Here is a 107,348-nt window from a genome sequence, read left to right as displayed (position 1 = left end):
GAGCCGACCAACGATCTCGACCTCGAGACGCTCGACCTGCTGCAGGAGCTGCTGGCCGATTACCAGGGCACGGTCCTGCTGGTCAGCCATGATCGCGATTTCCTCGACCGCGTCGTCTCGGCGACGCTGATCTCGGATGGCGACGGGGTCTGGACCGAGTTCGCGGGAGGCTATTCCGACATGCTGGCGCAGCGTGGCCGCGGCGTCGGCGCCAAGGCGCGGGCGGCAGTCGAGAAACCTGCCGCGCCAGCGCTCAGGCCGGCGACGAGCGCGGCTGCTCCGGCGGCCAGGCGCAAGCTTTCCTTCAACGAGAAGCATGCGCTGGAGACGCTGCCGAAGCGCATCGAGACCCTGCAGGGCGAAGCGGACAAGCTCAATGCCGCCGTCGCCGGCGATCTCTACACCCGCGATCCGAAGCTCTTTGCGAGAGCGACAGCACGGCTCGAGGAGGTGACGCGCGAGATCCATGAGGCCGAAGAGCGCTGGCTCGCGCTCGAGATGCTGCGCGAGGAGATCGAGGCCTGAACCAGCCGTCATGCTCGGGCTCGACCCGAGCATCTCAGGCCGGAAGAGGCTCAGTCGGCGTCTTCTCGTCCTGAGATTCCCGGGTCTTCGCGGAGTTTATCCTTGGGCCGGCCAAAGGCCGGACCCGAGGGCTCCGCCCGGGAATGACGCTTCGCTCATACAATTCCGCTATCCGGCCAATCGCGAAAGCGTATTTATCCCGCCCGCCAAATCGGCCCAATGTCACCGCCTCAGAGAAGACCACGAGGAAACATCATGAGATTGAAGGGCAAGACGGCGCTGGTCACCGGCGCGGCGCAGGGCTTCGGCCTCGGCATCGCCGAGACCTTCGTGCGCGAGGGTGCGCGGGTGGCGGTTCTCGACATCAACCGCGAGAAGGCCCAGGAAGCGGCCAAGGCGATCGGCCGCAAGGCCTTCGCCGTCGCCTGCGACGTCGGCAAGGCGAAAAGCGTCGATGCCGCAGTGGCGCGGGTGATCGCGCGCCTCGGCCGGCTCGACATCGTCGTCAACAATGCCGGCATCAGCCACCGCAACCAGCCGATGCTGGAGGTTTCGGAAGCCGAGTTCGACCGCGTCTTCGACGTCAACGTGAAGTCGATCTACCTGATGGCCAAGGCGGTGGTGCCGCATTTTCGCGAGCATGGCGGTGGTGTCATCCTGAATATCGGCTCGACGGCGGGCTTACGCCCGCGCCCCGGCCTGACCTGGTACAACGGCTCGAAGGGCGCGGCGAACCTGCTCTCGAAATCGATGGCGGTCGAATTGGCGCCGGACCGCATCCGCGTCAACGCGATCGCGCCCGTCGCCGGCGAGACGCCGCTGCTCGCCACCTTCATGGGCGAGGATACGCCGGAGAAGCGCAAGGCCTTCACGAGCACGATTCCCTGGGGCCGGTTCTCGACGCCGCAGGACATCGCCAATGCGGCGCTGTTCCTGTGCTCGGATGAGTCCGAGATGGTGACGGGCAGCGTGCTCGCCGTCGACGGTGGCCGCTGCATCTGACATTTCCGTCATTGCGAGCGGAGCGAAGCAATCCAGTAGGAGTGCGTGAGGCCCTGGATTGCTTCGTCGCTTCGCTTCTCGCAATGACGGCGAGGAGGGCTACACCGGTTTGGCGTGCAGCGTGATCTCCTGACGCAGCCTCACGGTGCCGTCCGGCTCGAAGCCGCGCTGCTCGACGCTGATCGTCGGCGCGGCCGCGTCGCCCGCGATCTTGAACAGGTGCCAGGTCGCCATCTCGCCATGGCCGAGCGGGCCGATCGAGGCGGAGGGCACTCCGACGATCGGGATGTCCCGCTCCGGGCCCGGACGCCAGGCGAGCGAGAATTTGTGGTTGTGGCCGTGCAGCACGAGATCGGCGCCGGCGCGCTTCAGCATGGCCTCGAAGGCCTCAGCGTCGACCAGCTCGCGGGTGCGCCTTGCGCCGCCGAGATAGGGCGGATGGTGGATCAGCACGACGCGGATCAGGCCTTCGGCCTTTGCGCGTTTGAGCAGAGCTTCGGTCCTGGCGATCTGCTCGCGGCCGACGCGTCCGGTCGCCATCAGCGGCAGGGTCGGGATGCCGGTATTGAGCCCGATCAGCGCGACCGGGCCGCGCTTGCGATACCAGGGATAGCCGACCGAGCCGTCGTCGCTGGCGCACCACGGCCCGAGCAAGCTCGCAAGCGGCTTCAGCGAGGAGGGCGCATAGGCATCGTGATTGCCCGGCACGAAGCTGACCGCTTCGCGCGGCCCGAGCGCGTCGAGGAAGGTGACGGCCGTCTTGAACTCGTTCGGCAGCCCGATATGGGCGACATCTCCGGTGCAGGCGATGTGGTCCGGCGCCTGCGCGCGGATATCCGCGACGATCTGCGCCAGGACCTCCATGTCATGGGCATGGCGGCGCTTGCGGCGCCAGTTCACATAGCCTGTCGCGCGTTTGCCGAGCAGCTGATGCAACGGGAACCCGGCGAGCAGGCCGAGATGCGGGTCGGACAGATGCGCGAGCTTGAACACAACCCAGCGCTTGCCCTCAGAGCATGGTAGCCGTCAAGCGCGGAGGCACGCGGCGTGTCGTCTCAATCCTCTCCCAGGTCGGGAAGGACTCAGTTGAACGAGTCGGTGAGTTCCGAAACGATGCGCGGGTCGGTCAGGGTCAGGGCGGGCTTCCAGACGAAAGCGCGCTTGGCCCGGAGGCGAGCAGTGATGAAAGCGAGAAGCATTGTGGTAACCCCAGCAGTGATGGTGCTTATCTCGTCTTACTTTGCGGCGCGTTTGTGACGTAACGGCAGCGCAAATAGCGGTCTGATATGCGTTATTTGCATAGACAAATCGGCTGCCCCGGAAAGGAGCACGCGGCGTGGCGCATGGCCTTGACCCCAAAGACGGTGGAGAAGCGCCGTCCGTTCGCGAGGCTGCCGCGATGCCCAAGCCGCTGCGCCGGCTGCTGCATTGGTATTTCTGGCTGAAGCGCGGCATGACGCTCGGCGTGCGCGGCGCCGTGCTCAGGGACGAGCGCGAGGTTTTGCTCGTCCGCCACACCTATACGCCGGGCTGGCACCTGCCCGGCGGCGGGGTCGAGACCGGAGAGACCCTGCTCGAGGCTCTGGCCAAGGAGCTGCGCGAGGAGGCGCTGGTCAGGCCGACCGCGGTGCCGCTTCTGCATGGCGTCTTCTTCAACCGCGCGGTGTCGCGGCGCGACCATGTCGCGGTCTTCGTCGTGCGCGACTTCGTGCTGGACGGCGCCAAGCAGCCCGATCGCGAGATCGCCGAGGCACGCTTCTTTGCGCTCGACGCGCTGCCGGAGACGATCACCGCCGGCACGCGCCGGCGGCTCGAGGAGATCACCAGCGGGCGGGCGCCGCCGACGGATTGGTAAAGCGGGGGCTCAGGCCGAACGGGGCGAGCGCGTCCTGCAGGGCGCGCCGGCCGTCCCAGTGAAGCGCGTGCCAGCCCGCCGTCCTGGCGGCATCGACATTGCCCTGCATGTCGTCGATCAGGAGAATTTCGCCGGGCGCAAGGCCGGTTTGCGAGACGATGCTCGTGAAGAAGGCGAGGTCGGGCTTTTTGCAGCCCATCGCGGCCGAATAGAACATGCCGTCGACATGGGTGGCGAGGCCGATCTCATCCATGAGATATCCGGCTCGCAAATGCTCCTGATTGGTCGCCAGGCAGACGCGCAAGCCGGCGGCACGGCAATCGGCGAGGGCGTCCAGCAGCGCGAGGTCGAGCCGCGAATCATTCTCGAACCAGTAGGCGATCAGCTCGTCGCAGCGCAGATGCGGCGCGATCGTCTTCAGGGCCGGCGCCAGCGCCTCCGACAGCCCGATGCGGCCGATGATGACATCGTGCCAGTGCGGAGCGAAAAAGGCCCGGTTCAGGTCTGAGACGCTGAGACCGAGATCGCTCTCCAGCCGTGAGGACCAGATGCTGCCGTCAGAGGGGCGGCCACGAACCAGCACGCCATCGACATCGACCATCAAGGCCCTGATCAAGACGTCCCCCTGGATGCCGCGTAAAGCCAGCGCAGTCTGCGTCGGCACAGCCGGCTTCGCAACGGCCGCCCTCGGGCCGATGCCGTGTGGACGCCCGCGAACGGCTCTGCTACAGGCGCATCATGACCGACCGGCACGTTTCCATCCTGCGACGACCGACGCGCTGAACGCGCTGTCCCCTCGGCTGCCCGAAGAGGCGGCCCGAGCTTCTTGCCTCGTTGTCCTTCGCAGGTTTGCCGCCGTCATGACGTCCCTTCCGCTGACCATTCGCCATGAGCTCCCCGCCGATGCCGCCGCGATCGAGCGCCTGCATGAGCGCGCCTTCGGCCCCGGCCGCTTCGCACGCACGGCCTTCCGCCTGCGCGAGGGCGTGCCGCAGGATCCGGCCCTGTCCTATGCCGCCCATGTCGGGACGTTCCTGGTCGGCTCGGTGCGGGTCACCCAGGTCTCGGCCGGCGGCGAGCCGGCGTTGATGCTCGGCCCGCTCACCGTCGACCCGGCCTTCGAGGGGCGCGGCATCGGGGCGGCGCTGATGACGAGCGCGATCGAGGCCTCGCGCGCCGCCGGCCACGACCTGATCATGCTGATCGGCGATGCGCCCTATTATGCACGCTTCGGCTTCACGCCGATTCCGCCGGAACAGCTCATCCTGCCTGGTCCGGCCGATCCCAGGCGCTTCCTGGCGCTCGAACTCGTCGAAGGTGTGCTGGCCGCGCGCAGCGGCGCGGTCATGCCTTTGCGTCCGGGTCCCGCCTGAAGCGGCGCCCGGTCTCGCCGAGCCAACCTGCGACCAGGGCGCCGAACAGCAGCGCAAGGCCGACCAGCCCGATGAAGAGCGGCGAGATCGAGACGCCGCGGACGATGCCGGAATCGCTGATGCGCAGGCCGATCCAGTCGGCGCCGGCGAACTGGCTGCCGGAGCGGACCGGCACGATGCGCGGCACGGTGACGCCTGAGCCGCTCTCCTGGCCGATCCGGCGCGAGGAGCCGCCGGTCGCCTCGGCCAGCGGCTGGAGCTGTGCGGGGTCGCTGACCACTTCCATCAGCTCGCGCGGGTTCTCGGGGCCGACGCTGGCGAAGGCGGTGAGATTGTCGGCCGAGATCCGGTGCAACCCGAACTCGCTCGCCGGGACGCGGGCGCTGAACAGGCCCGGCCGTCCGGGCTCGAGCGGCACCGTGCGCGAGGCGCCGTTCGGGTCGGTGATGGTGATGGGCCCGGGATTGTCGCCGAGCGTCTGGCGCTCGATCTCGATGGTGCGGCCCCGGGCGCTGGCGCGCAGCGCCTCCTCCTCGAGGTCCGGCTCCTTCATCAGCCAGTGGCCGAGGCGGCGCAGCAGGTCGAGATGCGGGCCGCCGTCGCGGAAGCCCCGGGCCCAGAGCCAGGCATGGTCGGAGAGGAAGAGCGCGACGCGGCCCTTCTGCTCTCGGCCGAGCATCAGCAGGGGGCGGTCGCCGGGGCCGGTCATCACGGTCGCGCCGGAGCGGGCGCGGGCGCCGACCATGCGCAGCCATTCGCCCCAGCGCGGCGGCTCGACCTCGGAGCCCGGCAGGTCGCGCGTGACCGGGTGGCGGCGGCCGGGATCGCTGACGCGGGCGCGATAGGCCTCGTCGATGACGCTGCCATCCGGCTGGGCCGGCAGGATCTGGCCGAGCGGCGTGCGCGCCAGCGATTGCGAGCCGGAATATTCGGGCCCGGCGGCGACGAGCAGTGCGCCGCCCTCGCGCACATAGCGGACGATGTTCTCGAAATAGAGCAGCGGCAGGATCGACTGGTTGGCGTAGCGGTCGAAGATGATCAGGTCGAATTCCTTGATCTTGACCTGGAACAGCTCGCGCGTCGGGAAGGCGATCAGCGAGAGCTCGTTGATCGGCGTGCCGTCCTGCTTCTCCGGCGGGCGCAGGATGGTGAAATGCACGAGGTCGACATTGGCGTCGGCCTTGAGCAGGTTGCGCCAGGTGCGCTCGCCCGGATGCGGCTCGCCCGAGACCAGCAGCACGCGCAGCTTGTCGCGCACGCCGTCGATGGTGATGACGGCGCGGTTATTGGCGAGCGTCAGCTCGTTGTCGATCGGGGCGGCCTCGATCTCGACGACATTGGGGCCGCCGCGGTCGATCCGGACCGGCACCTGTACGATCTGGCCGGTGGTGACCTCGCGGCGCGCGATGATCTCGCCGTCGCGCCTGATCGTCAGCCCCGCCCGGCCGGGGCCGCCCTTCTCGAGCACGCGCAGGCGAATGACCTGGTCCTTGCCGACAATGCCGAAGCGCGGCGAATCGACCAGCACGATGCGCCGGTCGATCTCGGCATTGCGCCCGGTGGTCAGCACATGCAGCGGGGCGCGCAGGCCGAGCGCCTCGGCATTGGGCGGCGCGTCATGGGCGAGGCCGTCGGTGACGACGATGGCGCCGGCGACGCGCTCGGACGGCACGTCGGCGATGCTGGCGGCCAGGGCCTCGAACAGGCGCGTGCCGTCGCCGGAGCCCTGGGCGTCGGTGACGTCGACGATGCGCGGCTCGACGCCGGCGAAGCCGCGCAGCTGGCGCTCGATCTCGGCCTGGGCGGCCTCGGTCTGCGCGGCGCGGTCACTGAGGCGGTTCGAGCCGGAGCGGTCGATGACGACGGAGACGACATCCTTGACCGGCTCACGGTCCTCGAAGACCAGGGAGGGGTCGGCGAGGGCCACCGTCAGCACGACGAGGGCGAGCGCGCGCAGGATGGCGCTGCGCCCGGCCAGCACGAGCGCAAAGCCGGCGGCGGCGGCCGCGAGCAACGCGAGCCCGATCAGCAGCGGCAGCGGCACCAGAGGGGCGAAGGAAAGGCTCCACATCGGCTATTGTCCCAGACGCTCGAGCAGCGCCGGCACATGGACCTGATCGGCCTTGTAGTTGCCGGTCAGCGCATACATCACGAGGTTGACGCCGGCGCGCAGCGCCATCTCGCGCTGGCGCGGGTCGGAGCCGGAAATCGGCACGAGGCCCTCGCCGCGGCGATTGACGGCCCAGGCCGAGGCGAGGTCATTCGAGGTGATAACGATCGGCGAGACGCTGTCGCCGGCGCGCGCCGGCCGGTTTCCGTCCTCGCCGGCCGGAGGCAGGATCTCGACCCAGGTCGTGCCGGTGTCGTAGCGGCCGACGAAACCGTCGAGGATGTAGAAGGTCTTGGTCAGGACGTGGTCGCGCGGGATCGGCTCCAGCTCCGGGATGTCGAGCGTCTGCAGCATCCGGCGCAGCTGGTCGCCCTCGGGCGTGGTGCCGCCGCCGGGCCGCGCGCTCATCGCGTCGCGGGTGTCGAAGATCACGAGGCCGCCGCCCTTCATATAGGCCTCGAGCTTGCGCAGGGTCTCGGGCGCGGGGATCGGCCGGCCGGCAACCACGGGCCAGTACAGGATCGGGAAGAAGGCGAGCTCGTCGCGGGCCGCATCGACGCCGACGGCCTCGCCCGGTTCGAGCGCAGTGCGGGCGCCGAGCACGATGTTCAGGCCGGCGAGACCCGCCTTCGACATGTCGTCGACCGCCTTGTCGCCGGTGACGACATAGGCGAGGCGCGTCACGGCGCCGGCGGCGAAGAGCTCGCGCGGGATCGGCGGGCGGGTATCGGGCGGCGCGGCGGGTACAGGCTGTGCCAGCGCCGGGGCGGCCGACAAGGCGATCGCGAAGACAAGACCGAGCAGGAATGCCGCCGGGGTCGCCCGGCCGAGACGGGCGACGCGCAGCCGCCCGCCGAGCCAGAGCGTGGCGAGGGTGTCGGCCACCAGCAGCAGCAAAGCGAGCACCAGAAGCTGGGGCCGGATGTCCTGCGCCACGGGCTTGTCGATCGCCAGGAGTGGCGCGCCGAGCGCGGCGAGATCGAGCGCGCGCAAGCTGTCGGCCGGCGCCAGGGCGTTGACCGCGAGCGAGCCGTCGGTCGGGCCGTAGATGCCCGGCGGATGGGCGAGGGTGGCGCGGCCGACGAAATTCCTGGCGACGGGCTGGGCGGTCGCCGGCGGGGCACGGAACATGCCCTTGCCGTCGAGCACGCGGGTGGGCGACAGGGTTTCGACGCGCGCATCCTCGGCCTGCGCCTCCGCCGGCCCGGTGCCGGCGAGCGCCACGACCTTGCGCAGCATCTCGACGAAGAGCCCGGAGAGCGGCAGGTTCGACCAGGTCGTGTCGGCCGTCACATGCACCATCGCGATCACGCCGTCGCCGCGGCGCTCGCCGGTGACGACAGGGGTGCCGTCCTCGAGCGCCGCCCAGGTCTTACGCGCGAGATCGGCCTCGGGTTCCGCCAGGATTTGGCGGCTGACACGAATGTCGTCGCTGATCTGCGTGCCGAAGAAGGGGCTCTCCCGGCCGAACGGCGCGAGCTTGCGTGGCGTTTCCCAGGACAGGCCGCCGCCGAGCGTGCGTCCGCCGCGACGCAAGCGGACCGGCGTCAGGTCGTCCGAGGCGGTGGCGAGCCGCGCGCCGGCGAAGCGCAGCAGCACGCCGCCGCGCTCGATGAAGGTCGCGATCTTGGCCGAGGTGTCGCGATCGAGCGCGCCGATATCGGCGAGCACGAGGACCGAGAGGTTCTGCGCCAGCAATTCGCCGACCGGGTCGGTCGAGCCCGGGCGCGGCTCGCGAATCTCGGCGAAGGGCGAGAGCGCGCGCGAGACGTAATAGGTCGGCGAGAGCAGTGGCTGGGCGGTGTCGCTCGTCGCGCCCGAGACGATGCCGACGCGGCGGCGCTTGGCGCGGTCGTCGAGCAGGGCGACGGCGCCGGCGCTCGGCTCACCGACGATCTCGAGCCGCGAGACGGCGTTGCGGACCTCGATCGGCAATGTCAGCCGCGCCGTGGTCTGCAGGTCGGTGCCGCCAAAGACGAAGGGCGCGTCGCCGAGCGGCAGGCCCTTGAGGTCGAGCGCGCGAACCTGGCCGCTCGCGGCGGCGCTGGTCGTCGGGCGCAGGACCTTGACGGTCAGGGCGCCGGCGAGGTTCTCCGCGGCCGTCAGGGCCCGCTGGCCGGCCGGCGCGGCATGGATCGAGAGCCTCGACGCGTCGGCCTCCTGCTTCAGCCGGTTGAGGAAGGCGGCCTCATCGGCGATGCCCAGCCCGTCCGAGACCCAGACGGTCTCGGTATCGGGCGTCGCGCGCAGGAAAGCCTCGATGCGGGGCAGATGGGCGACGCGGTCCGGCGCATGCGGCTGCAGCGCGACCGCCCGCAACTTGTCGAGCGCGGCGCGCGGCTCGGACAGGGCGATCTCGCCCGGGAGCTCGGCGAGGCCGACGATCGCGACCGGGCGGCCCTCGCGGGCCGCGGCCGCGACGCGCGATTCCGCCAGCGCCATGCGCTCGGGCCAGTCGGTCGCGGCGCCGAAGCCGTTATCGATCAGGAGCAGGACCGGCCCGCGTGCGGCGGCTGTCTCGGTCGGCGGATTCCAGACCGGGCCGGCGACGGCGAGGATCGCGAGCGCCGCCACTGCCATGCGCAGGGCCAGCAGCCACCACGGCGTATGGGCCGGCATCTCGCGCTTGGCGACGAGGTCGGCCATGATCTTGAGCGGCGGAAAATCGATGCGGCGCGGGCGCGGCGGCGTCACCCGCAGGATCAGCCAGAGCGCCGGCAGCAGGGCGAGCGCCGTCAGCGCGAGCGGGGCGGAGAAGGCGAAGGGCAGCTGGGCCAGCATCGTCGCCTCCTAGCGCCCGGAACCGCGCGAGGCGGCGATCAGGCTCGCGACCCGCAGCACGCCTTCGCTGGCGGGTCGGTCGGTCCGGTGCAGGGTCAGGGTCCAGCCGACCTTGCGGCAGGCTTCCCTGATGGCGTCGCGATGCGCCGCGAGGCGCTGGCGGTATTCCTCGCCCCAGGCGCCGGCATCGCCGACGCGGAGCGCGAGCCCGTCCTCGAGGTCGAAGAGCTCGGCCTGCCCGCTGAACGGAAAGGTCTCCTCGATCGGGTCGGCGATCAGCAGGACATGGCCGCGCGCGCCGCTGCTCGCCATGGTCGAGATGCGTTTGGCGAGCGACTGCGCCGGGGTGAGCCCGTCGGTGACGATGATGGCGTCGGCGAGCCGCGGCAGGGGCACCTCGGGGGGCAGGTCGGCGGTCTCGCCCTTGTGGTCGACCAGGATGGCCTGCGCCAGCAATTCGACGATGCGGCGCGAGGCGATCGCCCGGGTCAGGCCGAGATGGCCGACGCGCTCGCCGCCTCCGACGAGGGTTTCGGCCAGAGCGAAGCCGGCGACGAGCGCGCGGTCGATCTTGGAGGCCATGGCGAGGGACGAGGCGAAGCCCATCGAGGCCGAGCGGTCGATCCAGAGCCAGATCGCGTGCGAGGCCTCCCATTCGCGCTCGCGGACGAACAGGTGACCGTCGCGCGCCGAGCGGCGCCAGTCGATGCGCGAGGCGGCCTCGCCCATCACCAGCGGCCGGTACTGCCAGAAGGTCTCGCCCGGCCCGGCGCGCCTGCGGCCGTGGATGCCGTGCACGCTGGCCGAAACCCGCCGGGCCTCGAGGATCAGGCGGGGCAGGCGCGCGGCGAGATCGAGCGAGGCCGTGAGGACCGGCCGGGCGGGCTGGCGTTCGGACGGGCCGAGAACGCGCGTGCGCAGCATCAAAGCGTCCCTATCCCAACCGTTCCACGAGCCTGGCGATGACGCTCTCGACGGTCTCGCCATCGGCGCGGGCGGCGAAGGTCAGGGCGATACGATGCTTGAGGACCGGCAGCGCCAGCGCCGCGACATCGTCCACCGAGGGGGCGAGCCGGCCCTCGACCAGCGCCCGGGCACGGGCCGCGAGCGTCAGCGACTGGCTGGCGCGCGGGCCGGGACCCCAGGAGAGCTTGTCGGTGACGGCCGGGTCGCCTTCGCCCGGCCGGGCCGAGCGCACCAGATCGAGGATCGCGTCGACGACGTTCTCGCCGACCGGCAGGCGACGCACGAGGCGCTGGGTCGACATCAGCGTCTCGGCGGTCATCGCCTGGACCGGCTTGTGCTCGGAGGCGCCGGTCGTCTCCAGCAGGATGCGGCGCTCGGCCTCGCGGTCGGGATAGCCGACATCGATCTCGAGCAGGAAACGGTCGAGCTGGGCCTCGGGCAGGGGATAGGTGCCCTCCTGCTCGATCGGGTTCTGGGTCGCCAGCACATGGAAGGGGGCGGGCAGGTCGTAGCGCTCGCCCGCAACGGTGACATGATGCTCCTGCATCGCCTGGAGCAGGGCCGACTGGGTGCGCGGGCTAGCGCGGTTGATCTCGTCCGCCATCAGCAGCTGCGCGAAGACGGGGCCCTTGATGAAGCGGAAATGGCGCTTGCCCTCGACGCTCTCGTCGAGCACCTCGGAACCGAGAATGTCCGACGGCATCAGGTCGGGCGTGAACTGGACGCGCCGGGCGCTCAGGCCGAGCACGGTGCCCATCGCCTCGACCAGCTTGGTCTTGGCGAGGCCGGGCACGCCGACGAGCAGGCCGTGGCCGCCGGCGAGCAGCGTGATCAGCGAGAGGTCGACCACCTTCTGCTGGCCGAAAATGACCTGTCCGATCTCGCGGCGGGCCGCACCGATGGCGCCGAGCGCGGCCTCGGCCGCCTCGACGATGCCGGTATCGAGATTGACGGGCGGGTTGGCCTCGCCCCTCGCATCCGCAGCCCGGACTTGCGCCACCATGTCGATCTCCTTCACCCTCGTCATCGCACCCTGCGCCGCCGCCGGCCCGACAAGGTCTCCGAACGAGAGAGTGTGGACGGGCGATCCGGGCGGCTCAAGGGGCAGCAGGTCTTGGTGCACAGAACTCGGCTTCACGATTATGTGGAGTTCAAGGCAGAATTGGCGATGCAACCAATATGCCGCACGCGATGGAGACGGGTCTTTCGATGAGCCACGCGATGGAACGGCTGCTCGGCGCGCTGCAGGACGGTAAGGCGCGCGGCCTGCCGCCGGTCGAGCGCTGGAACCCGCCTTTCTGCGGCGATCTCGACATGCGGATCGCGGCCGACGGCACCTGGTTCTACCTCGGAACGCCGATCGGCCGGCCGGCGCTGGTGAAACTGTTCTCCTCGGTGCTGAAGCGGGAGGGCGACGCCTATTTCCTCGTGACCCCGGTCGAGAAGGTCGGGATCATTGTCGAGGACGCGCCGTTCCAGGCGGTCGAGATGGTGGTGGAAGGCGAGGGCGAGGGCCGCTCGATCGCGTTCCGCACGCAAGTTGACGATGTCGTGAGCGTTGGCCCGGAGCATGCGCTGCGCTTCGAGCGCGAGGCGAAGGACGGGCTCAAGCCCTATATCCATATCCGCCGCGATCTCTGGGCCAGGGTGACGCGGGCCCTGACCTATGACCTGCTGGCGCTCGGCGAGGTTCGGGCTGTCGACGGCGTGTCGATGTTCGGGGTCGCGGCAGGCGGCGCCTTCTATCCGGCGGCGCCGGCCAGCGAGATCGAAGGACTTTGATGCAGGCCCTGAATCTGACGGCGGCGGAGATCGCCGCGCTGGCGCGCACGAGGCTACGCCACGAACCGCCCGACTATGGCGACCTGATCAGCCGGCCGCGCGGCGACCACGACCTCCAGCCGGAGCCGATCGCGCCACCCGACGAAAAGGCCGCGATTCCTGCGGCCGTGCTCATTCCGATCGTCCTGCGCGAGGAGGGGCCGACGGTGCTCCTGACCCAGCGGGCGGCGGCGCTGCGCAGCCATTCGGCGCAGGTCGCCTTTCCCGGCGGGCGCGTCGATGCGGTGGACGGCTCGCCGGCGGTCACGGCGCTGCGCGAGACCGAGGAGGAGATCGGCCTCTCGCGCGAGAACGTCCGCATCGTCGGCTTCCTCGATGCGTACCTGACCGGGACCGGCTATCGCGTCGTGCCGGTGGTCGGGCTGATCGAGCCGCCCTTCGAGCTGACGATCAACCCGCATGAGGTGGATGAGGCCTTCGAGACGCCGCTCGCCTTCCTGATGGACCCGGCCAATCACCACCGCGAGGGGCGCGAGTGGAAAGGTCGCTACCGGACCTACTATGCGATGCCCTTCGGCGACCGCTATATCTGGGGCGCAACCGCCGGCATGATCCGCAATCTCTATGAGCGGTTCTCCGGCTGATCGGATTGGATGGCTGGCCCATGCTGCGCTCGGTGATCGAAGAGGTCCTGCTCTTCGTCCTGCCCTTCTGTATCTTCGCGAGCTATCTGATCGTCAGGCGGCGCAACCCCTTCGACGTCGAGCACTGGAGCGGGCATCTGTTCTGGCTGTCGGTCGTCGGCCTCGCGTTCTCGATCGGCCTGGTCGCCTATACCGGCTGGATCGCCCCCCGCAATCAGGGGGTATACGAGCCGCCGCATATGGAGAACGGGCGTCTGGTGCCCGGCCGCTTCAAGTGAACGAGGCGCAGCGGACGCGTATCGAGGGCTTTCTGCGACGCCCGGCGGTCGCGTCCGTGCTTGCGGCGCTCGACGGGGAGGGCGAGGAGACGCGCGTCGTCGGCGGCGCGGTGCGCGATCTGCTGCTCGGCCAGCCGGTCGGCGATGTCGATCTCGCGACCACCGCGCTGCCGGACGAGACCGCCAGGCGCGCCAAGGCCGCCGGCTTCAAGGCGGTGCCGACCGGGATCGAGCACGGCACGGTGACGCTCGTCGCCCAGGGCGTCGCCTTCGAGGTCACGACCTTGCGCCGCGATGTCGAGACCGACGGGCGCCGGGCAAAGGTCGCGTTCGGCCGGGACTTCACCGAGGACGCGATGCGTCGCGACTTCACCGTCAACGCGCTCGGCCTCGGGCGCGACGGCGCGATCCACGACTATTGCGGTGGGCTCGCCGATCTCGCGGCGCGGCGCATCCGCTTCATCGGCGACCCGGCCGCGCGCATCCACGAGGACTACCTGCGCATCCTGCGCTTCTTCCGGTTCCATGCCCGCTACGGCGCGGGGCCGCTCGATGCGGCCGGCCTCGCGGCCTGCATCGCCGGCCGCGCCGGACTGGAGGGGCTTTCGCGAGAGCGGGTGCGGGCGGAGATGCTGAAGCTGCTCGTCGCGCCGCGCGCCGTCGATGCGGTTTCAGCCATGATGGGAGCCGGATTGCTGATGCCGGTGATCGGCGGCGTGCCCCATCTCTCGCGCTTCGCCTCGGTCGCGGGGGGAGAGGATGGGGCGGCGGTCTATCCCGCCTTCCGGCTGGCTGCGCTTGCCGTCGCGGTTCGCGAGGATGCGCTGCGGCTGCGCGAGCGGCTCAGGCTCTCGAATGAGGAATTCGACAGGATCGAGCGGATCGCGCTTGCGCTCGAGGGGCTTTCGGGCCGAGCGGAGCGTCCAGGGATCGCCGCGCTGCGCCATCTTGCGCATCAGGTCGGCGCGGACGCCGTCGCGGCCGGCCTGGTGCTTCTCGCGGCGGGAGTCGATGGCGCGCAGACGCAACAGGCGATCGCGGAGCTCGGGCGCACGCCCGCCTTCCTGCCGAGCGGGCGCGACGTGATGAAGCGGGGCATCGGAGCCGGGCCCGAGATCGGGCGGGTGCTGGACAAGGCCCGCTATGACTGGATCGAGGCCGGCTGCCCGGCCGGGGAGGCAGAGCAGGTGGCGTTCTTGGACCGCGCTATCTCGGCCCGTTGAGTGTCATGGCCAGCGCACCGTCGGCGGCAGCGAGGACAGGATCGAGGCGACATTGCCGCCAGTCTTCAGGCCGAAGATCGTGCCGCGGTCATAGAGCAGGTTGAACTCGACATAACGGCCGCGCCGGACCTGCTGCTCGTGGCGATCGGCCTCGCTCCAGGGCGTCGCCATGTTGGCGCGCATGATCTTCGGATAGATCTCGAGGAAGGCTTCGCCGACGGCTCGCGTGAAGGCGAGGTCGGTCTCCGGCTCGCCGGACCAGACATAGTCGTAGAAGATGCCGCCGATGCCGCGCGGCTCGTTGCGGTGCTTCAGGAAGAAATACTCGTCGCACCATTGCTTGAAGCGGGCGTGGTCGGCGACCGGCGCGAAGCGCTCGCAAGGCTCGCGCATGGCGGCGTGGAAGGCGAGGGCGTCAGCATCCTCCTGATTGCGGCGGCGCTCCAGCACCGGCGTCAGGTCGGCCCCGCCGCCGAACCACGGCTTCGTCGTCACGACGAAGCGGGTGTTCATGTGCACGGTCGGCGCATGCGGGTTCCAGGGATGGGCGATCAGCGAGATGCCGGTCGCATGGAAGCGCGGGTCCTCGGCGGCGCCGGGTATCTGCCCGGCGAATTCGGGCTGGAAGGTGCCGTGGACGGTCGAGACATGGACGCCGACCTTCTCGAAGACACGGCCCTGCATCATCGCCATGACGCCGCCGCCGCCCTCGGCGCCGTCATGGTTGCGGCGTTGCCAGGGCGTGCGGAGGAAGCGGCCGGGCGTCGCGCTCTCCGGCGGAAACGGCCCCGTCGCCTCGTCCTCCAGGGCCTCGAGCGCGGCGCAAATGCGGTCGCGCAGGCTCGCGAACCAGGCGCTGGCGTGCGGCTTCATCGCTTCGGCGAGGGCGAGGGGCGATACCGGAGTCTGTTGGTTCTGCATCATCTCGTCCGCACAATTTTGTTCCATCAAGCGCGGGAACCCCTCTCCTTTCAGGAGAGGGGTTCCCGCGGCTCCTTCGGATATCCCCCGACCTGTCGCAAGGCCTCGCCGATAACGATGTCGGCCGCGAGCGCGACATTCAACGAGCGCAGGCCGTGGCGCATCGGCACATGCACGCTGGCCTCGGCCGCCGCATAGACCTCCGGCAGGACACCGGCCGATTCGCGGCCGACGAGAACGATGTCGCCCGGCCTGAAGGCGAAAGACGTGTGCGGGGTCGCCCCGTCTGTCTCGGCCAGCACCAGGCGGTGGCCGGCGCTGCGGCGCCAGGCGTCGAAGGCCTTGAACGAATCGTGGCGCGCAATCGCGGCGCGCTCGAGATAATCCATCCCGGACCTGCGGAAATGCCTGTCGGAGACGTCGAAGGCGGCGGGCTCGACGATGTCGACGGCGACGCCGAGACAGGCCGCCATGCGGATCATCGTGCCGGCGTTCTGCGGGATATCGGGCTGGTAGAGGGCGAGGCGCAGCATGCGCTGCTGTCATGCGGTGACGGGCGCATATGCGTCAAGGCTCTGGCCGCAGCCGGCCGGACGCCCCATATCTCGCCAAGATTTCGTCGCCATGCCGGTCCAAGGAGGGCGGTACGCCATGTTCGCCGCCCTGTTCCGTTTCCTCGAAAGCCGCATCGACGTCTTCGCGCCCTTTGACGAGAGCCAGACGCCGCCCAAGGGCGTGTGGCCGTTCATGTGGCACCACATCAAGGGCGTGAAGGGCTGGATGGCCCTGATCATGCTCACCGGGCTGGGCTTCAGCGGCATCGAGGCGGCGATGTACCTGATGGTCGGCTGGTTCGTCGACCTCCTGACGACGCAATCGCCCGAGACGATCTGGCGCGACCACGGCACTTTGCTGCTCGGCGCGGCCTTCCTGCTCGTCGTGGTCCGGCCGCTGATCTATTTCGCCAATCACGCCATCGTCGACCAGGTCGTGGTGCCGCAGATCACCAACCAGATCCGCTGGCGCAACCATGTCTACACGCTCGGCCACGCGCTCTCCTATTTCCAGAACGATTTCGCCGGGCGGCTGTCGGCGCGCGTGATCCAGGCCGGACAGTCGATCCGCGGCGCGACGATCGAGGTCATCGACGATCTCTGGTACGCGCTGATCTTCGCCTCGGTCGCGATCGGCTTCTTCGGCTCGACGAGCCTGTGGCTCGCCATGCCCGTGCTGGTCTGGCTCGCGGCCTATGTGGTGCTGCTGATCTATTTCGTGCCGCGCGCCAAGACGCGCTCGGAGGCCAATTCGCTCGGCCGCTCCTCGACCACCGGCCGCATCGTCGATTCCTACACCAATATCCTGACGGTGAAGCTCTTCGCCCGCGCCGATGCCGAACGCTCGGCGGTGCGCGATTCGCTGTCGCGCTGGAACGCCTCCTTCCTGCACCTGTCGCGGTTGATCACCGGCGTCAGCGTCATCCTGCAGACGATGAACAGCATGCTCGTCGTGGCGACGGCCTGGCTCTCGCTGCATCTGTGGAGCCAGGGCGAGATGACGCCGGGCGCGGTCGCGGCGGCGATCGGGCTCGTGCTGCGCCTCGTGCAGATGTCGAGCTGGCTGATCCATCTCGTGCGCGGCGTCTTCGAGAATATCGGCTCCGTGCAGGAGAGCATGGAGACGATCGCCAAGCCGCATGACCTGACCGATGTGCCGGGAGCGGTGCCGCTCACGATCGGCGACGGCGCGATCCGTTTCGAGGATGTCCGCTTCAACTACGGGCGCAAGACCGGCTTGTTCGAGGGGCTCGACCTCGACATCCGGCCGGGCGAGAAGATCGGCCTCGTCGGGCCCTCGGGCGCCGGCAAGTCGACGCTGGTCAACCTGCTGCTGCGGCTCTATCCGCTCGAGGCCGGCCGGATCCTGATCGACGGACAGGACATCGCTCGCGTGACGCAGGATTCGCTGCGGGCCCAGATCGGCATGGTCACCCAGGACAATTCGCTGCTGCATCGCTCGATCGGCGACAATATCGCCTATGGCCGGATGGGCGCGAGCGAGGAGGAGATCGTCGAGGCGGCGCGGCGTGCCTCGGCGCATGAATTCGTCACGGGGCTGAGCGACCAGGACGGGCGCCAGGGCTTCGAATCGCGGGTCGGCGAGCGCGGCGTCAAGCTCTCGGGCGGCCAGCGCCAGCGTATCGCGATCGCCCGCGTGCTGCTCAAGGATGCGCCGATCTTGATTCTCGACGAGGCGACCTCGGCGCTCGATTCCGAGGTCGAGGCGACGATCCAGGAGCAGCTCACCGCCCTGATGGAGGGCAAGACCGTGATCGCGATCGCGCATCGGCTCTCGACCATCGCGGCGCTCGACCGGCTGATCGTGCTCGATAACGGCCGGATCGTCGATCAGGGCAGCCATGCGGAATTGGTGGAGCGCGGCGGGCTCTATGCCAGGCTGTGGTCGCGCCAGTCCGGTGGCTTCCTGGCCGTGGCCGATCCGGAGAAAGTCCCGGCCTGAGCAGGTCCGCGGCACCTCGCCGCGATACACATGCGCAGGACGCGGAACAGTAGACTTCGTCAAAACTGCATGCCAAAGAGCGCGGCGGCGACGCGCCGCCGCATTGCGGCTGCGAAGGGGCGCACCTAAGAGGGGCGTCCGACGATAATCTACAGCCGTTCCAGGCTGGCGAAGAGCAGAGGAATCGATCGTGGCTCACGCGACCGAGACGACAGGAACCACCCGCCGTGACTTTCTGATGCTGGCGACGGGCGCTGCAGGCGCCGTCGGCATCGGCGCCGTCGTCATTCCGCTGATCAGCCAGCTTGCCCCGGACGCGCGCACCGTCGCCGCCGGCGCGCCGATCGATGTCGATCTCGCTCCCATCGCCGAAGGCCAGGCGATCAAGCTGTTCTGGCGCGGCAAGCTGATCTTCGTCCGGCACCGCACCAAGAAGGAGATCGACGAGGCGCGTGCGGTCAATGTCGCGTCCTTGCCCGATCCGCAGCCCGACCAGGCCCGCGTCAAGGAAGGCCACGAGCAGTTCCTCATCGTCTATGGCAATTGCACCCATCTCGGCTGCGTGCCGCTCGGCAATGCGCCCGGCGACCCGAAGGGCGATTTCGATGGCTGGTTCTGCCCCTGCCACGGCTCGCATTACGATTCGTCGGGACGCATCCGCAAGGGGCCGGCGCCGCTCAACCTGCCGATCCCGCCCTATGCATTCAGCGCAGATACCAAGATCAAGATCGGCTGAGCGATGCGCTTTCCCGTGATTGTCAGCGATATTGAGAAAGCCTCGAGGCATTCGTCATGAGTGGTCATAGCTCCTACGTCCCGAAGACCGGCTTCGAGCGCTGGCTCGATGCGCGCCTGCCGATCGTGCGTCTGGTGCATGATTCGGCGGTGTCCTACCCGGTTCCGCGCAACCTGAACTACCTGTGGACCTTCGGCGGCATCCTGGTGTTCATGCTGGTCGCGCAGATCGTGACCGGCATCGTCCTGGCGATGCACTACACGCCCGAGGCGACGATGGCCTTCAACTCCGTCGAGCACATCATGCGCGACGTGAACTATGGCTGGCTGCTGCGCTACCTGCATTCCAACGGCGCCTCGATGTTCTTCGTCGCCGTCTATGTCCATATCTTCCGCGGGCTCTATTACGGCTCCTACAAGGCGCCGCGCGAGGTGCTCTGGATCCTCGGCGTCGTCATCTTCCTGCTGATGATGGCCACCGCCTTCATGGGCTACGTGCTGCCCTGGGGCCAGATGTCCTTCTGGGGCGCCACCGTCATCACCAACCTGTTCTCGGCCCTGCCGGTGATCGGCGAGACGATCGTGACCTTCCTGTGGGGCGGCTATTCGGTCGACAACCCGACGCTGAACCGCTTCTTCTCGCTGCACTTCCTGCTGCCCTTCATGATCTTCGGCGTGGTGATCCTGCACATCTGGGCGCTGCACGAGGTCGGGCAGAACAACCCGACCGGCGTCGAGGTGAAGAACGTCCAGAAGGACACGGTGCCGTTCACGCCCTATGCGACCATCAAAGACATCTTCGGGATGGTCTGCTTCATCTTCGTCTTCGCCTATTTCGTGTTCTACCAGCCGAACTTCATGGGCCATGCCGACAACTACATCCCGGCCAACCCGGCGGTGACGCCCTCGCATATCGTGCCGGAATGGTACTTCCTGCCGTTCTACGCGATCCTGCGCGCCATTCCCGACAAGCTCGGCGGCGTGCTCGCCATGTTCGCGGCGATCGCGGTGCTGGCCTTCCTGCCCTGGCTCGACACCTCGAAGATCAAGTCGATGAGCTACCGCCCGATCGCGCGCCAGTTCTTCTGGGCCTTCGTCGTGGTCTGCATCGGCCTCGGCTATCTCGGCGCGATGCCGGCCGAAGGCGGATACGTCATCGCCTCGCGCATCTTCACGGCGCTGTATTTCGGCTATTTCCTCGCCCTGGTGCTGATCGGTATCTTCGAGAAGCCGGCGACGCTGCCGAGTTCGATCGCCGATTCCGTGCTGGGCACTCTCAAGGGCGGCTCGGGCGCGAGGCTCGCGCCCGCCGCCGCCGCCGAACCGAACGCCAAGGGCTGACGAGACATGAGCACCACCCCGTTTCGCCTGGCCCTGGCGGGGCTCGTCACCGGCCTCGCCTTCACCGCCTCCACGCTGACGGCAGACGCCGCCGGCGAGCGCGTCATCCCGCCGCCGCAGAGCTGGTCCTTCTCCGGCCCGTTCGGCAAGTTCGACCGGGCCCAGCTCCAGCGCGGCTTCAAGGTCGCCAAGGAGGTCTGCGCGAGCTGCCACGCGATGAGCATCCCGATCCGCACGCTGGCGCAGCCGGGCGGTCCGGAATTCTCGACCGGCCAGATCGCGGCGCTCGCCGCCACCTACCAGGTCAAGGACGGCCCGAACGACACGGGCGAGATGTTCGACCGGCCGGGCCGGGCTGCCGACAAGTTCCCGGCGCCGTTCCCGAACGAGCAGGCGGCGCGCGCGGCCAATGGCGGCGCCTATCCGCCGGATCTCTGGGTCCTGGCCAAGGCGCGCACCTATGAGCGCGGCTTCCCGAAGTTCATCTTCGATATCTTCACCCAGTACCAGGAGCAGGGGCCGGACTACATCCACGCCCTGATGGTCGGCTACAAGGACCCGCCGGAAGGCTTCCCGGCACTGCTGCCCGGCCAGAACTACAACGAGTACATGCCCGGCCACCTGATCGCGATGCCCAAGCCGCTGAACGACGGCCAGATCGAGTATCCGAAGGGGCCGGACGGCAAGGCGCCGGTGCCGGAGACTGTCGATCAGTATGCCAAGGACGTCGCCGCCTTCATGGTCTGGATGGCCGAGCCGCATCTCGAGGCCCGCAAGCGCCTCGGCCTGCAGGTGATGCTGTTCCTGATCGTGTTCGGCAGCCTGCTCTACTACACCAAGAAGAAGATCTGGTCGCGCCTGCCGGACGGCTCCGCGGCGCACTGATCACTGCGAAAAGTGGGAAGAGGCCCCGGTGACGGGGCCTTTTTCGTTAGAGCCGGATCCGATCAGGTTGGGTCAACCTGATCGGTGAATCCGTCTCTAAACTTGAGATAGAGAACGCGTGATCCGATCCGATTGCTGCGCAATCTGATCGGCGCGTGCTCTAGGGCTGCCCGTCGCCCGCGATGTCGCAGCCTTTGCATGACCGTCACAGTGGCCTGTTCCTGTCCGGTCGAACTGAAAGGAATCGATCATGAGCGAAGCCGTGCTCGGAATCATCGGCGGGTCGGGAATCTACGACCTGCCCGGCCTGACCGACCTGCGCGAGGAGCGCGTCACCAGTCCCTGGGGCGAGCCGTCCGACAAGCTGCGCATCGGGCGGATCGGTTCGACGAAGATCGTCTTCCTGCCGCGCCATGGCCGCGGCCATGTGCTGGCGCCCTCGGACATCAACTATCGCGCCAATATCGACGTCCTGAAGCGGGCCGGCGTGACCGACCTCGTCTCGCTCTCGGCCTGCGGCTCCTACAAGTCGGAGCTCTATCCGGGGCTGTTCGTGCTGGTCGACCAGTTCGTCGACCGCACCTCGAAGCGCGCCAGCTCCTTCTTCGGCAAGGGCTGCGTCGCCCATGTCTCGCTGGCGCGGCCGGTGGGTCCGGCCCTGCAGGGGCGCATTGCCGATGCGGCGACCGCCGAGGACCTGCCTTTCGTGCGTGGTGGCACGCTGGTGACGATGGAAGGCCCGCAATTCTCGACCTACGCCGAATCGCTGACCTATAAGGGCCTCGGCTACGATCTGATCGGCATGACGGCGATGCCGGAGGCCAAGCTCGCCCGCGAGGCCGAGATCACCTATGCGACCGTCGGCATGGTCACCGATTTCGACTGCTGGCATCCGGAGCAGTCCTCGGTCGACGTCGCCTCGGTGATCGCCGTGCTGCATGACAATGCCGAGAAGGCGCGCCGGCTCGTGGCGCGGCTGGCGGCGGATTTCCCGGCCGAGCGCGAGCCTTGCCCGGCGGGCTCCCACAACGCCCTCGACAACGCCATCATCACCGCACCGGAATTCCGGGACCCCGCCGTGATGGCGCGGCTCGATGCCGTGGCAGGCAGAGTGCTGAAGCCGGCCGCCTGATCAGACGGGAACAGCTGCGGTCAGCCGCCGTTCAGGAGGGGAGGCGCCATCTGCGCCATCCCGACCGATCTGCAGGAGACCGTTCCATGAAGATCGCGACCGTATCGATCCTGTTCGCAACCCTCGCCATGGGGCCCGCGCTGGCGGGGAACACCTCGTCGAATTCGAGCTCCAACTCGTCGAACGGCGTCCATACCCGCGTCGACACGATCATGACCGACGACGGCAGGGGGCGTCGCCACGTGTTCGAGCGCCGGATCTATCGCGACGATCGTCGTGGCCGCGAGCATCGCCGCTACCGGCAATGGTAGCCGACGCGCCGCACGGATCGTCGCGGCGGTTCCCATTCGGGGGCGGCATGCGCTAAGAGAGCGCGTCGCCGCAGCGAGTCTCCCCGCATGGACCGTCATACCCTCCTCGACCTGAAGGCCTCGATCCGCGCCATACCGGATCACCCGAAGCCGGGCATCATCTTCCGTGACATCACCACCTTGCTCGGCGATGCGCGGGCCTTCCGGCGCGCGGTGGACGAGCTGGTCCAGCCCTTCGCCGGGCTGAAGATCGCCAAGATCGCCGGCATCGAGGCGCGCGGCTTCATCCTTGGCGGGGCGGTGGCCCATCAGCTTTCGGCCGGCTTCGTGCCGGTGCGCAAGAAGGGCAAGCTGCCGCATGAGACGGTCAGCGTCACCTATTCGCTCGAATACGGCACCGACGAGATCGAGATCCACAAGGACGCGGTGGCGCGCGGCGAGCGCGTGCTCCTGGTCGACGACCTGATCGCCACCGGCGGCACGGCTGAGGGGGCGGTGAACCTGCTCTCCTCGCTCGGCGCCGAGGTCGTCGCAGCCTGTTTCATCGTCGACCTGCCCGATCTCGGCGGAGCCGACAAGATCCGCCGGCTCGGCGTCCCGGTCAGGACGCTGGTCTCCTTCAGCGGACATTGAGGGCCAATGAAGATCAACGGTCAGGCCTATCGCACGATCTGGCTGGCGCAGGATGGCTGGCGCGTCGCCGTCATCGACCAGACCAAGCTGCCCTTCCGCTTCGAGACGGTGACGCTCGGCAGCGCCGAGCAGGCGGCCGAGGCGATCCGCAGCATGATCGTGCGCGGCGCTCCGCTGATCGGGGCGACCGCCGCCTATGGCGTGGCGCTGGCGATGCGGGCCGAGGCCACTGACGCGGCGCTCGAGGCGGCGCTCGCCGCGCTGGGTGCGACGCGCCCGACCGCGGTCAACCTGCACTGGGCGCTGGCGCGGATGCAGGCGCGGCTGGCGGCTCTCGCACCCGATGCCCGCACGGCCGCGGCCTATGAGGAGGCTGCCGTGATCTGCGACGAGGATGTCGCGCTCTGCCGGTCGATCGGCGAGCATGGGCTTGGCGTGATCCGGACGATCGCGGGCGGAAAGCAGCTCGGCGAGCGCATCAATATCCTGACCCATTGCAATGCCGGCTGGCTCGCGACGGTGGACTGGGGCACGGCGCTGGCGCCGATCTATCTGGCGCATGACGCCGGACTGCCGGTCCATGTCTGGGTCGACGAGACGCGGCCGCGCAACCAGGGCGCGGCGCTGACTGCCTATGAGCTCGGCGCGCATGGCGTGCCGCATACGGTGATCTCCGACAATGCCGGCGGCCACCTGATGCAGCGCGGCGAGGTCGACATGGTGATCGTCGGCACCGACCGGACCACGGCGACGGGCGACGTCGCCAACAAGATCGGCACCTATCTCAAGGCGCTGGCGGCGCATGACAATGGCGTGCCCTTCTATGTCGCGCTGCCCTCGCCGACGATCGACTGGCGGCTCAGCGACGGGCTGGCGCAGATCCCGATCGAGGAGCGTTCGGCGCGCGAGGTCACGCATCTCGCCGGCCTGGGTGAGGATGGCGAGGTCGGCAATTTCCGCGTCGTCGCGCCCGGGAGCGCCGCCGCCAATCCGGCTTTCGACGTGACGCCGGCGCGGCTGGTCACCGGCCTGATCACCGAGCGCGGCGTCGCGCCTGCCAGCGCTGAGGGCCTGGCGCGCCTCTTTCCGGATCTGGCGCGCGGAGCGGCGGCATGAGCGAGTTGAAGCTGCGCGAGGAGATCGTCGCCGTCGCCCAGGCGATCGACAAGGCCGGGTTCTGCCCGTCCAAGTCCGGCAATGTCTCGGCGCGTTTCGAGGGCGGGCTGCTGATCACGCCGTCGGGCCTGCCTTACGCTCAGACCAGGCCCGAGGACCTGATCCATCTGGCGGAGGACGGCACCATCCTGAACGGCGCGCGCAAGCCCTCCTCGGAATGGCCCTTCCATGTCGAGATCTATAAGGCACGGCCCGACGCGCAGGCGATCGTGCACACGCATTCGCCGCGCGCCACGGCCTTGTCGGCGGCACGCAAGGGTATTCCGGCCTTCCACTACATGATCGCGCTCTGCGGCGGCGCTGACGTTCGCTGCGCCGACTACGCGACCTTCGGCACGCCCGAGCTCGCGGCCAACGCGGTCAAGGCGCTCGAACGGCGCAAGGCGGTGCTGCTCGCCAATCACGGCGTCATCGCGCTTGGCCAGTCGCTTGCCGGCGCGCACACCATCGTCGCCGAGGTCGAGAATCTCGCGGGGCAATATCTCGACCTGCTGGCCTCGGGGCTGGAGCCCGTCATCCTCGACGAGGCCGAGATGGCGCGGGTCGGCGCGAAGTTCGCAGGTTACGGCAAGGTCGGATGATCTTAAGGGCGCATCTTACTGCTTGTTAATGCCTCTCGTCTAATCACGGAGGATGAAGCTCTCGCGCTATCTGCACGATTCGCTCGACGCCCTCGGTATTGGGGCCTGCGAATACGATGCCGATATGCGGGCCCTGGGTTGGAACGGCACCTTCCTGCAGTTCTTCCCCGAGGACGACGGCCTGATCTACGTCGGCGAGCCTTACGGGGACAATCTGCTGCGCTTCTATCAAGGCCGCCTGTCGCCCGAAGAGCTGCCCGACATCGCGCGACATGTCGCGGAGGGCGTCGCCCGCCACGAGAACCAGACGCAACCCTTCGAGTTCATCCATAATGGCCGCAAGCTGCGCGCCTCCTCGCTGCGCGCGCCCGATGGCGGTCGCGTGCGCCTGTGGCAGCGGCTCGATGTCGAGAGCCATGCGGAGCGCGCGCCCGAGCTCGTGCTGCCGATCATCGACGCGCTGCCCTTCATTCCGGACGGCGCCTCGATCCTGGATGCGCAGGACCGCGTGATCGCGGCGAACGATGCCTTCCGGCGGCTATACGACCTGCCACGCGGCACTCCCGTCGTCGGCCGCACGCTGGACGAGATCATCGCCTGGTGCTGGCGCGACGCCTCGCCCGTCGGGGCCTGGCGCGCGGCGATCAGCAACGGCTTGCGCTATGACGGCGTTCCCTTCGAGATCGAGCTGCCGGGCCAGCGCTGGCTCAGGCTGATCGCGCGGCACAGCACTGGGGGCCTCAGCTTCTTCACTCATGCCGACATCACCGTCGCCAAGCGCCAGCAGATGGAGCTTCTGGAAGCCCAGGAGGCGCTGCGTCGCGCCAATGCGGCTCTGGCCGAGCTCGCCGAAACGGACGGGCTGACCGGCCTCGCCAACCGCCGCCGCTTCGTCGCCCGGCTGGCCGAGGCCGCCGCCCTGTCTCAGCCGGTCGCGCTGATGATGATCGATGTCGATCATTTCAAGACGATCAACGACCGCTTCGGCCATCTCGTGGGCGATGCCTGCCTCAAGGCCATCGCCGAGGTCGTCGCGAACGAGGTCGCGCCGACTTCGGCGCTCGTGGCGCGGATCGGGGGCGAGGAGTTCGGAATCCTGCTCGGCGGCATGCGGATCGAGGCCGCCCACGACATGGCGACCGCGATCCGCCGCGCGCTGACGCTGGTGCCGTGGCAGATGCACCATGCGGATCTGGCGGGAGTGACCGTGTCGATCGGGCTCTGCGTCGGGGAAGGGCCGCTGGACGGCACGAGCCTCCATGCCCGCGCCGATGATGCGCTCTATGCCGCCAAGCGCAATGGCCGCGACCGCATCGAAACCTCGAGCCAGCCGCCGGCTCCGCTGCGCGTCGCCGGCTGATCAGTTCCGCCGCTCGACGAAGACGCTGCCCTCGAAGCTGAAGACCTCCTCGCCATGCTGATTCACGCCGGCATTGCGGTGGGAGAACAAGCCCCATTGCGGGCGCGAGGCGCTGGCGCGGGTGTCGATCACGGTCGAGCTGAAGGTGATCCTGTCGCCGACATAGACCGGCTTCGACCAGCGCAGGTTCTTGAAGCCGGGGGAGGGGCCGAGCCGTGCCGCCTTGCCGGGCGCAGCGGCCGCGACCTGGCGCTTGCGGTGCGAGACCATCGCCGCCATCCAGACCGAGCCCGTGTGCCAGCCGGAAGCCGCGAGACGGCCGAAGGAGCTGTTGCGAGCCGCCGCTTCATCCAGATGGAAGGGCTGCGGGTCGAAGGCGCGGGCGAAGGCGACGATCTCCTCGGCGGTGAAGACGAAGCTGCCGAGCTCGTGGCTTTCGCCGATCTCGATTTCCTCGAAGAACCGCGTCGGTCCCGTCTCTCCGGCCGGCGCTTCGAGCGGGCTGAGCGTCGCGGGCGGCACATAGCGCGGCGGATGCGCCAGCCAGTCGCCCTTGGGCTGGGCCATGTCCGAGCCCCTGCGGCCGAACATGATCCAGTTCACCTGCTCCAGCACCGGCTCGTCGCGCTGGTTGAGCAGCTCGAAGCGGAACCTGACCAGGCCCATTTCCGGCCGCGAGCGCGATTCCCGGATTTCGATCACGGTGCGGCGAGCCTGCAGCGTGTCGTCCGGCTTCACCGGCCGCAGCCACTTCACCTCCTCGATGCCGGGCGCGCCCATCCCAGCGGAATCGAGGATGAAGCTCTCGGCCAGCAGCCGCATCAGCAGCGAGCAGCTATGCCAGCCGGATGCGATCAGCGTGCCGAGGAAGCTGTGTTTCGCAGCCTCCGGATCGGTGTGGAAGTCCTGCGCGTCGTAGCGCGAGGCATAGGCGATGATGTCGTCCTGCGAGACGGAGACCTTGCCCGCCTGCACGACTTCGCCGACCACGAAATCCTCGAAATAATGCATGGCGGGCTCGATGTCCGGCTCAGTTGGCGAAGCGGAAATGCAGCACGTCGCCATCGGCGACGACATAGTCCTTGCCTTCGAGCCGGAACTTGCCGGCATCGCGCGCGCCGCTCTCGCCCTTGTGGGCGATGTAGTCGGGATAGGCGATGGTCTCGGCCCGGATATAGCCCTTCTCGAAATCGCTGTGGATCACGCCGGCCGCCGCGGGACCCTTGGTGCCCTTCTCGATCGTCCAGGCGCGGGCCTCCTTGGGGCCGACGGTGAAATAGGTGACGAGCTTGAGCAGCGCGTAGCCGGCGCGGATGACCCGGTTGAGGCCCGGCTCGGCGAGCCCGACCGCGTCGAGATAGTCCGTCTGCTCCTCGGCCGGCAGCACGGCGATCTCGCTCTCGATCTTGGCCGAGACCACGACGGCGATGGCGCCTTCCTCGGCGGCGCGCGTCTTCACCTCCTCGGAGAAGGCGTTGCCCTTGTCGGCGCTCGCCTCCTCGACATTGCAGACATAGAGCACGGGCTTGGAGGAGAGCAGGCCGAGCATCTCGAAGGCCTTGCGCTCCTCGGCCGCCACCTGCACCAGGCGCGCCGGCTTGCCCTCGCGCAGCAGGACGAGGCAGCGGTTCATCAGCTCGGCCGCCTCCTTGGCCTCCTTGTCGCCGGACTTCGCCTTCTTCTCCAGCGGCTGGACGCGCTTCTCGAGGCTTTCGAGATCGGCGAGCATCAGCTCGGTCTCGATGATCTCGATATCGTCGACCGGCGAAACCTTGCCCTCGACATGGGTGATGTCGCCGTCCTCGAAGCAGCGCACGACATGGGCGATGGCGTCGCATTCGCGGATATTGGCGAGGAACTGGTTGCCGAGGCCTTCGCCCTTCGAGGCGCCGCGCACGAGGCCTGCAATATCGACGAAGGTCAGCCGCGTGGGGATGATCTCCTTAGAGCCCGCGATCACCGCGAGCTTCTCGAGCCGGTCGTCAGGCACCGCGACGTCGCCGACATTCGGCTCGATCGTGCAGAACGGGTAATTCGCCGCCTGCGCGGCCGCCGTCTGCGTCAGCGCGTTGAAGAGGGTCGACTTGCCGACATTCGGCAGGCCGACGATACCGCATTTGAAACCCATGATGGTCTTTCGCAGAATCAGGTGGTGAGGACGGTTTCGATCGCCGTCGTGAATGGGTTGAGAATGGTCAGATCGCCAATCCGCTGGCCGCGTGCAAGGTCCTCCGAAAGAAAGACATCGCAGCCATAGGCGAGCGCGGCCGCGATCAGGGTCGAATCGAAGAAGGAGAAGCGGTAACGCGCGTGGAGAGACAGGCCGTCGAGGCAGGTTGTCGCGGTGAGCGGCGCCTTGCACCAGGGTTGCATCGCAAAGAGGAAGTTCGCCAACTCGTCCCTGGTCACGTGTGGAAACTTGCGCAGGATATTGTAGGCGAACTCGTTCATGACCTGCGGGCTGATGACCAGCAGGTCACGCGCCGCGAGTGCGGCGATCCAGTTCTGCGCGATCATCTGCTTCTGAGGATCCTGCGGATCCTTCAGATACAGCATCACGTTCGTGTCGACGAAACAGGCGTTCGTCATAAAGCTCCCCGCGTCCTTGCCAGGAGGCCGCCAGGCCAGGCAAATCCGGCCCCGCCAGAAATACGTCCAGCGCCTCGCGCTGCGTCATTGTCCGGCCGACGCGCTGCTCGATCAGCTCGGCAGTGAACTTCGACATGCTCTTGCCTTCCTTGGCGGCCTCGACCCGCAGGCGCGAGAGCGTGGCTTCGGGAAGGGTTATCGTCACGTGTTTCATCGTGGCCTCGTCCGTGCAGACTGGCCATGATATCGTGTTTCCGTGTTTTCGTGTCAATCACCCGCCTTCTCGCCCAACCGCTTCACGGCGCCATGGCCGCGGGCGTCCATGAAGAGATGGACCTTGTTCTGGAAGCCGGCATCGTCGCCGGCGGCGAGCAGGGCGGCGAAGTCGGCGCAGGCCGTGCAGAGGTCCTCGACCCAGGGCTGCTCGGCCTTGCCGAAATCATTGAGCACATAGGGGTGGACCAGCGCCTTGTCGCCCGGATGGCCGATGCCCATCCGCACGCGACGATAGTCGTTGCCGAGCGCGGCGGTCAGCGAGCGCAGGCCGTTATGGCCGGCATTGCCACCGCCGAGCTTGACCCTGAGCTTGGCCGGAGCGAGGTCGAGCTCGTCATGGAAGGCGACGATATCGGCCGGCGCGATCTTGAAGAAGCGCGCTGCCTCGCCGACGGCGCGGCCGGATTCGTTCATATAGGTCTGCGGCTTCAGCAGGATGACCCGCTCGCCGGCGATCGTCGCCTCGGCGACGTCGCCCTGGAAGCGCGAGCGCCAGGGCGAAGCGCGGTGCGCGCGGGCGATCGTGTCCAGCGCCATGAAGCCGATATTGTGGCGGTTGCGGGCGTAGCGCTGGCCGGGATTTCCAAGACCGGCAAAGAGCAGCATGGGATGTCACTCCGGCAGGCGTGCGCCTCAAAGCAAGACGGCCGGGGAAACCCGGCCGTCGCTGGCGTTTGGCAAGGCGGCCAGGTAGGGCCGGCTCACTCCTTCGGCTTGGCCTCGGCGGCCGGCTCGGCCTCTTCAGTGGCTTCGGCGGTCTCGTCGACCTCCGCGGCCATCGGCGGCACGATGGTGACGAGCGTGGCGTCGGTGCCGATCGTCAGCGTGGCGCCTTCCGGCAGCTTGATCGCATCGGCATGCACCGAGGCGCCGATATCGAGGCCGGCGACCGAGATGTCGAGCGCTTCCGGGATGTTCTCGGGAGCGACGTCGATCTCGACGGCGTGCTCGATGATCTGGAGCGTGCCGCCATTCTTCAGGCCGGGGCAGGCGTCCTGGCCGACGACGTGCACCGGCACCATGACCTTGATGGTCTGGCCGGCGGCGACGCGCAGGAAGTCGACGTGAATCGGGAAATCCTTGACCGGGTCGAGCTGGTAGTCGCGCGGAATGACGCGCTCCTTCTTGCCGTCGACACTGATCTCGAAGAGCGTGGTCAGGAAATGGCCGCCATAGATCATCAGGCGGGTCTGATTGGCGTTGAGCGCGATCGCCTGGGGGGCTTCGCCCGCACCATAGATCACGGCAGGAGTCTGGCCTTGACGACGTACTGCCCGGGCGGCCCCCTTGCCGACCTGGGTGCGCGCCGAAGCCTCGATTTGCTTCACGGCGGTCATGATGAAAGTCCTCGTTTCTCGAAAAGACACGGCCGCCCGATGGCGGCCGTCTTGGTCTCGCGCCCTTGCCTCCAAGGGTGTCAGTCGGGCGCGAGGAGGCTCATAGGCGAAAACGCGCCAAAGCTCAACCCGAGACGCAACTCTCGAGCTTACGCCGGGAGCAGGCCCAGCCGCTCGTCGCGTCGGCGCAGCAGATGCATCAGCGGCAGCGCCAGCAGCACCATCCAGGCCTTGCCGATGACCTGGCCGGCGAGGAAGTCGAGGCTGCCGAAGGCGAGCCAGAGGAAGACGATGCTGTCGATGACGAGGCCGACCAGGCTGGAGGCGATCACCGCGGTGACGAAGCGGCGGCGCTGCAGCGGTGTATAGACCGCGAAATCCGCGAGCTCGGAGAGCAGGAAGGCCGCAACCGAGGCGACGACGATCGCCGGCGGCGCAAGGAAGCCGGAGATCGCGGCGCCGACGAGGATCGCGCCGAGCCCGACCAGCGGGCCGAGCCGGCGCTGGACGATGTCGCGCAGCACCAGGGCGAGGCCGATCATCAGGACGCCGCTCGGCGCCTTGATGCCCGGCCAGACCGGCACGAGGCAGGGGCCGTTCGGCACGCAGACGGTGCCGGCATTGCCGATCAGCCAGTTGGCGGCGGGGATGGTGAGCGCGAAGAGGACGAGGGCGATCAGCCCTTCGGTCCGGCGCTGCTGGTCACGAGTCATGGGATGGTCCGCTGTCGTCCGGTGAGTAGAGATAGGCCGCGTAGCCCCTGGCGCGCAGCTCGCAGGCCGGGCAGGTTCCGCAACCATAGCCCCAGTCATGGCGTTTGGTTCGGTCGCCGAGATAGCAGCTATGGCTGTCCTCGACCACCAGATCGAGCAGCGGCTGGCCACCGAGCGCGCGGGCGAGCGCGAAGGTCTGCGCCTTGTCGCGCCACATCAGCGGCGTGTGCAGCACGAGCCGCCGGTCGAGCCCGAGCCCGAGCGCGACCTGCATCGCCTTGATCGTGTCGTCGCGGCAGTCGGGATAGCCGGAATAGTCGGTCTCGCAGACGCCGAGCACGATGTGCCTGGCATGGCGGCGATAGGCCAGCGCGGCGGCGAAGGTCAGGAAGATCAGGTTGCGGCCGGGCACGAAGGTCGTCGGCAGGCCGGCATCGGTGAATGCGATCTCGCTGTCGCGGGTCAGCGCGGTGTCGGAGATCGCGCCGAGCGCGGCGAGATCGAGCATGTGGTCGGGGCCGAGGCGCTTGGAAAGCTCCGGAGCGACAGCCGGTAGGCGGTCGCGGATCGTGTCGCGACAGGCGAGCTCGACGCGGTGGCGCTGGCCGTAATCGAAGCCGACGGTCTCGACGCTGTCGAAGCGCGCGAGCGCCCAGGCGAGGGCGACGGTGGAATCCTGGCCGCCTGAGAACAGGACGAGGGCGCGAGAGGTCATGGCTGGCCCATTCTCAGCCCTCATCCTGAGGAGCGGCCGCAAGGCCGCGTCTCGAAGGATGGTCCAGATGGTTCCGCAATCTCCTGGAGCATCCTTCGCGACGCCGCGTTCCGCGGCTCCTCAGGATGAGGGCTGTGGAAAGAAGCACCAGGCGCTCAATCGAACAGGCTGGAGACGCTCGATTCGCTCGCGGTGCGCTCGATCGCCTCGCCCATCAGATTGGCGATGGAGATGACGCGGATGTTGCGCGCCACCTTCACCGCCTCGGTCGGCATGATCGAATCGGTGATCACCAGCTCCTTGAGCTTGGAGGAGGCGATGCGCGCCACCGCGCCGCCCGAGAGCACGCCATGGGTGATATAGGCGTAGACCTCCTTGGCACCCTGATCGAGCAGGGCCTCGGCGGCGTTCACCAGCGTGCCGCCGGAATCGACGATGTCGTCGAGCAGGATGCAGGAGCGGCCCTCGACCGAGCCGATGATGTTCATCACCTCCGACTCGCCCGGCCGGTCGCGGCGCTTGTCGACGATGGCGAGCTGGGCATCGATGCGCTTGGCGAGCGCGCGGGCCCGGACGACGCCGCCGACATCGGGCGAGACGACCATGGCGTTGCGCCAGTCGAGCCTGTCCTTGATGTCGCGCGCCATCAGCGGCGCGCCGAACAGGTTATCGGTGGGAATGTCGAAGAAGCCCTGGATCTGGCCGGCATGGAGATCGAGCGTCAGCACGCGGTCGACGCCGGCATGGGTGATCAGGTTGGCGACGAGCTTGGCCGAGATCGGCGTGCGGCCCGAGGCGCGCCTGTCCTGCCTGGCATAGCCGAAATAGGGGATCACCGCCGTGATGCGCCGGGCCGAGGAGCGGCGCAGCGCATCGGTGATGATCAGGAGCTCCATCAGATGGTCGTTGGTCGGGAAGGAGGTCGACTGGATGACGAAGACATCCTGGCCGCGGACATTCTCCTGGATCTCGACGAAGACCTCCATGTCGGCGAAGCGCCTGACGGAGGCCTTGGCGAGCGGGATGTCCAGGGAGGCGCAGATCGCTTCGGCGAGCGGCCGGTTGGAGTTGCCGGCGACGACTTTGAAAGAGGGCATGCCGGGGCGCACCGTGAGCATTGGCTGGGCTCGAGCCAGGAGAAGCTGGCTCAATTCGCAGGGCTCATAACAGCGACATGACAATGAGTCGACTGTTGCACTGCGAAAACGACCCGCAATGCCCGTCTATCCGCACCGCGCTCAGCGGGACGCGGCGCTCACGATGGCTTGTCGGTCTCCGCCGAGGCCGTCTTCGTCCTGGTTTTGGTCTTGGTCTTCTTGGAATCGGCTGCCGGCGTATCTGACTCGGGGGCGCTGACGAGGAAGGTCGCGATCGCGTCCATCGAATCGGAGGCTGCCCTGGCGACGATCGTCTGGTCGATGCCGGCCCAGGGATCGCCGCCGCCGCCGCGCTTGCCGAGGCTCTCGCCCTGGACGCGCTGGGCGCGCTTCTTGCTGGCGTCATAGACGTCCCAGACGAAGGCGAGCGCCGTCTGGCCGTCTTCCGTCGGCTGGGCGGTGAGATAGCCGCGCACCCGGAAGCGGGCCGGCTTGTCGCCCGGGACGATCTCCATCTTGCGCTCGGCCGCGGCCTCGCCCAGCAGGCTGGCGAAATTGGTGGTGACCTGGTCGGGCGCGCCCGAAATGCTCTGGACCGAGACCGGCACGCCCGGCGCGTCGACGCGCGGCCGCGAAGCGGTCGAGGTGGTTTCCTGGCAGCCTGCGAGCGCAAGCGCGAAAGCTGACCCCAGAACGAGGCCATTCAAACGACCGGACATGACGCCTCCCGCCTTTTTTGCGTACGGGTTGGGTTTGCTTCGAGATTCCCTGCGTGCCCCTTGTAGGGTCAACGGATCGCGAGGTCCAGATCGGGCAGGTTGACGGCCTCGGCGCTGCTGTCTCCGACCAGATAGGTGCGGCCCAGGCACATCGCGGTCTCGGTCGCGGAATCCATCAGGATCATGTGGGCGAACATCACCATGCCCGGCTCGATCGGCCAGTCATTGCCTTCGTAGAACATCGGCCAGTCCATCCAGCTCGGCGTGAACTTGGCGCCCAACGAATAGCCGCAGGCGTTGAGGCGGTGCTGCGACAGGCCATGCTCGTCGAAGACCCGCGCATGGGCGGCGAAGACGTCGCCGGCGCTGCGGCCGGGCTTCAGCTCGGCCTCGCAGGCGAGCAGTGCTGCCTTGGCCGCCGCGTGATAGCTCAGATGCAGTGGGCGCGGCTCGCCGATCACGACGGTGCGCATGATCGCCGCGTGGTAATGCCGGTCGACGCCGGCGAATTCGAGCGTGATCTGGTCCTGCGCGTCGAGCGTCCTGCGGCCGGCCTTGTAGCGGCAGAGCAGGGCGTCGCGGCCGGAGCCGATGATGAACTCGTTGGCGGGGTAATCGCCGCCGCCCGCGAAGATCGCCTCGTGCTGCGCCGCCAGGATCTCGCCCTCGTCGGCGCCCGCCCGGATCAGGTCGAGCGCCGCCCTGTCGGCCGCATCGGAAAGCACGGCGGCGCGGCGGACATAGGCGATCTCCTCCTGCGATTTCACCGAACGCAGGCGCGTCACGATGGCCGAGGCGTCGAGAAGGGGGCTGATCCCGGAGAAGGCGGCGTCGAGCTTGCGGCCATTGGCGGCGACGAGCCCGTAGGATTCGAACTCGACACCGATGCGCTTGCCGGCGAGGCCAAGGTCGCGCGCCAGCGCGAGCAGATCATTCGCCGGATTGGCGTCCCTGCCGTCCTTCCAGACGCGGATATCGCTCAGGTTCGAGGTGTGCTGGGCCTGGCGCAAATCGGCGGAGCGGGTCAGCAGCGCCATCGTGCCGTCCGCCTTCACCACCAGGCACTGGAAGAAGCAGAAGCCGAAGGTGTCGTAGCCGGTCAGCCAGAACATCGATTCCTGCTGGAACAGGAAGAGCGCGTCGAGCCTCTCCCTGCCCATGGCGGCGAGCAGCGCAGCGCGGCGGCGGGCGAATTCGGCGGGCGTGAAATGCAAGGCCATGCGCAGCGACTCCAGGCGTTGGGCAGGACCACGGCATAGCGCGCGCTCGCCGTCATTGCGAGGAGCGTAAGCGACGAAGCAATCCAGGAGGGTTCGCTCCGCGGCTCTGGATTGCTTCGCTTCGCTCGCAATGACGGCAAACGGGCTCGCCCCGATTGCGGGCGGGCGCTTCGCCGCCCATATCCGACGTGCTACTGAGCGCCGACATCCGGCCCTGGAGAACGATGATGGTCACGACCACGAACCGCATTCTCGACGACCTCGCCCGTCTGGTGACCGACGCTGCCGGCGCCGCGCAAGGCGTGCGCCGCGAGGTCGAGACCGTGGCGCGCACGCAGATCGACCGGCTGCTGCGCGAGATGGACGTCGTGACGCGCGAGGAATTCGAGGCCGTGCGCGAGATGGCGCTGCTGGCGCGCGAGGAGAACGACAAGCTGGCGGCGCGGCTCGCCGTGCTCGAGGCGGCCCAGGGCAAGGGCAAGGGCTGAAGCATCGGAACTTCCGGCTGTGGACAGCGGCCGGCGGGGATTGAGCCCGCCCCCCGAATCCGCAGAGCCTGCATCCCGTGTTGGGAGCGTCATCGCGCCTGCGCTATCGTCGAAGGAGAGGTGATTCGTCGGTTGGTCCCGTCCCGCGGGGCTGCCGCCGATCCGGGGGCTGCATCAGCGGTCTTCGCAGTCGTGTTGCGTCCCGCGCTTCCCCGTCGCCGTGTTCCCGTTCTCGAACGAGCCGGACCTGCATTCCGCGGGCATCGGCAGTTGGACCCTGGGCATGATGGACCTTGATCTGGACGCCGAAATCGACCGGCCCTCCAATCCTCTCGATCTGATCGAACGACTCGCAGCTCTCAACAACTGGACCTTCGATCGCGACAGCGACGATGAACTCTCCGTCTCCGTCACCGGCGGCTGGTCGGAATACCATGTCGCGATCACCTGGCTCTCCGAGGTCGAGGCGATCCATATCGCCTGCGCCTTCGACCTGAAGGTGCCGGACCGCCGGCGCGATGAGGTGCTGCGGCTGGTCAGCCTCGTCAACGAGCAGCTCTGGCTCGGCCATTTCGACCTGTGGAGCTCGGAAAACGTGGTGATGTACCGCCATGCGCTCCTGCTGTCGGGCGGGGCGGAGCCGACCGACGAACAGGCGGCGGCGCTGATCAAGGCGGCGATCGATTCCTGCGAGCGCTATTTCCAGGCGTTCCAGTTCGTCGTCTGGGCCGGCAAGAGCGCCCGCGAGGGGCTCGAGGGCGCGATGCTGGAGACGGTCGGCGAGGCGTGAGCGGCCGCCTCCGTCATGCCCGGGCTTGACCCGGGCATCTCTTGCCGGTTTCTGGTCCAGAGATGCTCGGCTTGCCGCCGGGCATGATGTTCCGGAGAGAGGCCCGCCATGTCCAGTCCGCTGCCGCAAACGCTCGTCCTCATCGGTGCGGGCAAGATGGGCGGCGCCATGCTGGAAGGCTGGCTGCGCATCGGCATGGATCCGGCCGGCATCACCCTGATCGACCCGAAGCCGTCGGACGAGATGGCGACGCTCGCCGCTGAGAAGGGCATGGCGCTCAACCCGGAGGCCCGGAGCGTGCCGCCGACGGAGGTCCTGGTCCTCGCCACCAAGCCGCAGATGCTCGATACGGCAGCGCCTTCGGTCCAGGCCTTCATCCAGCCGAAGACGCTGCTGATCTCGATCCTGGCCGGCAAGACGCTCGGTGATCTCTCGGCCCGGCTGCCCAATGCGACGGCGATCATCCGGGCCATGCCGAACCTGCCGGCATCCGTGCAGCGCGGCGTCACTGCTGCCGCGGCCGGGCCGGGCGTCAGCGCGGCGCAGCGGGCGATGGCGGATGCGCTGCTCGGCAGCATCGGCAAGGTCGAATGGCTCGGCGACGAGGGGCTGATCGACGCGGTGACGGCCGTTTCGGGCTCGGGGCCGGCCTATGTCTTCCATCTCGTCGAATGCCTGGCGGCCGCGGGCGTCGCGGCCGGGCTTCCGGCCGAGACCGCCGAGCGGCTGGCGCGGGCGACGATCGAGGGCGCGGGCGAGATGCTCTACCAGTCGCCGCTGCCGCCTGCGACGCTGCGCCAGAACGTGACCTCGCCGGGCGGGACGACGGCGGCCGCGCTCGAAGTGCTGATGGCCGATAACGGCATGGCGCCGCTGATGCGCCGCGCCGTGGCTGCTGCCAAGCGTCGCGCCGAGGAGCTTTCCGGCTGATCGGCCTTTCATAGGCCGCGTTCCGGGCCTACCTTTCCCTCATCGCTTTGCGAAAGGAGAGGTCCGATGGCCCGTAAACCCGCTTCCCCCAAAGCAGCTCCGCCCAAAGCAGCTCCACCGCCTGCGAGCGCGCCTGCTGATCCGCGCAAGGGCGTGGTCGATGCCCTGTTCAGGCTGGCGGCCTCGCGCCCCTGGGGCGAGATCGAGCTCGGCGAGATCGCGACCGAAGCCGGGATCTCGCTTGTGACTTTGCGCGGTCTTTTCCCGTCAAAGCTCGCCATCCTCGGCGGCCTGACGCGCATCGTCGACGATGCCGTGCTCGCCGGCCAGTCCGACGACCTCGTCGGGGAGCCGGCGCGCGAGCGGATGTTCGATCTCGTCATGCGCCGGCTCGATGCGCTGGCGCCCTACAAGGCCGGCCTGCGCCGCATCATGCCGGCGGTCCGGCGCGATCCGATGACGCTTGCCGCGCTCAATCGCGGCGCGATCAATTCCTGGCGCTACATGCTGGCCTCGGCCGGGATCGCGACGGAGGATGCGCTCGGCGGCGTGCGCGTGCAGGGCGCGGTCCTGCTCATGGCCCGCGTCGCCGAGGTCTGGCTCGACGATGACGAGCCGGAGCTGTCACGCACCATGGCGCGGCTGGACCGCGAGCTGAAGACGGCAGGCTGGGTCCTGTCCCGGGCCGAGGACATCCACCGGCTCACCGCTCCGTTGCGGGGCCTGGCCCGGGCGTTCTGCGGCGCCCGCCCGCGCGTGCGCCGCAGGGAGCGCGGCGAGAGCCGTCACGGCGGCGAGGACAACGAGGATTTCGCGCCGGCGATCTAGAGAAGGCCGTGATCTAACGGAACCGGAGCCCCGTCATCCCGGACAAGCCGCTTCAGCGGCGCCGCTCCGGGATCCATCGTAAGGCTCAGTGCTTTACGATGGATCCCGGCGCTCCGCTTCGCTGCTGCCGGGATGACGCCGCTTCAATCAGAAAACAGTGCGGCCCCCTACTCGATGTTGCCGCGCTTGGGGCCGAAGCCGTCGATATAGCAGCGGCACGGCGCGCCGCGCGGTGAGGCCGGCGCCTCGCAGGAGCCTCGCGAGGTGATGCACATGTCGCCGAAGCGACGCTCGCGATAAGGGCGATCGTAGCCCCGGTCATAGCCATAGCGCGGCGGCGGACGATCATAACCCCCGCCACGATCGTAATCGTAGCGCGGCGGGCGGTTATAGGGGTCGTAATACTGAGCGTTCGCGGCCGCTGCGGGAAGCAGCGCCGAGGCGACCACCGCTGTGAGGAACAGGTTTTTGAGCAGCATCGGTGCGCCCTCCTTTCCGGGGGGATTGGTACGTCACTGCGGATGAACGAACGCTGACGGAGACTGTTCCGGCCGATTGAACGCGCCGGCTGGGCGGGCATGGCGAAATATGGCGAAATCGCGGCGTCGTTAACAGGGCCTTAGCCATTCTTCACGAATGTGCGGAATCTTTCTCCGCGGGGCTCCTCTCCATGCCGTTCCTGAAGTCACTTTCTGCGCTCTCGATCGGCCGTTCATTCGGCCTCATCGCCGCGCTCGCCGCACTCGTCGCCGTCGGCAGCGTCGGCTTCACGCTGTACGAAGCCCGCAACGAGATGATCTCGCTCAAGCGGGACGAGATCAAGAATGCGGTCGAGGCGGCAGCGACGACGGTCGCTGCTTACGTCGCGCGGGTCGAAAAGGGCGAAATCAGCGATGCCGACGGCCGCAAGCTCGCCATCGACGCGGTCACCAATGCGCGCTTCGACGGTGGCAACTACTATTTCGTCATCCGCTATGACGGCGTGAACATAGCCCATGCCAGCAAGGCCCTGATCAACACCGACATGTCGGCGTTCAAGGACACGAACGACAAGCTCTTCGTCAAGGATCTGGTCGATGTCGCCAAGGGCCAGGGCAGCGGCTTTGTCGACTATTTCTGGCTGAAGACGGGCGACAAGGACCCCTCGCTCAAGATCTCCTATGTGGTCGGCGTGCCGAAATGGCAGTGGGCGATCGGCGCCGGGCTGCATGTGCAGGATGTCGATACCGCGTTCCAGGGCATGATGGCGGATGTGGCCAAGGTTCTCGTGCCGCTCGGCCTGCTGATCCTCGGGCTGGTGATCGTCCTGAGCCGGCGCGCCTCTGCCATGCTGTCCTCGCTGGCGGCGACGATGAACGGCCTTGCCGAGGGCGAGCTCAAGACCGAGATCGCGCATCAGGGGCGCCGCGACGAGATCGGCAGCATGGCCCGCGCGCTCGTGGTCTTCCGCGACGCCGCGTTGGCGAAGGAGGAGATGGCTGCCGACAAGCTGCGCGCCGAAGAGCAGGCGAGCTCGCATCGCGAGGCGGCCGATCATGAGCGCCGCCGCAACGAGAGCGAGCGCGCCGAGACCTCGGCCCAGCAGGAGACCGTGGTGCGGGCGCTGGGCGCCGGGCTCGAGCGCCTGGCCGAGGGCGATCTGACCTACCGGATCGACGACGCCTTCACGGCCGACTACGTCAAGCTCAAGGACGATTTCAACGGCGCGATCCTCAAGCTCCAGGAGACGATGCGCCAGATCGCGACCAATACCGAGAGCATGAAGGCCGGTTCCGGCGAGATCAGCCAGGCGGCCGACGATCTTGCCGGCCGGACCGAGCAGCAGGCCTCCTCGGTCGAGGAGACGGCGACCGCGCTCGACGAGCTGACCGCGACCGTGCGCCAGACCGCCGAGAGCGCGCGCCTCGCCAGCCAGGCGACGGTGCAGGTCAAGTCGGAGGCCGAGCAGTCGACCCAGATCGTGCAAGACGCCGTCACCGCGATGGGCGGCATCGAGAAATCGGCCGACGAAATCTCGCAGATCGTCGGCGTCATCGACGAGATCGCCTTCCAGACCAACCTGCTGGCGCTGAATGCCAGCGTCGAGGCGGCGCGCGCCGGTGACGCCGGCAAGGGTTTTGCCGTCGTCGCCTCCGAGGTGCGTGCGCTGGCGCAGCGCTCGGCGGAAGCCGCCAAGGAGATCAAGGGCCTGATCGCGGCCTCGACCGTCGAGGTCGACAAGGGCGTCGCCCTGGTCGGCCAGACTGGCAGCGCGCTCCAGCGCATGGCCGAGGAGATCACGCGCGTGACGGCGCTGGTCGCCGAGATCGCCGGTGCCGCGCAGGAACAGGCGGCCGGGCTGCAGGAGGTCAACACCGCAGTCAACGAGATGGACCAGGCGACGCAGCAGAACGCCGCGATGGCCGAGGAATCGACCGCGGCTGCGCATGCCCTCTCGCAGGAGGCCGACCGGCTGGCGGGCCTGGTGGCGCGCTTCAAGCTCGGCGGCGACGTCGCCGGCCTGCAGGCGATGGCGCGCAAGATGGCGGCGGTGGCGCCCGCTCCGCGCGGGGTTGCGCCGGCGCGCAAGGCCATGCCAGTGAGCGGCGCGGCGACCGCCCGCAAACTCGAGCCGAGCGCGCATGACCGCGCCTGGGAGGAATTTTGAGCGCATCCGACGAACCGGCCGCGACGATCGCCTTCGACGATTTCCTCAAGGTCGACATCCGCGTCGGCACGATCGTCGAGGCGCAGCCCTATCCCGAGGCCCGCAAGCCCGCCTACAAGCTGGTGATAGATTTCGGCGGCACGATCGGCCTGAAGAAATCCTCGGCGCAGATCACGAAGCATTATCGCTGCGAGGACCTGCCCGGCCGGCAGGTCCTCGCGGTGGTGAATTTCCCGCCGCGCCAGATCGGCAAGTTCATGTCTGAGGTGCTGACGCTCGGCATGCCCGACGGCGACGGCGAGGTGGTCCTGATCGGACCCAGCCTCGGCGTGCCGAACGGCGGACGGCTGTTCTGATGACGCCATCCTAGGCGGCGGGTCGCTCCCGCCGCCATGTCCCGGTCTCCAGCGTCGTCGGGGCCGGTTCGACCGCCGACCAGGCGAAGGGCAGCGCGGCCCCGTGCCGCCAGGCGCGCCTCACGCGAAAGCGCCAGAGCCGCTCGGCCCTGTCGAGACCACCAAGCTCCGGCCCCTCCCAGACGATCTCGGTCTCGCCCTGAAGCTGGACGAGGTCGCCACGCTCGAAATCGATGAAGAGCAGCGCCGCGCGCGGCTCGATCAGCAGATTGCCGAGCGTGTTGAAATAGCTGTTGCCGGCGAAATCGGGGATCGTCAGGACATCGCCGTCGATCCGTACGAAACCGGGCCGGCCGCCGCGATGCGAGATGTCGACGCCCGCGCCCGAGGCGCTGGCGACGAAGAGCGTGTCCGCGTTGCCGATCAGCAAACGCGCGGCCTGATCCAGACCCGGAAGCTGTTCCACCTGCGCCGGCGCCCGGACGATCGGCGTCGGGCTGCGCGTCTGGATGTATTTGGCGCAATTGCCGAAGCTCTGCGTGACGGTGATCGAGAGGCCCGCCGCGTCGCGCCGGGCGACGATGCCATTGGCGCGGTTGCGCCGCCGCGTCGTCAGATCGATGCCGAGCAGGCCGATGCCGGCGCCCTGTTGCAAGGCGGTCGATGCAGGGTCGCCGGCGGCGGGCAAGGCGTCGATGCGAAGGCTGATTGGCGAAGGGCTGTGCGCGAAGCCGGGCACGCCGGTCAGCGCGGTTCCGATCGGCCAGCCGTCCCGGTCGAGGCCGGCCGCGAAGAGATAGGGCAGCAGCGTGAAGAAGTCGCGGTGCTGGGCCGGCATGAACTCGCGGATGCCGGCGCCGCGCGCGAAAAGGCCGGCGCGCTCCTGCGCCTTCAGCTCGCCGGGATGGAACGGGGTCTCGTCCATGGCGATTTCATCCCCGGTTTGGCAGCGGCGAGGGCGGGATCGGCTTGAAGAAGGGCAGGGCTTCGACGCGCGCGAGCCAAGCCCGGATCGCCGGATAGGGCGCGAGCGAAATGCCGCCCTCCGGCGCGTGGGCCACATAGGAATAGCAGGCCAGGTCGGCGAGCGTCGGATGATCGGCGGTGAGGAAGGCGCGGTCCGCGAGGTGCCCGTCCATGAAGGGAAGCAGCCGGGCGGCGATCCTCTCGGCGCGGGCCGGATCGTCCTTGATGCCGAACTGCGCGATCAGCCGCGCCATCGAGGGGCCGTGCATGACCTCGCCGGCGGCGATCGAGAGCCAGCGCTGGACCTGCGCCGCCGCGACCGGCTCGGTCGGCAGCCAGCGGCTCTCCGGCGCGTAGCGCTTCACCAGATAGACCATGATCGCATTGCTGTCGGCCAGCGTCAGCGGCCCGTCCTGCAGCACCGGGATCTGGCCGAGCGGGTTGAGCGCCCGGAAGGCCGCGCTCTGCCGGATTTCGGCCGGGGCGGGCAGGAGGCGATAATCGAGCCCGAGCGCCAGAAGCAGCAGTTCGACGCGGTGGCCGTGGCCGGATAACGGGGTGCTGTGAAGGATGATTTCTGGCTGCGGCATCGAGCGGGCCCTCGCGAATGAGCCGGCATCATGATTGTTCCGCTTTGCGGACGAAACCTGTTATTCCTTCAACTCAGAATTCCAGAAGCAGGAACAGCCTTTGGACCGGCTCGATGAATTGGCGATCTTCGTCGCGATCCTCGATACGGGCAGCCTGGCGGGAGCCGGGCGGCTATTGCGGCGCTCGCGCCCGGCGGTGACGCGGGCGCTCGCGGGGCTCGAGGAGCGGGTCGGCGCGCGGCTGATCGCCCGCACCACGCGCCAGCTGACGCCGACCGATGCCGGGCGCGCGCTCGCCGGCGCGGCGCGGCGCATGCTGGCTGATTATCAGGGGGCGCTGCAGGGCGCGGCGGCCGAACCGGTTCGCGGCCTGCTGCGGGTCACCGCGCCGCTGGTCTTCGGACGCAGGCATGTCACGCCGCTGGTCACCGCCTTCCTCGACCGTCATCCCGACGTCCAGGTCGAACTGGTGCTGGCCGACCGGAATCTCGACATGATCGAGGAGGGGCTCGACGCCGCGATCCGGATCGGCCCCTTGCCGGATTCACGCCTGATCGTGCGGCGCGTCGGGGAGGTTCGCCGGATCCTGGTGGCGGCGCCCGCCTATCTGGAACGGCGCGGCGCGCCGTCACGGCCGGCGGATCTCGTCGGCCACGACACCATCGCCAGCGTCGCGGCGGGGCAGACGTTGACATGGCGCTTCGGCGGGGCCGGGCGTGGCGCGCGCGTCGCGATCACGCCGCGCCTGATCGTCAACGAGGTCGAGGCGGTGCTGATCGCCGCCCGCGCCGGGCGCGGCGTGGCGCGGCCGCTCTCCTATCAGGCGGCCGACGATCTCGCTGCGGGGACGCTGGTCAGGCTGCTGCGCGAGTTCGAGCCGCCGCCGCTGCCGGTGCAACTCGTGGTGCCCAGCGGCCAGCATCTGGCGCCGAAGGTGCGGGCTTTCCTCGACCATGCGGCCGATCATCTGCATGGTCTGGCGGTGATCAGGCCGGAGGCTTGACCTCACACCGGCAGCCGCACCGTGGCGCGCAAGCCGCCCAGCGGCGAGTCGCCGAGCATGATGTCGCCGCCATGGGCACGCGCGATGTCGCGGGCGATGGCGAGGCCCAGCCCCGTGCCGCCGCTATCGACATTGCGGGCCTCGTCGAGCCGGAAGAAGGGCCGGAAGACGTCCTCGCGCAGGGCCGGCGGGATGCCGGGGCCGTCATCATCGACCATCACGATCAGGTAGCGCGCGTCATGGGTCGCGCTGATGGCGATGCGGTCGCCATAGCGCGCGGCGTTCGAGACGAGGTTGGTGAGCAGGCGGCGGATGGCGTCGGGCCGGATCACCACGAGCGGGTCGCCATGGACCTCGAGCTCGGTCTGGTGGCCCTGACGCTCGGCATCGCCCTTCAGCTCCTCGAGCAGGGCGCGGATATCGGTCTCGGTCGCCGCCTCGCCGGCATCGCCGCGGGCGAAGGCGAGATAATCCTCGAGCATCCGGCTCATCTCGTCGACATCCTTCTCCAGCGCCTCGATCTCGGTCGAGCGCTCGAGCAAGGCGAGCGAGAGCTTGAAGCGCGTCAGGATGGTGCGCAGGTCGTGGCTGACGCCGTTGAGCATGGTGGTGCGCTCGCCGACCGAGCGCTCGACGCGGCGCTTCATCTCGATGAAGGCATTGCCGGCGCGCCGGACCTCGCGCGCGCCGCGCGGCCGGAAATCGGTGTCGCGGCCCTTGCCGAAGGCCTCGGCGGCGTCGGCCAGCCGTAGGATCGGCCTGATCTGATTGCGCAGGAAGAGCACGGCGATGGTGAGCAGGATCAGCGATGTGCCGATCATCCAGAGCAGGAAGATATGGCTGTTCGAGGCATAGGCCTGGCTGCGCCTGGTCAGCACGCGCATGACGTTGGGCCCGAGCTTGACCCGGATCTCGATCAGGCTGGAGCGGCCGACGGTGTCGAGCCAGAACGGCCGCGCCACCTGCTGGCTGAGCTCCGTCGAGAGCGCGCTGTCGAGCAGGGAGAAGAAGGGGCGGGGGCCGGGAGCCGGCAGGTCGGCGTCGGGAATGATGTCGACATCGAGCCCGAGGCGGTCCTGCGCGATACGGGTCAGGACCGAGGCCTGCGCATCCTGCGGATAGCTCTCATAGACGTCGATCAACGCGGCGATATCGGCCGAGACGGCGGCGGAGAGGCGTTGCGTCACCGTCTGCCAGTGCCGCTCCATGAAGACATAGGCGACGACCGATTGCAGCAGCACGACGGGCGCGATGACGATGACCAGCGCCCGCGGATAGAGCCCCTTCGGCATGTAGCGGCCGACGGCCCGGAACGGCCGGTCACCGGCCTTGAGGGCGGGCTTGAGGGCGCGCGCCAGGGCGGCGTTCCACTGACTGAGCGTGGTCCAGGCGCGTCCCAGGCCGAGGCCGACGGCCTGGGCCCAACGCAGATAGGGGGCGCCGCCCTGCATGAAGTCAGGCCCGATCCGTGACCAGCCGGTAACCGACGCCGCGAACGGTCTGGAGATAGAGCGGATCGGCCGGGTCGCGCTCGATCTTGCGGCGTAGCCGGTTGATCTGGACGTCGATGGTGCGGTCATTGGCGGCCGAGCCCTGGGCCGCGAGCTGCTCGCGCGGGACATGCTCGCCGGTGCGCTCGGCCAGCGCGGTCAGGATCTCGCGCTCGCGCTCGGTCAGGCGGATCGTCTCCTCGCCCTGGCGCAGCTCGCCGCGGGCGAGCCCGTAGATGAAGGGCCCGAAGCGCACGAAATCCGGCCGGCTGCCCGATTGCCCGCCCTCGGCCACGACGGTCCGCTTCAGGATGTTGCCGAGCCGCAGGATCAGCTCGCGCGGCTCGAACGGCTTTGAGAGATAGTCGTCGACGCCGAGCTCGAGGCCGTTGATGCGGTCGGCGCTGTCGGCGCGCGCGGTCAGCATCAGGATCGGGACGCCGGACAGGCCGCGGAAGCGGCGGGCGAAGTCGAAACCGTTCTCGCCCGGCATCATGATGTCGAGCACGATCGCGTCGAAGACGAGATGCGCCAGCCGCGAATCGGCCTCCGCCGCGCTGGCGGCGGTGGTGACGCGATAGCCATGGTCGCCGAGGAAACGTGCGAGCAGGTCGCGAAGACGGCGGTCATCGTCGACGACGAGGATATGCGGCGCCTCGTCGGGCACAGGCTTGAGCGCGCTGCTTGCGGCCATCTGGGCTCCTTCGCCGTGGGCGCAGATTGAAGGTCGGGGCAGGATAGCACGGCCTGCGCCGCGAAAGCTCGGGCTAATCAGGAGCGATGAATGAGGCGATCTGGCGTTCGCGGCGCAACCGGCTGCCTCAGTCCGACCCGGCGAGCGAGCCGAGCACCTTCTTGCGCTCCGAAGGGTTGATCAGCCCCGCCAGATAGCGCGCGACGATTTCGCCTCCTTCCGGCCCGAGCGCGGCGAGGGCGGCGTTGATCCGCTTCGCCTGCAATTGCGCCAGCCTGACCGCGAGCTCCTTGCCGGCCGCGGTCGAATGGAGCTTGCGCTGGCGCTTGTCCTGGACGCCCATGCGCGACTCGACGAAGCCGGTCTCGACCAGCTCCTTGAGCACGCGGTTGAGGCTCTGCTTGGTGATCTGCAGCAGGTCGAGCAGCTCGGCGATGGTCAGGCCAGGGCGGCGCTGCACGAAATGCAGAACCCGGTGATGGGCCCGGCCGAAGCCATAGTCGGCGAGGATCCGGTCCGGGTCGCTGACGAAGTCGCGATAGGCGAAGAACAGCAGCTCGATCAGGTCATAGGGAACGTCGTCGCCCGGCGTGGGGCGGGGCGCGTCGGTCGGACGGACTTGCATGTCGGCCATGCGGCGTTCTCATTTTACGTCAGTGATGTTGACATATCTCAGACGGAAGATTACCGGTCAAGCATGCGCGGCGACGGATTATGTCGCATCCGGCCGTATCCGCGCAGTATTCGTTCCGTGCTTGCGTGTCCATCGCCCTTGTGGCGGAGTCTCGGCACAAGAAGACTCTCAAGGAGGAGTTGTCCCATGTCAGTCATTCCTTTCGACCAGCGCGACGGCGTGATCTGGTTCGACGGCAAGCTCGTGCCGTGGAAGGACGCCACGGTGCACGTACTCACCCACGGGCTGCATTACGGCTCCTGCGTCTTCGAGGGCGAGCGCGCCTATGACGGCGTCATCTACAAGTGCACCGAGCACTCGAAGCGCTTCCACAAATCGGCCGAGATCATGGATTTCGACATCCCCTATTCGGTCGCCGAGATCGACGAGGCGAAATATCTCTGCCTCAAGGAGAATGGCCTGAAGGACGCCTATATCCGCCCGGTCGCCTGGCGCGGCTCGGAGATGATGGCGGTGTCCGGCATGAACAATTCGATTCATACCGCGATCGCGGTGTGGGAATGGCCGAGCATGTTCGACATGGCCCAGAAGCTGAAGGGCGTGCGCCTCGACATCGCCGATTATCGCCGGCCCGACCCGGCCTGCGCGCCGGTCCATGCCAAGGCTGCGGGCCTCTACATGATCTGCTCGCTCTCCAAGCACAAGGCCGAGCGCGGCGGCTATGCCGACGCGATGATGCTCGACTGGGAAGGCAATGTCGCCGAATGCACCGGCGCCAACATCTTCTTCATCAAGGACGGCGTCATCCACACGCCGCTGGCGGACCGTTTCCTCAACGGCCTGACGCGCCAGTCGGTGATCGAGCTCTGCAAGCAGCGCGGCTTCGAGGTGGTCGAGCGCCGCATCCGCCCCGAAGAGCTCGACGGTTTCGCCGAATGCTTCATCACCGGCTCTGCCGCCGAGGTGACGCTGGTCTCCGAGATCGGCCCCTACAAGTTCATCACCGGCAATATGGGCAAGGTGATCATGGAGGATTACTCCGCCGCGGTGAGGCCGAAGCAACAGGCGGCGTGACGGAGCGCGTCATGCTCGGGCTCGACCCGAGCATCTCCTGAAAGAGATTCCCGGGTCTGCGCTTCGCTACGCCCGGGAATGACGGCGCGCCGCTATTTCACGAACTTCGTCTCGCTGTGGAACAGTGAAATCCACTCGTCCGGCGGCAGGCCGCGGCAGACGCTCATCTCGTTCCAGCTCGTCAGGACGAAGGCCGAGCCGGTCCAGGCATAGATGCCGGACGAGCCGCAATCGGCGGGGCCGCGACCCTTGCTGAAGAAGTCGAGCAGGCCGGATTTGGGGTCGTAGGCGCTGTTGACCAGCTCGTCCTGCGGCTTGCCGGAGGGCGTCGGAAAGGCGACGCGGCGCGCGGCCGCGACCTTGCCCTGCTCGATGATCCAGTAGGCGCTGCCCATGTTGTAGGCGCCCTGGTAGCAGAGCAGCCCGACCAGATGGCTGCGCGGGCCGAGCGCCCAGACATTGTCCATGTTGGACCCGGCTTCGGGCCTGTCGTCGCAGGTATCGGGCTCGACCCGCTTGAGATGCGCGCGGAGGTTCGCGGGCAGCGTCTTCGCGAGCGTCTCGTCCGGCGCCGGAACGCCCGAGGTTGCACGCGCGGTGATGACGGGCAGGGCCGGTGCCGCGGGAACGGCCGTGGCCGGCTTGTCGCCCTTGCGGATCAGCGCCGTCACCGTCCCGAGCCGCCCCTGCTGCTCGTCGATCCAGAGCAGCGCCGCAATCGCGCCGGAGAGCGAGAGGGTGAAGCTCTTGCCGTCGAAGCCGATGCCGAGTTTCGTCGCCTTGCGGGAGGCGGCGATCAGCGCATCGGAATCCTGTGCCGGAAGGTCGATCGTGCCGACCTCGCCATCGGGCGACGAGCCGGGAAAGCTCCGGCCAGCCGCCGGGAACGGCGCGCCGTCGAGGGTCAGCCGCGCCTCGAAAGCCTTCTTCAGCTTGATGTCCCGGATCTGCAGCGACAGGCTCGGCAGGTCGGTTGGGCCACCGCCGCGCTGGAGCCTGACATAGGCGAGCCGGTCGTCGAGCTCGCCCGGCAGGGAGAGCGCGGTGCATTGCCGGAGATTGTCGCAGCCCGCGACCCAGTCGCGGAAGACCTTGGTGGTGGGCTCGGCCGAGGCTGCGGTGGGGAGGCCGATGACGAGAAGCGCGCCGAGCAGGGGCCAGGACAAGCCGCGCAGATGCCGCACCATCACCCTCTACCCCCAGCGTTCGGCCGCCTCGTCATCGCCCGTCTTGGCCTCGACCCAGCCGCCGATCGTGCCGTCGGCCAGATGCTCCCGTTTCCAGAATGGCGCACGGGTCTTGAGATAGTCCATCATGAATTCGGCGGCTTCGAAAGCGGCGCGGCGATGGGCCGAGGTCGCGACGACCAGCACGATCTGCTCGCCCGGCCGGACCAGCCCGTAGCGATGGATGGCGACGAGCCCGGTCAGCGGCCAGCGCGCGGCGGCTTCCTGCGCGACGCGGGCGATCTCGGCCTCGGCCATACCTGGATAATGCTCGAGTTCGAGCGCGGCGAGCGCGCCCCCTTCGCTGCGGCAGAGCCCGGCGAAGCTGACCACGGCGCCGATATCGCTGCGGCCGGCGGTCAGGGCCGCGATCTCGGCATTGAGGTCGAAATCCTCGCGCTGGATGCGGATGACGGGTGTCATGGCTCGGCCCGGTTGATCGCCATTTGAACCCTCATCCTGAGGAGCGATCCGCAGGATCGCGTCTCGAAGGATGCTCCAGCATGCTCTGGAGTATTCGAGACGCCGCTTCGCGGCTCCTCAGGATGAGGGCTGTATCAAAATCTTGCTGATCAATATCACCCGCCGGTCATCGGCGGGAAGAAGGCGATCTCGCGGGCGCCGGACAGGGATGCGTCCGGCTTGACATGGGCGTGGTCGATCGCGGCGCGCACCACCGCCTCGTTCTCGAAGGCGATCTCGTAGCCCTCGCCGCGGGCCTTCAGCCAATGCACCAGGTCGGCGACGGTCCGGGCCCCGCCCGGTACCTCCACCGTCTCCTCGGGCAGGCCGATGCGCTCGCGCACCCAGGCGAAATAGACGAGCTTCAGGCTGCGGGTCTCGGTCAGGCTGTCGGTCATGATGCGCGCTCGTCCTCGTCCACCAGATGGCGGATGCCGGCGTTGAAATAATCCCAACCCGTATAGATGGTCAGGATCGCTGCGAACCACAGCATGACGATGCCGATCTGGGTATTGTAGGGCAGAACCTTGTCGCCCGCGGGGCCGGCGACGAGGAAGCCGAGCGCCAGCAATTGCGCCGTCGTCTTCCATTTCGCGACCTTGCTGACCGGAACGCTGACCTTGAGTTCGGCCAGGAATTCGCGCAGGCCCGAGACCAGGATCTCGCGGCAGAGGATGACGATGGCGGCCCAGAGCGACCAGCCATAGATCGTGCCATCGGCGACCAGCATCAGCAGCAGCGCGCAGACCAGGAGCTTGTCGGCGATCGGATCGAGCATGCGGCCGATCGCCGAATGCTGGCTCCAGGCGCGCGCGATCCAGCCGTCGAGATAGTCGGTCACCGCCGCCGCGACATAGATCGCGAGCGCGATCCAGCGCATCCAGTCGTCGCGCGGCCAGAACAGCAGCGCCACCAGGGCCGGAATCGCGACGATCCGGCCGTAGGTCAGCAGGTTCGGCAGCGACCAGGGGCCACGCCGCCTCATGGCGTCTGGGAGAATCGTCACGGGAAATACCAAAGCAGCGCGCTTGTGACAGCGTCAACACGCAATCCCGCGAGGTGCGCACGAACCTCACGCATCGTGAAAGAACTCATGCACCGCCTTGGCCGTCGCGGCGTTGACGCCGGGCGTGCGCATCAGGTCGTCGAGCTTGGCGCGCTGGATCGCCTTGACCGTGCCGAAATGCAGCAGCAGGGCGCGCTTGCGCGAGGGGCCGATGCCCGGGATCTCGTCGAGCGGATTCTTGGTGATGTCGCGCTTGCGCCTGGCGCGATGCGTGCCGATGGCGAAGCGGTGCGCCTCGTCGCGCAGGCGCTGGATGAAGAACAGGGCGGGGTCGCGCGGCGGCAGCTTGAAGGGCTCGCGGCCGACCATGAAGAAGGTCTCGCGCATGGCGTTGCGATCCTCGCCCTTGGCGATCGCGACGAGCCCGATATCGGCGGCGCCGCATTCGGCCATGATCTTCCGCGCCGCCTCGAACTGGCCCTTGCCGCCGTCGACGATGACGAGGTCGGGCCGGGAGGGGAATGCGGTGTCGTCTTCGGGCAGTTCAATCGCAGCCGCTGCTGCAGACGCTTCGGTGATGGTAGCGGGAGAGGGACTCGAACCCCCGACAAGCGCCGCACTCGCTTCAGCGAGTCCGGGCGCGGCAATTCCCGGCGCTTCGTCCGTCGCTGACGGTTGCTGCACACTCTCCTTCGCCAGCCGCGAAAACCGCCGCTTCAGCACCTCGCGCATCATGCCGAAATCGTCGCCGGCGATGGTGTCCGAGGAGATGTTGAAGGTGCGGTAATGGCTCTTCATGAAGCCGTCGCGCCCGGCGACGACCATGCCGCCGACCGCGTTCGTGCCCATGATGTGGGAGTTGTCGTAGACCTCGATGCGGCGCGGGGGCCTTTGCAGGCCAAAAGCCTCGCCCAGCGCCGCGAGCAGACTTTGCTGGCCGGCATTCTCGGCGAGCTTGCGCGAGAGCGCCTCCTTGGCGTTCTTCTGGGCATGGGCGACGAGGTCACGCCGCTCGCCGCGCCTGGGCGCCGCGACCTCGACCTTGCGGCCGGCGCGGGCCGAGAGCGCCTGGCCGATCAGCGCGATCTCCTCGACCTCATGCGAGAGCAGGACGAGGCGCGGCGGCGGCTTGTCGTCGTAGAACTGGGTCACGACCGAGGCGAGCACCTCGGCCGGCGTCAGGCTCTTGTCGGCGCGCGGGAACAGCGCCCGGTTGCCCCAGTTCTGGTGGTTGCGGAAGAAGAAGATCTCGACGCAGAAATGGCCGCCCTGCTCGTCGATGGCGAAGACGTCGGCCTCCTCGACATTCTGGGTGTTGATGTCCTGGCCGGCCTGCACGGCCGAGAGCGCCGCGAGCCGGTCGCGATAGCGCGCGGCCTTCTCGAATTCGAGCGCCTCCGCGGCCTCCTGCATGCGGGCCGAGAGCGTCTGCTTGACCGACGAGGAGCGGCCGGAGAGGAAGTCGCGCGCCTGGCTGGCGAGCGCCTGGTAGTCGGTATGCGAGATCTCGCCGGTGCAGGGGCCGGCGCAGCGCTTGATCTGGAAGAGCAGGCAGGGCCGGGTGCGGTTCTCGTAGAAGGAATCGCTGCAGGTGCGGATCAGGAAGGCCTTCTGCAGCGCGTCGATGGTGCGCTTCACCGCCCATACGGAGGCGAAGGGGCCGAAATAATCGCCCTTGCGCTGGCGCGAGCCGCGATGCTTGGCGATCTGCGGGGCGGGATGGTCGCCGGTCAGCAGGATATAGGGGAAGCTCTTGTCGTCGCGGAGCAGGACGTTGTAGCGCGGCCTGAGCTGCTTGATCAGGTTGGATTCGAGCAGCAGCGCCTCGGTTTCCGTCCCCGTGGTGACGAATTCCATGTTCGCCGTCTCGGCGATCATCCGCGCGACAGCGTTGGTATGGGCCATGCCGCGGGCATAGGCCGTCACCCGGTTCTTCAGGCTCTTGGCCTTGCCGACATAGAGCACCTCGCCGGCGCGATCGAACATCCGGTAGACGCCGGGCCTGTTCGGCAAATGCCTGGCGAATTGCTGGATGACCTCGATGCCGTGCTTCAGCTCCGAGGGCGAGGCCGCGGCCGCATCAGTGCTCGATGCGGGGAGGGGAAGAGTGTCCTCCTCGTCCTCGATCTCGTCGTCCGGCAGATCTGGGCGTTCGCGATTCATGGCCCTGATGTAGGACGCCCGAGGCGTTTCGTCATGTCAGGAGCGTGATCCGGCAGGTCTCAAAATGCACAGGCGAGCTGGTGCTGATGGACCGGCGCTCCCCATATCGCGATGATCAATCGAGAAACATGCTTCAGCGAGGATCACATCCGATGGCCCAATTGGACAATCTCCGAATCGTACTCGCCTCGCGCCCTGCCGGCCGGCCGCGCCCGGGCGATTTCAGGCTCGAGCATGCCGCGGTTCCGACTGCCGCCGAGGGCCAGGTTCTGCTGCGGATCCTCTACCTCTCGCTCGACCCCTATATGCGCGGCCGGATGAGCGAGGCGAAATCCTATGCCGCGCCGGTCGCGATCGGCCAGGTGATGGAGGGCGGCACCGTCGCGGAGGTCCTGGAAAGCCGTCACCCCAGCTTCAAGCCGGGCGACATCGTGCTCTCGCATTCCGGCTGGCAGTCCCATGCGGTGGCCGACGGGGCTCATCTGCGCAAGCTCGATCCGGCCGCCGCGCCCATCACGACGGCGCTGGGCGTGCTCGGCATGCCGGGCTTCACCGCCTATGCCGGCCTGCTGACGATCGGCCAGCCCAAGGCGGGGGAGACCGTCGTCGTGGCCGCGGCCAGCGGGCCCGTCGGATCGGCCGTCGGGCAGATCGCGCGGATCAAGGGCGCGCGCGCCGTCGGCATCGCGGGCGGCGAGACGAAATGCGCCTTCGTCCGGGAGACCTTCGGCTTCGATGCCGTCATCGATCATCGCGCGCCCGATTTCGCGGAAAAGCTGGCGGCGGCCTGTCCCCAGGGTATCGACGTCTATTTCGAGAATGTCGGCGGCAAGGTCTGGGACGCAGTCTTTCCGCTGCTGAACACGTTTGCCCGGATTCCGGTCTGCGGCCTCGTCGCGCAATATAACAGCACGGGCGATTTCGCGGGTCCCGACCAGCTCCCCGTCGTCATGCGGCAGGTCCTGACCAAGAGCCTGACGATCCGCGGGTTCATCCAGCGCGAATTCGTCGCGCAGCGTCCGGCCTTCGAGCAGGAGATGGCACGCTGGATCACTGACGGCGCGCTGAAATACAAGGAAGACATCGTCGCGGGTCTCGACCGGGCGCCGGAGGCGTTCATCGGCCTGCTGGAGGGCAAGAATTTCGGGAAGCTGATCGTCAAGGTCTGAGCGGGGCTCAGATCGCCGCGACGCAACGCTGCGACCATCGCCAAGGGAAAACCGGGAGCCAGCCATGCTGATCGAACATGAAGGCCTGCGGCCACGCATCCATCCCTCCAGCCGCATCGCGCCCAACGCGACGATCTGCGGCGACGTCACCATCGGCGAGAACTGCTCCGTCGGCTTCGGCGCGGTGATCAGTGCGGAGAGCGGCCCGGTCCGCATCGGCCGCAACTGCGTGATCATGGATACGGCGGTCATCCGGGGCGTCCGCGGCGCCGAGATGAGCATCGGCGACAATGTGCTCGTCGGCCCGCGCTCCTATCTGACCGGCTGCGTCGTCTCCAACGAGGCCTTTCTCGCCACCGGCGTCACGGTCTTCAACGGCGCCCGAATCGGCGCCGGGGCCGAGGTGCGGATCAACGGGATCGTGCATTTGCGGACGGTGCTGCCGGAAGGCGCCATCGTGCCGATCGGTTGGGTCGCGGTCGGCGACCCGGCCCGCATCCTGCCGCCCGAGAAGCATGACGAGATCTGGGCCATCCAGAAGGCCCTCGATTTCCCGCGCTTCGTCTTCGGCATGGATCGCCCCGCCGAAGGCGAAAGCATCATGCCGCAAGTCATGCCGCGCTATGCGGGCGCGCTGGTGCGCCGCCACGGCGGCGACATCGAGCTCTGATCCGAGCCGGTGAAGCGGCTTTTCGCTTGACCGTGCCGCGCGGGCGCGGCCATGTCGCGGCAGGTTTTGCCTCGCGCCGTCATCCCGGGCGACCGAAGGGAGACCCGGGATCCATGCTAGGGCGCTGATCGGAGGCGCTCTGGCATGGATCCCGGATCGGCGCCGCTTCGCGGCTTGTCCGGGATGACGGCGGCCATTCAATGAATTCTGCCGGACCCTTGCCCATGCCCGTCTTCGCCATTCCCTTTCCGGTGATCGATCCGGTCGCGCTGCAGCTCGGCCCGCTCTCGGTGAAATGGTACGGGCTCGCCTATGTCGCCGGGCTGATCGGCGGCTGGTGGTATGCGCGGCGGCTGGTCTCGTCGCCCGGGCTGTGGGGCACGTCGAAGCATCCCGCGGCCGACGAGCTCGACGACATGCTGCTCTGGGTCGCGCTCGGCGTCGTGCTCGGCGGGCGGCTCGGCTTCGTGCTGTTCTACGATCTGGAGCGCTATCTCGCCCGCCCGCAGGACATCGTCGCGATCTGGCAGGGCGGCATGTCCTTCCATGGCGGGCTGTTGGGCGCGGCGACCGCGCTCTTCCTGTTCGCGCGCAAGCGGGGCTATCCGGCGCTGAGCGTCTTCGATCTCGCGGCCGCGGTGGTGCCGATCGGGCTCTTTCTCGGGCGCATCGCCAATTTCATCAATGCCGAGCTTTGGGGCCGGCCGGCGCCGGACCTGCCCTTCGCCATGGTCTTCCCCAATGCCGGGCCGCTGCCGCGCCATCCGAGCCAGCTCTACGAGGCGCTGGGGGAGGGCATCCTGCTCTTCATCCTGCTGGCATTCGTCGTGCGGGCCGGCGGCTTCAAGCGTCCGGGTTTCGTCGCCGGCGTCTTCGGCATGGGCTATGCTGTGGCGCGCATCGTCTGCGAGTTCTTCCGCGAGCCGGACCCGCAACTCGGCTTCCTGTTCGGCGCCAGCGTCGATGCGCTGAGCGGCGGCATCACCATGGGCATGCTGCTCTCGCTGCCGCTGTTCCTGGCCGGGCTGTTTCTGGTGCTGCGCGCCAGGCGGGCTGCATGAGCCTGCTGAAGGCGGAGCTCATCCGCCTGATCCGCGAGGAGGGGCCGCTCAACGTCTCGCGCTACATGGCGCTCTGCCTCGGCCATCCGCGCCATGGCTACTACATGACGCGCGACCCCTTCGGCGCGCAGGGCGACTTCACCACCGCGCCCGAGATCAGCCAGATGTTCGGCGAGCTTCTCGGGCTCTGGGCCGGCGCCGTCTGGCAAATGATGGGCGAGCCGGCTTCGGTACGCCTCGTCGAGCTCGGGCCTGGACGCGGCACGCTGATGGCCGACATGCTGCGGGCGGCCAGGATCGTGCCGGGCTTTCGCGAGGCGCTCGACGTCCATCTCGTCGAGATCAGCCCCGTGCTGCGCCAGGCCCAGCACCAGAGCCTGGCAGGGGCGGCCGCGCCATCCTGGCATGACGGGATCGAGACCGCCCTCGACGGACCCGTGATCGTCGTCGCCAACGAGTTTCTCGACGCGCTGCCGCTCGACCAGTTCGTCAAGACCGGGGATGGCTGGCGCGAGAGGCTGGTCGGGCTCGACGCTGGAGGCGAACTGGCCTTCGGCCTCGCCGGCGCGCCTGAGACCTCGCTGACCATGGCCGCCCCCAACGGCAGCGTCATTGAGCAGCCGGCAGCCGCGCTCGCTATCGTGGCGACGGTCTCGCGACATCTCGCCTTCCATGGCGGTGCGGCGCTGTTCATCGACTATGGCTCGGTGCGGTCCGGTTTCGGTGACACGCTCCAGGCGGTCCGCCGGCAGCGTCATGTCGACGTGCTGGCGGAGCCGGGCGAAGCCGACCTGACCGTGCATGTCGATTTCGAACGCATGGCGCAGGCCGCGCGCCGGTCCGGCGCGGCGACGCACGGCCCGGCGACGCAGCGCGAGGTCCTGCTGGCGCTCGGGCTCGCCGAGCGGGCACAGGCGCTCGCCGCCAGGGCGAAGCCCGAGCAGGCCGAGGCGATCCGGGGCGCCTTCGAGCGCCTGACCGCGACGGGCGCGACCGGGATGGGTGAATTGTTCAAGGTTCTGGCGCTATCGCATCCCGGATTACCGCCTCTGCCCGGATTTGACCTTCATCAGATGCCAGAGCAGGCCTGACCACCAGCCGGAAACAGCCATGTTCATCACATCTCCCGAACTTGCCGCCGAGCCCGGCATCGCGCATGCCTTCTTCACCCGCGAGGGCGGCGTTTCGACCGGGATCTACGCCTCGCTCAATGGTGGCCTCGGCTCGAACGACAATCCCGCTGCGATTGCCGAGAACCGGGCCAGGATGGCGGCCCATATGAAGGTGGCGCCAACGCATCTGGTTAGCGTGCATCAGGTGCATTCGGCCGATGCCGTGGTCGTCACCGGTCCGTGGGACGGTGACAAGCCGAGGGCCGATGCCATGGTGACCACCGCTCATGACGTGGCGCTCGGCACCTCGACTGCCGATTGCGGGCCGATCCTGTTCGCCGACAGCGAGGCCGGCGTGATCGGCGCGGCACATTCCGGCTGGAAGGGGGCGTTCACCGGTATCGTCGGGGCGACGGTGACGGCGATGGAGAAGCTCGGCGCCCGGCGCGAGCGCATCCTCGCGGTGCTCGGCCCCACCATCAGTGCGAAGGCCTACGAGGTCGGGCCGGAATTCGTCGAGCGCTTCAAATCCGAGAATGCTACCTATGCGCGCTTTTTCCATGGCTCGGAGCGGCCGGCGCATGCGATGTTCGACCTGCCGGCCTTCATCGCCCTGAGGGCGCAGGAGGCGGGAATCGGGCGCTTCATCGACCTCGGACTCTGCACTTATGGCGACGAGAATCGCTTCTTCAGCTATCGCCGCACGACTCACCGCAACGAGAGCGATTACGGCCGGCTGATCTCGGCGATCGCGCTCCGGCGCTAGAGCCGGATGATTTCAGATGGAATCTTGAAGTGATTCCAGTTGAGAGCTGAATCCGTCTCTCATCAAAGAGTTAGAGCAGGATCAATCCGAAAAACCGGTTCCCGCTTTTTCGCATTCTGCTCTCACACACAGGTGATTAACCGGTCTTTTCAATCTGCAGTTGCTTCGCCAAACCAGCGGAGTCATCTTCCCTGCTGCCATGCACCATGGCTTTGGGGGTATCATGGAACAGATACTGATCAACCTCGTAGCAGGAGCGCTGGGTGGCAATGCGGCTGGCAAAGCCTCCCCTAGCTTCGATCTGGGAACACTTGGCAATACGATTGCCGGGCTCGTCGGCGGCGGCGTGCTCGGACAACTTGTCCCTCTCGTGCTGCCGGCGGTGACGGCCGCGGCGACGAGCGGCAATTTCAGTATCGGTAGCATCATTACGAACCTGATCGCCGGCGGTGCCGGTGGCGCCGTCCTGACCGCCATCATCGGCGCAGTGAAGAACAAGGCCGCGTAGCGTAGTCATTCCGACGTCGTGCGACTCGCGCGACGTCGGCCTTCTGTCAGTCCGGGACCGGCCTGCCGACCCGCTTCACGTCACGATGTCCGGGGTGCGCCACGCCAGGTGCTGGCCGGAATCGACGGCGATCATTTGCCCGGTGACCGAGCGGGCGCCGGCGAGGTAGAGCACCGCATCGGCGATCTCGGCCGCCTCCACCGTCCTCTGCAGCAACGAACCGGCCGCCTCGCGCGCGAGCAGCGCCTCGCCGTCCTGCGGGTTCGGGAAGGTCGGGCCGGGGCCGACGGCATTGACCCGGATGCGGGGTGCGAGCGCCTGCGCCATGGTCGTCGTCGCGGTCAGCAGCGCTGATTTGCTCAATGTATAGGAATAGTATTCCGGCGTCGGCTTCCAGACCCGCTGGTCGATGATGTTGACGATGCAGCCTTCGAGATCCTCGGGGAGGCGGTTCGCCATGGCGCCCGCCAGCACCGAAGGTGCGCGCAGGTTGATCGAGAACTGCCGGTTCCAAGTCGCCACGTCGAGCGCGCGGACGTCGTCCACCAGGAAGCTCGAGGCGCTGTTGACCAGGAGCGTCACCGGGCCGAGCGCGGCCTCGGCGGCGGGCAGGATGCCGTCGACGGCAGCGGGATCGGCGAGGTCGGCTGCGATCACGCTGGCTTTGCCGCCGCGCTCGCGCAGGCCGGCGGCGAGCGCCTGCGCCTCGGCGCGCGAATTGCCGCAATGGATCGCGACCGCATAGCCAGCGTCAGCCAGGCGCTCGACGATGGCGCGCCCGATCCGGCGGGCGCCGCCGGTCACGAGCGCGACCTCAGACATTGTCCTGCTCCGCGCCGGAACGCCGGCTGAGGCGGCGCTCCCAATGTTTGGCGACGCGCAGATAGCGATAGAATGCGTAGTTCATCGCGGTCATGAAACCATAGACGCCCCGCAAGGCATGCCGCCGGCCAATATAGGCCTTGATGAAGTTGGCGGGGAATTCGGCGACGAGCCGGAACACCGAGAGCGTCTCGCCGCGCTTGTCGAGATCGTCGGCCTGGGCATCGCTATAGGCGTTCAGCTTGTCGATCTGTTCGCCCAGCGAGCGCACCGAATAGTGATGCACGGTGCCGCTCAGCCGCCCGACTCGGGCGTGAGGCGAGAGCTCGACGCGATCATGCACGGGCGAGGGCGAATAGCGCCCCTTGTCGCTGCGATAGAGCCGCACGGGCGAGAGCGCATAGGCGAAGCGGTGCGGAGCCTGCTCTCCCGGGAAGATCTCGGCGATTCGCAGCTTGTAGGCATCCGCCGCCGGCTCGCCCCGGGCGAACAGCCCGGCGATCTCGGCCGCCAGATCGGCCGGGACGACCTCGTCGGCGTCGAGGTTCAGCAGCCAGGGATGCCGGCATTGCTCCTCGGCGAAGCGCTTCTGCTGGCCGTAGCCCGGCCAGGGATTGAAGATCACGCGGGCGCCATGCTGCTCCGCGATCGCCTGCGTGCCGTCGGTCGAGCCCGAGTCGATCACGACGATGTCGTCGCTCAGCACGCGCACGGCCGCGATCGTGCGGCCGATCCGATCGGCCTCATCGCGCGTAATGATGAATATCGAAAGCGGTGGCACCCGTCCTGTCTCGTCTTCTCCGTTCATTCACGGCTAAAGCACGGGCCGCGCGGAGCGGCAAGCCGGCCGCCATTTTGTCGGCACAATTCGCGGAACCTTGGGGCAATCCGCGCGTTGGGGCTTCGGTGCGATGCGTATGACTCTGAAACATTAGTATTCGATTTACCATTTAGAGTGCTTTAACACTAATTAACCTGGGTTGAACAATTGGTTATAGTCATCCTCATTCGTGCCGCATTTTTGCCGTGGTCTGGAGTGGACATGTGCTTTAGCCGCAACAGACATCGGCAGCATCTGGGGTTATAAGGGTTCCATCGACATCACCGCCGGGTTCTGCCGGCGACAGCGACGACTACCAAGGAGTTAGACATGAAGAAGTACCTGCTTTCGAGCGTCGCGGCCATCGGCCTCGTCGCTGCCGGCGCTGCCGCTGCCGCTGACCTGCCGTCCCGCAAGGGCCCGGTCGCCGCTCCGGTCTATTACCCGCCGGTGTTCACCTGGACCGGTTTCTACGTCGGCGTGAACGCCGGCTACGGTTTCGGCCAGATCGACTCGACCAATCTCGGCATCATCGGCGGTTACGATGATCCGGACGGCTTCATCGGTGGTGGTCAGATCGGCTACAACTACCAGATCGGCCAGTGGGTCGTCGGCCTCGAGGCTGACTTCCAGGGCGCCGACCTGAAGGCCAGCGCTACTGATCCGGTCCTGGGTGTTCGCGCCTCGAACGAGATGCAGTGGTTCGGTACGGTTCGTGGCCGCGTCGGCTACGCCTTCGACCGGTTCCTGCCCTACGTCACCGGTGGTTTCGCCTATGGCAGCGTGAAGAACAAGATCTCCACGCCGTTCGGCTCGGCCAGCAACGACAACACCCAGTATGGCTGGACGCTCGGTGGCGGTCTCGAATACGCCTTCACCAACAACCTGACGGCCAAGATCGAGTACCTCTACGTCGACCTCGACAAGGAGTCGTTCAACGTCCCGGGCGGCACCTTCAACGCCAACGTCGAGACCAAGTTCTCGGTCGTCCGCGCCGGCCTGAACTACAAGTTCTAGTCCGATCCCCTCGCGGGGCTCACGAACCCGGTGGCTTCGGCCACCGGGTTTTTTGTTGTGCGTAGTGATGCTTTCAAGGTGAAACGCGGCGTCTTTCCGGGCGCTGCGCAGCAGCGAGCCCGAACCCAGAGCCTCCGTCATTGCGAGCGAAGCGAAGCAATCCAGGGCTCGCTCGACGGCCCCTGGATTGCTTCGGAGCTCACGCTCCTCGCAATGACGAGCCAGCAGCGTCAGCGTTTCCGGGTTCCGGGCTCAGGCCTGCGGCCTGCCCCGGAATGACGGATGGCGTCGTCTAGAACAGCTTGCTTCAACCCTTGAAGCGGGTGGTCTCGAAAGACGGGACCTTGGCGGCGAAGTCGTCGAGCCAGGCGACGAGTTTCGGATGGTCGGCCCGCCATTTCCCCTCATGGCGCAGGTCGAGATAACCGAGCGCGCAGGCGAGCGCGATCTCGCCGATGCGCGGCCGCTCCGGCCAGGCTGGCGGGGCGGGCTCGAGCGCCGCGAGCGCGCGGTTGACCTTGCCGGCCTGATTCTCGATCCACGCCGCATTGCGCATCTCGGGTGCGCGGAACCGGCCTTCATAGACCTGGAGCAGCGCGGCGTCGCAGATGCCGTCGGCCAGTGCCTGCAGTCGCAACTGGGCGAAGCGCTCCTTGCTGCCGGCCGGAATCAGGCGCCCGCCGCCGGCGAGATGGTCGAGATAATCGACGACGACGCGCGAATCGAACAGCGTCTCGCCATCCTCGAGCACCAGGGTCGGGATCTTGCCGAGCGGGTTCTGGGTCCGCAGCACGTCCTTGGGGTCGGTGGTATCGGCCGGGACGATCTCGATGCGCTCCATCAAGCCGAGCTCATAGGCGGCGATCTTGACCTTGCGGCCGAAGGGGGAGGCGGGCGAGGTGCGCAAAACGAGCATCGGAAAATCCTTGGGCATTGCTAGGCATCAGCCGTCCGGTCGGATCGGCTCGCAAAGGTAGCGCGGTCGCGGCCCCTGCGCGAGGCGTTCGCTCAAAGCGGGCAGCAGGATGCGGGCCTCGTCCGCCAGGCGCCAGGGCGGGTTGACGACGAGCAGGCCGGTGGCGCCGAGGCCGCCCGCCGCTTCCGGCCGGTCGACGTCGATCTCGAGCCTGAGCAGGCGACCGATTCCGGCATCCTCGATCGCGCCGAGGAGGTCGGCGGCGGCGCGGCGGTCCTTCACCGGGTACCAGAGCGCGTAGATGCCGGTCGGCCATTTGCGATGGGCGGCGATGGTTTCGGCGGCCAGCGTCGCGAACTCGTCCTTCTCCTCGAAGGGCGGGTCGATCAGGATCAGCCCGCGCCGCTCCTTGGGCGGGACATTGCCGCGCAGCGCATTCCAGCCGTCGATCGCCAGCGCCTTGCAGCGCGAATCGCGGCCGAGCGCGGCAGTGAGCTTCTTGTAGGTCTGCGGGTGCAATTCGGCGGCGATCAGCCGGTCCTCGGCCCGCATCGCATGGCGACAGAGCCAGGGCGAGCCGGGATAGGCGTCGCTGCCATGGCGCTCGCGGGCAGCGGCGACGGCTTCGCGCCAGGGCTTGAGCAGTTCCTCGACGGCCGGCGCAAGCGGCGACTGGTCGAGCCGGGCGACGCCGTCCCTCCATTCATGCGTGCGCAGCGCCTCTTCGGAACCGAGATCGTAGCGCCCCGCGCCGGCATGGGTGTCGACGATGCGATAGGGCGTGTCCTTGACGCCGAGATGGGCGAGGATGCGCATCAGCACGACGTGCTTGAGGATGTCGGCGAAATTTCCAGCGTGGAAGCCGTGACGGTAGTTCATGATGCGGTCTTAGCCGCGCCGGCCACGCTTGTCAGCGCACCGCCTTCACGGTGATCTCGCGCGTGCGGCAGCCGGAGCGGTCGACCTCCTGGCAGGTGCGGAAATTGCGCAGGTCCTTGCTGAAGCAGATGCGGACCTCCTGCAGCACGCCGCGGGAGCAGGCGACGGACATCATGTCGGTGCGCAGGCCGGGATTGGCGGCGACGAAGGCGCGTTCGAGATCGATCGCCGTCCAGGTCTGGTCGCGCTCGCTCTTCTGCAAAGGCGGCGGGATCGCGACCTTCTCGCGGGCGCGGCGGACATCGGAGAAATAGTCGCTCGGGCTGGAGCCGGAGCAGGTGCCGTGCTTGCGCCACTGGTAGCGGGCGAGGCCTTCGGAGGGGAACAGGCCCTCCGCCTGCTGCATGGCGATTCGCGACGGCGTGCGGCCGGAGGGGCCGCAATCGCTGGGATAGCCGCGCTCGTTCTGCGGCCAGAGGCCGTGCACGACGAAGCCGAGATCGGCGCCGCTCTCGCATTGCTCGCGGGCCCGCCCGCGCCCGCCATCCAGCTCGCAGAAGCCGGGCGACCAGGACAGGGCGAGCACGTAGAAATCGAAATCGCCCGGGGCGCTGCCGCCACGCTGGCTGCGCCACTGCGCCTCGGCGGTGGGGGCGGCAAGCGTCAGGGCCGCCACCAGAGCCAGCCCGATTCGGGTCAGCGACATGATGGGCTCAGGGGCGCGCCATCTTGCAGTCCGGCGCGTAGCTGCGATGCCGGTCGAGGCCGTTGACGCACCAGTTGACGTTCCAGCCCCGGCCGAACAGGCCGAGATTCTCGCGCACCGAATAATCGACACGGTGCAGGCTGCCGTCGTTCAGGGCGATGCGCCCGGTGCAGAAGCGGCGCGGGATGAAGTCGTCGCCCCAGGGCCGATAGGCGAGCGGGCGGATGCGATCATAGGTGACGACCTGGAGCGGGCCCCAGAACTTGGCCTCGCGGGAATTGAACCAGCTCGTCAATTCGCCAAGCACGGAGGGGTCGTCGCAGGCGGGCAGGGCGCCATACATCGGGATGATGCGTTCCTCAGCCCGGTCGGGCGGCGCGACATAGCGGCGGCCCGAGGCCTCGGCCCCGAGCGTCGCCGCCAGGCAGGCGGCCGAGACCAGGGTGGTTGTCAGCAGAGCGCGGCGCATGGGTGCAGGCCTCGTGCACTGGGTTGGATCCGGTGCGGCACGATGGCCGGCGCAGGGGGGAGGGTCAAGCGCTGGATACGAGCGGGGTTAAGCTCGCAGGGGGACTGTGGCTTTTCGATCCGGCCCCTACTCGAAGGACGCCTCCAGCATCGCGGCATAATCCGCGGCGCTGGCAGTGCGGGGATTGCTGGCGCTGGAATGGTCCTTGACCGCCGCCTCGGCGATGGCGGGAATGACGTTCCGCGGCAGGCCCATTTGCGACAGGCTCGCGGGCATGCCGAGCCGCACGGTCAGCCCGGCGAGCCAGGCCGCGAGGTCGGTGTCGGGCGCTAGGCCGAGCGTGCGGCGGATCTCGGCATATTTGGCGCCGCATTCCGGCTCGTTGAAGCGCAGCACGGCCGGCAGCAGCACAGCGTTCAGCGTGCCGTGATGCAGCGAGACCTCCTTCAGGCCGCCGAGCGGGTGCGAGAGCGCATGCACCGCGCCGAGGCCCTTCTGGAAGGTGAGGCCGCCCTGCAGCGCCGCCATCATCATCTCCTTGCGGGCCTCGCGATCGGAGCCGTCCTTCACCGCGCGCTCGATATGGGCGACGGCGCGCTTCAGTCCGTCGAGCGCGATCGCCTCGGCCGGCGGGTTCTCGCGCGGGCTGAGATAGGTCTCGATGCAGTGGGTGATCGCGTCCATGCCGGTCGCGGCGGTCAACCAGGCCGGCAGGCCGAGCGTCAGCTCGGGGTCGCAGATCGCGAGCCGGGGAATCAGGTGCGGCGAGATGAAGCCGAGCTTGCGGCCGTCATTCAGGGTGATCAGCGCGGCGCGGCCGACCTCGCTGCCGGTGCCGGCCGTGGTCGGGATCGCGATCACCGGCGCCACGGCGGCCGTCACCTTGGGGATGCCGGCGAGGATCGCGGCATAGGTCTCCAGCGGGCCGTCATGGCCGGCGAGCAGGGCGACGCCCTTGGCGAGGTCGATCGGCGAGCCGCCGCCAATGGCGACGAGCCCGTCGCAGCCGTTCTCGCGATAGAGGGCGAGCGCGGTGAGCACGGCCTCCTCGGTCGGGTTGGTCGGGGTCGCGTCGAAGATGGGCGCCGCCTGCAAGGCCGGCGCATGCGCCTGGACCGTGCCGACGACGCCGGCGGCGACCACGCCCTTGTCGGCGATGATCAGCGGCTTGCGGATGCCAAGTCCGCCCAGGTCGCCCTCGATACCTGCCACTTCGCCGAAGCCGAAACGGGTCGTGGTGAGATAGGTGATCAGGGCCATGCTGCGTCCTCTCCGGGGCGGCCTCGTCTCGCCGGTCGGCGGCTCGGCCTTGTCGGGGCGGGAGATTAGCCGTGGGCACGGGCCAAGGTCGACCGCTGCCGCCGCGCGGGCAGGGCGAGGCGAACGCATGGGCGGGCGCCGGCATCACGGGGGATCGTGCATCTCCACGGGTTTGCCGGCCCGCCTTTCGAGGACCAGCAGCGCCAGCCCCGCCGCGATGATCAGCCCGGCGCCGATCAGCATGGAGAGCGTCGGCCAGTCGCCGAAGACGAGCCAGCCGAAGAGCAGGGCCCAGACGATCAGCGTGTATTGATAGGGCACGACGACGGAGGCCTCGGCGAGCTTCAGCGAGCGCGTGACGCAAAGATGCGCCACCATCGCGACGATGCCGAGCAGGCCGAGCAGGGCGGCATCAGTGAGGCTCGGCGTCACCCAGCCGAAGGGCAGCAGCAGGAGGCCGACCACCAGCGCGCCAAAGGTCTGCCAGGCGACCAGCGTCACGTCGGGCGTGCCGCGCAATTGCCGGCCGGTGATCATCATCGCCGCGAAGGAGAAGCTGCCGAGAAGCGCGATGATCGCCGGAAGGGACAGGCTCTGGCCGGAGGGGTTCAGCGCCACCGCGACGCCGACGAAGCCGGCGACGACCGCGAGCCAGCGCACGGGCTCGATCCGCTCGCCGAGCAGCAGCGCCGCCAGGACCACGGCCCAGACCGGCGCTGCGAGCCAGAGCGTCATCGTGTCGGCGAGCGGCAGGTAGGTCACCGCCCAATAGAACATGGCGACCTCGCAGGAGCCGAGCGTGACGCGCAGGAGCTGCAGCCCGGGCCGCTCCGGCCGCAAGGTGCGGCCGACGCCCTGCTTCACCACGAAAGGCGCGATCACCGCGATCGCCACGACGCTGCGCAGCAGCACGACCTGGCCGACCGTGTAGGTCGCGACCAGCCATTTTCCCATCACGTCGTTCAGCGCGAATAGCAGCATGCCGAGCAGCATCATGGCGATGCCGGTCAAGGTGGCGTGGCGGGTGGGCATGGCGGCCTGGAACGATCTGCCTGTCGAACGGGCATTTCCTCTCGCCCGTCACGCGGCGTCTAGCAAGTCGCCATGCGCAACCGCGCAGCGCGCCGGCCGCAGGCGCACAATATTTTATGTTTTACTTAATTAAGTGACACGCTAAATAAAGCCATGGATCGCTTCGTCGCCCTCGCAGACCCGACACGCCGCCGCATCATCGAGATGCTGGGCGAGGGCGCCCTGGCGGCCGGCGAGATCACGGCGCGGTTCAGTGTCAGCGCACCGGCGATCTCGCAGCATCTCAAGGTGCTGAGGGAGGCCGGGCTGGTCAGGGTCGAGATCGACGGCCAGCGCCGAATCTACCGGCTCGATCCCGGGGGGCTCGATGAATTCGATCTCTGGGTGAAGAAGGTCCGGGGCTTCTGGGGTGCGCGACTCGACGAGCTGGGGCAGGAACTGGCGCAAGCCGCCAAGGATGAAGGAGACGAGTGATGAGTGAGTACGGCACTGTTCTCGAAAGCGGCGCGGTCAGGTTCGAGCGGCTCCTGCCGGGGCCGGTCGAGCGCGTCTGGGCCTATCTGACCGAGTCCGACAAGCGCGGCACCTGGCTGGCTTCGGGCAAGCTGGAGCCGCGCGTCGGCGGCACGGTCGACCTCCTGTTCAAGCACTCCCAGATCACCAGCGAACGGCCGCCGGAGCGCTATCGCGAGATGAACGACAATGGCTGGCCCTCGCGCGGGACGGTGACCCGCTACGAGCCGATGCGGGCGCTGGCGATGACATGGCCGGGGGAGGGCGACGCCAGTTCGGAAGTGACCTTCGAGCTCACGCCGGAAGGCGACCGGGTCAGGCTCGTGCTGACGCATCGCAAGCTTGCCGACAAGGCGGAGATGGCGAATGTCTCGGGTGGCTGGCACCTGCATCTCGGCATTCTGGAAGACCGGCTCGCAGGCGATCCGCCGCGCGGCTTCTGGTCGAGGCACGCGGCGATCGAGGCGGATTACGCCGCGCGCTACGCGAAGCTGCCGGGCTAGGCACGCCTGTGTCCAGTGAATGCCGCCGGGCGTGCGTGTTCGGGCGCCTGGCGAATGGGGGCAGCGGGTGGGAAGCGAAGCGGTCTAATTTGGGATCGGAATCCGATATATTGTCCCATCACCCCATGCGGCGGTCAGTAAGGACGTTCCGTCAGGCGCTGCCACCAACCCGACCGGGCTTCGCAATCCGTCCGCAACGGCGCGGGACTGTCCATCGGGCAGGATTTCCCGCACGGCGGTGCCGCCATAATCGACCACGAAAACGCGGCCGGCTGTCGTCATCGCCACGCCGGGGCCGGGCGTGGCGAATGCCTCGCCAGCCTCGATGCGCGAGCCATCGGGGCGCAGGATCGTGATCCCGCCGCCGATATTGGAAACGACATAGCCGTTGTCTGGCGTCTGGACTGCCCCGACCGGCGTTCGCAAGCCGTCGATGACAGGCTTTAGGCTGCCATTCGCGGCCACAGCGAGAATCTGGTTGGTGCGCCGATTGGCGATCAGGAGCCGGCCAGACCTGTCGAAGCTAAGCCCGGCAGGTGTCGCGAGGCCGGTCACATGCAGATTACGTTCTCCCGCTGGCGTGAAGCGATAGACCTCATCGCGCGAATAAGACGCGACGTAGATCATGCCATCAGGGTCGATCGTCAGCCCGGAGGGACCGGAAAGCCCGTCCGCGAAGATGGTGCGATTTCCGGCAGGATCGATGCGCGAGACGCGACCCGCACCCCATTCCGCCACGAACAGATTTCCCGCAGCGTCGAAGGCCATGCCGACCGGCGAGCTGAAACCCTCCCATAGTTTCTCGGGCGCAGCCGGATTCGCATAGGCGGCGGTCGGTGCCATGATCGCAGAAGCAGAGGCCACGGCGAGGGCGAAAGCGCCAGCGGTCGCCAAGGATCGAACTAAGTTCATCATGCCACCTGCTCCCTCTGGACGGGGAACCGTGCGGCAAAGACTTCCTTGGCCGCGAACAATCCATTGAGCGCCGCAGGAAAGCCGGCATAGACCGCCATTTGCATGATGGTCTCGGTGATTTCGTCCCTGGTCAGCCCGACATTTAGACCAGCCTCAATATGGACCTTCAATTGCGGGGCCGCGTTTCCCATCGCCGTCAGCGCTGCGATGGTGGCGATTTCACGGGCGCGCAGTTCGAGCCCGGGGCGGCTATAGATGTCCCCAAACGGAAACTCGAACAGATAGCGTGCGAAATCGGGGGCAATATCGGCCAAGGCAGCAACGACATTGTTGCCGGCCTGGCCGTCGATTTCAGCGAGCGCTCGCTTGCCGCGTTCCAGCCGGCTTTCGTCGGCGTTCTGGTAATACTGGGTCATGATCCTTCATCCTCTGTTCGGTGCCGGAATATCCGGCAATCTTGGTGTCGAGGACGAGAAGGCAGGCTTGCAGGTCAACCACATGGGCGCGAACACGTTCACGGTGCTGTTCGAGCAACGCGCAACGCTCCGCTTCCGTGCCGACGCCGCGCTCCCGTAGGGCTGCATAATGCAGCATTTCCCGGATAGGCATCCCGGTCGTTTTCAGGCGACCAAGAAACTTTATCCAGATCAGGATTGATGCGTCGTAGTCACGTTGGCTCGATTGGTCCCTGTCCGCATAGGGAAGCAGTCCAATCCGCTCATAGTAACGGATGGTGTGGGCCGACAGTCCCGAACGCTTCGCCAGTTCACCAATCTTCATGAGCACCTTCTTTCGCCACAACGCATCAGAGGCTAGGGGTTAGAGTGCGCTCTAAGTCAACCCGTCAAATGCGGGTTCGCAAAATTTCCCCTAACCTAGGGCACCTCTTGCGATAAGCTGATGTTATGTAACGGGTTTTGGGGGGGTCGACAGACTGCGCTGACGTTCACATAGTCCCCATGAAGGCCGCACCTGCCAGCAGCACTCCGGTCCGAATGTTAGCTAAGAACAGACCAAATTCACGTCCGGGCGAGCAAGGTCCATCCGCCGAGCCTGCCAAGCCAGGTGCGGCGATCACCAACATTCCGATGGCGTAAGGCGGCGGCACCCAGCAACTCAGGCCTGCGGCCTGCCCCGGAATGACGGAGAGGCCCGTCCCGCGCCCTTACAGGCTCGCCGCCGCCCGGGCCGCCTGGTCGTATTGGCCCGAGAGCGAGCGCATCACCGCGGCGATCTCGGAGAGGCGGGTCGGGTCCATGCCGATCGCCAGCACCGATTTTACCAGCAATTGCTCGCGGATCTGGGCATAGCGCCGGCAGGCATCCTCGCCGGCGGGCGTGATCGCGACGGTCTTCTCCTTGCCCTTGCGGCCGCTCTTGATCAGCTTCAGCCGCTCGAGCTTCTTCAGCGCGTAGTTCACGACATGGGTGTCCTCGATATTGAGGACGAGGCAGATATCGGCGAGGCGCTTGGCCTTGCCGCGATGGTTGACGTTGTGGAGGACGAGCACGTCCATCGGCGACAGGTCCGGCACCCCGGCCGCCGTCATGCAGCGCAGCATCCAGCGCTGGAAGGCATGGACCGACATGTTCAACGCGAACTCGAACTCCGAGAGCGCCGGCATCGCGCCGGAGGCGAGATGGCCGGAGGAGACGATCGGGCCGAGACTGTCAGGTGCTGCAGAGGACATCGCGCACTGTGGTCCTGAATGTGAATGCGCAGTCATCCCGGGTCGACCTGCGGCCGCCCGGAATGACCACGTTCTGATTGAAGCATGGCAAGCGATGGCCGGCTCGGACCGGCCAGAGGCCAGCTTCACATCTTCTTGTAGGCGTCGACGATCGCCTGGCCGTCGGCGCCGGCCTTCTTCAGCCAGTCGGCGGTCAGCGTCTCGCCGGCCTTCTTGAAGCCGTCCTTGAGCGCCGTCGAAGGGGCATTGACCTTCATGCCCTTGGCCTTGAGCTGGTCGAGATACCAGCTCGTCTTGGCCTCCCAGGCCTTCCAGCCGCGCTCTTCAGCGGTGGCCGCGGCCTTGAGGATGGCGTCCTGCGTCGCCTTGTCGAGCGCGTTGAAGGCGGCCTTGTTGACGAAGGTCGCGTCCTTCGGGATCCAGGCCTGGACGTCGTAGAAATGGGTCAGCGATTCCCAGGCCTTGGAATCATAGCCGGTGCCGCCCGACGACATGAAGGAGTTGACCACGCCGGTGGCCAGCGCCTGCGGCAGCTCGGCCGCCTGGATCGTCACCGACTGCATGCCGAGCAACTCGCCGAGCCGTGCCGTGCCGACATTGTAGGAGCGCCATTTCAGCCCCTTCATGTCGTCGATCGTGTTGATCTCCTTCTTGGCGTAGACGCCCTGCGGCGCCCAGGGGACCATGAAGAGCAGCTTGAGGCCCTGCGCATCGAGCTTCTTCTCGATTGCCGCCTTCGAGGCTTTGTAGAGCTTCATCGAGTCGGCGAAGCTGGTCGCCAGGAAGGGCACCACGTCGATGCCGAAGAGCGGGTCCTCGTTCTCGTGGATCGAGAGCAGGACCTCGCCCATCTGGGCCTGGCCGGTCTGCACGGCCCGCTTGATCTCGGGCGCCTTGAACAGGGCCGCGCCGGGATGGACCGTGATCAGGAGCTTGCCGCCGGTCCCGGTCTCGACATCCTTGGCGAAGGCGACGAGGTTCTCGCTATGCGGGTTATCGGACGGATAGGCGGCCGGCAGGTTCCACTTGGTCTGGGCGGAGGCCGGGGCGGCCATGGCGAGCGCGCTGACGCCGAAGGCGAAAGCGGTGGCTGCGAACATTCTGCGGTTGATCATGATGCTGGTCCCTCTCTGTTGCCTGTCTTCTTGGTTCAGTCCGGAAAGGCGAGCTTCGGCAGGTAAAGCACGATTTGCGGAAAGGTCGTGATGATCAGAACGGCGACGTTGAGCAGAATGAAGAACGGAAACGCCGCCTTCGCAACCGTCCAGATATCCTTGCCGCTCATGTTCTGCAGGACGAAGAGATTGAAGCCGACCGGCGGGGTGATCTGCGCCATCTCGACATGGATGACGAGATAGACGCCGAACCAGATGAGGTCGAAGCCGGCCTCCCTGACCATCGGCAGCACGATCACCGCGGTCAGCACGATCATCGAGATGCCGTCGATCAGGCAGCCGAGGATGATGTACATGCAGGTCAGGGCCAGGACGAGCATATGCGGCGAGAGCTGCTGGCCCTTGACCCATTCCGCCAGGGCGGCGGGGATGCCGGTGAAGCCCATGGCGGCGGTGCAGAAGGCTGCGCTGGCCAGGATCAGCATGATCATGCAGGTCAGGCGGGTCGTGCTCATGATGCTTTCGCGCACCGTCGCCCAGCTCAGCGTGCCGCTCCACCAGGCGAGGAAGAGCGCACCCGTGACGCCCCAGGCGGCGCATTCGGTCGCGGTGGCGAAGCCGAGCACGAGCGACAGGAAGACGGCTGCGATCAGCAGCAGGCAGGGTGCGAGCTTGGCGGACTGACGCAGCTTGGCGCGAAAGGGCAGGGCCGGATCGCGCGGCGGCGTCTTGTCGGGGTTGAGCAGCGACCAGACGATGACATAGCCCATATAGAGGGCCATCACGAGCAGCCCTGGCAGGAAGCCGCCGAGGAAGACCTGCAGCACGGAGACATTGGCGGTGACCGCGTAGACCACCATCGGAATCGAGGGCGGGATCAGCAGGCCGAGCGTGCCAGAACCAGCCAGTGTGCCGAGGCTCAGGCGCTCGTTATAGCCGCGCTTCTTCAGCTCCGGCAGCGAGATCTTGCCGATGGTCGCGACCGTGGCGGCCGAGGAGCCGGAGACCGCGGCGAAGATGCCGCAGCCGACGATATTGGTATGGATCAGCCGGCCCGGCAGCCATTGCAGCCAGGGCGAGAGGCCCTGGAACATCTGCTCGGAGAGCCGAGTCCGGAACAGGATCTCGCCCATCCAGATGAAGAGCGGCAGCGCGGCCAGCGTCCAGGACGAGGAGGCGCTCCAGACCGTGGTGGCCAGCACCTGGCCGATCGGGACATCGGTGACGAGCGTCATGGCGAGCAGGCCGACGAGCCCGAGGCCAACGGCGATCCAGACGCCGCTCGCCAGGATGACGACGAGGAAGAGCAGCAGGACGATCGAGAGGAGCGGCAGGCTCATCAGACGCCTCCGCCCTGGGCGACGCGTTCGATCAGCTCTTCGGTCGATTGCGGCGGGTCCGGTTCGTAGGTCGGCCGTCCGCCGCGCGCGACGGTGACCCATTCCTCGATGATCGCGACGAGCAGGATGGCGAGCCCTGCGACCATGCCGAGCTGCGGGATCCAGAGCGGCACCGAGACGACGCCTGTCGACATGTCGAAGAAGCGCCAGGAATCATAGGCGAGCTGGCCGGTCTGATAGGTGAAATAGCCGATGAACGCGGCGGCGATGGTCAGCGAGGCCAGCTCGGCCACCCGCCGCGCGGGCCCGTGCAGGCGCTCGATCATCAGCCCGACCCTGATCATCTCGCCGCGCTTGAAGGTGTGGGCGAGGCCGAGGAAGGCCATGGCGACGAGGGACCAGCCGGCGAAGTCGTCGCCGGACGGGACGTTGAAATTGATCTCGCGGCCGACCGAAAGCAGCATCATCAGGGCGAAGATGGCGACCAGGAAGGCGCCGGCCAGATAGCCGGCAAGCAGGTAGAGCCCGTCAAGAATCTTGCGAATCACGCTCTCGTCCCCCGTATCCATCGCGGCGGGCACGGGCTGGCGCATATGCGCCCGATTGCCAGGACTGGTCCCGTCATCGCATCCTCCCTCGATCGGCCCGGCCCCTCAGCCATGTCCCGATCATCTTTGCAACCGTAATCGCAGAATCCGCCTTGTCAACGTTTCATCGACGATTTATCGATGAATTGTCAATGTAGCCAGCGCATGCTGGGGAGGGTGCCATGACCGCGAGCCGTTGGGACTTCTGGATCGACCGTGGCGGCACCTTCACCGACGTGATCGGCCGCGATCCGGCAGGCAAGCTTCACGCCAGGAAGCTGCTCTCCGAGAATCCCGGCGCCTATCGCGACGCCGCCGTGCAGGGCATCCGCGACCATCTCGGGCTCAAGGCCGGCGAGCCGATCCCGGCAGGGCTGATCGACGAAGTGCGCATGGGCACGACGGTCGCCACCAACGCGCTACTCGAGCGCAAGGGCGACCGCACGCTGCTGGTCGCCACCCGCGGCTTCCGCGACGCGCTGCGCATCGGCTACCAGGCCCGGCCCGACATCTTCGCCAAGGAGATCATCAAGCCCGAGCAGCTCTACGAGGCGGTGGTCGAGGTCGACGAGCGCGTGCTGGCCGACGGCGCCGTGGAACGGGCGCCGAATGAGCCTGCGATCCGGACCGCGCTGCAGGCGCAATATGCCGCCGGCTTCCGCGCCGTCGCCATCGTCTTCATGCATGGCTATCGCTATCCGGAGCACGAGCAGGTCGCGGCGCGCATCGCCCGCGAGATCGGCTTCCCGCAGGTCTCGGTCAGCCACGAGGTCTCGCCGCTGATCAAGCTGGTCGGGCGCGGCGACACCGCGGTGGTCGACGCCTATCTCTCGCCGATCCTCGCCCGCTATGTCGCGCAGGTCTCGGAAGAGCTCGACATCGCGCGCACCGGCGCGCGGCTGATGTTCATGATGTCCTCGGGCGGCCTCACTGCCGCCGAGCTGTTCCAGGGTAAGGATGCGATCCTGTCCGGCCCGGCCGGCGGTGTCGTCGGCCTCGCCGAGACCGGCCGCTCGGCCGGGTTCGACAAGGTCATCGGCTTCGACATGGGCGGCACCTCGACCGATGTCGCGCATTTCGACGGCGAGTACGAGCGCGCCTTCGAGACCGAGGTCGCCGGCGTGCGCATGCGCGCGCCGATGATGCTGATCCACACGGTCGCGGCCGGCGGCGGCTCGATCCTGCATTTCGACGGCGCGCGCTTCCGCGTCGGCCCGGATTCGGCCGGCGCCAATCCGGGGCCCGCAGCCTATCGGCGCGGCGGCCCGCTCGCGGTCACCGACGCCAATGTCATGGTCGGCAAGCTGATCCCGTCCTATTTCCCGGCGATCTTCGGCGAAGGCCATGACCAGCCGCTCGATGTCGAGGCGGTGCGCGCCAAGTTCGCCACGCTCGCGGCGGAAGTCGGCGACGGGCGCAGCGCGGAAGAGGTCGCCGACGGCTTCATCCAGATCGCGGTCGCCAACATGGCCGAGGCGATCAAGAAGATCTCGGTGCAGCGCGGCTACGACATCACCCGCTATGCGCTGAACTCGTTTGGCGGCGCCGGCGGGCAGCATGCCTGCCTGGTCGCCGATGCGCTCGGCATCAAGACGGTGCTGCTGCACCCGTTCTCCGGCCTGCTCTCGGCCTATGGCATGGGCCTTGCCGAAATCCGCTCGACACGGACGGCGGCGCTCGACGTCCCGCTCGATGCGGAGGTGAAGGCCGCGATCGGCGCCGTCGCCGAAAAGCTCGGCGCCGAGACGCGCGCCGAGCTCATCGGGCAGGGCGTGCCGGATGACGAGATCGCCATCCATGTCCGCGCCCATATCCGCTATGCCGGCACCGATACAGCGATCGCGATCGCCGCCGGCACGCGCGCCGAGATGCAGGAGGCCTTCCAGGTCGCGCACAAGGCGCGCTTCGGCTTCATGGACGAGACCAAGGCGCTGGTCGTCGAGGCTGTCGAGGTCGAGGCGGTCGGCGGCGGCGCGAAATTCGAGGAGGGCGCCGTCGGCGAAGAGGCCGGCGAGCCCGAGGTGGCGGAACGGACGCGCGTCTTCTCCAAGGGGCAATGGCACGAGGCGGCCATCGTGCGGCGCGAGGCGCTGGCTCCGGGACAGAGCGTGGCGGGACCAGCGATCATCATCGAGCCGAACCAGACCGTCGTCGTCGAGGATGGCTGGAGCGCGAAGCTGACGGCCAAGGACCACCTCGTGCTCAGCCGAACCAAGGCGCTGGTCCAGAACGCGGCGATCGGCACCAAGGCCGATCCGGTGATGCTGGAGATCTTCAACAACCTGTTCATGTCAATCGCCGAGCAGATGGGCGTGACGCTGCAGAACACCGCCTATTCGGTGAACATCAAGGAGCGGCTCGACTTCTCCTGCGCCGTCTTCGACCAGACCGGCGCGCTCGTCGCCAACGCCCCGCATATGCCGGTGCATCTCGGCTCGATGGACAAGTCGGTCGAGACCGTCATCAAGAACAATCCGGTGATCCGCCCAGGCGACGTCTATTGCCTGAACGCGCCCTATAATGGCGGCACGCACTTGCCCGACATCACGATCTGCACGCCGGTCTTCGATTCCGAGGACAAGGAGATCCTGTTCTGGGTGGCGAGCCGCGGCCACCATGCCGATGTCGGCGGAACGGCGCCGGGCTCGATGTCGCCGCTGGCGACCAATATCGAGGAGGAAGGCGTCTATATCGACAATTTCAAGATCGTCGATCAGGGCCGCTTCTGCGAGGAGGAACTGGTCAAGCTCCTGACGGGCGCGCGCTATCCGGTCCGCAACGTCGTGCAGAACGTCAACGACCTCAAGGCGCAGATCGCCGCCAACGAGAAGGGGCTGGCGGAGCTGAGGAAGATGATCCGCTCCTTCGGCCTCGACGTCGTTCAGGCCTATATGGGCCATGTCCAGGACAATGCCGCCGAAAGCGTCGCGCGGCTGCTCGCCAAGCTCCACGATTGCGAATTCACCTATCCGATGGATCAGGGCTGCGCGATCAAGGTGAAGATCACCATCGATCGCGAGAAGCGCGAGGCGACGGTCGATTTCACCGGCACCTCGCCGCAGCGCGAGGACAATTTCAACGCGCCGGCGCCGGTGACGCGCGCTGCCGTGCTCTATGTCTTCCGCGTCATGGTCGACGACGCGATCCCGATGAATGCCGGCTGCCTCAGGCCGATCAAGATCGTCGTGCCGGAAGGCTCGATGCTGGCGCCGCATTACCCGGCCGCCGTCGTCGCCGGCAATGTCGAGGTCAGCCAGGCAGTCACCAACACGCTGTTCGGGGCGCTGGAGGCGATGTCGTCCTCGCAAGGGACGATGAACAACCTGACCTTCGGCAACGACCAGTACCAGTATTACGAGACGATCTGTTCGGGCTCGCCGGCGGGGCCGGGCTTCAACGGCACGTCTGGCGTGCATGTCCACATGACCAATTCGCGCCTGACCGATCCCGAGATCCTGGAGACCCGCTTTCCCGTCGTGCTTGAGGATTTCCACATCCGTCCCGGCTCCGGCGGCAAGGGCGAGTGGAGCGCCGGCGACGGCACCAGCCGCACCATCCGTTTCCTGAAGACGATGGACTGCGCCATCCTCGCCTCGCACCGGCGCGTGCGGCCCTTCGGCGTCAAGGGCGGCGAGCCGGGCGAGCTCGGGCGCACGCTGGTCCGGCGGCTGTCGGGCAAGATCGAGGAGCTGAAACCCTCGGACCAGACGCTGCTGGAGGCAGGCGAGGCCGTGACCGTGATCACGCCGACCGCCGGCGGTTATGGAAAAGCGAAGGGCTGAGGTTCAGGATTACGCGCCGGAGCGTGGAGTGGCGTTGAGTGATCCGAATGCACTGCCGCCGGATCGCTTCTTCGTTTCGGGCCGCGCGGTAAACCTGTGTTCAAGCGGCCTGCGCGCGCGGTCGAACCGAAATCGAAACCTCGACATCCTGCCCGAGCTTGCCGAGGATCATGATCATCCGGTCGATGGTGAAACGGTCGAGTTTGACGTTGCGGATACGTGAGAATTCGGAGGCGGCGACGCCGGTCCGCTCTGCGGCGGCTTGAACGCCGAGCCGGTTCTCGTCGAGCACGGCGATGATCTTGGCGGCGAGAAGCGCGCGTGCCTGCTCCAGATCGGCGTTGGGCAGGCCAAGGTCTCGGAAGCCATTGCCGCTGCCACGGACGAGTTCGATGTCGCTGCTCATTTTACCAGCTCCTTCAGGCGTTTGATCCGATCCTTGATGAGGTCGATATCGTGCTTCGATGTTTTGATGCCGGAGGTCGACTTCTTCTGGAACGCGTGGACGACCCAAAGATCGTCGCCAATCTGTACCGCGTAGACCACGCGAAAGGCATCGCCTCTAAGCCGCAATACGATTTCGAAGACACCGCTGCCGAGGCCATGCATCGGCTTGGCGCTGTCGGCCATTCCGCCTTCGGCTGCGATCGTGAGCGCCCGCAGCGCTTCGCGTTGGGCTGCTTCGGGAAAGACCAGGAAATCTTTCTTCGCAGCCTTGATCCATGATATCGGCCGCGTGTTCCGCATTTTGATTTTTGACATATTTGTCAAATCTTCGCAAGGCCGGGCGGTGTCATGCTGACAAAGCCGGTGGGCGGGACTGGAAAGCCCGAGTAGCGAGGCTTAGGTCGGGTCTCTCCCCGTCATTGCGAGGAGCGTGGCAACGAAGCGAGCCAGGGCCTCCCTGGCGAGCCGCCGGGTTGCTTCGCTTACGCTCGCAATGACGAAGATCCTGCCCACGGAGACCGACATGCCCCAGACCTGGATGATCACCGGCGCCAATCGCGGCATCGGACTGGCGATCGCGACCGCGCTCGCCGAGCGCGGCGACCATGTGATCGCCGCCGCACGCGACCCCGATGCCGCGGCGCTCAAGGCGCTGGCCGCGAAGCATCCGGATCGGATCACGCGGCTCGCGCTCGACGTGACCTCGCAGAAGAGCGTCGATGCCGCCAAGGCAGCGCTCGCCGGCCGGCCGATCGACGTCCTGCTCAACAATGCCGGCATCTACGGCCCGCGCGACAAGCAATCGGCGCTCGACATGGATTTCGATGCCTGGCGCGAGGTGTTCGAGGTCAATGTCTATGCGCCGCTGCGGGTGGCGCAGGCCTTCCTGCCCAATGTCGAGGCCTCGCAGGGCCGCAAGATCGCGACGATCTCGAGCCGGATGGGCTCGATCGGCAGCAACCCCTCCGGGGCGGTGACCTATCGCTCGTCGAAGGCCGCGGTGAACATGACGATGGTCGCCTTCGGCAACGCCGTGCGCGAGCGCGGGGTCGCCATCCTGCTCTTCCATCCGGGCTGGGTGCAGACCGACATGGGCGGCAGCGGCGCCGACATCACGCCGGAGCAAAGCGCCGCCGGCCTGATCGCGACGATCGACGGCTCCGGAATCGCCGAAACCAACAGCTTCCGGAGCTGGGACGGCTCGCCGATCCCCTGGTGATCAGCTCGCCCGCGAGGAGGCGAGCCAGAGGCCGCCGCCGATCAGGAAGCCGCCGCTGACCTTCGACAGCAGCCGGACGCGATGCTGCGACAGCAGGCGCCCGGCGCGGCCGGAGAGGATCGCATAGGCGCTGTCGCTGATGGCGGCGACGACCAGCGTGGTCGCGCCCATGATGGCGATCTGGGTCATGTGATCGCGGCCCGGGTCGAGGAATTGCGGGAAGAAGGCGCCGAAGAAGAGCAGGGTCTTCGGGTTGCTCAGCGCGACCAGCGCGCCCTGGAGCAGGAAGCCGCCGCGTGGCGGTCTTGCCACGACGGCCTCTCCCGCGCCGCCCGCCGAGCGAAACATCTTCCAGCCGAGCCAGATCAGATAGGCGGCGCCCGCCAGCCGGACCCAGTCGAACCAGTGGCCCATCGCCGCGATGACCGAGCTCAGGCCGATCCCGACGATGGCGATCATCACGGCGAGGCCGACCTGCGTTCCTGCCACATTGAGGAGGCCGGCTCTGGTTCCATGCTTCAGGCTGTTGGCGATGATCAGCGTCGCGGTCGGGCCCGGCACGATGACGATGACGATGCAGGCGAGGAGATAGGCGGCGAAAATCTCGACAGACATGGGAGCGGTCTCCATCTTGAACGACAAGTCATCTGCCGTCGCCGCCTGCATGTCGAGCCCCCGAGGACGGCGTTATGCGAATGGACTATTGGAGATGACCGTGATCGCTTTCCGCGTGCAGCCGTTGACGCCGGAGCGCTGGCCCGATCTCGAGGACCTCTTCGGGCCGAAAGGCCCGTGCTATGGCTGCTGGTGCAACCATTTCCGCATGCCGCAGAAGCAGCGCATGCCGCTGCTCGGCGAGGGCGCGCGCCGCCTGTTCGAGGAGCGCGTGCGCAAGGGGCCGCCGCCGGGCGTCCTGGCCTATGACGGAGAGACCTGCGTCGGCTGGCTCCAGGCCGGGCCGCGCGCCCATGTCCCCGAGTGGAACAATCCGCGCCGGGCCTCGACGCCGCTGCCCGACGCGCCAGCGGAGGACGAGCGCAACTGGGCGGCGTCCTGCTTCTTCGTCCGCAAGGGGTGGAGAGGTAAGGGCGTGACCGCTGCGCTCCTGGACGGCGCGATCGCCTTCGCCCGCGAAAGCGGCGCCCGCCTGCTCGAGGCCGCGCCGATGGACCATGAATTCAAGCGCAGCAGCGAGGGACTTTACGTCGGCCCCGAACGCGTCTTCCTGCGCGCCGGCTTCATCGAGGTCGCGCGGCAGAAGCCGGGCCGTCCGCTGATGCGCCTGGCGATCTGACGCGTTTCAGGCGCCCGCGAGAATGAAATCGCGGATCGTCGCGTAATAGCGCTCGGGATCGTCCTCGACGATGCCATGGCCGCAATCGGCGAAACGCTCGAACTGGACGAGGCCGGCGGGAAGATGGCGCGCGATCTCCTCGTTGAAGGCGAACGGCGTGATTGGGTCGAGCTCGCCGGCCATGAGCAGCACCGGGCATGCGACGGTGCCGAGCGCCTCACGGAAATCCATGCGGCCATGCTCGTTGGCTGGACCGTTGAACCACTGGCCGGTCTCGTTGCGCAGAATGGCGCGCTGGGCCCATTCGGGCGGGCCGCGCCGCTTCGCCCGGTAGAGCGGGATGCAGCGTTCGATATAGGGCGCGCGTGTCTCGGGCGACGGGCTCGACCAGTAGGCCTCGGCGATGCGGCCGGCTTCCGCCCCGCCGAAACGCGCAAACGCGTCGTAGATCGTCGAGAAGTCGATCCTTGCCGCCGTGCTGATCAGGATCAGCTTGCCCGCATGACCCGGATGGCGCGCCGCATAGGCCTGCGCGACAAAGCCACCGAAGGAGCTTCCCAGCACGATCGGCCTGTCGATGCCGAGCCTGTCGCAGAGCGCCTTGAGGTCATCGGCCCATTGGGCGAGCGTCCAGCTCTGGCGCGGGCCGTCCTCGCTGCGGCCGCAGCCGCGATGATCGTAATAGACGATCTGGGCGACATCGCTGAGCCTGGAGAAGCCGGGCTTGTAGATGCTGTGATCGGCGCCCGGGCCGCCATGCAGCAGGATGAGCACCGGCTTTTCGCGCATGACCGGCCCGTCCGCCACGAGCCCGGCTCCCTCGATATCGACATAGAGCTGGACGCCATTGACCGCGACGCGCATCAGTTCGACTCGCTTGTGAGGATCGTTCGCTTCAATCTAGCGGCCTGGTTGTCCGGCTCAAATGCCGGTCTCTCATTGGAGCTCCCTCATGATCCGCATCACGCTCGCCGGCTGCACCGGCTGGGTCGGCAAGGCGCTCGTCGCCGCGATTTCAGCCGCGCCCGATCTCGAACTGGTCGCCGGCGTCTCGCGCAAGGCGGCGGGGGGCGATCTCGGCGAGGCGGCCGGCCAGCCGGCGAACGGCAAACCCGTCTTCGCCACGGTGGCTGAGGCCTTGTCGGTGCCTTCCGACGTGCTGATCGACTACACCAAGCCCGACAGCGTGAAGGGCAATGTGCTCGCGGCCGTCGCGGCCGGGCGCCATGTCGTGGTCGGGGCCTCCGGCATGACCGCGGAGGACTATGCCGAGATCGAGGCCGCCGCCCGCAAGGCCAATGTCGGCGTGCTCGCCGCCGGCAATTTCTCGATCACCGCCACCCTGCTGCGTCGCTTCGCCCGCGAGGCGGTGAAGTATGTGCCGGATGTCGAGATCATCGACTACGCCTCGGCCTCGAAGCCGGATACGCCCTCGGGCACCGGGCGCGAACTGGCGGAGACGCTCGGCGCCGAGCGGATGGCGGGCACCGCCAAGCCGGTCTCCGAACTCGGCGGAGCTCGCGAGACGCGCGGCGCCGCGCTCGGCGCCCCGCATCCGGTTCAGGTGCATTCGCTGCGCATGCCGGGCTTCGTGCTCTCCTGCGAGGCGGTGTTCGGCCTGCCCGACGAGCGGCTGGTGATCCGCCACGATGCGGGGAGCTCGGCGGCGCCTTATGTCGGCGGCACCTTGCTGGCGGCGCGCCGCGTCGCGGACGAAATCGGCCTCAGGCGCGGTCTCGACAGCCTGATGGGTTGAAAGCGGCCCTTTTCGGCTGGGAAAGCCAAGAAACGCGTCGGTCACGCGGGATTCTGTAACCGGCTAATTTGTTGATTTTCATTGGTTTTCTTCGACCGCGTTAACCTCGTGTTCGTTCGCGCCTGCGAGATGACAGGCGCGTTTCGACGAGGGCTGGATGCGATGCGGAAACTGGGGCTGACGGCGAAGATCACCCTGCTGTTCGCCTTGATGGGGATCGCCGCCGGCCTCGGATTGTTCAGCGCCGTCAAAGGCCTCGATTCGGTCCATGCGATCGATCGCGAGGCTCTCGCCAGCCTGTCGCTGGCCAATCGCGCCGCGCTTCTCACCAACCGCGTCGCCCAGGCGTCGCTGCTCAGCCGTTTCGACGATTCGGCGACGCCGCGCGCGGTCGAGGCGGCGCTCGATGCGCTCGACGGGGCGATCGAGCTGGTCGACGCGGCCCGCGCCAGCCTGCTCTCGTCGCTGCCCGGCGAGTTGCGCGAGGCCAATCCGACGCTCGACCCGAGCATCCGGACCTTCATCGCCTTCCAGCGCGACATCGTCACCATGGGCCGCGAGGTGTCGCCCAAGGCGGCCCTGCTCGAAGCCTCCGCCGAGGCGGCGCGCGAGAACGTGCGCCAGATCATGCTGGTCACCTCGCAGCTCGCCGACGGCCTCGACCGGCGCGCGCAGCTTGCCGCGGCGCAGGGCGGCGAGCTCGCGCAGACCTTACGCCTCCGCACGATCGCGATTGCGCTTGGCTTGCCGCTCGGCGGCGCGCTGCTTGCGATCTACCTGCTGCGGACGCAGCTCACCCGGCCGCTGCGCGACCTGATGGCGGCGATCGCCGCCGCGACCACGACGCCGAAGCTGATCGAGGTGCCCCATGTCAGGCGCCGTGACGAGATCGGCCAGCTCGCCCGCACGGTGCGCACACTGAGCGAGGTCCGCGCCACATTGGTCAATCGCGAGGCCGAGGCCGACCTCGCGCAGAGCCATCAGATCCGGCGCACGGAGGAGCTCGGCCGCATCGCCGACGAGTTCGAGCGGCGCATCGGCGCGCTGCTTGCCGATATCGCCGGGCTGAGCCAGGCCCTGCGCGCCGCGCAGCAGGATTCCGCGGTTCGCGCGCAGCAGGTGTCGCAAAGCACCGGCACTGCGGCCTCCGCCGTCACCGGGGCGGGCGAGGAGGCGCAGCACATCACGGAAGCCGCGCTGCGGCTGGAGCATGTGATCGCGCAGATCAATGCCGAGGTCCGGCGCGTCTCGGAAACGGCGACAGCGGCGACGCAGGACGCCGCCGGCACGTCGGGCCTGGTGCTGCGCCTGACCGAGAACGCAGGGCAGATTCGCGGCGTCGTCGAGATCATCGAGGCGATCGCGCGGCAGACCAACCTGCTGGCGCTCAATGCGACGATCGAGGCGGCGCGCGCCGGCGTGCATGGCCGCGGCTTCGCCGTCGTCGCCAGCGAGGTCAAGGCGCTGGCGGGACAGACCGCCGACGCGACGGCCCGCATCGTGCAGCGGATCAGCACGGTCAACGAGGCGCTCTCGCAGGCGGCCGAGGCCGTTTCGGGGATCGTCGCCAGGGTCGGGGCCGTCGAGCAGGCCAGCACCGAGATCTCGACCATGGTGTCCTCGCATTCCGAGCTGCTCGGCTCGCTCGGCGACACGGTCGCGCGCATCTCGCATGTGACGGGGACCGCCGCCGGTGCGATGATGGAGATCTCGAAGGCCAACGCCCAGACCGTCGACCAGGCCGGCAAGGGAGCCATCGGCGCACGCGAGCTCAATGAGCGGATCGCCGCATTGCAGGCCGAGGCGGAGGAATTCACCAGGCGCCTGCGCGCCGCCTGATCCCGTTCTGTTCTGCGCTTGCATTGCAGGCCCGACTCGCGCCCTTGTGCGGCATGGCCGCTTTCCGCTTCCGTCCCCGATGAACTGGTCGCCGCAACAGGATGGCGCGTTGAGCGCCGTCGCAGACTGGCTGCGCGCCGGCGAGCCTCAGATTTTCCGGCTGTTCGGCTATGCCGGCACCGGCAAGACCACGCTCGCGCGCCATATCGCCGAAGGGGTCGACGGTTCCGTCGTCTTCGCCGCCTTCACCGGCAAGGCGGCGCTGGTGCTGCGCAACAAGGGTTGCGAGGGCGCGCAGACCATCCACTCGCTGATCTACCGCTCGCGCGGCGTCGACGAGGAAAGCCCGACCTTCGTGCTCAATCGCGAGAGCAGCGCCGCCAAGGCCGGCCTGATCATCATCGACGAATGCTCGATGGTCGACGAGGACCTGGGCAAGGACCTGCTCTCCTTCGGCACGAAGGTGCTGGTGCTCGGCGACCCGGCGCAGCTCCCGCCGGTCAAGGGCGGCGGCTATTTCACCGAGGCTGAGCCCGACGTGATGCTGACCGAGGTGCACCGGCAGGCGGCCGACAACCCGATCGTGCGGATGTCGATGATCATCCGCGAAGGCGGCCGGCTTGCCGTCGGCGACTATGGCGAAAGCCGCGTCATCCGGCGCGATGCGATCAGTCCCGAGATCGTGCTCGGCGCCGATCAGGTGCTGGTCGGCATGAACAAGACGCGACGGCTCTACAATGCCCGCATGCGCGAGCTGATGGGCCGGACCTCGACCGTGCCCGTCGCCGGCGAGAAGCTGGTCTGCCTGCGCAACGACAAGAGCAAGGGCCTGCTCAATGGCGGCTCCTGGATCGTGCAGGAGCTCAAGACCTCCAAGAAGGGGCTGATCACCATGCGGGTGACGCCGGAGGACGATACCGGCGGCAAGCCGGTCAAGGTCTCCGTGCTGCCGAATTTCTTCGACGGCACCGAGGAGGAGGTGCCCTGGGAGCTGCGCAAGCACACCGACGAATTCACCTTCGGCTACGCGCTCACCGTCCATAAGGCGCAGGGCTCGCAATGGGACGACATCGTGCTGTTCGACGAGGCCTTCGCCTTCCGCGAGCACCGGGCGCGCTGGCTCTATACCGGGCTGACCCGGGCGGCCGAGACGATCACGGTGGTGATGTAGGACGCGCCGAGCGCGGGGCTCAGGCATGACGCTGCCGTGAAACGGCATGCGCGCCGAAGGCTAGCGCCCGGCCCTGCATCGCGGCATGTCCTTGTCATGGGCGCGCGCTCTATCAATAGCTTAGAGCTGGATCCGACCAGTTTGATTCAACCTGATCGGATCCAGCTCCAGAATCGGGTTTTCATCGAGGGCCATGATGAACTTCGCTCCGAATTTCGACGCCTTGATCGACCGCCGCGGCACCAACTGCGCGAAATGGGACATGATGGAGGCCACCTATAAGGTGCCGGCCTCCGACGGCATCGCGATGTGGGTGGCCGACATGGACTTCCGGCCGCCTCCTTGCGTGCAGGGCGCGGTCGAGGCGATGGCGGCGCACGGCGTCTACGGCTATTTCGGCGATGCCACGGCCAGCAACGACGCCATTCGCTGGTGGATGAAGAACCGCCATGGCTGGGAGCTGGAGCCGGAGGCGATCTTCACCACGCACGGCCTGGTGAACGGCACGGCGCTCTGCGTCGACGCCTACACCAAGCCCGGCGACGGCGTCGTGCTGATGACGCCGGTCTACCATGCCTTCGCCCGCGTCATCCGGGCCGCGGGCCGGAACGTCGTGGAATGCCCGCTTGCGATCGAGGACGGTCGCTACGTCCTCGACATCGCCGGCTGGGATGCGCTGATGACCGGCAGCGAGCGGATGCTGATCCTGTGCTCGCCGCATAATCCCGGTGGGCGGGTCTGGTCACGCGACGAGCTCAGGGAGATCGCGCAGTTCTGCGTGCGGCACGACCTGATCCTCGTCTCGGACGAGATCCACCACGACCTGGTCATGCCGGGGCACAAGCACCTGATGATGCCGGTTGCCACGCCCGAGATCATGGACCGCCTGGTGATGATGACGGCGACGACCAAGACCTTCAACATCGCCGGCGCCCATGTCGGCAATGTCATCGTTCCCGATGAGGCGCTGCGCGCGCCCTTCCGCGCCCGGATGAACGCGCTCGGCATCTCGCCGAACTCCTTCGGCATGGTCATGGCGACCGCGGCCTACAGCCCGGAGGGCGCGGCCTGGGTCGATGCGCTGGTGACCTATCTCGACGGCAACCGCCGGGTTTTCGACGAGGTCGTCGGCAGCATTCCTGGCCTGCGCTCGATGGCGCTGGAGGCGACCTATCTCGGCTGGGTCGATTTCGCCGGGACCGGGATGGAGCCGGCGGAGTTCATCGCGCGGGTCGAGAAGCAGGCGAAGATCGCCGCCAACCATGGCGCGAGCTTCGGCTCCGGCGGCGGCAGCTTCCTGCGCTTCAACCTCGCGACCCCGCGCTCCGTCGTGGCCGAAGCCGGCGAGCGCCTGAAGGCCGCCTTCGCCGACATGCAGTAGCCGCCCCTACAGCCTCTGCGACGTCGTGCCCTTGGCGATGATCGGCCCGGTCGGCCGCCCAGTCGGCGAGCCGGTGGCGGGTTCGAGCGTGATCTCGAAGAGCTGATCCTTGCCGAGCGGCAGGTTGTCGAGGCGCAGCGGCGTCGAGCGGGCCTGGTCGATCAGCCCGACCGAGCGCGGGCCGACAGCCCGGTCCCAGAGCGTCCAGATCTCCAGCGCCTTGCCTTCGGGAACATCGATCGCCTGAAGCGGCAGCATCTCGACCCGGCCATCGGCGAAGGTGTGGACGACGGCGGCGGCGACGCTCGCCTCGGTCATCAGCACCGCGACCATGACCGGCTGCCGCCTGGCGCGGTCGAGCGCGCCGACGAGGCCGACGGCCAGCACGATCGCAGCCAAGGCGCCGGCCAGGGCCGCGCCGCGCCAGACGAAGAGGCTGTTCCACCAATCCTGCAGCCGGCTTGCCGGGGAGGTGGTGCCACGCGGCGAAGGACGCACGGCCTCGGCCGCGGCCCGCACTGGGGCTTGCGCGACCCCTGCGAGATCTGCCTCGATCCGGCTCCACAGGCCGGGCGGCGGGGCGATCGGCGTCACTGTTGCGTCGATCGCGGCGAAATGCGCGCGCCAGCGCTCGACCGCGGCTGCAAGATCGGAATCGCTTTCGAGCCGCCGGTCGAAGGCGGCGAGATCGGCGCCCTCGATCAGGCCGAGGACATATTCGCCGGCCAGCGCATCGCGCTCGTTCGGCGTCAGGGGCATGTCGGGGGAGGGGCTCATCCGAGGCACTCCTTGAGTGCGATCAGCGAACGCCGGATCCAGGATTTCACGGTGCCGATCGGCATGCGCAGGCGGCCGGCGATCTCGCCATGGGTCAGGCCCTGGACGAAGGCGAGCAGCACGATGCCGCGGCGCTGCGGCGGCAGCGTCTCGAGGCAGGCATGCAGCGCCTTGGCGCCTGACAGTTTCGACATGACCGTCTCGGGATCGTCCTCTTCGCTCGCCGTCTCCTCGGCGACAGGTCTGTCACTCGTTTCCGTCCGCTTCTCGTCCCGCAGGATCGAGAGCGAGCGATTGCGCAGGATCGCGTAGATCCAGGTCAGGCCGGCGCCGCGCTCAGGATCGAACCGCGCGGCGTGCCGCCAGATCAGGATGAATGCGTCCTGCACCGCCTCCTCAGCCAATGCGCGACGCTTGAGCAGCCGCTGCGCAACGCCAAGCATACGCGCGGACTCGGCATCATAGATGCGCTTGAGTGCAAGTTTATCGCCGGAGGCGCAGGCGCGCAGAGCGTCTTCGATATCCGTCGCCCTGTGCGGCAACGCGGCGCTCGTCGCCATTCCTGTCTCCCTTGCTGGTCTACGCCTTCGCGGGCGCGCCAGAGCGATGAGTACACGGCCAAGCCTACTTCGGATGCGGCCGGATGCCTTTATTTTTTTCTGCGCATCCGCCGCTTCGCCACGGGGCTATCCACCCTGGGCGGTGCGCCGGGAGGCGTCGAATTGCCCGCAGGACATTGCGACACCAACCGGAGGATAACCCCATGCAGACCGCACGCGCCACACGCCTTGCGCTGATCGCCTCGACGATTCTCGGTGCTTCCTTCGCCGCCACCTTCGCGGCGCCCGCCGGGACGCTGGCTGCGCTCACCGGCGACAACACGTTGACCATGGTCGACACGGCGACGCAGAAGGCCGGCAAGTCGATGAAGGTCACCGGCATCAACGGCAAGATCGCCGGCATCGATGTCCGCCCCGCCGACGGCATGCTCTACGCGCTCGCCACCGACGGCACGATCTACACGATCGACGCCGCCAGCGGGAAGGCGACGATGAAGTCGAAGATGGACACCGTGCTCGCCGCGAGCGCGATGGCGACCGTCGATTTCAACCCGGCCGCCGACCGCCTGCGCGTCATCGGCTCGGACGGCACGAACCTGCGCGTTAATGTCGATGACGGCAAGACGACGGTCGACGGCAAGCTCAAGTTCGCCGAGACCGACATGCACAAGGGCGAGGCGCCGATGATCGTCGCCGGCGCCTACACCAATTCCGTCAAGGGAACGAAGGAGACCGCGCTCTACGACATCGACGCCAAGATCGGCGGTCTGCTGAAGCAGGCGCCGCCGAATGACGGCGTGCTCGGCGCGGTCGGCAAGCTCGGCGTGATGCCGAAGGCGATCGCCTTCGACATCGAGACCGACGCCTCGGGCGGCAATACCGGCTGGCTCCTGGCCGACGGCGCCCTGCACAAGGTCGATCTCGCGACGGGCAAGGCTTCGATGATGGGCAAGGTGACCGGCCTGAACGCGCCGGTGCGCGATGTCGCGGCGCTGCCGGCAATGTAAGGGCCTGATCCGACCCGCCTAGAAGGGCCGCCACGCCTCCCGGCGTGGCGGCTTTTTTGTGCTGGAGTGGGGCTTCAGGCCCAGCTGCGATTGGCGATCTTGGCCTCATAGGCGTCGATCTTCGGCGCCTTCTCCATGGTCAGGCCGATATCGTCGAGGCCGTTCAGCAGGCAGTGCTTGCGGAAGGGGTCGATGTCGAATGTCACGGTGCCGCCGTCGGGACCCTTGATCTCCTGCTTCTCGAGGTCGACCGTCAGGGTCGCGTTCGAGCCGCGTTCGGCATCGTCGAAGAGCTTCTCCAGATCTTCCGGCTTCACCACGATCGGCAGGATGCCGTTCTTGAAGCAGTTATTGTAGAAGATATCGGCGAAAGACGTTGAAATCACGCAGCGAATTCCAAAGTCGAGCAGGGCCCAGGGCGCATGCTCGCGCGAGGAGCCGCAGCCGAAATTGTCGCCGGCGACGAGGATCTCGGACTTGCGGTAGGCCGGCTGGTTCAGGACGAAATCGGCATTCTCCGAACCGTCCTCCTTGTAGCGCATCTCGGCGAAGAGCGCGGTGCCGAGCCCGGTGCGCTTGATCGTCTTCAGGTACTGCTTGGGGATGATCATGTCGGTGTCGACATTGATCACCTTCAGCGGGGCGGGCGTCGAGGTCAGGGTGGTGAAGGGCTGCATGGCGAGGACTCCAACAGGTCTTTCTGGTCAGGATATCGGTGCGTGATCGACGGCGTGCTTCAGAGCTGCGCCGTCAGGAGCTTGAAACTGGCAAAGGCGAAGAAGGCCGAAAGGCAGGCCTCGGCCCGGCGGCGGATCCTGCGATAGCCGGCGATCATGGATGGGGTCGAGAACAGCAGGGCATAGCCCTGGTTGATCAGCAGCGAGATCATCAGGCAGCCGATGATGATGGCATAGACGATCACCGCCGGCGCCCCGGGCCGCAGGCCGAGCGCGATGATCGCCGTCCAGCTCAGGATCGCCTTGGGATTGGTGAGATGCATCAGGTAGCCGCGCAGATAGGTGCGATGCCCTGAGACGGCGGCCTTCGGCGGCGGCATCTCGGCCTGCATCGCCGAACGCGCCGAGCGCCAGGCGAGATAGAGCAGATAGAGGCCGCCGATGATCTTGATCGTGTAGAGCGCGCCGGGATGGGCCACGATCAGGGCCGAGACGCCGATGGCCGCCAGAATGCCCCAGGTCAGCGAGCCGGTGGTGACGCCGAGCGCCAGCGTCAGCCCGGCCCGCCGGCCGCGTTCCATCGACGTCGCCATGACGGCGAGGTTGCTCGGGCCGGGACTGGCGACCGCGAGGAAGAACGCCGAATAGACCAAAGCCAGGTCCGGCAGATGGCGGATCAGATCGTCCAGCATTATCCGTTGCTCCGCTGCATCGCCTATCGCTCCGCCCCGGCTTCGATCGCTTCCATGTCTTCATCCGAGAAGCCGAAATGGTGGCCGATCTCGTGGACGAGGACATGGGTGACGATGGCGCCCAGGCTCTCGTCATGCTCGGCCCAGTAGTCGAGGATCGGCCGCCGGTAGAGATGGATCAGGTTCGGCATCTGCCCGGTCTGCGGGCCGGAGCCCTGCTGCGGCAGGCCGATGCCGCTGAAGAGGCCGAGAATGTCGAAGGGGCTCTCGACCTCGAGCTCCTTCAGCACGTCGTCCTCGGGAAATTCCGTGACGTTGATGACGAGATCGGCGCAGAGCGCGCGGAACTCGTCCGGCAGCCGGTCATAGGCCTTCTGGGCGAGGGCTTCGAAATCGCCGGTGGACGGCGCCTTGACGTCGTCCCAGGCGAATTCGGACGACGCCTCGGCGGAAGCCGAGGCGCTGGCTGAAGCCTTGATCGACGGCACGGTTCCCATCACCAGATCTTGAGCTGATGCCCCAGCCACCAGGCGAGCAGCACGACGAGGACCAGCGAGATCGAGCGGCCGATGCGCCGCCCCCAGAGCTCGATCCTGTCATCCTCGGGCGCGTCCTTGGCCGAGAAATGGTCGGCGGCGCGGGCCATGGAGGAGCCGAGCAGCCCCTCCTGGTCGCGCTTGACGCGTTCGAGCGCTTCCTTCGCCTCGGCGGCGCGAGCAGCCTCGCGGGGATCGCCGGTCATGACCGTGCTCCCCGCGCCGCCATCAGCCCAGCTGCCTGACGTCGACGAAATGGCCGACGAGCGCAGCGGCCGCCGCCATTTGCGGCGAGACCAGATGCGTGCGGCCCTTGAAGCCCTGCCGGCCCTCGAAATTGCGGTTCGAGGTCGAGGCAGCGCGCTGGCCGGGCTTGAGCTGGTCGGGGTTCATGCCGAGGCACATCGAGCAGCCGGGCTCGCGCCATTCGAAACCGGCGGCGAGGAAGATCTTGTCGAGACCCTCTTCCTCGGCCTGCTGCTTCACCAGGCCGGAGCCGGGGACGATCATGGCGTAATCGAGCGAGCCCGCGATCTTCTTGCCCTCGACGATCCTGGCGACGGCGCGCAGATCCTCGATGCGGCCATTGGTGCAGGAGCCGATCCAGATCACGTCGAGCGGGATATCGACCATCCTGGTGCCCGGCTTCAGGCCCATATAGTCGAGCGCGCGCCATTTCGACGAGCGCTTGGTCTCTTCCGGAATCTGGTCGGGATCCGGCACCACGCCCGCGACCGAGATCACGTCCTCCGGGCTCGTGCCCCAGGAGACGATCGGCGGCAGGTTGGCGGCGTCGAGCTTGACGATGCGGTCGAAATGCGCGCCCTCGTCGCTGCGCAGCGTCTCCCAGTAGCGCACCGCCTCGTCCCAGGCGGCACCCTTGGGCGCCTTCGGGCGGCCGTTGAGATAGGCGAAGGCCTTCTCGTCGGGCGCGACCATGCCAGCCCGCGCGCCGCCTTCGATGGCCATGTTGCAGACCGTCATGCGGCCTTCCATCGACAGGGCGCGGATGGCGTCGCCGGCATATTCGATGACCGAGCCGGTGCCGCCGGCGGTGCCGATCTCGCCGATGATGGCGAGCGTGATGTCCTTGGCGGTGACGCCCTTGACCAGAGCGCCGTCCACCTGGACGAGCATGTTCTTGGCCTTCTTCTGGATCAGCGTCTGGGTGGCGAGCACATGCTCGACCTCGGAGGTGCCGATGCCGTGCGCCAGCGCGCCGAAGGCGCCATGGGTCGAGGTGTGGCTGTCGCCGCAGACGATCGTGGTGCCGGGCAGGGTGAAGCCCTGCTCGGGGCCGACGATATGGACGATGCCCTGGCGGATATCGAGCTCGTTGAAATACTCGACGCCGAAATCCCTGGCGTTCTTGGCGAGCGCCTCGACCTGGATGCGGCTCTCCTCCTCGGCGATGCCGGCCTTGCGGTCGGTCGTCGGGATGTTGTGGTCGACGACGGCCAGCGTCTTCTCGGGCGCGCGGACCTTGCGGCCGGTCATGCGCAGGCCCTCGAAGGCCTGTGGGCTCGTGACCTCATGGACGAGGTGGCGATCGATATAGAGCAGGCAGGTGCCGTCTTCCTGGCGGTCGACGATATGGTCGTCGAAGATCTTGTCGTAAAGCGTACGGGGGGCGGTGGGCGACGTCATGTCGGTAAGCCTCGGTCTGGAAATTTTTAGTGCCGGCGTCGAGCCGGCTGGCGCATCGCAACGGCCTGTCGCCGGCCGAGGGGCCGGTCTCAGGCGCGCGTAAGGCCTGCGGCAATCGACGCCGTGAAGCGGCCGAAGAAGCGCCAGGGCAGGCGTGCATGGTCGTGCAGCGCCGCGAAGCCTTGCGTCGTCGGGATGCGGCGCAGGTTCGCCTCGCGGCGCACTGCGCAACGGCTGCCATCCTCGATCTGTCGGGCTCGCGTCATGACGAGGTTCTAACAGTTCCAGAGTGTGGCGGCAATCGAGCGAAAGGCCGCGCCGACGGCGCCTGACGCGCTCCCGTCACGCTGCCCGCTCATGGGAGCGGGGCCTGTGCCAAGCGCGCCTGTTGCTGGTAAGGATGGCCAGGGTTGTGACGCTTTGCGAACGGGACGGGCTCCGAGATGCTGCGCTTCTTTCCATTCATGGTAGTGGCGGTCATCGCCTATGCCGTCACCGTCGCGGTCACGGGCGTGCCGCTCGCCAATGAGGTGCTCGGTTTCGGGCTGCCCTCCGGCACGCGCTTCGTCCTGACCGTGAGCGAGCTCCTGCTCGCCGTGGCGACGATCGTGCTGTTCTTCGAGATCATGAACGCGACCAGCGCCAAATCGAGCTCGATCCTCAATCACGGCCTGTCGATGCTGGTCTTCATCGCCTGCGCCGGCTGCTTCCTGCTGGTTCCGGGCTTCGGCACCGGCACCTTCCTGATCATCACGCTGATGGCGCTGGTCGATGTCGTCGCCGGCTACTCGATCAGTATCCTGACCGCGCGGCGGGACATGACCTTCGGCCAATCGGAATAGCGCTGCGCTGGTTCTTCAAACGCAGAACGCGGCCCCGAGGGACCGCGTTCGAACGACGTAACCGAATAAGGCCGGCGCTTACTTCGCGGCCGACTTGTCGCCCTTGGCGGGACGCGCCTCGACGCGCTCGGCGATGCGGGCCGACTTGCCGCGGCGATCGCGCAGGTAATAGAGCTTGGCGCGGCGGACCTTGCCCTTGCGCACCACCTTGATGGAATCGATGTTCGGCGAGTAGAGCGGGAAGACGCGCTCGACGCCCTCGCCATAGGAAATCTTGCGGACGGTGAAGGCCTCGTTCAGGCCGCCGCCATTGCGCGCGATCACGACGCCTTCATAGGCCTGGACGCGGCTGCGCTCGCCTTCCTTGACCTTGACGTTGACCTGCACGGTGTCGCCCGGCTGGAAATGGGGGATTTCCTTGCCTTCGCGGAGCTTGGCGATCTGCTCCTGGTCGAGCTGCTCGATGATGTTCATGGGTCTCTCCATGGCCGTGTTCGCGCCGGGGCGCGGGCTTTCGGCTCGCTGTTTTCAGTTGAGTGCCGGGCCTTACAGGAGGGCGAGGCGTTTGTCGAGCCGGATCAGCTCTGTTCGGCGACCCAGGGATGCCGGTATTCGCCATAGACAGCCTGGCTCGGCGCCGGGAAGCTGGGATCGGCGAAGGAGCCGACGCCGACAGCGATGAGCTCGGGCCGGCGCAGCGGCTCCCAGAACACCGTCGAGCCGCAATCGGGGCAGAAATAGTGCCGCACCGCAAAGCCGCTGTCGCCCTGGCGGGTGTAGCATTTGCTCGGGCCATCGACCTGGACGTCCTCCCGCCCGAAGAAGGCGGCTATGCCATAGGTCGAGCCGGTGCGGCGCTGGCAGGCGAGGCAATGGCACAGCGAGACCTTTCTCGGCTCGCCGGTGCAGGTCGCGCGCAGGTTTCCGCAGGCGCAGCTCGCTATTCTCGCCATCTCGGCTCTCTCCCGCTGTCCCGCCATCCTGCCGTCGCGGCCGCCCGCAGGCAACGCTGCATCTCGCATGCGGCTGCGGCTTTGCGTCGATGGGGCCGAGGGTGCATATCCTCGCCGGAACCCGATCCGCCCTCGCTGCCCAGGACCGCCCTCATGCCGCAAGACACTCCCCTGGTCGCCCTCGTCACCGGCGCCGCGCGCGGCATCGGCCTGGCGACGACGAAGCGTTTCCTCGCTGAGGGCTGGCGCGTCGCGCTGCTCGATATCGACGCGGTGACGCTGGCCCAGGCCATGGCCGAGCTCGACGCGCCGACGGCGACCCTGGCGCTGACCTGCGATGTCGCCGATCCGGTCGCCGTCGCGGCCGCCTTCGAGCAATGCGCCGAGCATTTCGGGCGGCTCGACATCCTCGTCAACAATGCCGGCACGGCCGTGTTCAAGCCGATGCTGGAGACGAGCTACGAGGAATGGCAGCGCGTGCTCGCGGTCAACCTGACCGGCCCGTTCCTGTGCAGCCAGGCGGCGGCGCCGCTGATGGCCGGCAATGGCGGCGGGGCGATCGTCAACATCACCTCGATCTCGGGCCTGCGCGCCTCGACGCTGCGCGTCGCCTACGGCACCAGCAAGGCGGGCCTCGCCCATCTCACCAAGCAGCAGGCGGCCGAGTTCGCCAGCCTCGGCATCCGCGTCAATGCCGTCGCGCCCGGCCCGGTCGACACCGCCATGGCCAAGGCCGTGCACAGCAAGGAGATCCGCGCCGACTACCACGACGCGATCCCGCTCAACCGCTACGGGCTGGAGGAGGAGCTGGCCGAGGCGATCTTCTTCCTGTGCAGCGCCAAGGCGAGCTATGTCACCGGCCAGGTCCTCGCCGTCGATGGCGGTTTCGATGCGGTCGGCATCGGGCTCTCGACGCTGCGCGGCGAGCGGCGCAATCGCTGAACCTCGGAGCAGGGCGCGAGCAAGTCGGACCGGCCCTTCGCGTCGATCCAACTCGCGCTTCCGATGAGAGATCGATTCAGCTTTCAGATGGATCGCTTTGCGATTCCAGCTGAACGCATCCGGTCCTAGCGGGCGAAAGGCTCCATCAGGATGAAGGTTCCCTTCTGCCTTTGATGCGCGTTGATCAGCGGGACGAGCCGCGTGAAATGCTCCGTCCGGCAATGCGCGTCCAGGGCGGCGCGGTCGGGCCATTCCTCGATGAAGACGAAATGGCCCGGATCCTTCTGGTCGACGAAGAGATCATAGGATCGGCAGAGCACTTCGCGCCGCGTCTTTTCGACGAGCTCGGCATAGAGCGGCGTGACGAGGGCGACGGCCTCGACCTTGATGAAGTCCTGAGCGATGACTTTGAGCATGGCTGTCCTCCGGAGTGGGGTCCATGCCCGGCCGAGGTCGGCTCGCCGAGCGTAGTGGCTCGCTTCCTGCCATGAGGAACGACCTTGTCTTGGCAGGGGCGACAACTTGCCTGCCGGCCGCGGAATATTCCGCTTGCGCCTGGCTCCGGTAAGCGCGAACCTCAATTTCGACATCCCTCTTCGACGGCCGCCCGACCCTGTCGGGCCTGAGCGACCGCCGCCTTCCCGGCGTGGGCGTTGTGCCATCGTTCCCGCCGGTCTTTCGCCGCGTCGGACGGACATCTGTCCCGCATTCCTGCGCGGCCTCACCCGAAGGAGGACGCTATGGCTGCGACGTCAGGCAATGGAGGTTCCGCCACCGGTAATAGAGCTTCGGGGCCGCGATGCATCGCCATCGTCGGTCCCTTCCAGAGCGGCAAGACGACCCTGCTCGAAGGCATCCTGGAGCGATGCGGGGCGCTGTCGCGTGCCGGTTCGGTCAAGACCGGCAACAGCATCGGCGACGCCAGCGCCGAGGCGCGCGCGCACCAGATGAGCACCGAACCGAACGTGGCCACCGTCGATTTCCTGGGGGAGCGCTACAGTTTCATCGATTGCCCCGGTTCGGTCGAGTTCCTGCACGAGATGCGGCACGTGCTGCCTGCCGTGGATGCCGCGGTCGTGGTCTGCGAGGCCGACGACCGCAAGGCGCCGGCGCTCGAGCTCGTGCTCCGCGAGCTCGAGGAGGCGGACATCCCGCGCTTCCTCTTCCTCAACAAGATCGACACCGCGACGCGCCGGGTGCGCGAGACGCTGGCGATCCTGCAGCGCGCCTCGCGCACGCCGCTGCTGCTGCGCCAGATTCCGATCTGGCAGAAGGGCATCGCGGTCGGCTTCATCGACCTCGCTCTCGAACGCGCCTTCATCTATCGCGAGCATGCGCCGAGCGAGATCGTGCCGCGGGGCTCCGACGATGTCGGGCGCGAGAAGGATGCGCGCTTCTCGATGCTCGAAAAGCTCGCGGATTACGATGACGGGCTGATGGAGGATCTGCTCGGCGACATCGAGCCGCCGCGCGACCTGGTCTTCGACGACCTCGCCCGCGAATTGAAGGAGCGCCATGTCGTGCCGGTGCTGATCGGCTCGGCCGAGCGCGGCAACGGCGTGACGCGGCTGCTCAAGGCGTTGCGCCATGAGGCTCCGGGCCTGGCCGAGACGCGTGGGCGCATCGGCGTCGTCGCGGATGGCGCGCCTTTGGCGCAGGTGATGAAGACCTGGCATTCGGGGCAGGGCGGCAAGGTCTCGCTCGCGCGGGTGCTGCGCGGGCGACTGGCGGAAGGCGACGTCGTGACCACCTCCGGTGGTGTCGAGACGCGGATCGGCGGCGTCATCGCGCTGAAGGGCTCCGAGCAGACCCGCAAGCCCGCAGCCGAGGAGGGCGAGGTCGCGGCCTTCGCCCGGCTGGAGGGCGTCAAGACCGGCGAGGCGCTGGCCGCCGGCAAGGCGCGGCCCGGCCTGGTGAGCTCGGTCGCGCCGCCCGAGTCCGTGCATGCGCTCGGCATCAGCGTCAGGGATCGCAAGGACGATGTCAGGTTGACCGCCGCGCTCGGGCGCGTCGCCGAGGAGGACCCGGCGCTCTTGGTCGAACATCTGCCGGAATTCGGCGAGATGCGCCTGTCGGGCCAGGGCGAGATGCATCTGCGCGTGACGATGGAGCGGCTCTCGGGGCGCTACGGCGTCGCGGTCGAGAGCCATGCGCCGGCGATCGGCTATCGCGAGACCATCCGCGGCAAGGCGAGCGCGCGGGGCCGGCATCGCAAGCAGAGCGGCGGCCATGGCCAATATGGCGACGTCGTGCTGGAGGTCGCCCCGCTGGAGCGCGGCCAGGGCATCCGCTTCGTCGACAAGATCACCGGCGGGGTGGTGCCGCGGCAATACATCTCCTCGGTCGAGGCCGGGGTGCGGGATTTCTGCCAGCACGGTCCGCTCGGCTTCCCACTCGTCGATATCGAGGTCACGCTGACGGACGGGTCGTATCATACGGTCGATTCCTCCGACATGGCGTTCCGCCAGGCGGCGCGGCTGGCGATGTCGGAGGCGGTGCCGCAAGCGAAACCGGTCCTGCTCGAGCCGATCCTCGCCGTCGAGGTCGTGATCCCGTCCGATGCGATGTCGCGCGCTTCGGCCATCGTCTCGGCTCGCCGCGGCCAGATCCTCGGCTATGACGCGCGGCCCGGCTGGCGCGGCTGGGACCAGATCAACGCGCTGCTGCCTGAGGCCGAAATGGGCGGGCTGATCGTCGAGCTGCGCTCGGCCACGTCGGGTGTCGGCTCCTTCAGCCTGCGCTTCGACCATCTCGCCGAACTCGCCGGTAAATCGGCCGATGCGGTAGTGTCCGCACATGCCCTGGCCCAGGGCCGCTGACCATGTCGGTGTGACCAAAAAGGTTCATATATGAACCTTTTGCGAATGAAAGAACGGCGGGTGCTTGCGCCCGCCGTTCTGGTTTCGCACTGTAGGGTCATAACTAGGCAGAAACGCCAGCGACAAAAGGCGAATGCCGCGACCTGGGAGGAGCGACGATGAACGCGACGAGCGCCGCGCAGGCGAAGCCCGATCCACGGCCCTGGTTGGCGCATTATCCGACGGCCGTGCCGCCGCAGATCGACGAAGCCAGGGTGGGGACCCTGGCGGACCTGATCCGGAATGCCTGCGAGACCTATGCCGAGCGGCCGGCCTTCGAGAGTTTCGGCAAGTCCCTGAGCTTCGCCGAGATCGGGCGGGCGGCGCAGAGCTTCGCCGCCTGGCTGCAGGGGCGCGGCTTCCAGAAGGGCGACCGGATCGCGCTGATGATGCCTAATATCCTGGCCTATCCGGCGACGATCTTCGGGGCGCTGCTCGGCGGCTTCACCGTGGTCAATGTCAACCCGCTCTACACCGCGCGCGAGCTCACTCACCAGCTCAACGATTCCGGCGCCCGCGCGCTGGTGGTGATCGAGAACTTTGCCCATGTCGTCGAGGAGGCGCGGCCCAACCTGAAGCTCGACGCCATCATCCTGGCGACCGCCGGCGACCTGATGGGCTTCAAGGGCACGATCGTCAATTTCGTCGCCCGCCGCATCAAGAAGGTGGTCAAGCCGTTCAACTTGCCGGGCGCACTGGCGCTGAAGGACATCCTGTCGCGGCCGGCGACGATGCAGCCGGTCGTGGTTTCGCCGGACGATATCGCGTTCCTGCAATATACCGGCGGCACCACCGGCGTCGCGAAGGGCGCGACGCTGAGCCACCGCAACGTCGCCTCCAATGTCGAGCAATGCGCGCTCTGGCTGGGCTGGGGGCTCGAGCCGCCGCTCGGCCGCAGCGACTACCAACACGTGATGGTGACGGCGCTGCCGCTCTATCACATCTTCGCGCTGACCTGCTGCTGCATGTTCATGCTGCGCATCGGCGCCAAGGGGCTGCTGATTGCCAACCCACGCGACATCGCCGGCTTCGTCAAGACGCTGAAGACCAGCCGCATCACGCTCTTCTCCGGCGTCAACACGCTCTACAACGCGCTCGCCACCCATCCCGAGATCAAGGGCGTCGATTTCTCGGAACTGCGCTTCGCGGTCGCCGGCGGCATGGCGACGCAGGCCGTCGTCGCCAAGCGCTGGAAGGACGTGACCGGCCGGCCGATCGTTGAGGGCTACGGCCTGTCCGAGACCTCGCCCGTGGCCTCCGCGAACCGGCCCGACATCGCCGAGTTCACCGGCACGATCGGCTTTCCGCTGCCGTCGACCGATTTCGCCATCCGCGATGCCGAGAACAACGAGATGCCGCTCGGCGAGCCCGGCGAGGTCTGCATTCGCGGGCCGCAGGTGATGGTCGGCTACTGGCAGCGGCCAGACGAGACCGCCAAGGTGATGACGCCGGACGGATTCTTCCGCTCGGGCGATGTCGGCATCATGCTGCCGGACGGCCAGATCAAGATCGTCGACCGGATGAAGGACATGGTCCTGGTCTCCGGCTTCAACGTCTATCCGAACGAGGTCGAGGATGTGCTCGCGACGCATCCCGGCGTGCTCGAGGCTGCCGTCATCGGCCTGCCGGACGAGCATTCCGGGGAGGCGGTGACCGCTTTCGTCGTCAAGAAGGATCAGGCGCTGACGTCGGAGGCGCTGCGCAGTTTCTGCAAGGAGAACCTGACCGGCTACAAGGTCCCGAAGCATATCGTCTTCCGCGAGAGCTTGCCCAAGACCAATGTCGGCAAGGTGCTGCGCCGTGCCTTGCGCGAGGAGGTCGCGCCGAAAACTTGAGCGCTTGGCCGCTTGATTAGCGGGCTGGGCTTGACTAGCGTCCGCTGCGAAACCGGCCGTTGCGGACGCGCGGCATCAAGTCCTTCCGCAAAAGGTGGCCGTTGCCTCGCCGTCTCGTTGAATTACCGCTGCTGCGGCGCCTCAAGCCCGGCCTCTACGTCCATGACGAGGAGGCGCTGAACGCCGAACCGGAGATCGGGCTGCTCGATCAGCCGATCACGCCGGTCGACGCCTTCTTCATCCGCAACAATGGCGCGCTGCCGGATATCGACGCGCCGGAAGCGTGGAGGCTGACGCTCGATGGCGAGGTCGAGCGGCCGGCGACATGGTCGCTCGACGATTTGCAACGGCGCTTCGAGGTGGTGACCGTCACCTCGGTGCTCGAATGCGCCGGCAATGGCCGCGTGCAGTTCTCGCCGCCGACCGACGGGCTGCCATGGCGGCTGGGCGCGGTCGGCTGTGCGCGCTGGACCGGGGTGCGTCTCAGGGATCTGCTCGTCGATGCCGGGCTGCGGCCGGGCGCGTTCTACACGGCGCATCACAGCCCGGACCGGCTGATCAAGGACGAGGCCCGGCCGGCGCTGTCGCGCGGCCTGCCCATCGCCAAGGCCCTGAGCCCGGAGACGCTGGTCGCGTTCGAGATGAACGGCGAGCCGCTGCCGCGCCTGCATGGCGGACCGTTGCGGATCGTCGCGCCCGGCTATCCCGGCTCGGCCTGGCAGAAATGGCTGGAGCGAATCACGATCCGCCCCTGCGAGCATGACGGCGAGAAGATGCGCGGCACCGATTACCGCCTGCCGGGCGCACCGGTGGCCCCCGGTGAGCCGATCGATGCGAGCAGCTTCGAAGTGATCACTGACATGCCGGTGAAGTCATTGATCACCGCACCGCTCGCGGGTTTCGCGGTCGCCGTCGGGGCTGCGTTTGGCGTGAGAGGCTTTGCCTGGAGCGGTGCGGTGCCCGTTGCCTCGGTCGCCGTTTCCAGCGATGGCGGCGAGACGTGGCATCAGGCGGAGCTCGGCGCCGGCGAGGGCGATTTCGCCTGGCGGCCCTTCAGCGCGACGATGATGGCGGGGCAAGCGGGCATCGTGACGGTCATGGCCCGCGCCACCGACGCTGAAGGCCGCGCGCAGCCGCTGGAGATGGTCTGGAACCCGCGCGGCTATTGCAACAACCAGGTCCAGCGGGTGCGGGGCAGCGCCCGCTGAAAAACGTCGGGCCGGCCGATCTCAGGCGGCCAGCAAGGCGTTCCGCTCGGCGCGAAATCCCTCGGCGGTGATGATCTCGCCGGCAGCGACATCGCGCTCGAAGCGCAGCAGCGTGAAATCCTCGGCCCGGCCGGTATTGCCGCGCTCGGTCAACACCTTGAGCGGCCGGCCGATCCGGGCCTGCAGGTGGCCGGCATGGGCGGTTGCCGCGGCGGCGCGCAGGCGCGCGGCGCGTTCGCTCACGATCTCGCCCGGCAGTTGCGGCATACGCGCCGCCGGCGTCCCTGGGCGGGCCGAATACGGGAAGACATGGACATAGGCCAGGCCGCATTCCCCGATCAGCGAGAGCGAGCGGGCGAACATCGCCTCGTCCTCGGTCGGGAAGCCGGCGATCAGGTCGGCGCCAAAGACGATGTCCGGTCTCAAGCCGCGCATCTCGGCGCAGAAGCGGATGGCGTCGTCGCGGCCGTGCCGGCGCTTCATCCGCTTCAGGATCAGGTCGTCGCCATGCTGGAGCGAGAGATGCAGATGCGGCATCAGCCGCGATTCCGTGGCGATCAGCTCGCGCAGCGCGTCATCGACCTCGACCGCGTCGATCGAGGAGAGCCGTAGGCGCTGCAGGTCCGGCAGGGCGCGCAGCAGGGCTCCGACGAGCGTGCCTAGGCCGGGCGCGTCCGGCAGGTCGCGGCCATAGCTCGTCAGGTCGACGCCGGTCAGCACGAGCTCGCGCGCGCCGTTCTCGACGAGGCTGCGGGCCTGGGCGATCACGGCCTCGACCGGAAGGGAGCGGGAATTGCCGCGGCCATAGGGGATGACGCAGAAGGTGCAGCGATGGTCGCAGCCGTTCTGGACCTGGACGAAGCCGCGCGTATGCGCTGCGAAGCCGCGCAGCGCGAGCGTGGTCAGCCGGGTCTCGGCCATGATGTCGGCGACGGTGGTCTTCTCCTCGGGGGAGGGAGCGTCGGCGGCGAGGCTGTTCGAGCGGGCGAGCGCCGCCCAGGTTTCGGCCCGCATCTTCTCGGCATTGCCGATGACGCGCGCGGTCTCCGGCATCGCGGCGAAGCCGGCGGCGTCGATCTGCGCGGCGCAGCCGGTGACCACGACCGGCCGGTCGGGTTGCTCGCGCTTGAGGCGGCGGATCGCCTGGCGGGCCTGCCGCGTCGCCTCATTGGTGACGGCGCAGGTGTTGACGATGGCAAGGTCGCGCAGGCCCGCGGCCTGCGCCTCGTTCCGGATCGCCTCGCTCTCGACGATGTTGAGCCGGCAGCCGAAGGTGATGACGTCGAGCGCCATCAGGCCGCGTTCTCGAAGAGGGCGGGGGCGAAGGTGCCGTCCCATTCGAATGCGACCGGCCCGGTCATCAGGACATGGCCGTCGCTCTCGCGCCATTCGATGGTGAGATCGCCGCCCGGCAGGCTGACCACCGCCTTGCGCTCCGACAATTCGCGGCGCACGGCGGCGACGAGGGCGGCGCAGGCGCCCGAGCCGCAAGCCTGGGTGATGCCGGCGCCGCGCTCCCAGACGCGCAGCACGATATGGTCGGGCGCCGTCACCGCGGCGAGCTCGATATTGGCCCTGTCGGGGAAGATCGGGTGGTTCTCCAGCAGCGGGCCGATCTGCTCCAGGTTGAAGGCGTAGGGGTCGTCGACGAAGAAGACCGCGTGCGGGTTGCCCATGTTGACGGCGCAGGGCGTGTGCAGGATCGGCGCGTCGATCGGGCCGATCTGAAGCTCGAAGCGGCTGGTGTCGTGGAAGGGGTCGGCGAGCGGGATCTCGTCCCAGGCCAGCCTCGGCGCGCCCATGTCGACGGTGAAGGTGAGGTCGTCGATCCGGGTTGCGGGCAGCAGCCCCGCTCTGGTCTCGAGCAGCAGCTCACGGCGGCCGGGCCTGCCCATTTCGGCATCGGCCAGCATCGCCCAGGCGACGCAGCGCGTGCCGTTGCCGCAGGCGCCGGCCTCGGAGCCGTCGCTGTTGTAGATCTTGACGAAGGCGTCGGTGCCGGGCGTGCGCGCATCGTGCAGGACCATAAGCTGGTCGAAGCGGGCGCGCGGCTCGGCGGCGATGGCGCGGGCTTCCGCGTCGCTCACCATGAGCTTCGTGCCGCGCAGGTCGAGCACCGTGATCTGGTTGCCGAGCCCGTTCATCTTGAGGAACCGGCGATGCGCCAATGCGTTCATTCGGTCACATGTCCAACAAAGAGCGGCTATATGAGGGAGGCGACGCGAAAAAGCCAGCATTGCGGCCGTTCCTGCGTGACGACGGACATCCTATGCTGCGCCGCAAAGGGCGCGAATCGCTCCTCTCTGTCAGGGCCACCACGATGCGGCATATCCGGGTTGTAATACTGGCTCTCGCTGGTGCGCTCAGCGCCCTTGTCCCGGCCTCGGCCCAGACCAGGGTGGCGCCGCCGACGCCGGTCGAGGCAGCGCCATTGGCGCCACCGCCCGGCGCCGTGCCTGCCCAGGCCACGCCATCGCCAGAGCCGGTCCAGCCGCCGCCGAGCCCGCAGGGGCCGGTCACGCCGCAACCGGTCCAGCCGGCGCCGAGCCCGCAAGGCCCGCTCGAGCCGCAGCCCGTGCAGCCGCCGCCGACCTTGCCCGCGCCGAGCCAATCGCCGGCTCCGCCGGTGACGACGCCGCAATCGACCGGCGTCCCCAACCCCAACGCGACCATGGCCGGCAAGCCGGGAGATCCGAGCGATGTCGACGAGGTTTTGCTCGTCGCCAAGCCGGTGCTGATGCTGTCGGGGCAGGCGAGCTGGGACCAGGGCTTCCAGCGCCTGTCCGAGAGCTTCAAGTCCCTGCGCGAGCAGGCCGCGAAAGCAGGGCTGGCGGTTGCCGGCCGGCCTCTGACGCTGTTCGTCGAGACCGACGACAACGGCTTCCGGTTCGAGGCGATGCTGCCGGTCGCGCGCGCGCCGGATGCAGGCGCGCCGCTCGGCGAGGGCATCCGCGCCGGCACGAGCCCGGCCGGTCCCTCGCTGCGCTTCGTGCACACGGCGCCCTATGACGACATCGATTCGACCTATGAGACGATCACGGCCTATCTCGAAGCGAAGAACATCAAGGTGAAGGACGCCTTCCTCGAGGAATATGTCAGCGATCTCAACGATCCGGCCGACCCCAATCTCGAGATCAACGTCTACGTGCAGCCGCAATAGGCGGGCTTGCCGTCATGGTCGGGTTTGTCCCGACCATCCACGCCTTCCGTCGTGCGGGGTACGTTCAAGATGTGGATGCTCGCCACGAGGGCGAGCATGACGCGCGGCGCTTCGGCGGGGCGTGTCACGCCTCCCAGCTCAGTCCCGGACGCATCGGCCTGAAGCGCTCCTCGGGCAGGCCTGCTGCGGCCAGCGTGAGCTTCAGCGCTTCCGGCGGCCGCTCGACGCCCTCGTCGGTGAGCTGGAAGGTGCCCCAGTGGTGGCCGAGCGCCTGCTCGGCCCTGAGCGCGAGCATGACCTTGACCGCCTCCTCGGGATTCATGTGGTTGTCGCCCATGAACCAGCGCGGCTCATAGGCGCCGATCGGCAGGGCCGCCAGCCGAAAGGGGCCGTATTCGGCGCCGATGCGCTCATAGAGCGAGCCGTCGTGGTAGCCGGTGTCGCCGATATGGAAGAGCCGCCCCGACGGCGTCTCGATCACGAAGGAGCACCAGAGCGCCATGCGCCGGTCGAAGGCGCCGCGCGCCGACCAGTGATAGGTCGGCGCGAGGATGATCGAGACGGCGTCGGAGAGCGCGAGCTTCGTGTTCCAGTCATGCGCCTCGGCGCGGATCTCGGGATTGCGCGCCTTCACGATGGTATCGTTGCCGAGCGGCATGATCATGCGCGGCTGGTCGCGCTGGTGGAGCGCCGCGAGCGTCCCAAGGTCGAGATGGTCGTAGTGGTTGTGGGTGACCAGCACGACGTCGATCTTCGGCAGGTCGGCGAAGGCGACGCCTGGCGCGTTGACGCGGCGCGGGCCGGCGAAGGAGAAAGGGCTGGCGCGCTCGGCATAGACCGGGTCGACCAGCAGGTTGAGCCCGGCCACCTGATAGAGGAACGAGGCATGGCCGAGATGGACGACGCGTAAGGACTCGACGCGGGCCGGAGGCTTGTCCTGCGGCGGGGCGGGATAGCGGGCCGGGAAGGCCTCGCGCTGGCGCTTCGAGGTCTGCCATTTCAGGACGTCGAGCAGGCCCTTGTTGACGGTGCGCCCGTCGCTGAAGCGCAACCCGTCGAAGTTCTCGGTGATCGGCCCCTGGTAATAGGGATTGCGCGAGCGGGTGATGGCGGCCCAGGCGAAGCCGGTCGAACCGAGCAAGGCGGTGATGCCGAGGAAGGAAAGAAGCTTGCGGCGGTTCATGGTGCGAGTCATGGCGGGAGAGGTGGGGCGCACTGGCGCAAGGTCAAGTCCCGCGATCCTGACGCAGGCTGGCCGTCCCGGCCACCGCGACCACGGAGCCGTCACGGCATCTTGATCGCCAGCACATGCAGCCAGTCGGTCGGCTCGCGATCGTAGCCGCTCCCCGCCTCCTGGCTGATCTCGATTTCGCGCCAGCCGACCGGCCCATAGGCGGCCGGGAGCCATTCCTTCGAGGGATAGTTGTAGTAGCGGCCAAACCGGTCCCGCCCCTCCGCGCCGCCAGCCTTGAAGCTGGCATAGAACACTCCCCCGGGCTTCAGGGCAGCCTGCACCCGGCCGATGATGGCGGGCAGGGCCTCGCGCGGAACATGCAGCAGGCAGGCATTGGCCCAGATGCCGTCAAATGCCTGCTTCGCTACGAGATCCTCGAAGAGCAATGTGGGTACCGGCCTCCCCAGGCGTTGCGCTGCCCGTGCAGCGAGTTCCGGCGAGCCATCGGTCGGCGTCACGTCGAAGCCGCGGAACAGCAGGGCCTCGCTATCCTGGCCTGCGCCGCAGCCCAGTTCGAGGACATGCCCGCCGGGCGGAAGCGCGGAACCGAACCGGTCGAGCCATGAGCGGTTGGCCTCTTGCCCGCGGGCAGCATAAGCGTCGGCCTCATTCGCATAGAAATCGAGCGTGGCCGGATCCTTGGCGGCAGGCATGGAGCGCGCTCCTGCGGGTCAATTACTTCCCGAGCGCATCGCGACGGTCGCGATGCCGGCGCCGACGAGCAGGGTCCCGCCCGCCTTGTTGAACAGGCCGATCGCACGAGGATTGCTGACCACCGAGCGGGCCCGCGAGGCGATCAGCGCATAGCCGAGCGCGTTGGCGAAGGCGAGCGTGATGAAGGTCGCCTCGAAGATCAGCATCTGCGTCCAGAAATCGGCCTTGGCGTCGAGGACCTGCGGCAGGAAGGCGACGAAGAAGGTGATGCCCTTCGGGTTGAGCGCCGTCACCAGCCAGGCATGGCCGAGCATCTTGAGCGCCGAGGTGGCGTCCTTGCGCGGCTCGGCGTTCAGGCTACCGCCGGCGCGGAAGAGTTTTACGCCGAGATAGACCAGATAGGCCGCGCCGACCCATTTCAGGGCCGTGAACACGGTGGCGGAGGTGGCGAGCAGGGCCCCGACGCCGAGCATCGAGAGCGTCATCGCGGTGAAATCGCCGAGCGCGACGCCGACCGCCATCGGGAAGGCGGTGCGCCAGCCCTGGCCGAGCGCATAGGAAATCACCAGCAGGATGGTCGGGCCCGGGATGACCAGCAGGACGGCGGTGGCGGCGGCGAAGGCGGCCCAGGTTTCGATGGTCATGGCGCGAGGCTCCGGTAGCGGGAGGCGGAGCAATCCCCAGTCACGGGGCTTTGTAAAGAGGCCGCCGCGGGGGTTCAGCCGCGGCGGCTGGTGTCAGATGGCGCCGTCGCTCAGCGGCGGGCGCTCGCGATGATCTTGCACATGGCCGAGCGGGTGCCGTTCTCCTCGGCGATCTGGCCGGCCTGTACGGTGAAGACGATGTCGACGCGGGTGGCCGGGCCGCTGGCCTTCGCGGTGACGCGCAGGAATTGCGGCCGTCCCGAGCCGGTCACCTCCTGCATGGCGGTGATCACCCCGCCGGCCTTGTCGGTCTGGACATTGTCGAAGCCGTCGGCTGCCACAGCGCGGGCGAGCGGGCCCAGCACGGCGGCGGGCTTGCGGTTGGGGATCAGGTCCCAGGTCCGGTAGGTGATGGTCGAGATCATCGGCACGCCCGCCGATTTGAAATTGGTGGCGCAGGGCTGGGCCTGGGCCTCGGAGAGACCGGCAGGCAGGGCGATGGCGGCCAGGGTAAGCGACTTCAAGGCAATGTGGCGCATGGTGCGATCCGGTTCGGACAAGGGAGCGCGATCCCTAGCCTCCGCTCAAACGCCTGTCACCTTGAGCGCGCGGTCTGCGCAAGGTTTCCACCGGAACGAGTGGTCCTGCATCCAGCGTCCGCCTCTGCTCGGGCTCGCCCGCGATCACCAGCGCCCAATAGGCGCGATAGGTCGTGCCCGGATCCTTGGCCAGGGCGATGCCGAAGCGCGTCGCCTGCGGCATCCTGAGATTGGCGTCATGCCCCGCGGATTTCCGCCAGCCGGCGAAAGCCTCCTCGGTCGAGTAATAGCCGCCGCCGAGATTCTCGGCGGTGCGGGCGGCGTCGATGCCGGCGGCGTGGACGCGCGAGGAGAAGCTGCCGCCGACATCATGCGAGAGTGCGTTGCCGGCCGCCATCGCATCGGCCTGGTGCTGGGCCATCGCGGTGAGTGCCGGGTCGAGCCGGATCGGGCTCAGGCCGTTCTGGGCCCGATAGGCGTTCAGGATCCTGCTCGCGGCGCCCGGATCGACCCGGACGGCGGCCAGACGCTCGACTGCTTTCCCGTCGAGCGGACGGGTCGGGCGTGGCTGCGTCGCGCAGCCGGCGGCGAGAGCAGTGACGGCGAGGAGGGGGACGGCAAGAGCTTTCATCGGCGGCTTCGACTCGAGAGGTGTCATCGGGCAGGGCGGGCTAGCTGCCAATCGCGGCGAGAATGCCGCCGATCGCGCGCCGACCTTGACTTTCGCCACATTCTGACGCTTTAACCCGGCCATCCGTTTCGCCGACATCGACGAGACCGCATCCGCCGACCGGGCCGCGCAGTGCGCTTCCACGAGCCCGGAGGTCAACGCCCGACAGCGCGTCCGCGCCCTCGGGCGCGAAACCGTTTGGGGATGATGTCCGTTTTGTTGGCTGACAGAACCGTATGCAACCGACAAGGGGCCGCATGTTCGGCACGTTGAGCGACAGACTTTCCGGCATCCTCTCGGGCCTGACCCGCAGGGGCTCGCTGACCGAGGACGACGTCAACGCCGCTTTGCGCGAGGTGCGCCGGGCGCTGCTGGAGGCCGACGTCGCGCTCGAGGTGGTGCGCAGCTTCACCGAGAAGGTGCGCGAGCGGGCCGTCGGCGCCGAGGTCCTGAAATCGGTCACGCCCGGCCAGCAGGTCATCAAGATCGTCAATGACGTCCTGATCGACACGCTTGGCGGCGAGGGCGAGGGCATCACGCTCGACTCCGTGCCGCCGGTGCCGATTCTGATGGTCGGCCTGCAGGGCTCGGGCAAGACGACCTCGACCGCCAAGATCGCCAAGCGCCTGACCGACCGCAACAAGAAGCGGGTGCTGATGGCCTCGCTCGACACGCGCCGTCCAGCCGCGATGGAGCAGCTCGCCATCCTCGGTCAGCAGGTCGGCGTCGACACCCTGCCGATCGTCGCCGGCCAGAGCGCCGTGCAGATCGCGCGGCGCGCGATCGAGGCCGGCAAGCTCGGCGGCTTCGACGGCGTGATGCTCGACACGGCCGGCCGCGTCACGCTCGACGACACGCTGATGGCGGAAGTCGCCGAGGTGAAGGCGGCCACCAGCCCGCACGAGGTGCTGCTCGTCGCCGACGCGCTGACCGGCCAGGACGCGGTCAACACGGCGCGCGCCTTCGACGCCCGCGTCGGGCTGACCGGCATCGTGCTGACCCGCATGGAC

117 protein-coding genes and 1 pseudogene (1 of these 118 only partly in view) are annotated in these 107,348 nt (G+C 67.8%); 50 read left to right on the top strand and 68 right to left on the bottom strand.

The window, feature by feature from the left end; all coding sequences use genetic code 11:
* Both ACTIF2_RS14355 and ACTIF2_RS14350 read left to right on the top strand, forming a co-directional pair.
* Window positions 1-525: the final stretch of an ABC-F family ATP-binding cassette domain-containing protein gene (locus ACTIF2_RS14355; RefSeq protein WP_439497765.1), read on the top strand. The gene continues 1,284 nt to the left of window position 1, outside the view; only the last 525 of its 1,809 coding nucleotides appear in the window; its start codon lies off the left edge, out of view; it ends in the stop codon at window positions 523-525.
* Window positions 526-780: 255 nt separating this feature from the next.
* Entirely contained in the window at window positions 781-1,527 is a 747-nt protein-coding gene (locus tag ACTIF2_RS14350) for a glucose 1-dehydrogenase (protein ID WP_439497764.1), read from the top strand.
* Between the two features lie 99 nt (window positions 1,528-1,626).
* On the opposite strand, the gene ACTIF2_RS14345 is transcribed toward ACTIF2_RS14350, so the two are convergent.
* The gene (locus ACTIF2_RS14345) at window positions 1,627-2,520 is read right to left on the bottom strand and encodes a metallophosphoesterase family protein (RefSeq protein WP_439497763.1); all 894 of its coding nucleotides are present in this window, start codon (window positions 2,518-2,520) and stop codon (window positions 1,627-1,629) included.
* 406 nt (window positions 2,521-2,926) lie between these two features.
* Here ACTIF2_RS14345 and ACTIF2_RS14340 point away from each other — a divergent pair, with 406 nt between their 5' ends.
* Entirely contained in the window at window positions 2,927-3,382 is a 456-nt protein-coding gene (locus tag ACTIF2_RS14340) for an NUDIX domain-containing protein (RefSeq protein WP_439497762.1), read from the top strand.
* On the opposite strand, the gene ACTIF2_RS14335 is transcribed toward ACTIF2_RS14340, so the two are convergent.
* Window positions 3,348-3,995, bottom strand: coding sequence for an HAD-IA family hydrolase (locus ACTIF2_RS14335; RefSeq protein ID WP_439497860.1), 648 nt, complete (start codon window positions 3,993-3,995; stop codon window positions 3,348-3,350). The two genes, ACTIF2_RS14340 and ACTIF2_RS14335, sit on opposite strands and share 35 nt — an antisense overlap.
* Window positions 3,996-4,242: 247 nt before the next feature.
* On the opposite strand from ACTIF2_RS14335, the gene ACTIF2_RS14330 reads away from it, so the two are divergent.
* Window positions 4,243-4,755: a GNAT family N-acetyltransferase gene (locus ACTIF2_RS14330; protein ID WP_439497761.1), complete on the top strand. Its 513-nt coding sequence runs from the start codon at window positions 4,243-4,245 to the stop codon at window positions 4,753-4,755.
* Here ACTIF2_RS14330 and ACTIF2_RS14325 read toward each other — a convergent pair.
* The 4 genes from ACTIF2_RS14325 to ACTIF2_RS14310 are packed head-to-tail and all read right to left on the bottom strand — an operon-like array spanning window position 4,727 to window position 11,615.
* Window positions 4,727-6,826, bottom strand: coding sequence for a hypothetical protein (locus ACTIF2_RS14325; protein ID WP_439497760.1), 2,100 nt, complete (start codon window positions 6,824-6,826; stop codon window positions 4,727-4,729). The genes ACTIF2_RS14330 and ACTIF2_RS14325 overlap by 29 nt on opposite strands.
* Before the next feature lie 3 nt (window positions 6,827-6,829).
* Window positions 6,830-9,646 carry a DUF4159 domain-containing protein gene (locus tag ACTIF2_RS14320; RefSeq protein ID WP_439497759.1) on the bottom strand — a complete coding sequence of 939 codons (2,817 nt, stop codon included), beginning with the start codon at window positions 9,644-9,646 and terminating at the stop codon, window positions 6,830-6,832.
* A 9-nt stretch (window positions 9,647-9,655) separates the two neighbouring features.
* Window positions 9,656-10,570 (bottom strand): DUF58 domain-containing protein, encoded by a 915-nt coding sequence (locus ACTIF2_RS14315; RefSeq protein ID WP_439497758.1) that lies wholly within the window; start codon window positions 10,568-10,570, stop codon window positions 9,656-9,658.
* Window positions 10,571-10,580: 10 nt separating this feature from the next.
* Entirely contained in the window at window positions 10,581-11,615 is a 1,035-nt protein-coding gene (locus ACTIF2_RS14310; RefSeq protein WP_439497859.1) for an AAA family ATPase, read from the bottom strand.
* A 206-nt stretch (window positions 11,616-11,821) separates the two neighbouring features.
* On the opposite strand from ACTIF2_RS14310, the gene ACTIF2_RS14305 reads away from it, so the two are divergent.
* From ACTIF2_RS14305 to ACTIF2_RS14290, 4 genes are read left to right on the top strand one after another with little or no spacing between them, the layout of a single operon-like run.
* On the top strand, window positions 11,822-12,394 hold the full coding sequence (locus ACTIF2_RS14305) for a DUF1285 domain-containing protein (protein WP_439497757.1): 573 nt from the start codon (window positions 11,822-11,824) through the stop codon (window positions 12,392-12,394).
* Window positions 12,394-13,038 (top strand): CoA pyrophosphatase, encoded by a 645-nt coding sequence (locus ACTIF2_RS14300; protein ID WP_439497756.1) that lies wholly within the window; start codon window positions 12,394-12,396, stop codon window positions 13,036-13,038. Before ACTIF2_RS14305 ends, ACTIF2_RS14300 begins: the two co-directional genes overlap by 1 nt.
* A gap of 20 nt (window positions 13,039-13,058) precedes the next feature.
* A complete protein-coding gene (locus ACTIF2_RS14295) occupies window positions 13,059-13,316 on the top strand; it encodes a DUF6111 family protein (RefSeq protein WP_439497755.1) in 258 nt (85 codons plus the stop codon).
* Window positions 13,313-14,539 (top strand): CCA tRNA nucleotidyltransferase, encoded by a 1,227-nt coding sequence (locus ACTIF2_RS14290; RefSeq protein WP_439497754.1) that lies wholly within the window; start codon window positions 13,313-13,315, stop codon window positions 14,537-14,539. Before ACTIF2_RS14295 ends, ACTIF2_RS14290 begins: the two co-directional genes overlap by 4 nt.
* Window positions 14,540-14,542: 3 nt before the next feature.
* On the opposite strand, the gene hemF is transcribed toward ACTIF2_RS14290, so the two are convergent.
* On the bottom strand, window positions 14,543-15,460 hold the full coding sequence (gene hemF / locus ACTIF2_RS14285; protein WP_439497753.1) for an oxygen-dependent coproporphyrinogen oxidase: 918 nt from the start codon (window positions 15,458-15,460) through the stop codon (window positions 14,543-14,545).
* Window positions 15,461-15,510: 50 nt separating this feature from the next.
* Window positions 15,511-15,993, bottom strand: coding sequence for a tRNA (cytidine(34)-2'-O)-methyltransferase (locus ACTIF2_RS14280; RefSeq protein WP_439497752.1), 483 nt, complete (start codon window positions 15,991-15,993; stop codon window positions 15,511-15,513).
* A gap of 118 nt (window positions 15,994-16,111) precedes the next feature.
* Here ACTIF2_RS14280 and ACTIF2_RS14275 point away from each other — a divergent pair, with 118 nt between their 5' ends.
* The 10 genes from ACTIF2_RS14275 to ACTIF2_RS14230 all read left to right on the top strand — a co-directional run bounded on the left by ACTIF2_RS14275 (window position 16,112) and on the right by ACTIF2_RS14230 (window position 26,131).
* The gene (locus ACTIF2_RS14275) at window positions 16,112-17,977 is read left to right on the top strand and encodes an ABC transporter ATP-binding protein (RefSeq protein ID WP_439497751.1); all 1,866 of its coding nucleotides are present in this window, start codon (window positions 16,112-16,114) and stop codon (window positions 17,975-17,977) included.
* A gap of 190 nt (window positions 17,978-18,167) precedes the next feature.
* A complete protein-coding gene (petA, locus tag ACTIF2_RS14270; RefSeq protein ID WP_439497750.1) occupies window positions 18,168-18,713 on the top strand; it encodes a ubiquinol-cytochrome c reductase iron-sulfur subunit in 546 nt (181 codons plus the stop codon).
* A 56-nt stretch (window positions 18,714-18,769) separates the two neighbouring features.
* The gene (locus tag ACTIF2_RS14265) at window positions 18,770-20,053 is read left to right on the top strand and encodes a cytochrome b (RefSeq protein WP_439497749.1); all 1,284 of its coding nucleotides are present in this window, start codon (window positions 18,770-18,772) and stop codon (window positions 20,051-20,053) included.
* A 6-nt stretch (window positions 20,054-20,059) separates the two neighbouring features.
* Entirely contained in the window at window positions 20,060-20,938 is an 879-nt protein-coding gene (locus ACTIF2_RS14260) for a cytochrome c1 (RefSeq protein ID WP_439497748.1), read from the top strand.
* A 250-nt stretch (window positions 20,939-21,188) separates the two neighbouring features.
* Entirely contained in the window at window positions 21,189-22,070 is an 882-nt protein-coding gene (locus ACTIF2_RS14255) for an S-methyl-5'-thioadenosine phosphorylase (RefSeq protein ID WP_439497747.1), read from the top strand.
* Between the two features lie 86 nt (window positions 22,071-22,156).
* The gene (locus ACTIF2_RS14250; RefSeq protein ID WP_439497746.1) at window positions 22,157-22,381 is read left to right on the top strand and encodes a hypothetical protein; all 225 of its coding nucleotides are present in this window, start codon (window positions 22,157-22,159) and stop codon (window positions 22,379-22,381) included.
* An 87-nt stretch (window positions 22,382-22,468) separates the two neighbouring features.
* Entirely contained in the window at window positions 22,469-23,014 is a 546-nt protein-coding gene (locus ACTIF2_RS14245) for an adenine phosphoribosyltransferase (protein ID WP_439497745.1), read from the top strand.
* Between the two features lie 6 nt (window positions 23,015-23,020).
* Complete coding sequence (gene mtnA, locus ACTIF2_RS14240) at window positions 23,021-24,130, top strand: S-methyl-5-thioribose-1-phosphate isomerase (RefSeq protein WP_439497744.1); 1,110 nt, start codon at window positions 23,021-23,023, stop codon at window positions 24,128-24,130.
* The gene (locus ACTIF2_RS14235) at window positions 24,127-24,771 is read left to right on the top strand and encodes a class II aldolase/adducin family protein (protein WP_439497743.1); all 645 of its coding nucleotides are present in this window, start codon (window positions 24,127-24,129) and stop codon (window positions 24,769-24,771) included. Before mtnA ends, ACTIF2_RS14235 begins: the two co-directional genes overlap by 4 nt.
* 52 nt (window positions 24,772-24,823) lie before the next feature.
* Complete coding sequence (locus tag ACTIF2_RS14230; protein WP_439497742.1) at window positions 24,824-26,131, top strand: GGDEF domain-containing protein; 1,308 nt, start codon at window positions 24,824-24,826, stop codon at window positions 26,129-26,131.
* On the opposite strand, the gene ACTIF2_RS14225 is transcribed toward ACTIF2_RS14230, so the two are convergent.
* The 11 genes from ACTIF2_RS14225 to ACTIF2_RS14175 all read right to left on the bottom strand — a co-directional run bounded on the left by ACTIF2_RS14225 (window position 26,132) and on the right by ACTIF2_RS14175 (window position 34,797).
* Window positions 26,132-27,142, bottom strand: coding sequence for a MaoC family dehydratase (locus ACTIF2_RS14225; RefSeq protein WP_439497741.1), 1,011 nt, complete (start codon window positions 27,140-27,142; stop codon window positions 26,132-26,134). It lies immediately after the preceding gene.
* A gap of 19 nt (window positions 27,143-27,161) precedes the next feature.
* Entirely contained in the window at window positions 27,162-28,259 is a 1,098-nt protein-coding gene (gene ychF, locus ACTIF2_RS14220; protein WP_439497740.1) for a redox-regulated ATPase YchF, read from the bottom strand.
* 17 nt (window positions 28,260-28,276) lie between these two features.
* Window positions 28,277-28,648 (bottom strand): PIN domain-containing protein, encoded by a 372-nt coding sequence (locus ACTIF2_RS14215; RefSeq protein ID WP_439497739.1) that lies wholly within the window; start codon window positions 28,646-28,648, stop codon window positions 28,277-28,279.
* Entirely contained in the window at window positions 28,608-28,934 is a 327-nt protein-coding gene (locus ACTIF2_RS14210; RefSeq protein ID WP_439497738.1) for a ribbon-helix-helix domain-containing protein, read from the bottom strand. Before ACTIF2_RS14210 ends, ACTIF2_RS14215 begins: the two co-directional genes overlap by 41 nt.
* A 53-nt stretch (window positions 28,935-28,987) precedes the next feature.
* Window positions 28,988-29,602, bottom strand: a complete 615-nt coding sequence (gene pth, locus ACTIF2_RS14205; protein WP_439497737.1) for an aminoacyl-tRNA hydrolase — start codon at window positions 29,600-29,602, stop codon at window positions 28,988-28,990.
* Between the two features lie 95 nt (window positions 29,603-29,697).
* Window positions 29,698-30,333, bottom strand: coding sequence for a 50S ribosomal protein L25/general stress protein Ctc (locus ACTIF2_RS14200; protein WP_439497736.1), 636 nt, complete (start codon window positions 30,331-30,333; stop codon window positions 29,698-29,700).
* Between the two features lie 149 nt (window positions 30,334-30,482).
* A complete protein-coding gene (locus ACTIF2_RS14195) occupies window positions 30,483-31,046 on the bottom strand; it encodes a VUT family protein (RefSeq protein ID WP_439497735.1) in 564 nt (187 codons plus the stop codon).
* The gene (gene queC, locus ACTIF2_RS14190) at window positions 31,036-31,761 is read right to left on the bottom strand and encodes a 7-cyano-7-deazaguanine synthase QueC (protein WP_439497734.1); all 726 of its coding nucleotides are present in this window, start codon (window positions 31,759-31,761) and stop codon (window positions 31,036-31,038) included. The genes ACTIF2_RS14195 and queC overlap by 11 nt, the downstream gene beginning before the upstream one ends.
* Window positions 31,762-31,916: 155 nt before the next feature.
* A complete protein-coding gene (locus ACTIF2_RS14185; protein WP_439497733.1) occupies window positions 31,917-32,858 on the bottom strand; it encodes a ribose-phosphate pyrophosphokinase in 942 nt (313 codons plus the stop codon).
* Window positions 32,859-33,016: 158 nt separating this feature from the next.
* Complete coding sequence (locus ACTIF2_RS14180) at window positions 33,017-33,577, bottom strand: hypothetical protein (RefSeq protein ID WP_439497732.1); 561 nt, start codon at window positions 33,575-33,577, stop codon at window positions 33,017-33,019.
* 68 nt (window positions 33,578-33,645) lie between these two features.
* Window positions 33,646-34,797, bottom strand: a complete 1,152-nt coding sequence (locus ACTIF2_RS14175; protein ID WP_439497731.1) for a M24 family metallopeptidase — start codon at window positions 34,795-34,797, stop codon at window positions 33,646-33,648.
* 227 nt (window positions 34,798-35,024) lie between these two features.
* Here ACTIF2_RS14175 and ACTIF2_RS14170 point away from each other — a divergent pair, with 227 nt between their 5' ends.
* The 4 genes from ACTIF2_RS14170 (at window position 35,025) to ACTIF2_RS14155 (ending at window position 37,833) form a co-directional block, all read left to right on the top strand.
* Window positions 35,025-35,285: an accessory factor UbiK family protein gene (locus tag ACTIF2_RS14170; protein WP_439497730.1), complete on the top strand. Its 261-nt coding sequence runs from the start codon at window positions 35,025-35,027 to the stop codon at window positions 35,283-35,285.
* Between the two features lie 283 nt (window positions 35,286-35,568).
* Window positions 35,569-36,075, top strand: a complete 507-nt coding sequence (locus tag ACTIF2_RS14165) for a type III secretion system chaperone family protein (protein WP_439497729.1) — start codon at window positions 35,569-35,571, stop codon at window positions 36,073-36,075.
* A gap of 108 nt (window positions 36,076-36,183) precedes the next feature.
* On the top strand, window positions 36,184-37,005 hold the full coding sequence (proC, locus tag ACTIF2_RS14160) for a pyrroline-5-carboxylate reductase (RefSeq protein ID WP_439497728.1): 822 nt from the start codon (window positions 36,184-36,186) through the stop codon (window positions 37,003-37,005).
* A 66-nt stretch (window positions 37,006-37,071) separates the two neighbouring features.
* Complete coding sequence (locus ACTIF2_RS14155) at window positions 37,072-37,833, top strand: TetR/AcrR family transcriptional regulator (RefSeq protein ID WP_439497727.1); 762 nt, start codon at window positions 37,072-37,074, stop codon at window positions 37,831-37,833.
* A gap of 167 nt (window positions 37,834-38,000) precedes the next feature.
* On the opposite strand, the gene ACTIF2_RS14150 is transcribed toward ACTIF2_RS14155, so the two are convergent.
* A complete protein-coding gene (locus ACTIF2_RS14150; RefSeq protein ID WP_439497726.1) occupies window positions 38,001-38,312 on the bottom strand; it encodes a hypothetical protein in 312 nt (103 codons plus the stop codon).
* A gap of 191 nt (window positions 38,313-38,503) precedes the next feature.
* On the opposite strand from ACTIF2_RS14150, the gene ACTIF2_RS14145 reads away from it, so the two are divergent.
* Both ACTIF2_RS14145 and ACTIF2_RS14140 read left to right on the top strand, forming a co-directional pair.
* Window positions 38,504-40,480: a methyl-accepting chemotaxis protein gene (locus ACTIF2_RS14145; protein ID WP_439497725.1), complete on the top strand. Its 1,977-nt coding sequence runs from the start codon at window positions 38,504-38,506 to the stop codon at window positions 40,478-40,480.
* Window positions 40,477-40,836 carry a tRNA-binding protein gene (locus tag ACTIF2_RS14140; protein WP_439497724.1) on the top strand — a complete coding sequence of 120 codons (360 nt, stop codon included), beginning with the start codon at window positions 40,477-40,479 and terminating at the stop codon, window positions 40,834-40,836. The genes ACTIF2_RS14145 and ACTIF2_RS14140 overlap by 4 nt, the downstream gene beginning before the upstream one ends.
* Before the next feature lie 10 nt (window positions 40,837-40,846).
* Here the strand turns inward: ACTIF2_RS14140 and ACTIF2_RS14135 are convergent, their stop codons facing one another.
* Window positions 40,847-41,761 carry a pyridoxamine 5'-phosphate oxidase family protein gene (locus ACTIF2_RS14135; protein WP_439497723.1) on the bottom strand — a complete coding sequence of 305 codons (915 nt, stop codon included), beginning with the start codon at window positions 41,759-41,761 and terminating at the stop codon, window positions 40,847-40,849.
* Between the two features lie 7 nt (window positions 41,762-41,768).
* Window positions 41,769-42,392 carry a glutathione S-transferase gene (locus ACTIF2_RS14130; RefSeq protein ID WP_439497722.1) on the bottom strand — a complete coding sequence of 208 codons (624 nt, stop codon included), beginning with the start codon at window positions 42,390-42,392 and terminating at the stop codon, window positions 41,769-41,771.
* 100 nt (window positions 42,393-42,492) lie between these two features.
* Here ACTIF2_RS14130 and ACTIF2_RS14125 point away from each other — a divergent pair, with 100 nt between their 5' ends.
* Complete coding sequence (locus tag ACTIF2_RS14125) at window positions 42,493-43,395, top strand: LysR family transcriptional regulator (protein ID WP_439497721.1); 903 nt, start codon at window positions 42,493-42,495, stop codon at window positions 43,393-43,395.
* Window positions 43,396-43,397: 2 nt separating this feature from the next.
* Here the strand turns inward: ACTIF2_RS14125 and ACTIF2_RS14120 are convergent, their stop codons facing one another.
* The 3 genes from ACTIF2_RS14120 to ACTIF2_RS14110 all read right to left on the bottom strand — a co-directional run bounded on the left by ACTIF2_RS14120 (window position 43,398) and on the right by ACTIF2_RS14110 (window position 46,204).
* The gene (locus ACTIF2_RS14120; RefSeq protein ID WP_439497720.1) at window positions 43,398-44,846 is read right to left on the bottom strand and encodes an ATP-binding protein; all 1,449 of its coding nucleotides are present in this window, start codon (window positions 44,844-44,846) and stop codon (window positions 43,398-43,400) included.
* A 4-nt stretch (window positions 44,847-44,850) separates the two neighbouring features.
* Window positions 44,851-45,579 (bottom strand): response regulator, encoded by a 729-nt coding sequence (locus ACTIF2_RS14115; protein ID WP_439497719.1) that lies wholly within the window; start codon window positions 45,577-45,579, stop codon window positions 44,851-44,853.
* A gap of 127 nt (window positions 45,580-45,706) precedes the next feature.
* The gene (locus ACTIF2_RS14110; protein ID WP_439497858.1) at window positions 45,707-46,204 is read right to left on the bottom strand and encodes a MarR family winged helix-turn-helix transcriptional regulator; all 498 of its coding nucleotides are present in this window, start codon (window positions 46,202-46,204) and stop codon (window positions 45,707-45,709) included.
* A 195-nt stretch (window positions 46,205-46,399) separates the two neighbouring features.
* Here ACTIF2_RS14110 and ACTIF2_RS14105 point away from each other — a divergent pair, with 195 nt between their 5' ends.
* Window positions 46,400-47,287 carry a branched-chain amino acid aminotransferase gene (locus ACTIF2_RS14105; protein ID WP_439497718.1) on the top strand — a complete coding sequence of 296 codons (888 nt, stop codon included), beginning with the start codon at window positions 46,400-46,402 and terminating at the stop codon, window positions 47,285-47,287.
* Between the two features lie 92 nt (window positions 47,288-47,379).
* On the opposite strand, the gene ACTIF2_RS14100 is transcribed toward ACTIF2_RS14105, so the two are convergent.
* The 5 genes from ACTIF2_RS14100 to uvrC all read right to left on the bottom strand — a co-directional run bounded on the left by ACTIF2_RS14100 (window position 47,380) and on the right by uvrC (window position 52,144).
* On the bottom strand, window positions 47,380-48,474 hold the full coding sequence (locus ACTIF2_RS14100) for a DUF1176 domain-containing protein (RefSeq protein WP_439497717.1): 1,095 nt from the start codon (window positions 48,472-48,474) through the stop codon (window positions 47,380-47,382).
* Window positions 48,475-48,480: 6 nt separating this feature from the next.
* Entirely contained in the window at window positions 48,481-48,936 is a 456-nt protein-coding gene (locus ACTIF2_RS14095; RefSeq protein ID WP_439497716.1) for a molybdenum cofactor biosynthesis protein MoaE, read from the bottom strand.
* Window positions 48,937-49,091: 155 nt separating this feature from the next.
* Entirely contained in the window at window positions 49,092-49,343 is a 252-nt protein-coding gene (gene moaD, locus ACTIF2_RS14090) for a molybdopterin converting factor subunit 1 (RefSeq protein ID WP_439497857.1), read from the bottom strand.
* A gap of 26 nt (window positions 49,344-49,369) precedes the next feature.
* Window positions 49,370-49,960 (bottom strand): CDP-diacylglycerol--glycerol-3-phosphate 3-phosphatidyltransferase, encoded by a 591-nt coding sequence (gene pgsA, locus ACTIF2_RS14085; protein ID WP_439497856.1) that lies wholly within the window; start codon window positions 49,958-49,960, stop codon window positions 49,370-49,372.
* A gap of 87 nt (window positions 49,961-50,047) precedes the next feature.
* Entirely contained in the window at window positions 50,048-52,144 is a 2,097-nt protein-coding gene (gene uvrC / locus ACTIF2_RS14080) for an excinuclease ABC subunit UvrC (protein WP_439497715.1), read from the bottom strand.
* Window positions 52,145-52,296: 152 nt separating this feature from the next.
* On the opposite strand from uvrC, the gene ACTIF2_RS14075 reads away from it, so the two are divergent.
* The 6 genes from ACTIF2_RS14075 (at window position 52,297) to ACTIF2_RS14050 (ending at window position 57,430) form a co-directional block, all read left to right on the top strand.
* A complete protein-coding gene (locus tag ACTIF2_RS14075) occupies window positions 52,297-53,313 on the top strand; it encodes an NADP-dependent oxidoreductase (protein WP_439497714.1) in 1,017 nt (338 codons plus the stop codon).
* Window positions 53,314-53,377: 64 nt separating this feature from the next.
* Window positions 53,378-53,983, top strand: a complete 606-nt coding sequence (locus ACTIF2_RS14070) for a gamma carbonic anhydrase family protein (protein WP_439497713.1) — start codon at window positions 53,378-53,380, stop codon at window positions 53,981-53,983.
* A gap of 224 nt (window positions 53,984-54,207) precedes the next feature.
* A complete protein-coding gene (lgt, locus tag ACTIF2_RS14065) occupies window positions 54,208-55,044 on the top strand; it encodes a prolipoprotein diacylglyceryl transferase (protein WP_439497712.1) in 837 nt (278 codons plus the stop codon).
* A complete protein-coding gene (locus tag ACTIF2_RS14060; protein WP_439497711.1) occupies window positions 55,041-56,135 on the top strand; it encodes a class I SAM-dependent methyltransferase in 1,095 nt (364 codons plus the stop codon). The genes lgt and ACTIF2_RS14060 overlap by 4 nt, the downstream gene beginning before the upstream one ends.
* 19 nt (window positions 56,136-56,154) lie before the next feature.
* Window positions 56,155-56,922, top strand: coding sequence for a peptidoglycan editing factor PgeF (gene pgeF, locus ACTIF2_RS14055; RefSeq protein ID WP_439497710.1), 768 nt, complete (start codon window positions 56,155-56,157; stop codon window positions 56,920-56,922).
* A 223-nt stretch (window positions 56,923-57,145) separates the two neighbouring features.
* Entirely contained in the window at window positions 57,146-57,430 is a 285-nt protein-coding gene (locus ACTIF2_RS14050) for a hypothetical protein (RefSeq protein ID WP_439497709.1), read from the top strand.
* 75 nt (window positions 57,431-57,505) lie between these two features.
* Here the strand turns inward: ACTIF2_RS14050 and ACTIF2_RS14045 are convergent, their stop codons facing one another.
* Entirely contained in the window at window positions 57,506-58,252 is a 747-nt protein-coding gene (locus tag ACTIF2_RS14045; RefSeq protein ID WP_439497708.1) for an SDR family oxidoreductase, read from the bottom strand.
* On the bottom strand, window positions 58,245-59,033 hold the full coding sequence (locus ACTIF2_RS14040; RefSeq protein WP_439497707.1) for a glycosyltransferase family 2 protein: 789 nt from the start codon (window positions 59,031-59,033) through the stop codon (window positions 58,245-58,247). The genes ACTIF2_RS14045 and ACTIF2_RS14040 overlap by 8 nt, the downstream gene beginning before the upstream one ends.
* Window positions 59,034-59,402: 369 nt before the next feature.
* On the opposite strand from ACTIF2_RS14040, the gene ACTIF2_RS14035 reads away from it, so the two are divergent.
* Window positions 59,403-60,089 carry an outer membrane protein gene (locus ACTIF2_RS14035; protein WP_439497706.1) on the top strand — a complete coding sequence of 229 codons (687 nt, stop codon included), beginning with the start codon at window positions 59,403-59,405 and terminating at the stop codon, window positions 60,087-60,089.
* A gap of 307 nt (window positions 60,090-60,396) precedes the next feature.
* Here the strand turns inward: ACTIF2_RS14035 and ACTIF2_RS14030 are convergent, their stop codons facing one another.
* The 6 genes from ACTIF2_RS14030 to ACTIF2_RS14005 form a co-directional block, all read right to left on the bottom strand.
* Window positions 60,397-61,005 (bottom strand): glutathione S-transferase, encoded by a 609-nt coding sequence (locus ACTIF2_RS14030; RefSeq protein WP_439497705.1) that lies wholly within the window; start codon window positions 61,003-61,005, stop codon window positions 60,397-60,399.
* 27 nt (window positions 61,006-61,032) lie between these two features.
* The gene (locus ACTIF2_RS14025) at window positions 61,033-61,884 is read right to left on the bottom strand and encodes a 23S rRNA (adenine(2030)-N(6))-methyltransferase RlmJ (RefSeq protein WP_439497704.1); all 852 of its coding nucleotides are present in this window, start codon (window positions 61,882-61,884) and stop codon (window positions 61,033-61,035) included.
* Between the two features lie 31 nt (window positions 61,885-61,915).
* Entirely contained in the window at window positions 61,916-62,590 is a 675-nt protein-coding gene (locus tag ACTIF2_RS14020) for a ribonuclease T2 family protein (RefSeq protein ID WP_439497703.1), read from the bottom strand.
* A 7-nt stretch (window positions 62,591-62,597) separates the two neighbouring features.
* The gene (locus ACTIF2_RS14015) at window positions 62,598-63,059 is read right to left on the bottom strand and encodes a hypothetical protein (RefSeq protein WP_439497702.1); all 462 of its coding nucleotides are present in this window, start codon (window positions 63,057-63,059) and stop codon (window positions 62,598-62,600) included.
* A gap of 126 nt (window positions 63,060-63,185) precedes the next feature.
* The gene (locus tag ACTIF2_RS14010; RefSeq protein WP_439497701.1) at window positions 63,186-64,319 is read right to left on the bottom strand and encodes an iron-containing alcohol dehydrogenase; all 1,134 of its coding nucleotides are present in this window, start codon (window positions 64,317-64,319) and stop codon (window positions 63,186-63,188) included.
* A 144-nt stretch (window positions 64,320-64,463) separates the two neighbouring features.
* Entirely contained in the window at window positions 64,464-65,351 is an 888-nt protein-coding gene (locus ACTIF2_RS14005) for a DMT family transporter (RefSeq protein ID WP_439497700.1), read from the bottom strand.
* A gap of 153 nt (window positions 65,352-65,504) precedes the next feature.
* Here ACTIF2_RS14005 and ACTIF2_RS14000 point away from each other — a divergent pair, with 153 nt between their 5' ends.
* Window positions 65,505-65,825: an ArsR/SmtB family transcription factor gene (locus tag ACTIF2_RS14000; protein ID WP_439497699.1), complete on the top strand. Its 321-nt coding sequence runs from the start codon at window positions 65,505-65,507 to the stop codon at window positions 65,823-65,825.
* On the top strand, window positions 65,825-66,367 hold the full coding sequence (locus tag ACTIF2_RS13995; protein ID WP_439497698.1) for an SRPBCC family protein: 543 nt from the start codon (window positions 65,825-65,827) through the stop codon (window positions 66,365-66,367). Before ACTIF2_RS14000 ends, ACTIF2_RS13995 begins: the two co-directional genes overlap by 1 nt.
* Before the next feature lie 84 nt (window positions 66,368-66,451).
* On the opposite strand, the gene ACTIF2_RS13990 is transcribed toward ACTIF2_RS13995, so the two are convergent.
* From ACTIF2_RS13990 to ACTIF2_RS13955, 8 genes and pseudogenes are all read right to left on the bottom strand, one after another.
* A complete protein-coding gene (locus ACTIF2_RS13990) occupies window positions 66,452-67,282 on the bottom strand; it encodes an NHL repeat-containing protein (RefSeq protein ID WP_439497697.1) in 831 nt (276 codons plus the stop codon).
* Window positions 67,279-67,698, bottom strand: coding sequence for a carboxymuconolactone decarboxylase family protein (locus ACTIF2_RS13985; protein ID WP_439497696.1), 420 nt, complete (start codon window positions 67,696-67,698; stop codon window positions 67,279-67,281). Before ACTIF2_RS13985 ends, ACTIF2_RS13990 begins: the two co-directional genes overlap by 4 nt.
* Window positions 67,634-68,062, bottom strand: a complete 429-nt coding sequence (locus tag ACTIF2_RS13980) for a MerR family transcriptional regulator (RefSeq protein WP_439497695.1) — start codon at window positions 68,060-68,062, stop codon at window positions 67,634-67,636. Before ACTIF2_RS13980 ends, ACTIF2_RS13985 begins: the two co-directional genes overlap by 65 nt.
* Before the next feature lie 166 nt (window positions 68,063-68,228).
* A pseudogene (locus tag ACTIF2_RS13975) lies at window positions 68,229-68,384 on the bottom strand (4-hydroxybenzoate octaprenyltransferase); the annotation flags it as partial.
* Window positions 68,385-68,447: 63 nt separating this feature from the next.
* Window positions 68,448-68,972 carry a winged helix DNA-binding protein gene (locus tag ACTIF2_RS13970; protein WP_439497694.1) on the bottom strand — a complete coding sequence of 175 codons (525 nt, stop codon included), beginning with the start codon at window positions 68,970-68,972 and terminating at the stop codon, window positions 68,448-68,450.
* A 125-nt stretch (window positions 68,973-69,097) separates the two neighbouring features.
* Entirely contained in the window at window positions 69,098-70,087 is a 990-nt protein-coding gene (locus ACTIF2_RS13965; protein ID WP_439497693.1) for a TRAP transporter substrate-binding protein, read from the bottom strand.
* Window positions 70,088-70,122: 35 nt separating this feature from the next.
* On the bottom strand, window positions 70,123-71,427 hold the full coding sequence (locus ACTIF2_RS13960; RefSeq protein ID WP_439497692.1) for a TRAP transporter large permease: 1,305 nt from the start codon (window positions 71,425-71,427) through the stop codon (window positions 70,123-70,125).
* A complete protein-coding gene (locus ACTIF2_RS13955; RefSeq protein WP_439497691.1) occupies window positions 71,427-71,975 on the bottom strand; it encodes a TRAP transporter small permease in 549 nt (182 codons plus the stop codon). The genes ACTIF2_RS13960 and ACTIF2_RS13955 overlap by 1 nt, the downstream gene beginning before the upstream one ends.
* Before the next feature lie 221 nt (window positions 71,976-72,196).
* On the opposite strand from ACTIF2_RS13955, the gene ACTIF2_RS13950 reads away from it, so the two are divergent.
* Window positions 72,197-75,796, top strand: a complete 3,600-nt coding sequence (locus ACTIF2_RS13950) for a hydantoinase B/oxoprolinase family protein (RefSeq protein ID WP_439497690.1) — start codon at window positions 72,197-72,199, stop codon at window positions 75,794-75,796.
* A 100-nt stretch (window positions 75,797-75,896) separates the two neighbouring features.
* On the opposite strand, the gene ACTIF2_RS13945 is transcribed toward ACTIF2_RS13950, so the two are convergent.
* The gene (locus tag ACTIF2_RS13945; RefSeq protein ID WP_439497689.1) at window positions 75,897-76,202 is read right to left on the bottom strand and encodes a helix-turn-helix domain-containing protein; all 306 of its coding nucleotides are present in this window, start codon (window positions 76,200-76,202) and stop codon (window positions 75,897-75,899) included.
* Window positions 76,199-76,558 (bottom strand): type II toxin-antitoxin system RelE/ParE family toxin, encoded by a 360-nt coding sequence (locus tag ACTIF2_RS13940; RefSeq protein WP_439497688.1) that lies wholly within the window; start codon window positions 76,556-76,558, stop codon window positions 76,199-76,201. The genes ACTIF2_RS13945 and ACTIF2_RS13940 overlap by 4 nt, the downstream gene beginning before the upstream one ends.
* Window positions 76,559-76,766: 208 nt before the next feature.
* Between ACTIF2_RS13940 and ACTIF2_RS13935 the strand changes: the two genes are divergently transcribed.
* Window positions 76,767-77,462: an SDR family oxidoreductase gene (locus tag ACTIF2_RS13935; protein WP_439497687.1), complete on the top strand. Its 696-nt coding sequence runs from the start codon at window positions 76,767-76,769 to the stop codon at window positions 77,460-77,462.
* On the opposite strand, the gene ACTIF2_RS13930 is transcribed toward ACTIF2_RS13935, so the two are convergent.
* Window positions 77,463-78,077 (bottom strand): LysE family translocator, encoded by a 615-nt coding sequence (locus ACTIF2_RS13930; protein ID WP_439497686.1) that lies wholly within the window; start codon window positions 78,075-78,077, stop codon window positions 77,463-77,465.
* Window positions 78,078-78,171: 94 nt separating this feature from the next.
* Between ACTIF2_RS13930 and ACTIF2_RS13925 the strand changes: the two genes are divergently transcribed.
* Window positions 78,172-78,756 (top strand): GNAT family N-acetyltransferase, encoded by a 585-nt coding sequence (locus tag ACTIF2_RS13925; protein ID WP_439497685.1) that lies wholly within the window; start codon window positions 78,172-78,174, stop codon window positions 78,754-78,756.
* A 6-nt stretch (window positions 78,757-78,762) separates the two neighbouring features.
* On the opposite strand, the gene ACTIF2_RS13920 is transcribed toward ACTIF2_RS13925, so the two are convergent.
* Window positions 78,763-79,620, bottom strand: coding sequence for an alpha/beta fold hydrolase (locus ACTIF2_RS13920; RefSeq protein WP_439497684.1), 858 nt, complete (start codon window positions 79,618-79,620; stop codon window positions 78,763-78,765).
* An 88-nt stretch (window positions 79,621-79,708) separates the two neighbouring features.
* Between ACTIF2_RS13920 and dapB the strand changes: the two genes are divergently transcribed.
* From dapB to ACTIF2_RS13900, 4 genes are all read left to right on the top strand, one after another.
* A complete protein-coding gene (gene dapB / locus ACTIF2_RS13915; RefSeq protein ID WP_439497683.1) occupies window positions 79,709-80,512 on the top strand; it encodes a 4-hydroxy-tetrahydrodipicolinate reductase in 804 nt (267 codons plus the stop codon).
* 162 nt (window positions 80,513-80,674) lie between these two features.
* Entirely contained in the window at window positions 80,675-82,351 is a 1,677-nt protein-coding gene (locus ACTIF2_RS13910) for a methyl-accepting chemotaxis protein (protein WP_439497682.1), read from the top strand.
* A gap of 79 nt (window positions 82,352-82,430) precedes the next feature.
* On the top strand, window positions 82,431-83,522 hold the full coding sequence (locus ACTIF2_RS13905; RefSeq protein ID WP_439497681.1) for an ATP-dependent DNA helicase: 1,092 nt from the start codon (window positions 82,431-82,433) through the stop codon (window positions 83,520-83,522).
* A gap of 193 nt (window positions 83,523-83,715) precedes the next feature.
* Complete coding sequence (locus tag ACTIF2_RS13900) at window positions 83,716-84,903, top strand: MalY/PatB family protein (RefSeq protein WP_439497680.1); 1,188 nt, start codon at window positions 83,716-83,718, stop codon at window positions 84,901-84,903.
* 6 nt (window positions 84,904-84,909) lie between these two features.
* On the opposite strand, the gene ACTIF2_RS13895 is transcribed toward ACTIF2_RS13900, so the two are convergent.
* Window positions 84,910-85,680 (bottom strand): anti-sigma factor, encoded by a 771-nt coding sequence (locus ACTIF2_RS13895; protein WP_439497679.1) that lies wholly within the window; start codon window positions 85,678-85,680, stop codon window positions 84,910-84,912.
* Window positions 85,677-86,240 (bottom strand): sigma-70 family RNA polymerase sigma factor, encoded by a 564-nt coding sequence (locus ACTIF2_RS13890; protein ID WP_439497678.1) that lies wholly within the window; start codon window positions 86,238-86,240, stop codon window positions 85,677-85,679. Before ACTIF2_RS13890 ends, ACTIF2_RS13895 begins: the two co-directional genes overlap by 4 nt.
* Before the next feature lie 203 nt (window positions 86,241-86,443).
* Between ACTIF2_RS13890 and ACTIF2_RS13885 the strand changes: the two genes are divergently transcribed.
* The gene (locus ACTIF2_RS13885) at window positions 86,444-87,247 is read left to right on the top strand and encodes a DUF4394 domain-containing protein (protein ID WP_439497677.1); all 804 of its coding nucleotides are present in this window, start codon (window positions 86,444-86,446) and stop codon (window positions 87,245-87,247) included.
* 74 nt (window positions 87,248-87,321) lie between these two features.
* Here the strand turns inward: ACTIF2_RS13885 and leuD are convergent, their stop codons facing one another.
* The 6 genes from leuD to ACTIF2_RS13855 form a co-directional block, all read right to left on the bottom strand.
* A complete protein-coding gene (gene leuD / locus ACTIF2_RS13880; RefSeq protein WP_439497676.1) occupies window positions 87,322-87,924 on the bottom strand; it encodes a 3-isopropylmalate dehydratase small subunit in 603 nt (200 codons plus the stop codon).
* 59 nt (window positions 87,925-87,983) lie between these two features.
* Window positions 87,984-88,616: a LysE family translocator gene (locus tag ACTIF2_RS13875; protein WP_439497675.1), complete on the bottom strand. Its 633-nt coding sequence runs from the start codon at window positions 88,614-88,616 to the stop codon at window positions 87,984-87,986.
* Between the two features lie 23 nt (window positions 88,617-88,639).
* A complete protein-coding gene (locus ACTIF2_RS13870; RefSeq protein WP_439497674.1) occupies window positions 88,640-89,113 on the bottom strand; it encodes a metallopeptidase family protein in 474 nt (157 codons plus the stop codon).
* Window positions 89,113-89,358: a hypothetical protein gene (locus ACTIF2_RS13865; protein WP_439497673.1), complete on the bottom strand. Its 246-nt coding sequence runs from the start codon at window positions 89,356-89,358 to the stop codon at window positions 89,113-89,115. Before ACTIF2_RS13865 ends, ACTIF2_RS13870 begins: the two co-directional genes overlap by 1 nt.
* A gap of 22 nt (window positions 89,359-89,380) precedes the next feature.
* Window positions 89,381-90,799 (bottom strand): 3-isopropylmalate dehydratase large subunit, encoded by a 1,419-nt coding sequence (leuC, locus tag ACTIF2_RS13860; protein ID WP_439497672.1) that lies wholly within the window; start codon window positions 90,797-90,799, stop codon window positions 89,381-89,383.
* Window positions 90,800-90,888: 89 nt separating this feature from the next.
* Window positions 90,889-91,065 carry a hypothetical protein gene (locus ACTIF2_RS13855; protein WP_439497671.1) on the bottom strand — a complete coding sequence of 59 codons (177 nt, stop codon included), beginning with the start codon at window positions 91,063-91,065 and terminating at the stop codon, window positions 90,889-90,891.
* 177 nt (window positions 91,066-91,242) lie between these two features.
* On the opposite strand from ACTIF2_RS13855, the gene ACTIF2_RS13850 reads away from it, so the two are divergent.
* A complete protein-coding gene (locus ACTIF2_RS13850; RefSeq protein ID WP_439497670.1) occupies window positions 91,243-91,641 on the top strand; it encodes a hypothetical protein in 399 nt (132 codons plus the stop codon).
* A 78-nt stretch (window positions 91,642-91,719) separates the two neighbouring features.
* On the opposite strand, the gene rplS is transcribed toward ACTIF2_RS13850, so the two are convergent.
* Complete coding sequence (gene rplS / locus ACTIF2_RS13845) at window positions 91,720-92,115, bottom strand: 50S ribosomal protein L19 (protein ID WP_439497669.1); 396 nt, start codon at window positions 92,113-92,115, stop codon at window positions 91,720-91,722.
* A gap of 104 nt (window positions 92,116-92,219) precedes the next feature.
* Entirely contained in the window at window positions 92,220-92,594 is a 375-nt protein-coding gene (locus ACTIF2_RS13840) for a GFA family protein (RefSeq protein ID WP_439497668.1), read from the bottom strand.
* 153 nt (window positions 92,595-92,747) lie between these two features.
* On the opposite strand from ACTIF2_RS13840, the gene ACTIF2_RS13835 reads away from it, so the two are divergent.
* Window positions 92,748-93,536, top strand: a complete 789-nt coding sequence (locus ACTIF2_RS13835; protein ID WP_439497667.1) for an SDR family NAD(P)-dependent oxidoreductase — start codon at window positions 92,748-92,750, stop codon at window positions 93,534-93,536.
* A gap of 125 nt (window positions 93,537-93,661) precedes the next feature.
* On the opposite strand, the gene ACTIF2_RS13830 is transcribed toward ACTIF2_RS13835, so the two are convergent.
* Window positions 93,662-93,952: a putative quinol monooxygenase gene (locus ACTIF2_RS13830; RefSeq protein WP_439497666.1), complete on the bottom strand. Its 291-nt coding sequence runs from the start codon at window positions 93,950-93,952 to the stop codon at window positions 93,662-93,664.
* Between the two features lie 324 nt (window positions 93,953-94,276).
* On the opposite strand from ACTIF2_RS13830, the gene ACTIF2_RS13825 reads away from it, so the two are divergent.
* From ACTIF2_RS13825 to ACTIF2_RS13815, 3 genes are all read left to right on the top strand, one after another.
* Complete coding sequence (locus ACTIF2_RS13825; protein ID WP_439497665.1) at window positions 94,277-96,355, top strand: elongation factor G; 2,079 nt, start codon at window positions 94,277-94,279, stop codon at window positions 96,353-96,355.
* A gap of 158 nt (window positions 96,356-96,513) precedes the next feature.
* Window positions 96,514-98,229, top strand: a complete 1,716-nt coding sequence (locus ACTIF2_RS13820) for an AMP-binding protein (RefSeq protein WP_439497664.1) — start codon at window positions 96,514-96,516, stop codon at window positions 98,227-98,229.
* A gap of 101 nt (window positions 98,230-98,330) precedes the next feature.
* Window positions 98,331-99,437 carry a sulfite oxidase gene (locus tag ACTIF2_RS13815; RefSeq protein WP_439497663.1) on the top strand — a complete coding sequence of 369 codons (1,107 nt, stop codon included), beginning with the start codon at window positions 98,331-98,333 and terminating at the stop codon, window positions 99,435-99,437.
* Window positions 99,438-99,458: 21 nt separating this feature from the next.
* On the opposite strand, the gene mtaB is transcribed toward ACTIF2_RS13815, so the two are convergent.
* Window positions 99,459-100,730 (bottom strand): tRNA (N(6)-L-threonylcarbamoyladenosine(37)-C(2))-methylthiotransferase MtaB, encoded by a 1,272-nt coding sequence (mtaB, locus tag ACTIF2_RS13810; RefSeq protein WP_439497662.1) that lies wholly within the window; start codon window positions 100,728-100,730, stop codon window positions 99,459-99,461.
* Window positions 100,730-101,614, bottom strand: coding sequence for a diaminopimelate epimerase (gene dapF / locus ACTIF2_RS13805; protein ID WP_439497661.1), 885 nt, complete (start codon window positions 101,612-101,614; stop codon window positions 100,730-100,732). The genes mtaB and dapF overlap by 1 nt, the downstream gene beginning before the upstream one ends.
* 92 nt (window positions 101,615-101,706) lie before the next feature.
* On the opposite strand from dapF, the gene ACTIF2_RS13800 reads away from it, so the two are divergent.
* Window positions 101,707-102,597: a GyrI-like domain-containing protein gene (locus tag ACTIF2_RS13800; RefSeq protein ID WP_439497660.1), complete on the top strand. Its 891-nt coding sequence runs from the start codon at window positions 101,707-101,709 to the stop codon at window positions 102,595-102,597.
* Window positions 102,598-102,721: 124 nt separating this feature from the next.
* Here the strand turns inward: ACTIF2_RS13800 and ACTIF2_RS13795 are convergent, their stop codons facing one another.
* The 5 genes from ACTIF2_RS13795 to ACTIF2_RS13775 all read right to left on the bottom strand — a co-directional run bounded on the left by ACTIF2_RS13795 (window position 102,722) and on the right by ACTIF2_RS13775 (window position 106,299).
* A complete protein-coding gene (locus tag ACTIF2_RS13795) occupies window positions 102,722-103,780 on the bottom strand; it encodes an MBL fold metallo-hydrolase (RefSeq protein WP_439497659.1) in 1,059 nt (352 codons plus the stop codon).
* A gap of 101 nt (window positions 103,781-103,881) precedes the next feature.
* Entirely contained in the window at window positions 103,882-104,484 is a 603-nt protein-coding gene (locus ACTIF2_RS13790) for a class I SAM-dependent methyltransferase (protein WP_439497658.1), read from the bottom strand.
* 18 nt (window positions 104,485-104,502) lie between these two features.
* Window positions 104,503-105,129 carry a LysE family translocator gene (locus ACTIF2_RS13785; protein ID WP_439497657.1) on the bottom strand — a complete coding sequence of 209 codons (627 nt, stop codon included), beginning with the start codon at window positions 105,127-105,129 and terminating at the stop codon, window positions 104,503-104,505.
* A gap of 110 nt (window positions 105,130-105,239) precedes the next feature.
* On the bottom strand, window positions 105,240-105,668 hold the full coding sequence (locus ACTIF2_RS13780; protein ID WP_439497656.1) for a hypothetical protein: 429 nt from the start codon (window positions 105,666-105,668) through the stop codon (window positions 105,240-105,242).
* Window positions 105,669-105,702: 34 nt separating this feature from the next.
* Entirely contained in the window at window positions 105,703-106,299 is a 597-nt protein-coding gene (locus ACTIF2_RS13775; RefSeq protein WP_439497655.1) for a CAP domain-containing protein, read from the bottom strand.
* Between the two features lie 296 nt (window positions 106,300-106,595).
* Between ACTIF2_RS13775 and ACTIF2_RS13770 the strand changes: the two genes are divergently transcribed.
* Window positions 106,596-107,348 (top strand): signal recognition particle receptor subunit alpha (locus tag ACTIF2_RS13770; RefSeq protein WP_439497654.1); only part of this gene is annotated, 753 nt, incomplete at its 3' end.

This window comes from Allobosea sp., assembly GCF_051860145.1.
In the GTDB taxonomy this organism is placed as follows: domain Bacteria; phylum Pseudomonadota; class Alphaproteobacteria; order Rhizobiales; family Beijerinckiaceae; genus Allobosea.
The sequence above is the reverse complement of the archived record's forward strand: the minus strand, read 5'-3'. Positions and strand labels throughout refer to the sequence as shown.

Coding starts and splice junctions, on each gene's coding strand:
- ACTIF2_RS13850 (WP_439497670.1), top strand. CDS start 91,243: ATGCTGCGCTTCTTTCCATTCATGGTAGTGGCGGTCATCGCCTATGCC.
- ACTIF2_RS13945 (WP_439497689.1), bottom strand. CDS start 76,202: ATGAGCAGCGACATCGAACTCGTCCGTGGCAGCGGCAATGGCTTCCGA.
- ACTIF2_RS14020 (WP_439497703.1), bottom strand. CDS start 62,590: ATGTCGCTGACCCGAATCGGGCTGGCTCTGGTGGCGGCCCTGACGCTT.
- ACTIF2_RS13895 (WP_439497679.1), bottom strand. CDS start 85,680: ATGAGCCCCTCCCCCGACATGCCCCTGACGCCGAACGAGCGCGATGCG.
- uvrC (WP_439497715.1), bottom strand. CDS start 52,144: ATGAATCGCGAACGCCCAGATCTGCCGGACGACGAGATCGAGGACGAG.
- ACTIF2_RS14155 (WP_439497727.1), top strand. CDS start 37,072: ATGGCCCGTAAACCCGCTTCCCCCAAAGCAGCTCCGCCCAAAGCAGCT.
- ACTIF2_RS14135 (WP_439497723.1), bottom strand. CDS start 41,761: ATGGACGAGACCCCGTTCCATCCCGGCGAGCTGAAGGCGCAGGAGCGC.
- pgsA (WP_439497856.1), bottom strand. CDS start 49,960: ATGAGGCGGCGTGGCCCCTGGTCGCTGCCGAACCTGCTGACCTACGGC.
- ACTIF2_RS14115 (WP_439497719.1), bottom strand. CDS start 45,579: ATGGCCGCAAGCAGCGCGCTCAAGCCTGTGCCCGACGAGGCGCCGCAT.
- pgeF (WP_439497710.1), top strand. CDS start 56,155: ATGTTCATCACATCTCCCGAACTTGCCGCCGAGCCCGGCATCGCGCAT.
- leuC (WP_439497672.1), bottom strand. CDS start 90,799: ATGACGTCGCCCACCGCCCCCCGTACGCTTTACGACAAGATCTTCGAC.
- ACTIF2_RS13960 (WP_439497692.1), bottom strand. CDS start 71,427: ATGAGCCTGCCGCTCCTCTCGATCGTCCTGCTGCTCTTCCTCGTCGTC.
- queC (WP_439497734.1), bottom strand. CDS start 31,761: ATGACCTCTCGCGCCCTCGTCCTGTTCTCAGGCGGCCAGGATTCCACC.
- ACTIF2_RS13890 (WP_439497678.1), bottom strand. CDS start 86,240: ATGGCGACGAGCGCCGCGTTGCCGCACAGGGCGACGGATATCGAAGAC.
- ACTIF2_RS14110 (WP_439497858.1), bottom strand. CDS start 46,204: ATGCAAGTCCGTCCGACCGACGCGCCCCGCCCCACGCCGGGCGACGAC.
- ACTIF2_RS14350 (WP_439497764.1), top strand. CDS start 781: ATGAGATTGAAGGGCAAGACGGCGCTGGTCACCGGCGCGGCGCAGGGC.
- ACTIF2_RS13775 (WP_439497655.1), bottom strand. CDS start 106,299: ATGAAAGCTCTTGCCGTCCCCCTCCTCGCCGTCACTGCTCTCGCCGCC.
- ACTIF2_RS14130 (WP_439497722.1), bottom strand. CDS start 42,392: ATGCCGCAGCCAGAAATCATCCTTCACAGCACCCCGTTATCCGGCCAC.
- ACTIF2_RS14000 (WP_439497699.1), top strand. CDS start 65,505: ATGGATCGCTTCGTCGCCCTCGCAGACCCGACACGCCGCCGCATCATC.
- ACTIF2_RS14320 (WP_439497759.1), bottom strand. CDS start 9,646: ATGCTGGCCCAGCTGCCCTTCGCCTTCTCCGCCCCGCTCGCGCTGACG.
- ACTIF2_RS13905 (WP_439497681.1), top strand. CDS start 82,431: ATGAACTGGTCGCCGCAACAGGATGGCGCGTTGAGCGCCGTCGCAGAC.
- proC (WP_439497728.1), top strand. CDS start 36,184: ATGTCCAGTCCGCTGCCGCAAACGCTCGTCCTCATCGGTGCGGGCAAG.
- ACTIF2_RS14075 (WP_439497714.1), top strand. CDS start 52,297: ATGGCCCAATTGGACAATCTCCGAATCGTACTCGCCTCGCGCCCTGCC.
- ACTIF2_RS13990 (WP_439497697.1), bottom strand. CDS start 67,282: ATGATGAACTTAGTTCGATCCTTGGCGACCGCTGGCGCTTTCGCCCTC.
- ACTIF2_RS13925 (WP_439497685.1), top strand. CDS start 78,172: ATGACCGTGATCGCTTTCCGCGTGCAGCCGTTGACGCCGGAGCGCTGG.
- ACTIF2_RS14185 (WP_439497733.1), bottom strand. CDS start 32,858: ATGCCCTCTTTCAAAGTCGTCGCCGGCAACTCCAACCGGCCGCTCGCC.
- ACTIF2_RS14300 (WP_439497756.1), top strand. CDS start 12,394: ATGCAGGCCCTGAATCTGACGGCGGCGGAGATCGCCGCGCTGGCGCGC.
- ACTIF2_RS13800 (WP_439497660.1), top strand. CDS start 101,707: ATGCTGCGCCGCAAAGGGCGCGAATCGCTCCTCTCTGTCAGGGCCACC.
- ACTIF2_RS13835 (WP_439497667.1), top strand. CDS start 92,748: ATGCCGCAAGACACTCCCCTGGTCGCCCTCGTCACCGGCGCCGCGCGC.
- ACTIF2_RS14295 (WP_439497755.1), top strand. CDS start 13,059: ATGCTGCGCTCGGTGATCGAAGAGGTCCTGCTCTTCGTCCTGCCCTTC.
- ACTIF2_RS14120 (WP_439497720.1), bottom strand. CDS start 44,846: ATGCAGGGCGGCGCCCCCTATCTGCGTTGGGCCCAGGCCGTCGGCCTC.
- ACTIF2_RS13790 (WP_439497658.1), bottom strand. CDS start 104,484: ATGCCTGCCGCCAAGGATCCGGCCACGCTCGATTTCTATGCGAATGAG.
- ACTIF2_RS14305 (WP_439497757.1), top strand. CDS start 11,822: ATGAGCCACGCGATGGAACGGCTGCTCGGCGCGCTGCAGGACGGTAAG.
- ACTIF2_RS14265 (WP_439497749.1), top strand. CDS start 18,770: ATGAGTGGTCATAGCTCCTACGTCCCGAAGACCGGCTTCGAGCGCTGG.
- ACTIF2_RS14310 (WP_439497859.1), bottom strand. CDS start 11,615: ATGGTGGCGCAAGTCCGGGCTGCGGATGCGAGGGGCGAGGCCAACCCG.
- ACTIF2_RS13940 (WP_439497688.1), bottom strand. CDS start 76,558: ATGTCAAAAATCAAAATGCGGAACACGCGGCCGATATCATGGATCAAG.
- ACTIF2_RS13980 (WP_439497695.1), bottom strand. CDS start 68,062: ATGAAGATTGGTGAACTGGCGAAGCGTTCGGGACTGTCGGCCCACACC.
- hemF (WP_439497753.1), bottom strand. CDS start 15,460: ATGCAGAACCAACAGACTCCGGTATCGCCCCTCGCCCTCGCCGAAGCG.
- ACTIF2_RS14015 (WP_439497702.1), bottom strand. CDS start 63,059: ATGCGCCGCGCTCTGCTGACAACCACCCTGGTCTCGGCCGCCTGCCTG.
- ACTIF2_RS13830 (WP_439497666.1), bottom strand. CDS start 93,952: ATGCTCAAAGTCATCGCTCAGGACTTCATCAAGGTCGAGGCCGTCGCC.
- ychF (WP_439497740.1), bottom strand. CDS start 28,259: ATGGGTTTCAAATGCGGTATCGTCGGCCTGCCGAATGTCGGCAAGTCG.
- ACTIF2_RS13785 (WP_439497657.1), bottom strand. CDS start 105,129: ATGACCATCGAAACCTGGGCCGCCTTCGCCGCCGCCACCGCCGTCCTG.
- ACTIF2_RS14275 (WP_439497751.1), top strand. CDS start 16,112: ATGTTCGCCGCCCTGTTCCGTTTCCTCGAAAGCCGCATCGACGTCTTC.
- ACTIF2_RS13825 (WP_439497665.1), top strand. CDS start 94,277: ATGGCTGCGACGTCAGGCAATGGAGGTTCCGCCACCGGTAATAGAGCT.
- ACTIF2_RS14025 (WP_439497704.1), bottom strand. CDS start 61,884: ATGAACTACCGTCACGGCTTCCACGCTGGAAATTTCGCCGACATCCTC.
- ACTIF2_RS13910 (WP_439497682.1), top strand. CDS start 80,675: ATGCGGAAACTGGGGCTGACGGCGAAGATCACCCTGCTGTTCGCCTTG.
- ACTIF2_RS13900 (WP_439497680.1), top strand. CDS start 83,716: ATGATGAACTTCGCTCCGAATTTCGACGCCTTGATCGACCGCCGCGGC.
- ACTIF2_RS14010 (WP_439497701.1), bottom strand. CDS start 64,319: ATGGCCCTGATCACCTATCTCACCACGACCCGTTTCGGCTTCGGCGAA.
- ACTIF2_RS14280 (WP_439497752.1), bottom strand. CDS start 15,993: ATGCTGCGCCTCGCCCTCTACCAGCCCGATATCCCGCAGAACGCCGGC.
- pth (WP_439497737.1), bottom strand. CDS start 29,602: ATGCTGCTCTTTGCCGGTCTTGGAAATCCCGGCCAGCGCTACGCCCGC.
- ACTIF2_RS14170 (WP_439497730.1), top strand. CDS start 35,025: ATGGTCACGACCACGAACCGCATTCTCGACGACCTCGCCCGTCTGGTG.
- ACTIF2_RS14315 (WP_439497758.1), bottom strand. CDS start 10,570: ATGCTGCGCACGCGCGTTCTCGGCCCGTCCGAACGCCAGCCCGCCCGG.
- ACTIF2_RS14145 (WP_439497725.1), top strand. CDS start 38,504: ATGCCGTTCCTGAAGTCACTTTCTGCGCTCTCGATCGGCCGTTCATTC.
- ACTIF2_RS13920 (WP_439497684.1), bottom strand. CDS start 79,620: ATGCGCGTCGCGGTCAATGGCGTCCAGCTCTATGTCGATATCGAGGGA.
- mtnA (WP_439497744.1), top strand. CDS start 23,021: ATGAAGATCAACGGTCAGGCCTATCGCACGATCTGGCTGGCGCAGGAT.
- ACTIF2_RS14250 (WP_439497746.1), top strand. CDS start 22,157: ATGAAGATCGCGACCGTATCGATCCTGTTCGCAACCCTCGCCATGGGG.
- ACTIF2_RS14225 (WP_439497741.1), bottom strand. CDS start 27,142: ATGCATTATTTCGAGGATTTCGTGGTCGGCGAAGTCGTGCAGGCGGGC.
- ACTIF2_RS14260 (WP_439497748.1), top strand. CDS start 20,060: ATGAGCACCACCCCGTTTCGCCTGGCCCTGGCGGGGCTCGTCACCGGC.
- ACTIF2_RS13950 (WP_439497690.1), top strand. CDS start 72,197: ATGACCGCGAGCCGTTGGGACTTCTGGATCGACCGTGGCGGCACCTTC.
- ACTIF2_RS14180 (WP_439497732.1), bottom strand. CDS start 33,577: ATGTCCGGTCGTTTGAATGGCCTCGTTCTGGGGTCAGCTTTCGCGCTT.
- dapF (WP_439497661.1), bottom strand. CDS start 101,614: ATGAACGCATTGGCGCATCGCCGGTTCCTCAAGATGAACGGGCTCGGC.
- ACTIF2_RS14255 (WP_439497747.1), top strand. CDS start 21,189: ATGAGCGAAGCCGTGCTCGGAATCATCGGCGGGTCGGGAATCTACGAC.
- ACTIF2_RS14325 (WP_439497760.1), bottom strand. CDS start 6,826: ATGTGGAGCCTTTCCTTCGCCCCTCTGGTGCCGCTGCCGCTGCTGATC.
- ACTIF2_RS13865 (WP_439497673.1), bottom strand. CDS start 89,358: ATGACCGGCGATCCCCGCGAGGCTGCTCGCGCCGCCGAGGCGAAGGAA.
- ACTIF2_RS14340 (WP_439497762.1), top strand. CDS start 2,927: ATGCCCAAGCCGCTGCGCCGGCTGCTGCATTGGTATTTCTGGCTGAAG.
- ACTIF2_RS14060 (WP_439497711.1), top strand. CDS start 55,041: ATGAGCCTGCTGAAGGCGGAGCTCATCCGCCTGATCCGCGAGGAGGGG.
- ACTIF2_RS13840 (WP_439497668.1), bottom strand. CDS start 92,594: ATGGCGAGAATAGCGAGCTGCGCCTGCGGAAACCTGCGCGCGACCTGC.
- ACTIF2_RS14070 (WP_439497713.1), top strand. CDS start 53,378: ATGCTGATCGAACATGAAGGCCTGCGGCCACGCATCCATCCCTCCAGC.
- ACTIF2_RS14005 (WP_439497700.1), bottom strand. CDS start 65,351: ATGCCCACCCGCCACGCCACCTTGACCGGCATCGCCATGATGCTGCTC.
- ACTIF2_RS13820 (WP_439497664.1), top strand. CDS start 96,514: ATGAACGCGACGAGCGCCGCGCAGGCGAAGCCCGATCCACGGCCCTGG.
- ACTIF2_RS13970 (WP_439497694.1), bottom strand. CDS start 68,972: ATGTCCTCTGCAGCACCTGACAGTCTCGGCCCGATCGTCTCCTCCGGC.
- dapB (WP_439497683.1), top strand. CDS start 79,709: ATGATCCGCATCACGCTCGCCGGCTGCACCGGCTGGGTCGGCAAGGCG.
- rplS (WP_439497669.1), bottom strand. CDS start 92,115: ATGAACATCATCGAGCAGCTCGACCAGGAGCAGATCGCCAAGCTCCGC.
- ACTIF2_RS13795 (WP_439497659.1), bottom strand. CDS start 103,780: ATGAACCGCCGCAAGCTTCTTTCCTTCCTCGGCATCACCGCCTTGCTC.
- ACTIF2_RS14210 (WP_439497738.1), bottom strand. CDS start 28,934: ATGAAACACGTGACGATAACCCTTCCCGAAGCCACGCTCTCGCGCCTG.
- ACTIF2_RS14195 (WP_439497735.1), bottom strand. CDS start 31,046: ATGACTCGTGACCAGCAGCGCCGGACCGAAGGGCTGATCGCCCTCGTC.
- ACTIF2_RS13780 (WP_439497656.1), bottom strand. CDS start 105,668: ATGCGCCACATTGCCTTGAAGTCGCTTACCCTGGCCGCCATCGCCCTG.
- ACTIF2_RS14105 (WP_439497718.1), top strand. CDS start 46,400: ATGTCAGTCATTCCTTTCGACCAGCGCGACGGCGTGATCTGGTTCGAC.
- leuD (WP_439497676.1), bottom strand. CDS start 87,924: ATGCAGCCCTTCACCACCCTGACCTCGACGCCCGCCCCGCTGAAGGTG.
- ACTIF2_RS13870 (WP_439497674.1), bottom strand. CDS start 89,113: ATGGGAACCGTGCCGTCGATCAAGGCTTCAGCCAGCGCCTCGGCTTCC.
- ACTIF2_RS13985 (WP_439497696.1), bottom strand. CDS start 67,698: ATGACCCAGTATTACCAGAACGCCGACGAAAGCCGGCTGGAACGCGGC.
- ACTIF2_RS14245 (WP_439497745.1), top strand. CDS start 22,469: ATGGACCGTCATACCCTCCTCGACCTGAAGGCCTCGATCCGCGCCATA.
- mtaB (WP_439497662.1), bottom strand. CDS start 100,730: ATGGCGCTCGACGTCATCACCTTCGGCTGCCGGCTCAACATCGTCGAG.
- ACTIF2_RS14050 (WP_439497709.1), top strand. CDS start 57,146: ATGGAACAGATACTGATCAACCTCGTAGCAGGAGCGCTGGGTGGCAAT.
- ACTIF2_RS13930 (WP_439497686.1), bottom strand. CDS start 78,077: ATGTCTGTCGAGATTTTCGCCGCCTATCTCCTCGCCTGCATCGTCATC.
- ACTIF2_RS14175 (WP_439497731.1), bottom strand. CDS start 34,797: ATGGCCTTGCATTTCACGCCCGCCGAATTCGCCCGCCGCCGCGCTGCG.
- ACTIF2_RS13885 (WP_439497677.1), top strand. CDS start 86,444: ATGCAGACCGCACGCGCCACACGCCTTGCGCTGATCGCCTCGACGATT.
- ACTIF2_RS14235 (WP_439497743.1), top strand. CDS start 24,127: ATGAGCGAGTTGAAGCTGCGCGAGGAGATCGTCGCCGTCGCCCAGGCG.
- ACTIF2_RS13995 (WP_439497698.1), top strand. CDS start 65,825: ATGAGTGAGTACGGCACTGTTCTCGAAAGCGGCGCGGTCAGGTTCGAG.
- ACTIF2_RS14330 (WP_439497761.1), top strand. CDS start 4,243: ATGACGTCCCTTCCGCTGACCATTCGCCATGAGCTCCCCGCCGATGCC.
- ACTIF2_RS14035 (WP_439497706.1), top strand. CDS start 59,403: ATGAAGAAGTACCTGCTTTCGAGCGTCGCGGCCATCGGCCTCGTCGCT.
- ACTIF2_RS13855 (WP_439497671.1), bottom strand. CDS start 91,065: ATGACGCGAGCCCGACAGATCGAGGATGGCAGCCGTTGCGCAGTGCGC.
- ACTIF2_RS14200 (WP_439497736.1), bottom strand. CDS start 30,333: ATGACCGCCGTGAAGCAAATCGAGGCTTCGGCGCGCACCCAGGTCGGC.
- lgt (WP_439497712.1), top strand. CDS start 54,208: ATGCCCGTCTTCGCCATTCCCTTTCCGGTGATCGATCCGGTCGCGCTG.
- ACTIF2_RS14100 (WP_439497717.1), bottom strand. CDS start 48,474: ATGGTGCGGCATCTGCGCGGCTTGTCCTGGCCCCTGCTCGGCGCGCTT.
- ACTIF2_RS14045 (WP_439497708.1), bottom strand. CDS start 58,252: ATGTCTGAGGTCGCGCTCGTGACCGGCGGCGCCCGCCGGATCGGGCGC.
- ACTIF2_RS14165 (WP_439497729.1), top strand. CDS start 35,569: ATGATGGACCTTGATCTGGACGCCGAAATCGACCGGCCCTCCAATCCT.
- ACTIF2_RS13935 (WP_439497687.1), top strand. CDS start 76,767: ATGCCCCAGACCTGGATGATCACCGGCGCCAATCGCGGCATCGGACTG.
- ACTIF2_RS14150 (WP_439497726.1), bottom strand. CDS start 38,312: ATGCTGCTCAAAAACCTGTTCCTCACAGCGGTGGTCGCCTCGGCGCTG.
- ACTIF2_RS14215 (WP_439497739.1), bottom strand. CDS start 28,648: ATGATCGCGCAGAACTGGATCGCCGCACTCGCGGCGCGTGACCTGCTG.
- ACTIF2_RS14030 (WP_439497705.1), bottom strand. CDS start 61,005: ATGCTCGTTTTGCGCACCTCGCCCGCCTCCCCCTTCGGCCGCAAGGTC.
- ACTIF2_RS13875 (WP_439497675.1), bottom strand. CDS start 88,616: ATGCTGGACGATCTGATCCGCCATCTGCCGGACCTGGCTTTGGTCTAT.
- ACTIF2_RS14230 (WP_439497742.1), top strand. CDS start 24,824: ATGAAGCTCTCGCGCTATCTGCACGATTCGCTCGACGCCCTCGGTATT.
- ACTIF2_RS13965 (WP_439497693.1), bottom strand. CDS start 70,087: ATGATCAACCGCAGAATGTTCGCAGCCACCGCTTTCGCCTTCGGCGTC.
- ACTIF2_RS14095 (WP_439497716.1), bottom strand. CDS start 48,936: ATGACACCCGTCATCCGCATCCAGCGCGAGGATTTCGACCTCAATGCC.